We start from the raw sequence: 113,890 nt of genomic DNA, 5'->3' as shown, positions 1-113,890 counted from the left end.
GTCAGACAGCGCCAGCAATTGTTCGCGCAGTTCGGAGCCGTCCTTGAGCTTGAAGCGCCTGATGCAGCCAATCTTGTCGGAGGCCTGGGCCCGCTCGATGGAAGAGGTCGCGACCGCCGGATGCCAGCGATCGTGGCCGTTGAAGTCACGCAGCACGTCCCACACCCTTTCGGTTGGGGCATCGATGATCGTGCTCTTCACGACATGCGGCATGTCAGCCTCCGAATGCCCGCTTCAAGGCATCGAAGCCGCCCTGGAACACGCCGCCACCGATATTGTTGACGAGCTCGGTCTCCCGCTCCGGCGCACAGTCGAACTCCGCGGTCCATTCCAGGAAGGTCTGGTCACCGTCGGTGACCGGCGTCAGCCTGAGCGTCGCGACATAGTTCTCGACGCCCATCGGCGATTCCAGGATCGAATAGGTGCAGAACATGTCGTAGTCGGACAGGCCAAGCAGCTTCTCGCGAATGCGGTCGCCGTTGCGCAGGCGAAAGTCGCGCACGCAGCCGATCTTATCGGCCGGCTCGCCGCCCTCGATGCGACTCTCCGCGATCGCCGGATGCCAGTTCGGCAGGCCGTTGAAGTCGCGCACGCGCGCCCAGACGCGATCGTTGCGCGCGTTGACGACGGTGGACACATAGACGCGAGCCATCGTGCATCAACCCTTCTTCTTCGGCCCGCGGTCGGCCGCCGGCTCCGCACCACCGCTTGGTGCGGCCGGCGGCTTACCATCAGCTTTCCGTGCGGCATCCTTGATGCCCTGCATATCGCGAGCCTCGCGGATCAGCCCCGGCATCTTGGCGAGACTGCCGCCCTCGACCCCGATGTCGGACAAAATGGAATCGATCAGCGGCGCCTGCACCCGGTAGCGCAACGCCGAGTCGATCACTTCGTCCGTAGCGCTGCGTCCCCCATTGCCATTGCCTTTGCCGCCGTGCCCGTTGAGACCATCCACCTGGAGGATGCGGATGCCCTCGATCTTCTCCATCGGCTTCACGCTCTCGCGTACGATGCCCTCGATGCGATCGAGCAGCTTGCGACGGAACAGCGAGTAGCGCGCCTGGTCGCTGAGCACGTTCTCGGCCTCGTTGAGCATGCGCTGCGCTTCCGCTTCCACCGCCGAGCGCACCCGCTCGGCCTCGGCGGCGATCCGCGTCTCCTCCGCCTGCTTCTCCGCGAGCAGCACCTCGACGGTCTTGCGGCGCCTGGCGACCTCGCTTTCTCGCGCGGTCACGACGCGCTCGGCTGCTTCGGTCGCACGCATCCGCGCTTCTTCAGCCGCAGCGCGCGCGGCGGACTCCTCCAGCGACTTCTGGTGCAGCGCGATCGCCTTCTCCATCAGCGCGGTCTCGACATCCTTCTCTCGCGTGACTTCCAGCTTGCGCAGCTCGCGCTCGCGTCCGATGCGCGCCTCGTCCAGCCCGCGATCGGAGGCGATACGCGCGCGCTCGACCTCCTCGCGCGCGGCGATCTCTGCCTCCTGCAGCGCCTGCACGCGCCCGACCTCGAGCTGCTCGATCGAACGGCGCCGCTCCAGCCGCGCCGCCTCTAACGCCTGCTCGCGCGTCACATCCGCGGTCTCGACCTCCTTGCGCGCCTTGATCTCGGCTTCCTTGACCTGGCGGTCGGCATCGATCCGCTCTGAGCGCTTGGCGGCGAGCTCAATCACCCGGGCCTCGTCGGCGAGCTCGATCGCCTTCTTCTGGTCGATGTTGAGCACCTCGCGCGTCTTCGAAGAGGCGATCCGCTCTGTCTCCAGCGCCAGCTCGACATCGATGCGCTGCCGCTCGACCGCCTCGCGCCGTTTCAGCTCGGCCGCTTCGATCGCCTCGGTGCGTGCGATCTCCAGCCTGCGGGTTTCCTGCTCGGCGCGGATGCGCTCGGCCGCAACCGCCTTCTCCTGCGCGATGCGTGCCGCTTCGATGGCCTCGCGCGAGGCGATGTCGGCTTCCTCGACCGCACGGGTCCGCGCGATTTCCAGCGCCCGCACCCGCTCCTCCTGCGCGATGCGGCTGGCCTCGATCGCCTCGCGCGCGGTGATGCCGGCGACATCGAGCGCCTGGTTGCGCTCGATCTCGAGCCGGCGCGTCGCCTGCTCGGAGCTGATGCGCTCGGCCGCGAGCGTCCGCTCGCGCGCGATGCGCGCCGCCTCCACCGCCTGCTGCGCCGCGATCTCGGCCTCCTGGATGGTCCGCACCTGCGCGATCTCCAGCGCCCGGGTGCGCTCGTCGGAGGCGATGCGCTCGACATTGACCGTCATGGTCTGCGCGATCCGCGCCTTCTCGGTCGCCTCCCGGGCCGCGATCTCGGCTTCCTCCACCGCGCGGGTCCGCTCGATCTCGCGCCGCCGCGTCTCCTCCTCGTTGGCGATGCGGGCGTCGGTGACGATGCGGTCCTGCTGGATGCGCGCCTTCTCGACCGCCTCGCGCGCCGCGATCTCGGCCTCTTCGACCGTGCGGGTGCGTTCGATCTCGCGTTGCCGCACCTCGCGTTCGCTGGCGATGCGCGTCATGTCGATCGCGCGCTGATTGGCAATCCGCGCCTTCTCGATCTCCTCCCGTGCCAGCAGCTCCCTTTCCTCGACCGCGCGCATGCGTTCGATTTCCTTGTGGCGGGTGTCGCGCTCGGAGGCGATGCGCGCATCGGCAATGGCGAGCTCGTTGGCGATGCGCGACTTCTCGATCGCCTCGCGCGCCATGATCTGGGCCTGCTCGGCCTCGGTCTCGCGCAGCGCGCGCTCACGCGCCACCTCGGTGCGTTGCAGCGCCCGGCGCATCTCGATGTCGCGCTCCTGCTCCAGCCGCGCAGTCTCGCTCTCGCGCTCGATATCGAGCGCCTGCCGCTCGGCTTCGAGATTGCGGGTGCGGATGCGGATCATCGAGTCCTGCTCGATATCATTGCGCAGCTTGCGCTTGGCCTCGATCTCCTCCATCAGGCTGGTCAGGCCCTGCGCGTCGAACCGATTCGACGGGTTGAAATATTCGAGATCGGTCTGGTCGAGATCGGTGATCGCGACCGATTCGAGCTCGAGGCCGTTCTGCGCCAGCGCCTCGGCCGCCGCCGCTTTGACCCGCGCGACATATTCGCCGCGCTGCTCGTGCATCTGCTCCATCGTCATCTCGGCCGCGACCGAGCGGATGGCGGAGACGAACTTGCCCGACAGCAGCGCCGAGAGCTGCTCCGGCTCCATCGTGCGCCGGCCGAGCGTGGCCGCGGCGATCGCGACCGCTTCCCGGGTCGGCTGCACCCGCACATAGAAATCGGCTTCGATGTCGACGCGCATGCGATCGCGCGTGATCACCGCGTCCTGCCTGGCGCGCGTGATCCCCATCGGCAGCACGTTCATGTTGACCGGCGTGGTGTCGTGGATGAACGGCAGCACGAAGGCGCCGCCATTGATCACCACCCGCTCACCCAGGAAACCGGTGCGCACGAACGACACTTCCTTGGACGAGCGGTGGTACAGCCAGTTCACGATATAGACGGCGATCACGATCACGACGATCGCGATGATCAGCCAGAGGATCAATTCGCCGATCAGATTCCCGGACATCGCTTCCCTCCCTTGACCTTCATCGGGCTCCGATCGCCTTGAAACGGCGAACCTGCTCCGTCAGCGCCCGCTCGACCGGCAGGCGCTCCATTGACGATGCGCCGTAGAACCCGTGACATTTACGCGTGTGCTTCATGATGAAATCCGCATCCGCCGGCTCGGCGATCGGGCCGCCATGAGCCAGCACCAGGATCTCCGGATTGACGCTGAGCGCTGCCGCGGCCCAGGCATCGATCCGCGCCGGACAGTCTTCGAGCTTGAGTGCGGTCTGCGCGCCGATCTCGCCGCCGGTGGTCAGGCCAAGATGGCAGACGATGATGTCGGCGCCGGCGATCGCCATCGCAGCCGCCTCGGCTTCGCTGAACACGTAGGGCGTGGTCAGCAGATCCTTCTCCCGCGCCCTTGCGATCATGTCGATCTCAAGCGCATACGACATGCCTGTCTCTTCAAGGTTCGCGCGGAAGACACCGTCGATCAGCCCGACGGTCGGGAAGTTCTGCACGCCAGCGAAGCCCAGCGCCTTGAGCTGATCCAGGAACACATCCATGTCGCGAAACGGATCGGTGCCGTTGACGCCGGCGAGCACCGGCGTCTTCGTCACTACCGGCAACACTTCCCCTGCCATCTCGATGACGATCGCGTTGGCGTCGCCATAGGGCATCAGCCCGGCGAGCGAGCCGCGGCCGGCCATGCGATAGCGACCGGAATTGTAGATCACGATCAGATCGACGCCGCCGGCCTCCTCGCATTTGGCCGAAAGGCCGGTGCCGGCACCGCCGCCGACGATCGGCTCGCCTTTCGCCACCATGGCGCGGAATTTCCGCAGCAGTGACGCTCGTTCAAACCGGGCCATCGGTCACCTCGCCACTCTTCGGCGCGCACTAGCGCGGCCGACCAGACTGCGCAGCGCGCCCGCCACCGCGGCCGCGAATTCCGGCTCGTTGATATTGCGCTTGATACGGATGACCTGACGGCTGCCGGTCTGGCGCACGGTCTGCTCCAGCGCACGAAACAGTGCCGCATCCGCATCCAGATCCCAGAACGGCTGGCCAGGAGCATCCAGTGCCGATACGCCGCCCTCGGGCAGGAAGAAGCGCACCGGCCCGTCCATCTGGTTGAGGCGCTCGCCGATCCAGCGCCCCATCCGCGCGTTCTCTTCCGCGGTGGTGCGCATCAAGGTCACCTGCGGATTGTGGACGTGGAATTTGCGTTGCCGGTAACGGTCGGGAATCGTCTCCGGCCTGCCGAAATTGACCATGTCGAGCGCGCCGACCGAGCCGACATAAGGCAGGCGGTTGCGGATGATCGCGCCGAAACGGTCCTCGGTCGCCGGAAACACGCCGCCCATTAACAGGTCACAGACCTCGGTCGTGGTGAGGTCGATGACGCCGGCCAGCACGCCGGAATCAACCAGCTTCTCCATCGACTGGCCACCGACGCCGGTGGCGTGGAACACCAGGCACTCGAAATCGCTGCGAAGATCAGCGGTGATCTTCTGCACCGCCGGCGTCGTGACGCCGAACATGGTGATGCCGATCGCCGGCAAGTCTTCCCTGCGATCGCGCGTCTGCTTGCCGCGTTCATCGAGCTGCGCCTTGACCATGCCGATCAGCGCGTTCGCGCCGTTGGCAAGCACTGTGCGCGAGATCGAGTTCAGGCCCTGCACATCGGTCACCGAATACATCATGGTGATATCGGCCGGGCCGACATAAGGGCCGACATCGCCGGAAGCCACCGACGAGATGATCAGCTTCGGCACCCCGACCGGCAGCGCGCGCATCGCAGGCGCGACCAAGGAGGCGCCGCCGGAGCCGCCCGCCGAGATGATGCCCACGACATTGCTCTGGCGGCGCAGCCAGTTGGCGAAAGCGTCCGCCATGGCGGTGACGGAGCTGCCGCGATCGGCGCCGAACACCGCGGCGCCGCCGCGCCCATGGTTGAGCGCGATCTCCTGCGCCGAGACATCGCAGGTCGCGGCCTTGCCGCTGGTGGAGAGATCGACCAGCCGCGCCCGCAGGCCGGCGCTCACGATGATGTCGCGGATGAAGCGCAGCTCGTCGCCCTTGGTGTCGAGCGTGCCCGCGACCAGCACCACAGGTGGACCTGACGGCTGGGATGACCGAGTCGGTTCGACTCGCCGCGCCGCGGTCTCAAGCTGCGTGACCCCTGTCGACAGCGTGCGCGCAGCCGCCTCGATCCGTGCGATCGGCACCGGTTGCGACCAGCGCGTCGGCGGCGTCGGATTGGAGATATAGACGCGGATCGGCCCACCGCTTCGCGGACGCGGCGCTGCAGCAGCGCCCGCCTGCGGGCTGGCTTGCACCATCTCGATATCGGCCTCGGCATGAACGCCGACGCCGAGCAACCGCTGTTGAAGGTCGCGATCGGCGGCAAGCCGCGCCGAATCGATGATGCGATTGATGCGGCCGTTGACCATGATCGCGACGTTCTTCGAGATCGCGGTGGCGACGCCGATGTTCTGCTCGATCACCAGCACTGAGATCTCGTCGTCATCGCCCAGGCGCACCAGCATGTCCTCGACCTGCGCGACGATCACAGGCGCCAGGCCTTCGGTCGGCTCGTCCATGACAAGGAGATGCGGATTGGTGAGCAGCGCGCGTCCGATCGCGAGCATCTGCTGCTCGCCGCCCGAGAGCTGCCCGCCGCCATTGTTCCTGCGCTCGGCAAGCCGCGGGAAGGTGTCGTAGATGCGCTCGATCGTCCATGAGCCTGGGCGGATGCCCGCGGTCAGCCGCAGATGCTCGTCCACAGTGAGCGATCGCCAGAGACGCCGCCCTTGCGGGACATAGCCGACGCCCAGACGGGCGATGCTCGCAGGATTGAACCGAGTGATGTCCTGGCCGCGCACCCGTACGGAGCCTGCGCGCGGCGACAGCAGGCCCATGATGGTCTTGCACAGCGTGGTCTTGCCCATGCCGTTGCGGCCGACCACCGAGAACACGCCGGATGGCAGCGTGAGATCGACGCCTTGCAGCGCGTGGGAATGACCATAGTAGACGTCGAGGCCGCGGACCTCGAGTGCGGGACGCGTGGCGCTGCGGTCACTCATGGCCGGCTCCAAGATAGAGCTCCTGGACTTCGGGATCGGCTTCGATCTCCTGCGGCAGGCCCTCCTTGAAGATGCGGCCGTTGTGCATCATCGTCACGCTCTCGACGACGCGCAGCGCGACGTCCATGTCGTGCTCGATGATGATGTAGCCGATGTGCCGGGGCAGCGAGGTCAGGATCTCGATCAGCTCGCGCCGCTCGGTCGGCGACAGGCCGGCGGCCGGCTCGTCGAACAGGATGAAGCGCGGTGCGCCGGCGAGAGCCAGCGCGATCTCGAGCTGGCGCTGCTGGCCATGCGCGAGCTCGGCGACCCGCCGATCCCTGGCCGGCGTCAGATGCACGGCCTGGATCAGGGTCTCGGCCGCATGCATCAGCACGTCATTAGCGCCTGCGCGGAGCAGCGAGAAGCGGCCGCGCGAGACGCCGCGGCAGGCGAGATAGATATTGTCCTGCACTGTGAGCCCGGGAAACAGCGCCGAGATCTGGTAGGTGCGGCGTAAGCCCCTCCGGATGCGCTCATAGGGTGGGAAGCGGGTGATATCCTCGCCGAAGAAACGGATGGTGCCGGAGGTCGGCAGGAAATCGCCGGTGACGCAATTGAACAGCGTGGTCTTGCCGGCGCCGTTGGAGCCGAGCACCGCGCGCCGCTCGCCCGGCCGTACCGTGATCGTAATGTCGGTCAATGCCGCGAGCGCGCCGAACATGCGGGTGACGCCGCGCAGCTCCAGCGCCGCGTCCGAGCCGATCGCCTGCAGGCGCTGCGCGACGCTATCCATGATGCGCGCCTCGCTGCGTCTGCGCGCCGCGGCGGCGCCAGCGCTCCCACAGGCCGACAAGGCCATCCGACGACCAGAACACGATGACCAGGAAGCCCGCGCCGATCAGCAGGCGGAAGCGGTTGCCGTCGAGACCGAGCTGGACCAGCACGTCGAGCGCGAACGTGCGCAGGATGACGAAAATGAACGCGCCGATATAGGCGCCGATCGGCCGGGTGATACCGCCGACCACTGCGATGATCAGGATATCGATGCAGCGCTCCACCGCGACCGAGCCGGGCGAGATCTGCCGGTAGTTCCAGACCTGCAGCACGCCGCCCAAGGCTGCGATCAGCGAGGCGATCGCGTAAGCCGCGATGCGGTGCGCGTTGACGTGGAAGCCGAGCGCCGCCATCCGGCGGGGATTGTCGCGCAGGCCCTGCAGCGCGAGGCCGAACGGCGCACGGGCGATGTAAATGACCGCGAAGTAGCACGCCGCGGCGACCCCGAGTGTCACATAGTAGAACGGAATGTCGGCGCGCCAGTCGACACCGAAGGCCCGCGGCGTGGCGATGGTGTTCAGCCCGGTATGGCCGTTGAAGATCGCCCAGTTCTGATTGGTGAAGTAGTAGAATGCCGCGCCGATCGCGAGTGTGATCATGATCGTGTAGATGCCCTCGGTCCGCACCGCGAGCGCGCCGCCGAGCGTGCCGAACGCGGCCGCCAGCGCGAGCGCCGTCGGGACCGCGAGCCACCAGGGCCAGCCAAGGCTGATATTGGCGCTGCCGGAGACGCCGAACACGCCGACCATGTAGCCGGCGAAGCCCGCCACGGTGAGCTGCATCAGGCTGACCATGCCGCCATAGCCGGCCAGGAACATCAGGCTGAGCGCGATGGTGCCGAGGATCAGCGTGGTGCCAAAGATCTCGATCAGGAAGAATCCGTTGGCGAGCAGCGGCATGATCAGCAGGATGATCGCGACCAGCCACGGCAGCGGATGCTCGCTAATCGACCAGGGCGGCGCAACAGACTGCGGCAGCGCCGCTGCGGCCGGCGGCCTGGCATGCAGAGGAGCGCGTTCGGCGAGGGACATGATCAGCGCCTCGCGAGCAGGCCCTGCGGCCGCAGCGCCAGCACCAGCACCATGATCAGGAAGGTGACGACGATGGCGTAGGTCGGGATATAGACCGAGCCGAGCTGCTCGGCGAGGCCGATGATCAGTGCGCCCAGCGCCGCTCCGGGAATCGAGCCCATGCCGCCGACAATGACGACCACGAGCGAAGCCAGCAGGAAGCGCGTATCCTCGCCCGGCGACAGCGATTGAAAGGTGCCGCCGACCACGCCGGCTATGCCTGCAAGCCCGGCGCCGAGCGCGAACACGCCGACGAACACCAGCTGGATGCGCACGCCGGTCGCAGCCAGGATGTCGCGGTCATCGACGCCGGCCCGCACCATCAGCCCGACGCGGGTACGGTTCAGCGCCAGCCACATCAGGATGCCGATCACGACCGACGCCAGGAAGATCACCAGCCGCACCAGCGGATATTGCAGATAAACCGCCTCGCCTGACGATTTCACGGCGGTGACGAACGGCAGCTGCACCGGGCCGATCAGCCAGCTTGGCGTTGCGATCTGGTAGAAATCGCCGCCGCAGGCCCACAGCATCAGGTCGGCGAACACGATGGAGAGCCCGATCGTCACCATGGTCTGGCGCAGCTCCTCGCCCTCCATTCGGCGGAACACCACGAGCTGCAGCAGCACGCCGACCAGCGCCACCACCACGAACGCAACGATGAAGCTGAGCAGCCACGAGCCGGTGGCGGCGCTGATGGCATAGCCGACATAGCCGCCGAACAGATAGAGTGAGCCGTGCGCGAGGTTGACGTTGCGCATCAGGCCGAAGATCAGCGTGAAGCCGCTCGCCACCAGGAAATAGAGGCCGCCCAGCGTGATGCCGTTGAGCACGGCGTTGAGGAACACGCGCTTGCGGCCGATCGCCTCCTCAAGTCCCTGCGGCCAGACCGCGAGCACGAGCCATAGCAGCACGCCGGCCGCGATCAGAATGATCAGCGCCCATGCCGGATGACGCTCGATGAAGCGCGTCACGGTCATGATTGGTGCCGGGCCGTCGCGACGGCGCGCTGCATGGTTCCTCCCGAACCGCGGCCGCGTTGTTATGATCAAGGGCGTTTCGCCCCGGCCGCGTTGTCCGTGATCCTAGCCAGACCGCTGCGCGGCATTTGACCGTCAGTCTCTTTTCGCGTGCCGCGGCTGCGTCATGCGCGCAGCACCTTTGCTGCACGGCGGTAGTCCGTTGGCGCCATGCCGACATTGGCGGCGAAAAAGCGCGTGAAGCCGCTCTGCGAGGAGAAGCCGAGGTCGAAGCCGATATCGACGATCGGCGCTTCGGTCGTGACCAGCGCGTCCAGCGCCTGCTCCATGATCAGCGTGTTGAGATAGAGATGCGGCGTGACGCCGGTCTGGGTGCGGAACAGCCGATAGAAATGCGGCCGCGACAGCCCGGCCTCGCGCGCGATGCTGTCGAGCTCGATCTCCGCACCCGGGCTCTCCGACATCAGTCGGATCGACTTGCGGACGCGGAAATCGGTCACGCCGGCGCAAGGACGCTGGTCCGGCTCGGCCGTGGCGGATTGCCAGCTCTCGTCATGGCAGATGTCGATCAATTGACGGAGCTCGCAATCGAGGCTGGACAGCGACGGCGCGCCGCAGACCAGCGCCGCAGCGCGCCTGATCTGCTTTTCCAGCGCCGCGGTGCGGCGGAAATGCGTGCGTCCGAAGCGCAGCGATTTTCCGCTCGTGACATCGGGCGCGAACCATTCGGCATTGACATAGAGCACGAAGAACACCGCGCCATCGCCGAGATCGGCGGGCAGGAAGTTATGCGGCTCCCACGGATTGACCGCGACGATCGCATCCTCGCCGAGCCTGTAGCGCCGGTCGCAGACATCGATCGACGCCGGCGTGCCGCCGACATGAAAGATCAGGTGGCCTTCGCGGTGCGCATGCACGTTGAAGGGCCTGTTCAACTGGTACACCGTGGCACGACCGAACCGGCCGTGGAAGACGGCAAGCGCCCTGCTCATGCCCTCCCTCCTTAAGGGATGGACTTGTGTGTTGATCGCAGCGTTCCTCAACGCGTGCGGGAATTCAAGAGCCGTGTACCAGCGGCAAGCTGGCGCACGGCTCTCATCGCAGGTGCAGCAATTAGGTCAGTACTTCTTGCATTCCGGCACGGTGCGGCTCGGCAGGCCGATCTTGGCAAAAACAGCCGGATCATAGCCGAGCGTCTGGTTCACGTTCGGGATCACCTTGACGACCTTGCTGAACAGCGCGCCCTTGCCGTCATCGACCACTTCGGTGACGAAATTGGTGCCGATCGCCTGGCGGTTGGAATCGAGCTTGATCTTGCCGTTCGGCGCGTCGATCTCGATCTTCGCCAGCGCATCCTTCAGCTTGGCCTGGTTGTCGCTGAGGTCGCCATTGACCTGGCGCAGCGCCAGGATCAGCGCCATGGTCGAGTCGTAATAGTTGGTGGCGAGCAGCGAGGGCGAGGGGAAGCGCTTGTTTGGCGGGAACGCGTCCTGATAGGCCTTGACGAATTTCTGCCAGTTCGGATCGTCCCAGGTGTCGGCCTGACCAGAGGCAGCGATGGTGCCGATCAGCGCGTTCTTGGCGCTGCCTTTCGAGGACAGGATGGTCTGGTCGATCATGATCGAGCCGCCCATCAAATGCGCCTTGCCGCCGGCCTGCTGATACTGATTGAGGAAATTGACGGCGTCGGCGCCGCCGAGGCCGAGATAGATCGCATCGACATCGTCGGGCAGCGCCGCGATGACGGAGGCGAAATCCTTGGTGCCGAGCGGCACCCATTGCCGGTTGGTGACCTGGCCGCCGGCGCCACAGAATTCCAGCACCAGGCCGAACACCTGGGTGTAGATGAAGGAATAGTCCTCGCCGACGGTGGCGATCTTGCGATAGCCCTTGGTGTCATAGGCGTATTTGCCGAGGCCCACCTGCCACTGCGCGCCGTCCATGTTGTAGCGGAAGAAATTCGGCGCCGGATCGACGTAGGTCGCTTCCTGTGCGCCGGAGGCGGCGTTGACGAAGGTCAGCTCCGGATGTGTTTTGGCGAAATTCTTCACCGCGATGCCCTCGTCGCCTGACAGCGGCGACAGCAGGATCTGCACATGATCCTGCTCGATCAGCTTGCGCACCGCACGAACAGCGGAATCCGGCGTGGCGTCGGTGGAGGCGACCACGAATTCCAGCTCCTTGTCGCCGACATTCTTGCCGAGCACGTTGAGCGCGGTCTGGTGGCCGCGCATGCCGTCCTCGCCGAGCACCGTATAGGTGCCTTCCAAGGTCGCGGTGACGCCAACCTTGATCTTGTCGGCCGCGTGGGCCGTGGTCGCACATAATAGAGCCGTCAGCGCTGCGAGCCCGAATCCGCCTCTCACCATCGTCGATCCTCCCTCTGTCTGCCGGATCGTTGTCCGGCGTGATGCGACGGGGCCGTGTGCGTTGCGCGGCCCTCGTGTTGGCCGGCAGGCTAGCGCAGGAGGCAAGGCTGGCGCCCCGCGCGGAGGGTGCGCGGCTTGACGGGCAGTCTCATTTTGCATGCTGCGGTGCGCTGCCCTGTCGCGGCGCAACACGGGGTTGCCGAGGCCGAGGCCAGTTACTCCGCACGGCGGCTTCGCTCCCGATCGACACACTCTCAACTCGTCATCGCCCGCCACCCGGTCCGGTCTTCGGCCGGCTGGATGACAGGCTCCAGCGGGCGGTCCAGTAAACGCAGCCGATCATGATAAGGTGAGATCGCCACCCCGACCGTCAGCAGCGCTCCTTGCGGGAGCCGGACCTGCGACGCTATCGCCTGATGCGAATGTCAAACAACGCAGCCGCTCGCGTCCTCGCGGCGCATTCGCGCCCGAGCCTTGGCGGCATCATCCACCCCCGGAAAACGAGAGGGTGCAGGGAAGGCCGGGAGCTCGCCGCCCCCATGGCCCGCGTGCGAAGAAAAAATGCACGCGGCGGTTACCACAGGTTCGGCCGAGCCATCCCGGCCTTCCCTGCGCGATGGTGTTACGGTTGCTCCGCGCTCTCCCCGGGGACCGGCTTGTTTGCCCCCGTATTCGCGACGATGCTTCGCATCATCGCGTCCGCGACAATGCTCACGCATTGCGCGGGGCATCAGCACCGGGATGCCAGGACCACACGGCTTGGCCGTCCGCAACAGCACGCATCGTCCGCATGATGAGATCACGCTTGCGCACCCTCGCGGCCCACCGCTCCCCGCAACTCAACGTATCGCGACGACGCGTACGCCCCTCTGCATGAGGCGGGATGACGGCAGGATGCAGCTGATTTGGGGGTAGTTCAAAGCGGATTATTTTTCGCGCAAGATCTGGACATAGGTCACAGCGTTGAAAGCACGAAAGAAACTAGATCTTAGGAGCAGACGTTTCAAGCCGCACAGGTGAGCGAAGCCGTCGCGGGATCATAGATCATAGAAGTAGCTCATGATCATATCGTCATTGGTCTTCTGGATCACTTCATCGCTCACGAAGTTGCTTTAGCCGGAAGACGTGCGGTCACCCCAGCCGGACTGAAAGCGGCCACTGAGCGTCGGAGCATTGATTTGGACCATTAGACAGTCCAAATTCGGCGCGTCCCGTCCTCGCCAAGAATCGCACCTATGAAAGTCTCCGTCACGGACGCCAAGGGACAACTGACGGAGCTGGTGCGGCGCGCCGAGGCCGGCGACGAGGTCATTCTGACGCGGCATGGCCAGGATGCCGTGCGCCTAGTATCTGTGAAATCTCTGCCGAGTCGTGCGTCACGCCGGGCGCTGCTCGAAACGGTTCGTGCCGCCGGCGCGGCCAAAGCGGCGCCAGGCCAAAGCGCCGCGCGGAGCCAGGATTTCCTCTACGGCAATGACGGCCTGCCACGGTGATCGCGGTCGATACGTCAGCCCTGATGGCCATCGTGCTGAACGAAGCGCAGGCCGACGCCTGCATCGCCGCGCTCGAGGCGGAGGACCACCTTCTGATCTCCGCGGGGACGGCCGCGGAAGCGTTGATCGTCGCGTCCAGGCGCAATGTCGGTGAAGAGATGGAATGTCTCATCGAGGAGTTGGGCTTCGAGATCGAAAGCGTCACCCTGGCCACGGCACGACGTGTCGCGGCCGCCCATGCGCGCTGGGGCAAAAGCCTGCATCCGGCCGGTCTGAATTTCGGTGACTGCTTCGCCTATCAGCTCGCGATGGAGCATGGCTGTCCTCTGCTCTATGCCGGCGACGATTTCACGCGAACCCACGTCCGGCGCGCGGTCTAGAGCAGATCAGCCGCCACAGCACTTCTTGTATTTCTTGCCGCTGCCGCATGGGCAGGGGTCGTTGCGGCCGACCTTTGGCGCGCTCTGACGAACGGGCTGCGACGAGGAGGCGTGAGGCCGCTGATCCGCCACGTGCGCGGCCGTGTCGCCGCTGACGAAGCGCCAGGCACCGCGTTCGCCGCGGCGGAACTGCGAGACCTCGTGGTGCTCCATGATCTGGCCGCCCTGGCTGTAGGTCGCGACGAACTCCACCACCCCTTCGCGATCGCCCGGCCCACCGTCGTCCACGCGCAGGATGCGAAGACCCAGCCATTTGGATTGCCTCGCCCAAGCTAAAGCGGCGGCGCGATCGAACGCCGCGCGGTGCTCGGCTGCGAGCGTGCTGGCGATGTAGTCGATGTCGCCGCGCACATAGGCGGTGTAGCGCGAGCGCATCAGCGCCTCGGCCGTCGGCGGGCTCGTCTCACCACCGAGAAACGGACCGCAGCAGCCTTCATAGTCAAGTCCGGAGCCGCAGGGACATCGCATGCGATGACGCTAACACGAACCTGCACAAGCAAAAGCCGGAGCGGATGAGCAGCACGACGGCTTCATGATAGCGCCCGCGGAGATCATCAGAACTCAGGCATCTCTCACACGCGCCGTGCAGACGAACCAAGCGGTGTCGTCAGTCGTTGCTCCACCGGTCGCGCCCCTTCCAATAGGGACAATGCGGGCAGCTCTCGCCTTCCGGATAGTCGATGCCCTCCTCGTGCGGGCAGCCGATGATGCGATCGACCATGTTGACCGAATGCACGCCGCGGCTACGCAGGTGCTCGGCAATCGCCGAGAGGATCGCAGCATCCTTCCGCACGTCGCCCGTCTCCGAGAACCAGCGCCGCAGGTCGGCCTCGGCGCCCTGATACGCGATGACGCCGACGGCAACCTTTGAGGCATGGTCGCGATCGGGCCCGTAGAAAGCGATGGTGCCGACCGGATAGCCGCGCATGCCCTGCTTGGCCTTTTTCCTGAGCCATTTTTCCGGTTGGGGGCCGATCTTCATGGAAGCTGCTCGCCGTCAAACTCCAATGCCATAGGACCATTTCACGCGGTAAAATTATCACAGCAGCGGCTGACGAAAAACGCGGCGGCCCATTCGCATGATGTTTTCATTATCATGGCGCTGTGTCCACAAAGACGCAGGCGCCCGCCATCTCGCGGCTGGCGTGTGGATGCCGGGGCGAGGTCGTTCCGCATAGCCGAATCACGTGTTAACCATTGGGTAAGAAGTGGGTGTTGGGCGTTCGGCTGACCGGCCCGGCCCCCGCGCGGATCTGAAATTCGCGGACGTCCATTCGTTTCATCAAACGTGGCGTTCCACGCCGCGGGCCTGCCTTGCGTCCATCAGCAAGAGGGGCTGCGCGATCCCCGACGCACCTTTTTCGCGCGATGGCTGCTGGCCGTAATCGATGAGAAGCCTGCCGGACGTGCGGGCCGCCGCCTTAATCCCTCCTCTGCATCACCTGATGCCGGCGCGACAGCGTGGTTTTGAACCGCGCGGGCGCTGCCCAAGGGCATCACGACCGAATGGAGCGGCTCCGATGGCCGATGAGTCTATCATTATTCCCTGGAATCCCCCCCAGGCGACCAAGCCCCAACCTAAACCGGCGCGCGTCACCAAGCCGCGCAAGCCTGCCAAAGCCAAGACCAAGCCCGTTGCTAGGGCCGCCACCAAGGCAAAGGCCGCCACGCCGGCAGATCACGAACTGCCCGGGTCCGAAGCGCTGATTGCGCCCGACTTCATGGAGTTCGTCGAGGCGCAGGCGAAGCGCCCGGCCCTGCCGGCGAGCGCGCGGCTGCAGGCCAAGGCAGGCACACAAGCGGTCGCCGCGACGCCCGTCGCTCCATTGGAGCCCGCCGCATCGACAGAGCTTGCCTTGCCGGCGGAGCCGCCCGCACCGGAGGTCGTCGCGCGCGACGACCAGGCCGTGCGACCGCGCCCACGCCTGAGCGCGTCCTCGCTGCTGCTGCGGACGGCCGCGCTGGCGCTCGCCGGCGTCGGCATGGCGATGAACGGCTGGTTCGCCCAATCGCTCGGCTCAAGCAACATTGCGGGCTGGCTGTTTCTCGCCATCGGCCTCGCCGCCGACCTGGTCGCGCTTGTCATGCCGACCTGCGCCGCACGGCTCTGGCACGAGCGCCATCACTCGATCGCGCTCGCAGGCTGGGCGGTGTGGACACTGACCTTCGTGTTCGCCGTCACCGCCGGCATCGGCTTCGCCTCGACGAATATCAGCGAGGTGTCCCTCGCCCGCGCCTCGCGCATGACGCCGGCGATCGCCGCCGCGCAGGCGCAGCTCACGGATGCCATGGCCGCGCGCGACCGCGAATGCAAAGGCGGCGTCGGCAAGTACTGCCGGGAGCGCGAGGCGGCAGTCGCCGAGCGGCGGCACGCCTTCGACGCGGCGACGCGGGAGGTGGCGCAGACTGCCGATCCGCAGACCGAAGCCGCCGTCAAGCTGGTGGCGTGGCTCTCGCACGGCCTACTGAAGCCGGAGGCTGACGATTTCGCCATGCTGCGGCTGGTGCTGCTGGCGCTGCTGCCGCAGTTCGGCGGCATATTGCTGATGGTGGGCCGGCGCGCATAAGCCGCGCCTTGCGTTGAGCTGCAAGAATTTGCCGAAGCGGCGCGGCGACGCTACAAGGGCGTCGCCCAACTTCCGCACGCCCGATCGCGCCCGCCGCCGACGCCTCCTGTCATGCCAAGCACCTTGCTCAGCCGCGCTCCGACATCGCAGCCGAACGCACCGCGCAGCCGATGCGCGCCTCAATCGGCCGCAGCTAGAGCGTTTTCAAGCGAAGTGGATACCGGCTCGCGTCAAGAAAGCGCATCAAAAGCTAGAGCCCCGTTCCGATTCAATCGGAACGGACAAGGCTCTAGCAGCGGTTGATCCGATGCAGCAGGTGGACCTCGCGCTGGCAGGCCGAAGCGCCGATCAGCCGCGCCCATTTCCGGTCGGCATCAGGCGCGTCGGAAACGGCTTCGCGGTGACCCTGCAGGATATTGCACCAACGGCGTTCACCGATCCCTTCGTCGCCGAGACCATCGCGCGCCTCAGCCGTGAGACGTACCAGCGGCCGCTTGAGTCATTTTGCGACGAGGCTTCCGACCTCGGTGCGATCGCGCCGCGCGGCATCATCTATCACGTGTCGAAATGCGGCTCGACCCTGGTCAGCCAGACGCTGAAGCAGCTCGACGACGTCACCGTGTACTCGCAGCCGGAGGCGCTCAATGGCCTGTTGATGCCGCCGCATGCCTGCAATCCCGACGAGCTGGTGCGGAGCCTGCGCGGCTTCGGCGCGCTGCTGGCCCAGCACGCCGCGGGGCCTTACGTGCTCAAGCTGGAAAGCTGGCACACGCTGTATTGCCGCGAGCTGCAGCGCGCCTTTCCGACGGCGCCCTGGGTGTTCTGCATCCGCGATCCCATCGATGTCGCGGTCTCCGTCATCGAGGACCCCGATCCCGGGGTCTGGTACCGCCGGCTCGGCCACGACGCCAATCCGTTCTTCGATGCGTTCGGGCTGTCGCAGTCCGCCGCCCGGATGCCCGGCGCGTACATTGCATTGTTCTACACGCGATTCTGCGCGGCGGTCCGGCAGCTCGCGCCGCAGACCGGCCGCATCGTGCTCTATGACAGCATGCCGGAGAGCATCTGGATGACCGTCGCGCCGCTGTTCGGATTGAACGTCTCGGCGGCCGAGCTGGCGCGGATGCAGCGGAGCACGGCGTACTATTCCAAGGCGCCGCACGGCACTGTCAGCCAATTCGTCGCCGACAGCGCCGACAAGCGGCGGCGCATCGCGCCTGACGTCCGCGCCGCGATCGAGGCCGACGCGCGACCGGCCTATGAGCAGATGCTGGAGATGATGACGGACGCCGGCTGAGCGGCGACGCGCGCCTCAAATGCCTTTTTACCCCCGCTACTTCATGCCGGCCTTGCGCAGGCCCTCGAGGACATGGGCGGATGCCGCCTGCAGCGTCGGGTTCTGGTACTGCTCTTCCTGATAATACCTGGTGATGCGGTCGAGCGTATATTCGGAGCCGAACTTGGTGTTGAACGCCACCAGCGTCTCGCTCGCCTTCGGGGCCTGATCGGTGAGAGCGTGGGCAGCGGCGAGCCACGCCTGGACATACCAGAGATTCGGTCGCACCCGCGCCGATTCGGACAATGCCTCGATCGCCTTGGGATAATCGCCCAAGGTGAAATAGGCGCGGCCCTTGACCCAGTAGAACACGCCGACGGCCGGATCGTTGGGGCTGAGCTGCAGCGCCTGCTCGACCATCGGGATCGCCTCGGCCGGCTTGCCGACGAAGACGAGCGCGTTGGCGGCCTGGGCATAGGCGCGTGCGAAGTTGGGGTCGATCCGGATGGCCTCCTGGAAGGACGCCAGCGAAGCGGGATGATCGCCGCGCAGCCGCAGCACATAGCCAAGGGCGAAGTGCGCCAGCGCCACGTTGCGGTCCAGCCCGATCGCCTTGCGCGCCGCGGTCTCGGCGCGGTCGACTTCGGCCTTGCCGGCGCCATTCCAGCCATTCAGCACGTCGCCCATCAGGACATGGGCCAGCAGCGCCAGCAGCCGCGCATTGTCCGGGTCCGCCTTGAGGCCGGCCTCCGCATTCTGACGCGACTCAAGGAATTTTTCCGGCGTCGGGTAACCCGTAGTCGCGGCCATCGCTCTCATTCTCTCATCAAGGGGATTGTGGTCTGCGGCCAGGGTGCCGATCTCGTGCCGCAGGCTGGGCACCGTCACCTCGTCATTCAGCGAGGTGGCGATGCGGCCTAGCATGTTGTCCTGCAGATCGGCCAGGCTGCTCGTCTCATAGGCGAAGGAATTGTCCCAGAGATTGGCGCCGTTGTCGGTGTCGATCAGCCGGGCGTTGACGCGGACGATCGGGCCCGCGCGCCTGACGCTGCCTTGCAGGGCGTAGCGCACCTTGAGCTCGCGGCCGATCGCGCTCGGCGTGTCCGGCCGGTCCTTGTAGGTGAAGGCGGTGCCCGAGGCGATGACCCAGGCGCGCGGCAGGCGCGCCAGCTCGCTGGTCAGATCCTCGGTGATCGCATCTGCAAGATAGTCGTCGCTGGAGCTGCCGCCGATATTGTTGAAGGGCAGCACCACGATCTTGTTGGTGCGGGCGACCACCGGATTGGCGGTGCCGAACACCAGCACGCCGGCGGTCGCAAGCACGGCCACCGCGGCGACGCCGGCGGCGACCGCCAGACTGCCCCAATGCACGGCGAGGCGCGTGCGCAGCGGCAGGCGAATCGGCTGGTCCGACACCTCGTAGACACGGATCGGATAGGGGATGTTCTTGACCCGCTGGGTGCCGCGATCCGCGAAGAAGAACCCCGGCTGCGAGCGGGCCTGGTCGTAGATGCTCTGGCTGACGCAGATCGCCCCGGGCGAGGCCAGCGATTCGAGCCGCGCCGCGATGTTGACGCTGTTGCCGTAGATGTCGTGCTGATCGACCAGCACGTCCCCGGTGTTGATGCCGATCCGCAGCTTGATCTGGTCGGGCTCGTCGGCCTGGCGGGTCGCGAGGCCACGCTGGATCTCGAGCGCACAGCGCACGACATCGGTCGCGCTCGCGAACTCGGCCAGCCAGCCGTCGCCCATGCTGCGCACGATGCGCCCGCCATGCCGGGAAATGGTGGGATCGATCAGCTCGCGCGCCAAGCAGCTGACGCGCGCATGCGTCTCGTCCTCGCTGCGGCTCATCATGTGGCTGTAATTGACGACGTCGGCCAGCATCACGGCCATCAGGCGCCGCCGGTGCCGGGCCGCCGGCTCGGCCATCGCCGGCGCCGCGTCCTTCGCTATCGATACGAGCCGCAAAGCCATGGCTGCCGTTCTGCAAATGTGGACAGGATCCCAGCGCGGCGGATTAAATCGACGGATCGGAATGACGTCAATGGCAGAGCATACACCGAGATCATCCCGGTGGCCAGAAAACTGCAATCTTGCTTACCGGGCCTCCGGCCGGGGCACGAACGGCCTCGGCCACGTCCCGCGGCTCCGATTAGATGACAGAATGGTTACGATTGTAACCAATTTTTCTGCCCCGGAACGGAGGTCAGGCGGCGCCGTTGTCGGCTGGAGACCGAGGGGATTTATGTCAATGGAGTTCACCCATGGCCGACAACAAAGACCCGAACCGGAAGCAGCCCGGCGAGAAGCAGGAAGGCAAGTATCACTACAATCCCGGCAATCAGTCCGGCAAGGAGCTTGGCATCGCCCATCCGGAGGGCGCCGAGGAGGTCAAGACCGAACCTCTCCACAGCCGTGACGAGCCTCGCCGGGCACCGTAGCGGTTCACCATTCTTCCGCTTGCACAAACAATGGACGGCCGCCGCGATCATGCCGACGCCCGGCCGTTCTCACCGTCCGTTCAGCGCCGCTCTCGCCAAGTGCACCCGTCCTAGCCGATTGCGTTAACGCTTCCGCATGGTTGGACCGTAGGTGCCGCCTTCACGATGCGTCCACGGGACTTTGGTTTGCGACAGTCAATCCGTCGGTTCAGAAACGCATTCGTCGCCAGCCGCGTGAAATGCACGTCCCCTGCTCCAGGAACGAGCATCCGCGGCTCCTTGTCTGGTTTGGTCGTCTGGTTTGGCAAAATCAGCTTCGGCTACGAGCGATCGGCGAGCTCGGCGACGCCATCTCTGCTGGCGCAGTGATTGCAACAATAGATCTTGCCGCCGGCCTCGAGCCCGTGACCGAGCACACGCGTTCCGCAGAACGTGCATGTCGGCGCCAGCGCTTGGACCGCGCACTCGAAGCTATCGAACACATGAGCTTCGCCTTTCATGACAACTTGAAAGGTTTTGTCGTAGTCATTGCCACAGGTTTCGCATGTCGGCATTGGGCTTTCCTCACTCTGCCAGTCGATTGCCCCATTTGGTAACGGCCGTCCGCAGGCGTCCATTGGCCAGCCACCGTCACGGCGGCCATCTATCGCTCGATCGTACCTGTCCGCCTGATCTTCTTCTGCAGCAGCAAAATCCCATAGAGCAGCGCCTCCGCTGTCGGAGGACAGCCGGGCACATACACATCGACGGGAACGATGCGGTCACAGCCACGAACGACGGAATACGAATAGTGGTAGTAGCCGCCGCCATTCGCGCAGGACCCCATTGAAATGACGTAGCGCGGCTCCGGCATCTGGTCGTAGACCTTGCGCAGCGCCGGCGCCATTTTGTTGCAGAGCGTGCCTGAGACAATCATGCAGTCCGACTGCCTTGGTGATGCGCGAGGAGCGCAGCCAAAACGTTCGACATCGTACCGAGGCATCGAAACCTGCATCTGCTCAATCGCGCAGCAGGCGAGTCCAAAGGTCATCCACATCAGCGACCCGGACCTTGCCCAGGTGACGAGATGATCGACCGGAGCGACAAAGTAGCCGCGGTCGCCGAGATTCTCATTCACGATGTTCCACGATGTCGAGCTGGCTTCGACCATCGGATGGTCCTGCTGCAATGCCGCTCCTTGTTGCGTCCCAACCAGCCGACCCGATCATGGTTGCAATTTTTTCGCGGCGATCACGCGTATCTTGAACCTGCTTTCGGAAATGATCCTGTGTGAGCCGGGTGTCATGCGCTCCGGCTGCGATCTTCGGCGCGCTGGCCCCGGTTCCGATCAGTCCCTGCCGGTTCCCGAGCGCATCCGTCCATTCGCTTGATCGCGGGCCTGCGTTGCCCCAGACGGGCGGCCTCATCCACCCGAACCGTGAAACCGAGCGCCGAAGATCATCACGAACAGGGTGAAGGTGAACTCGCCGGCATTGCTGCTGTTGAGACCGATCGGGATGAAACCGGCAACAGTGACCAGCGTGCCGGTCAGCGACGCTGCGAGTATCGGTGGGGCCGAGGAAGACGGATTCGTAGACGTCGAACACGGCATCCCGCTCTCCGTCTTGTGCCAGCGAAAACACCGGTTGCGCGGCCGGCACCACTTGGCCGACCTCGAGGTTGCGCGCGGTGACAATGCCGTCGGCTGTGGCGCGCAGCGTGGTATGGCCAAGCGCCTCCTTGCACCTGCCGAGTTGCGCGCGAGCCTCCTCCAGCACGCCTTCCGCAGTGCGCAAGCCTTCCTGCGCCTGATCGAACACGGTGCGCGTAGTGAAGCCGCTTGTGATCAAGGCCGCTTGCCGATTGAAGGTGGCGCTGGCGACGTGCAGCTGAGCTTCCGCAGAGCTCACCGCCGCGGTCGCGGCGTCGACGTCAGCCTGCTGCTCGGCCGGATCGAGGATCGCCAGCACCTCGCCGGCCCTGACGCGGGACCCGACATCGGCGTAGCGCGCCAGCACGCGGCCGCCGACGCGGAAAGAGAGATCCACGCGGAAGCGCGCCTGGACCTCGCCGGTCAAGGTGATGGAAGCCTGCCGGTCCCGCGGCTACACAAGCATCGTGCGTACGATCGTGGGATGCGGTGCGCGAGCAGCGGCGTGGTCATTGCAGCCGGCGAGCGCGGCGGCAGCGAGCGCAACGGCAAGCGCGCCGCCGGTCTTCAGCGTGGATCGAACAAAATTGACATTAGGCGAACAGCCGAGGTTCATCGCGCGTCCATCCGTGTGAGCGGGTGCTGCTTTCCCGCAGAGCTCCAAGCAGCGGCGCGCGAAAATAAACTATACTGTATATTTTCTTTTCATTGCCTTCGTTGGACGAACATGTCAAGTGGGAGTGGGACGGGCACGGACTCGTGATCGGGAGATCGAGACATGACGAAGAAGAGCGGGCCGAAACGCGGCAGACCATCGAAGGATCTTGCCGGCGACGTCCAGGCGCGCATCCTTGATGCAGCTCAGCTACTCTTTCTGGAGAAGGGCTATCGAAGCGCCAGCATCGATGACATTTCCGCGGCGGCGCCGGCGAGCAAGCCAACGATCTATGCCCATTTTCCCGGCAAGGAGGCGTTGTTCGCCGCTGTGGTGGCGCGCGCCGTCACCGGGCTCACGGATTTCGAAGGCTTCGAACCTGAGGGTCGCACCCTGCATGACAAGCTCGCGAGTCTTGGCACCGCGATTGTCGAGAGGGTGATCGAAGATTCCTTGGGAATGGTACGCGCCACGATCGCGGAGGCGCAGCGATTTCCCGAGTTGAGCCGCACCGTCCACGATGCCGCGCGCGATCGCTCCGTCAACGCCATTTCACGACTTCTGAATGAAACCACGCAGAAGCTCGCACGCTCGCCGAAAGGTGCCTTCGGCGGCAAGCGAAGTCTGGCCACCGCTCAGATCTTCCTCGATCTGATCCTGCTGCCGATGCTGTTTCGGTCCCTGCTGGGTGAAATGCCCAAAGAACTGAAAAAGGAGTTACCCAGCTTCGTGCGCGAACGGGTCGGTTTTTTCCTTGCCGCCTGCGAGGCAGGCTGGACGCCGTGAGCCGAGAAGCGGAACGGAGTGAATTGGAGCTGACATCCGCCTGGATCTGCCGACGATGCCGAATGTCAGGTCCCCCGTACTAGCTGCGACCGGTCGAATTGTGCTGCAACTCTAGCCGAGCACCGGTCATCTGCATGGAAGCGGTGCAGCGTGCCTCGCTGCCGAGGGCTCCTGCGCAGAAGCTCATCATCTCATCGAAGGTCGGCCCGAGAGCCAGCGCCTCGATGCGCGACGGATTGACGTAAGCATTCATAGCATCGAGCAGGCAGCAGGCGAGCATCATCGGATTGCCCGGCCGAAATTCGCCACTCCCCTGAGCGCGGAGGATGATCGACCATACCAGAGCGCGAAGCCGATCGGGGTGGGACCGGACAACCGGCCAATTTGCCCGTGAGGACGCAACCACGAGGTCATGCAAGCGGGCATCGTTCGTCAGCCGGTCTTCGTGCGACCGAGAGATCGCTATGAAAGTTGCGTGGAGACGCTCCAGGCCGGATTTGCCACAGCGCGCGCCGCGTTCCGCTGCCGTTGACACTTCCTCGAGCAGCTCCGCAACGGCGGCTTCTTCGACCGCTCGGCGGGAAGGATAGAACCGATAGATATTCGCCGCCGACATCGACGCCCCGCGAGCGATATCGGCTACGGTGGTCTTGCGATGGCCGATCTCGCGGTACAGCCGAATTGCCACTTGCACGATCCGTTTGTGGACGGATGAGGATCCGGTTCTGCAACTTGGCGACGCCTTGCTCATGCCAGCCTCACGATGAAGCAAGGTTCTGCAACTCGAGGCGACAGGCTTCTCCGAAGTCCCGGAGCGGATCGATTTCGGCCAGAAAATCAGGCAGATCGACAAACGACCTGCTCGGTGCAATGTAGGTTTCGATGATCAGCCGGCCGGCCCGCTCTGCGGCGTGGACCACCTCGTCGCTGGACAGGATCCGCATGCGTCCGATGAGCGCATACAGATTTACCAATGCCGGGATCTCGGACTTGTCGCTGATCAGCGCGTCTGCGTAGAGCCGGGACGCCTCCTCGATGAAGCCTCGATACAGCTTTTCACGCTTGGAGAAGGCGTGCGCATGATGACGCGCACGGGCGCGGCGCCGGCGGCTCACCCATCCGCTTACGATGGTGGAGAGCGCGCCGAAGGCCGAGCCTCCGAATGCGGCCAGCGCGGGAACATACATGATGCTCATGCGATCATCCTTTTCTGCGGCCAATGAGACGCATGAAGTCTTGCGAAGATGGAGCTAGCGCCGACCGGACGTCGCTCATCGGCCTTGTTTGATTGCCTACGACAGCCGCGTGCTCCGACACCGACATGCGGGCGGCAGACACCGTCGTTGCGCGGACCTGTCGAGGTCCCTACGCCACGACAGCTCGTCCGCCCGACCAGCACGAACACGCAGTTGTGAGTCTCTACCCTTGACACACCCCGCCAATTCCGCTGTATGTGAAATACACTGTTTATTTTATTTAAGAGTCAAAAGATGTCAAGCCTCCTCTTTGTTCTCACCCGGGAAAATCCCCTGGGTGGGATCGCTATCGCGTCGCTCAATCTGATCGTCGCCTTATCCCTCGTTGGCGTCAGCGTGCTGCTCGGTGTCACGATCTCGGTGCTTTCCTGGATGCACGCGCTCGCCGGCCGCAGGCTCGCAGCCCTGCCGCAAGCCGACAGGCGGCGGCGCTTCGCGTGACCACGGGCTGCGTGCGCGTGATCGAGCCCGTTTGCCGCCTAGCCCACGCCCACGGAAATCCATGTTCGGAATGATGCAGCGAGCAGATGCCGATACGCCGTCGTCCGGATGCAGACGACAAGCGACGTGTTTGGACGAAAACCATGGGATCTCCCGATGATCAAGAAGCGCTTGTTTGCCATCATCGTCTCGCTCGCCGGCACGGCGGCCATGGCCGACACCGCACAGACATTCAGCGGCGCAGAACCCGAGCGCACAGCTGCGCCGCAGGAGGTCGATCAAACTGCGATTCGCCGCGTGATCGAGGAATTCTGGAGCACACGGGTGCCGCTCGCCGAGGCTATGGCGATCGCGGAGCGTCTGCATGAAGGCTCGAGGACCGTGGACATCAGCTTCGAGCGATCGGGTCCGCCGGTCTATCGCGTGCGTACGGTCCGGAACGAACGGGTGTTCGAGAATATCATAGATGCGAACACCGGCGGCACATCACAGGCTGAAATTGCGTCGTCGCTGACGGAGCTCGATCGAGAGGATCTTGCCAACATCGTCGCTCTGAAGTGGATCAAGCAGGACCTGGCAGAGGCGGTACGGATCGCCGAAAAGGCCGCGGTGGGCGCCGCGCTCGCCGGTGGGCTGATGAAGCACGACGGCAAGCTCAGCTTTGTAGTCGTCGTTGCCAGTCGTGACCGCTTGAAGGAGGTAACGCTCGAGCCGCCTAAGGCCGGGCGACGGCCGGCAACCGACCGTTAATCACGACCTTCAGCCTAAGCCAGGCGTTAGCAGCGCCCCGCGGGCATCGCAGCGTGCGCTCCCCGGGTCTTCCCTCCGCTTCACCACGGCCGCTAACCGGTTCATCAGTTCTCCTTGGTGCTGCCCTCGGAAAATGTCCGGTCAAGCCGCCTTGGGCACGTCTTGCGGGCTGCCGGTCGATCGTTCGCCGGCTGACTCGCCATTGCGCGAAAGCCCATGTCCCTTCACGAGCCCGAAGATGGCAGGAATGACGATCAGCGTCAGCAGGGTCGACGAGATCATTCCGCCGATCATCGGCACCGCGATGCGCTGCATGATCTCCGAGCCGGTGCCGGTGCTCCACATGATCGGCAGCAGGCCCGCCATGATCGCAACCACGGTCATCATCTTCGGACGGACGCGCTCGACCGCGCCTTCCATGATGGCATCGTGGAGATCCTTGCGGGTCAGAGGCCTGCCGGCCGCCCGTCGTCTGGCACTCATCTCCGCGAGCGCGTGATCGAGATAGATCAGCATCACGACGCCGGTCTCGGCGGCGACGCCGGCGAGCGCGATGAACCCGACGGCAACCGCGACGGACAGGTTGAAGCCGAGCCACCACATCATCCAGATGCCGCCGACCAGCGCGAACGGCAGCGACAGCATCACGATCAGGGTCTCTGTCATCGCCCTGAAGTTCAGATACAGCAGCAGGAAGATGATCGTGAGCGTCACGGGCACCACGATCTTGAGGCGGGCGGCGGCGCGCTGCAGATATTCATACTGCCCGCTCCAGACCACGTAGGTGCCGGGCGGAAACTGCACGCTCTCGCTGACCGCCGCTTGCGCATCAGCGACGTAGCTTCCGATGTCGCGATCGCGGATGTCGACATAGATGTAGGTCGCAAGCTGGCCGCTCTCGGTGCGGATGGAGGTCGGTCCCCGCGCCGGCTCAACCTTGGCCACCTCACCGAGCGGCACGGCGCCGCCCGCCGGCATCGGCACCAGAACGTCGCTCGCGATGGCTTTCGGGTTGTCGCGGAGATCGCGCGGATAGCGCATGTTGACCGTGAAGCGCTGCCGGCCTTCCACGGTCGTGGTGACCGTCTGGCCGCCGAGGGCGGCCGCGATGGTGTCCTGCACGTCCTGGATCAGGATGCCGTAGCGGGCGAGCGCGTCGCGATCGGGCGTGATCTCGAGATAGTAGCCGCCGATGCCGCGCTCGGCATAGGCCGAGGAGGTGCCCGGCACTGATTTGATGACGCGCTCGATCTGCCTGGCGAGCCGATCGATCTCGCTGAGGTCGGTGCCCATCACCTTGACGCCGACAGGCGTGCGAATGCCGGTGGAGAGCATGTCGATGCGCGCCTTGATCGGCATGGTCCAGGCGTTGGACACACCGGGGAATTGCAACGCCTTGTCCATCTCCGCGATGAGGCTGTCGATGGTCACGCCGGGCCGCCACTGCTCCTTCGGTTTCAAATTGACGACCGTCTCGAACATCTCCGTCGGCGCCGGGTCGGTCGCCGTCGCCGCCCGCCCCGCCTTACCGTACACGGACGCGACTTCCGGGAAGGACTTGATGATGCGGTCCTGCATCTGCATCAGCTCGGCCGCCTTGGTGACGGAGATTCCGGGCAGCGTCGTCGGCATGTAGAGCAGTGTCCCCTCGTTCAGGTTCGGCATGAACTCGGTGCCGAGCTGCCGCGCCGGCCAGACCGTCACGGCGAGCACGACGAGCGAGGCCAGGATCACCAGCGTCTTGGCGCGGAGCACGCCCTTGATCACTGGACGGTAGATCCAGATCAGGAAGCGATTGATGACGTTCCGGCTCTCCGGGACGATCCTGCCGCGGACGAAGATCACCATCAGCGCCGGCACCAATGTGACCGACAGCAGCGCCGCAGCCGCCATCGAGAACGTCTTGGTGAAGGCCAGCGGGCTGAATAGCCGTCCTTCCTGCGATTCCAGAGTGAAGATCGGCATGAACGACACGGTGATGATCAGCAGGCTGAAGAACAGCGCCGGGCCGACTTCGGACGCCGCATCGATCAGGATCTGCACGCGCGACTGATCAGGTTTCGCGCGCTCCAGATGCTTGTGCGCGTTCTCGATCATCACGATCGCCGCATCCACCATCGCGCCGATCGCGATCGCGATGCCGCCAAGGCTCATGATGTTCGAGCCGAGGCCAAGCAGCTTCATGGCGCCGAACGCCATCAGCACGCCGACAGGTAACATCAGGATCGCCACCAGCGCGCTGCGGACATGCAGCAGGAACACGACGCAGACGAGCGCAACCACGATGCTCTCCTCGACCAGCGTGTGCCTCAGCGTATCGATCGCTGCATAGATCAGGTTCGAGCGGTCGTAGACCGGAACGATCTCGACCGATTTCGGCAGGCTGCTCGCGATCTCCCTGAAGCGCTTCTTGACGTTCTCGATCACGTCGAGGGCATTGACGCCGAAGCGCTGCAGCACGATGCCGCTTGCGACCTCGCCCTCGCCGTTCAGTTCGGCGATGCCGCGCCGCTCGTCGGGACCAAGCTCCACCCGTGCGACGTCGCGCAGCAGCACCGGCGTGCCGCCGGAGGTCTTCAGCACGATATTGCCAAGATCGTTGATGCTCTTGATGTAGCCTTTGCCGCGGATGACGTATTCGAATTCCGAGAGTTCGACGGTTCGCCCGCCGACATCGGCGTTGCTGGCGCGGATCGCGTCCCTGATCCTCTGCATGCTGATGCCGCGGTCGCGCATCCGCTGCGGATCGAGCACGACATTGTACTGCTTGACGAAGCCGCCGATGCTGGCGATCTCCGCGACACCTTCGGCCTTGGCCAGCGCGAATTTCAGATTCCAGTCCTGGATCGTGCGCGTATCTGCAAGGTTCAGCTCCTTTGACATCACGGCGTATTGGTAGACCCAACCGACGCCGGTGGCGTCCGGCCCGATCGTCGGGGTCACGCCGGCCGGAAGCCGCGACGCTGCGCCATTGAGAAATTCCAGGACGCGCGAGCGCGCCCAGTAAATATCGGTCCCGTCCTCGAAGATCACGTAGACGAAGGAGACGCCGAAGAACGAGAAGCCGCGCACCACCTTGGACTTCGGCACCGTCAGCATGGCTGTCGTCAGCGGATAGGTGACCTGGTCTTCGATCACCTGCGGGGCCTGGCCGGGATAGTCCGTATAGACGATGACCTGGGTGTCCGAGAGGTCCGGGATCGCATCCAGCGGCAGGTGGACCAGCGCGTAGAGGCCGGCGGCCGCCGCAAAGCCGGTGCCGAACAGCACCAGCAGCAGATTGCGGGCGGACCAGGCGATGATGCGGGCGATCATTTGCGCTCTCCCATCGCGTGGCTGTCGTCGGACGCTTGCTGCGCAGCCTCCTGCGGGACAGCCTCGGCGAATCCCTTGAGCGCCGCCTTCAAATTGCTTTCCGCATCGATCAGGAAGTTGGCTGAGGTGACGACTGCCTCGCCCTCGGCAAGGCCGTCCCGCACCTCGATATAGCCGGCGCCCCGCCCGCCGAGCTTCACCTCCCGCGGCTCGAAGCGCCCTTCCCCCTTGTCGACCAGCACGGCCTGCCGACCACCGGTGTCGAGTACGGAGCCATCGGGCACGGCCAGGACGGGTGTCGAGGCCGCCGTGTCGATATCGGCATCGACATACATGTCCGGCAGCAGCACCGCGTCGGGATTGGCGAGCTCAATCCGGACGCGAACGGTTCGCGTGTCGCGGTTCACCTGCGGATAGACGACGGCAATCTTGCCGGTGAAGGTTCGTCCCGCGAAACTACGCGCACGCACCGTCACCGGCTGGCCCACGGCGATGCTGCCGAGATCACGTTCGGCCACATCGACCAGGGCCCAGACCGCCGAAATGTCCGCGATCCGGAACAGCACGTCGCCCGGATTGGCCCGCATGCCTTCGATCGCGTTGCGCTCGAGCACGATGCCTTCGCGCGGCGCCGACCAACTGATGGTGACCGGCGCGGTCCGCGTTCGCTCCATGTCTGCGATGACACGCTCGGGAACGTCGAGATTGACCAGTCGTTGTCGCGAGCCGCGCCCGTAGAGCTCGACGCCGCCGACCGTCCTGGAGGTCAGTGTCGCCAGGTATTCCGCGGCTGCGGAGGCGACCGCCGAGCTGTAGATCTCCATCAGCGGCTGGCCCGCCTTGACGCGCGTGCCGGTGGTCACGTCGGCGACCTTCTGAACGAAGCTTTCGGCGCGCATGGCGATCACGGACACGCGGCGCTCATCCAACTGGATCGTGCCGGGCGCCTTGACCGAGACGCGGATCGCGCGCCGCATGGCAGGCTCCGATGTCACGCCCGTGCGCTGGATCTTCCCCGGCGACAGCTTCACTGTTCCGTCGTCCGTATCGTCGCCTTCGTAGACGGGGATGTAGTTCATCCCCATCGAATCCCTCTTCGGCACCGGCGAGGTGTCCGGCAGCCCCATCGGATTGCGGTAGTAGAGGATCTTGCGCGCGGACTCCGCCTGTTGCTGCGGCTTCGCCGGCTCGGGCGTGGCGTGATCGTCGTCATAGACAGGCAAGTAGTCCCGCCCGCGCTCGTCCTTCTTCGGACCTGCCGACCATAGCGGCGCGCCGCTCGGATCGCGGTAGTAGAGCGGAGTCCGGTCTGCGGCTGCGGCGGTCGCCGCTACGGCGGCGTGGGCAGGCCAGTGCCCAGCCTTCGCGGACCAGTAGGCGCCAAGGGCCAGTCCGCCGCATAGCGAAAGAGTCGTCAAGACACGAAGGGTTCTCATGGCGTGTATCCGCATGCGCCGACCGGCGCGCGTCCATCTCAATGGGCCAAGGAAATCGGGCGCCGTCCGGCGGCGCCCGAACGCTTACTTGCCGGCTTTGACGATCACCTTGCCGGTGACGGTCTCGGGCTCGCCCTGCACCTTCGCCGACAGCGTCACTTGATAGCGGCCGGCCATCGGCAGGTCCGTCTTGAAGGCGTAGACGCCCGGCTCCTTGGAGGGCAGCGGCGCGACCGGCGACTCCATCTCCGCCATCCCGTCTGGCGCCATGTCGACGCGGGTCTTGAAGATGACCGCGTCCGACACCGGCTTGCCGGTCTGCTTGTTGGTCAGGCGAACAGCGAGCGTGACGTCGTCACCCTTCTTCATCTCCGGATTGACCGGCTCGAACGTGTAGTCGCCGGCACCCGCCATGGCAGCCGACGCGGCAAACGAAAGGGTGGCGGCGAGAGCCGCGGTGCTGAATTTGGAAAGCATTGTCCTGTCCTCATGAAGTGATCTCGAGTCGTGGCGCCATCGGCGCGCACGTCAGCCGTCGTCGCGCGGAGCCGTGCTGCGCGCGTTGGACTTTTCGAGATCAGATTCGAGGAGGTCGGAAGGGCGGACTGCCGCTTTGGAACGAGGCGACCTGATCCGCGGGAATGGCGATCTTGCTCGCCGCAACGGCAATAAACGCGAAGGCGACGGGCCTGACATCGCCAAGCGCGAGGGCCCCACCGATGCAGCAGAAGCCCATTCCGCACTTGTCGGCGCTGGTCTGCGACGCCGTTCCCTTCATGTCATCCGGACAGCAATCGTCCATCGACATCTCGGCTTGGCCGCCCATGTGCATCTGATGGTGCTGCATCTGGTGGTGGTGCATCTGGTCACCAGCCATATGCATCTGCATGCCGTCCGTCGACACCGCAACGCCGGCCGCCGATGCGCCGACCGGCAGCATCGCCAGCGAGAGGGCGATCGCAATTGCGAGGATGGCACGGACGACCCGCATCGTGATTGACTTAACCTTTCGGGCCATAGCGCGACCCCAGTAGCATAGTCTGGCGCCGCGTGCAGGTCTTGATCCCAATCAAGCATGCGTGACCGATGCGATGCAAGCGATTCGGGATATGCCTGATTTGATCAGGACTTCTGCGCGATCGAGAACGGGCGGCAGACTAAGAAACAAAAACAATAAAAATGAAAATTATGTCTATGCGATGGCTTCGGGGTCGATCGGAAAGACACGGCCATCGCCGTCATTCACCCGACTGGAGGTCACCAGCAATCCCTTACTGTGTAACTGGGCACATGAACCGGCCAGTAACCCTGGAAATAGAGACTGACCTTCCAGGCAAACGGAAATGGGCCCTCCCGCCACTCCCGATATGTGGTTCGCAAGGGCCTTGCTTCAAGACGGCGGTATCGGCGTAGAACGCTCGCAAATGATCGACATGCTGGAGCGACCGAATGCGAAATGCGCCGATGAGCGGGCATGCGGTGATTGTCGTCGGAGGCGGCCCGGCCGGACTCATGCTGGCCGGCGAGTTGGCGCTCGCGCCCCGATGCCGGAGATCTCGGACTGATTGCCGCTTTCAGGCCACCGAGCTCTGACCTGGACAGTTCCAGTTTCCACCCATACGCATCGAGGACGTCCTGCACGATGGCAAGGCCCAGGCCCGCCGCGCCACCTCGCTCGTCCAGCCGCGCACCGCGCTCGAGCACGCGCGCCCGGTGGATCGGTTCGATGCCTTCACCGTCGTCTTCGACGACAATGGCTGGCCGGCTTCCATCGGCCGTGACGCGGACACATCCTGCGCAGTGGCGGGCCGCGTTCTCGATCAGGTTGCCAAGAACCTCCGCGAGGTCGGTCCTGTCGAGCGGGACACGGATATCGTCCGCGACAAGGTTCTCAAACTTCACGCGCGCCACATCAGGCGTGCGCGAGAGAGTCGCGGTGATCGACCGCACGAGCGGCTGCACTGCCGTGGATGTTGAAGCGTTCACTCTGGCGCGCCCACGAACCCTCGCCCGGGCGAGCTCGCGGTCGACATGGCGTCCCACGGCGTCACCGATGGCCTCGATGTCGCGCGCGATGTCGCGCTCGCCCCGCTCACGGAGCCGCGCCGCATCGGCTGCGAGAGCTGCGAGCGGCGTCTTCAGCCCATGAGCCAGATCGGCAGCGCGGCCGCGAGACCGTTCGATCTCGCTCTCCTGCGCGTCGATGAGCGCATTGACCTCCTCGACGAGCGGATGGACTTCCGTCGGGACCGAGGACGGCAGATGTTGGATCACCCCGGCCCTGATATCGGCCACCCCACGGCGCAGCGCGATCAACGGGCGCAAGCCGACGCTGACCTGGAGCCAGGTCGCAAGGACCAGTACGCAGCCGAGCAGGACCAGCGCGGTCGCGAGATCCTTGGCGAAGCCCGAGGTTGCCGCCGACACCCTCGCCAGGTCCTCGGCAACCGCAAGGCGGACGATGACCGGCTTGCCGTCCGCAGAAAGTGTGACTGCGCGCTCGGCGACCAGCACGCGCTGACCACCCGGCCCCGCAGCCTCGTGCTGGTGCGTTTCACCAGGGCTCAACCGATCCGCCGGAAGCTTCATGGCGGAATCCCACAGCGACCGCGAGCGAAGCAGCTGCCCATGATCATCGCCGACCTGCCAATAGAAGCCGGAAAGCGGATCGGCGAACCGCGGGTCGACGGGAGGCTGCGTCAGCACCAGCTTGCCTTGCGCGTCGAGATCGATATTGGCGAGAAGCTGCTTCAGATGAACGTCGAGATCTTGAGCCAGGGTGCGCGAGACATGGCGTTCGAAGACGACGACGAGCGCGCCACCGGCGAGCGCAAGCGCGATCAGGATCGCGACGCCGCCGCCGGCCACAAGCCGCAGCCTGAGCGAATGCCGGTTCACGCGAGCGTCTCCGGAATCAGATAGCCGAAGCCGCGTCGCGTCTCGATCACGTCCGCACCCAGCTTCTTCCGCACGCGGCCGACAAGCACCTCGAGCGTGTTCGAATCGTGCTCTTCGCCATGACCGTAGACATTCTCGTCGATCTCCTGCTGCGAAATGACCCGTCCCCGATTGCGGAGGAGATGAGCGACCAGCCTGTACTCGAGTGGCGAGAGCGCAATCGGCACGCCGCGGCGGGTCACTTTCATCTGCCGCTCGTCCAGGGTGATCTCGCCCGCGGTCATCACCGACGACCCATGCCCCGCCGAGCGCCGCACGATGGAGCGCAGCCGCGCCAGCAACTCCTCCATCCGGAACGGTTTCGCCAGGTAGTCGTCGGCGCCGGCGTCGATCCCGTCGACCCGCTCGGCCCAGCTTCCCCGTGCGGTGAGGACGAGAACGGGCATGTGGCGGCCGTTGGCGCGCCAGCGCTTCAGGACCGCGAGGCCATCCATGCCAGGCAATCCGAGATCGAGAATGACGGCCCCGTAGTCCTCGGTGTCGCCGAGAAACCAAGCGTCCTCGCCGTTCGTAACCGTTTCGACCACGTAACCGGATGCTCCCAGCGCGCGCGAGACGTCGGACGCGATCCGCGGGTCGTCCTCGACAACAAGCACGCGCATCATTTCTCCTCGGTCCGTTCGACGTCGCCATTGCCGGCGTTGACGTGGATCTCGAACAGCCGCCCCTTGCCATCGACAACTCGCAGCTCGTACATCCAGCGGCCGGATTCCCGCTCGAGCTTCACGCCGACGATGTCGCCGGGAAGCCTGCCTCTCGCCGCATTCAGAATTTCGACCAGCGGACGGATTTCGCCCGCCTCGACGGCGCGCCGCGCGTCATCATGATCGCGCGCGAAAGAAGGCGCCGCGCCCGCGGTCACAAGGGCAAGCGCAGCGATCAGTGCACAAATCCAGGGGCGGCACAGGTCCATGAAGCAACTCATCCAGAGGGTATGGATGCCAGATGTCACCTGACAAATCGCTGATCTGGCTCAACAGCCGGCGGTCAGGCCGCCTCTGGCAGGTTGCCCGCATTGCCGCCGTATGGTGCGGCCGGCCATCGTCAGGAGATATCCATGCGCAAGATCGCAATCCTTACCATCGCAGCCGTCACGCTCGGGACGGCTACCGCCCAGGCCGGCAGCCTCGGCAAGCCGTGCACGTCGGCCCCGGAGGCTCAGTGGCTCCCGATGCAGCAGTTGCAGGCCAAGGTTGAGGCTCAGGGTTACAAGGTCCAGAAGGCCAAGCTCAAGAATGCCTGCGGAGAGCTCTACACGCTCGACAAGAACGGCAACCGGGTCGAATTGTTCGTGGACCCGACCAACGGCCAGATCATCGGCCAGATGTGATGGTTCGCAAATGAGAACCGTGAGCAACACGATCGGAGCCGGGGGCGCGATGCCGCCGGCCACGGTCAAAGTCTGGGATCCCTTCGTCCGGATCTTCCACTGGTCGCTGGTCGCCTGTTTCGTGATCGCCTACGCCACTGGCGACGAGATCGAGCGGGTGCACATCGCCGCCGGCTATGCGATCGGCGGTCTCCTCGCCGCCCGTATCGTCTGGGGCTTCGTCGGTCCACGGCATGCACGCTTTTCGAACTTCGTTCGTCCGCCGCGCGAGGTGCTTGCGTATCTGCGCGACGTCGCCTTGCGCAGAGCACCCCGCTACATCGGGCACAACCCAGCGGGCGGTGTGATGATCATCGCGCTCCTCGCTGCGCTCGCCGGCACATGCGCCACAGGCTACATGATGATCACGGACGCCTACTGGGGCTCCAAGCTGATCGAGCACGTCCATGAATTCCTGGCCAATCTCACGATCGGCCTCGTCGTGGCGCATGTCCTCGGCGTGCTGATCGCGAGCTTCGAGCATCGGGAAAACCTGGTGGCGTCCATGGTCTCCGGCCGCAAGAGGGCTGCCGACTGAGCAGCCCCTCGCCCGACCCGCGAACAGCCTGCGCAGGCTCGCGGCTCGTGAGTCTGCAATGGCGGTCCGGCAACTTGTCCCAGTGATAATTGCCTAAGAGCAGACGAGATGGCGGTTTAATCGGTGGCGAAGCGGAGCCTTAGAACAAGGGCCGCCGCGAGAGCCAGAGCGACGCCGACCCCGGCAACGCAGGCAAGCCATCCAAAATGGTCGAACAATTGGCCCAGCACGGCGCTGCCGACCAGACCGCCGAAGAAATAGCAAGCGAGGTAGGCGCCGCTGGCAACTCCGCGGTTTGTTCGTGCCGCTTGCCCGACAAAACCGGTGGCGCAGGCTTGTGCAAAGAAGGTGCCGACGCCGACGAGCACCATTCCGGCGAGCACGTCCGCAAGGTGCGATGAGAGCATCAGAGGCAGGCCGAGCGCAGCGATCGCGAGACCGCCCCAAAGGGATGGTCGCATGCCGAAAAGCGCCACCGCCCTGCCGGCCAGCAGCGTCGTGACGATCGAGGGCAGGAATACGAAATAGACAAAACCCACCCCCATCATGCCGAGCGACAGCGGGGCACGCACCAGGACGAAGTTGACATAGGTGAACGTGCCGATGAACGCGAACAGGATAAAAAAACCAAGGCCGAAGGCGGCGCGCAGAGCCGGATTGCACCAATGCTCCTTCATTGCCGAAAGTGGCGACTGTGCAGGGCCGACTACATGCATCGGCTGGACGCGCTTGACGGTGAAGTAGACCAGCAGGGCGCCAGCAAGATTAAGCAAGGCAAAGAAATAGAAGTTCGTCGCCAGGCCCAGATTGTCGGAAACAGTCGCCGAGATGAGGCGTCCAATGAGATTGCTTGCGACATTCCCGGTGATATAGGCTGCGAAAGCACCGCCCGCGTCCATCGCGCTGCACTGCTCGCCCAGATGGGCCAGCGTGAGCGTAAAGGCTGAAGCCATGCAGAGGCCCTGCATGATGCGAAGAATGGTGAAGACAGTAAGGTTGGGCGCGACAGCCAGCAAGCTCGTCGGAATCGCGAGCAGAAGCAGGCTTGCCAAAATACCGATCCTGCGGTCGAGGTGCGGGCTGAAGGATCCGACCACCAGCCCTGCGACGGCCATGCCGATTGTGCTCGCATTGACTGCAAAGCCCATCGCACCGGGCGTCACGCCGTAATGCCGCGTCAGAGTTGGCAGGATGGCCTGGGTTGCGAACAGGTCGACGACGGTCAGAAACGCGGTGAGGCCGATCACCAGAGATCGCAGCGCTACGCCCGGCGAATGACCGTGCTCTTGCACCGGTGTTACGGTGACTTCCATCGGCATATCGGTCATCGCGGCAGCTCCTGTGATCGAAAAGGATGTGACGCCCGGGCGTGCGGGGCCACACGGGATCCCGGGTCGTCACATCCGGTAACGAGGCGTGGGGCTGGAGCGCTCGTTACATGTTGTGGTCGGTCGGATCCTTGCGAACGTCGCCGACGTAGAGAATGACGGTCTCTGTGCCGAGATTCTTCCACCAATGCGAGGTGCCGTAGACCTCCGGGCGCAGGTCGCCAGCCTTGTGCACGATCGGATCGAGACAGTTGCTGGCGTATTCCACAATCTCGCCCTGCTGGACAAAGATCAGCGCCGGCCGATCGTCATGGCTGTGCCAGGGCACGATGCCACCGGGCTCGATGGTCAATTTGCGGAAGCGGAGCTCGCGGCCCGCGATATGCGCGGGCTGCTTGCCGAGGTCGATGGAGCCAAGCGTCACGTCGGTAACGCCGACCGGCTTGTAGTCCACCATCGGGCGGGCGTTGGATTTCATCTTGTCGGCAGGACATTCGCCGGCGAATGCCGCGGATGCTGTCGCGAGCGAAATGGCCGTGGCGAGGCCAAAGCTTTGCAGGACCTTGCGCGAGGCGGTAACTTTGAACATGTCGGATCTCCTTCCTTTGTGTGCGGCTCCGAAAGTTGGCCGGCTATGTCATCAGCATCGCGCAAAGCTTTTGCTTCGATAAATGCCGATTGGCTGTTGACTCGATAGCGGCGTGCTATGCAGCTCAGGCGTGGCCGAGCATGTGCTTGATGTCGGATGCGAACGTCGGATAGGCGTAGACGTGGTCCCTCAACGCGCTGGCGCTTGTCCGGCATCAACCAGCACCTTCTTTGCCGTGCAGCCGCGGTTGAGACACGTGCCGCCGAGATCGCGCGCTTCGACCATCGCGACCGATAATCCAGCGCGCCGGACCGGTCCGGTCACGCCGATGCCGGCGTTGCCGCCGCCGATGATCACGACGTCATATTTTTCAGTGTTCATCGGCCTCTCCCTTCGCCGGCGGCTGAGAATTGCCAGACGATTATTTGCTGGTAATGGTAGAGGTGATCGATCTGACGACCATCGTGGCCATGTTGAACTGGGCGTCGCGATCCCGGATGTTGTGACGCCGCGCGATCCAGCCGAAATCTGTCCACACAGCCCAGACGTCACCATTGTCGTCCTGCGTAAGCAGCAGGCGCACCGGCCAATCCAGCCCTGCATTGGGATTGGACGTGATGAATTGCGTGCCGAGCGGCGGATTTCCGAAGATGAGCAGGGTTGAGGGGCGCAGCTTGATGCCGGCATCCCCAGCAAGCTTCGATTGATCGATCTCGTCGAAGAATTTGATGCCTTTGGCTGCAAGGTCCGCCTTGATGCGGATGATCGCCTCCGACATTGGAACGGCGCTCTTGACACGGACGATGCCGTCATCGCCTTCGATCCTGGCATCGATCGGCGCCGCAGACGCCCACAGGAGCATCAGAACGAGAAAGATCGCAAATTTGCCGGGTCGCAGTACGTTGTAGCGGGACATGGAATGCTCCTGTCGGGTGGCCGGTTCGAGACAGGGTCGCCGCTCAGGCTTCCAAAATGAAATGCGGGCTTGCTCTGATATCGATAGCCCAATGCTATCGTTCTTTGTGCGATGCTATCGGCAGAGATAAAACGCCCCTTGTGGGGAGTTTGGGCGGGAAACTACAATCTGAAGGTCCAACATGCCGGAGCAAGGGATGACGTTGCTTTCGCCCGCTGACGCCGAGCGTCTCAAGCTCGCTTTTCAGCGCTGCCGGGAGATGGAAGGCACTCTCAACGAACAGCTCCAGGCCTATGCGGCAGCGGGCCGGGAGATCTTTCCAGCCTACGGCGAGGCCGTCGATCGCCTCGTTATGAGGGTCAACGAAAATGGCGGCGGGGAAAACGCGCCGCGTCCCGGCGAACCGATGCCGCCTTTCGTCCTCCCCGACGAGAGCGGCCGCCTGGTTGCCTTGCCGCCTCTGCTCGAGCGGGGTCCCTTGGCCGTGATGTTCTTCCGCGGCCATTGGTGCCCTTATTGCCGGCTCAATGTCAGGGCTGTGATCAAGGCCTATGACCGCATCAAGTCGCTAGGCGCGGACGTGGTCGCCATCATGCCCGAGACGCAGGAATATGCGGCAAAGTTCAAGACCGAAGCCGGCGCACCGTTTCCGGTGCTGACCGATCTCGATAACGGTTATGCCCTGTCACTCAACCTGGCGATCTGGCTCGGCGTGGAGATCGAGCGGCTTCTCTCTTATCTCGACATGGCGAGCTTTCACGGCAACGACGGCTGGGTATTGCCGATTCCTGCAGCCTTTGTGATCGGGCGCGACGGCATGGTCAAAGCGCGCTTTGTCGATCCCGACTTCCGGCGCCGCATGGCGATCGAGGATCTCCTCGCCGCTCTGAAGGATGCGCGGTAGCCTCGGCTGAGTTGCCGGCATGCGTTCGTCCGCTCAAGCGGCCCTGCTCTTCTCCAGAAAGTGCCGCCAATCTGCACCGCGGAGCATCCGCATCACGGCGGATGCGACCGCAGTGCGTTCGCGGCCCGCGACGCCGCAGAGATTGACCGTGCGTCGGGCATTGAGTCCCTCGACCGAGCTACGTTTGAGCGTCTGCGGTATCCGCGAAGTGTCAGGAACCACGGCGATGCCGACACCGGCCTCGAGCAGCTCAATGAGATCGCGCTCGCTCGAGATTTCGTGGCAGTGATCGACGTCTACGCCGTGCTCGCGTAAGACGGTCTTCAAGCGCGAGCCATGCTCGCAGTACCCGCGTGACAAGATCTGCTCGGAACGTAGTTCATCGAGGTCGATGCGATCCTGATCGGCAAGCCGGTGGTCAGCGTTGACGACGAGCTGAAAGTCTTCCGTAAACAGCGGCCAGGTGTCGAGCCGCTCCCAATTCGGGTCGAGTTCAGCCGCGATTCCAAGTTCGGCCTCGCCTTTCTTCAGCATTTCCCCGACTTCGCGGCTATCGCCGCGGAGAAAGCGGAATTCCAGCCGATTGAACTGGCGCTTGATCTGATCGAGGAAGGGAATCAGCACGGACAGATCGATCGAGTGGGTGAGCGCAATCCTCAGCGCGCCGATTTCGCCGCTCTTGAATGACGAGGCCAGCGAGCGCGCGCCGACGGCGGCCTCGTAGCATTGCTTCAGCAAGGGGTGCATGCGCTGACCGAGCTCGGTCAATCCGGCCGGGCGCTCGCGGCGAAACAGGTCCCCGCCAAGCTCAGCCTCGAGCTGCTTGATGGCCCGCGTCAACGATGGCTGGGTGACATTGCACTCATCAGCAGCACGCGTGAAATTGAGCGTCCGCGCGACCGCAAGGAAATACCGAACCTGATGCATTTCCATGATCGAACTCCCCCGGATCCGGCTTGCAGTCTAGCCGATTGAGGGCCAAGGCAGCCATAGCGCGCACCTATGGTTTTGGAAGCCAAAGGGTATTTCCGTAAATCCGTCTTGCGATGCAGATTCTGGCGACCGTCGGATACCGACGCCGATGCAAGCGGGATTCAAGAAGATGAATATTCAGATCAAATCGCATGCTGCGGGCGACACAAGAATACTCGATGGCAGGGTCGCCCTGGTGACCGGCTCAACCAGCGGGATCGGGCTTGGCATCGCCCGCGCGCTCGCCGCGGCGGGCGCAAACGTGATGCTGAACGGCTTCGGCGCCGCGGCCGAGATCGCCGGGACAAAGGACGCGATAGAAGCCGATCACGGCGTCAAGGCCGGCTATTCGGCGGCCGATATGACGTCGCCAGACGAGATCGCCGAGATGGTCGCAGCGACGCTGGCCGACCTTGGTCGGCTCGACATTCTCGTCAACAATGCCGGCATTCAGCACGTCGCACCGCTCGACCAGTTTCCGGTCGAGAAATGGGATCAGATCCTGGCGATCAATCTGTCGTCCGCATTCCACACCACGCGGCTGGCACTGCCGGCGATGCGCAAGCAGAACTTCGGTCGCATCATCAATGTGGCTTCCGCGCACGGGTTGGTCGCCTCGCCGTTCAAGGGAGCCTATGTCGCCGCCAAAACATGGCATCGTCGGCCTGACCAAGGTGGCGGCGCTCGAGACCGCCGAGGACGGGATTACGTGCAACGCGATCTGCCCTGGTTATGTCTATACACCGCTGGTCGAAGCCCAGATCGATGGGCAGGCCAAGGCGCATGGGATATCCCGGGATCAGGTGATCCGGGACGTGCTGCTGGCCCAGCAACCGAACAAACGCTTTGCGACAGTCGAGGAGATCGGCGCACTGGCCGTGTTCCTCGCAAGCAGCGCGGCCGCCTCGATCACCGGAACCGCACTGCCGGTCGATGGCGGTTGGACCGCACATTGAGACGACGCTCGTAACGGAGGCGAGCGCGCTTGCGAATATGAGACAAGGCTCGAATGGGAGCAGGACATGCAGGACAGGACTTCGTCGCGAAATATCAAATCGCTGGCCAAGGATCTCCCCGGCCAGGTGGTGCTGGTGTTGCAAGGCGGCGGCGCCTTGGGCTCGTACCAGGCCGGCGTTTATCACGCCTTGCATGAGGCAGGCATCGAGCCCGATTGGATCATCGGCACATCGATCGGCGCCATCAATGCCAGCCTCATCGCCGGCAATCCGGTCGACGACCGGCTGTCACGCCTCAAGGAGTTCTGGAAGCGGATGGAGCAAAATCCCGTCTGGAATATCCGAACGGCCTTTCCAGGCTTCAATGATCGGCTGTCCTACTGGGCGACCATCACCCACGGAATTCCCGGCTTTTTCCGTCCAAATGCCCTCGCGCATGCCGGCGACAGCTATCCGCTGGGTGCCGAAAGGGCGGGCTATTACGTGACCACTCCACTCGAGCAAACGCTGACCGAACTTGTTGATGTCGACTTGCTCAATAGCTGTTCGCCTCGCCTGACGGTCGGAGCCGCCCATGTGCGGACCAGCCAGATGCGCTATTTCGACAGCCGCGACGGTGAGCTCACCATCAGGCATATTATGGCTTCCGGCGCCTTGCCGCCGGCCTTTCCCGCCGTCCGCATCGACGGCGAGCTTTACTGGGACGGTGGAATTCTGTCCAACACGCCGACTGAAGTCGTGTTCGATGACAATCCCCGCAAGAACTCGCTGATTTTCGCCGTGCACTTGTGGAATCCCGCCGGAATGGAGCCGACCACGATGGCGGAAGTGCTGAACAGACACAAGGATGTCCAATATTCCAGCCGCATCATGAGCCACATCGCACGGCAGCAGCAGGCACATCGGTTGCGTCACATCATCAACCAACTGGCCAAACGGCTGCCCGACAGCGAGCGCAACACTCCGGAGGTGCGCGAACTGGTCGGTTACGGTTGCCAGACCCGGATGCACGTGGTGCGTCTGCTTGCGCCGCAGCTTGATCGCGAGACCCACACCAAGGACATCGATTTCAGCCCGCGCGGCATCATGCAACGCTGGGACGCGGGCTACTCGCACACGAGAGCAACCCTCGAACACGCACCATGGGTCGGCGAATTCGATCCACTCTCAGGCGTGATCTTGCACGAACAGATGGAGCTGATGCCGGTGGCGGCGGAGTGAGGTGGGGGTTCTGGAAGCCGGCTTGCGCGATAGCGGACCTCACTCGCCGGAGCCAGCCTCCTCCTCGGAGAGCTTTTTGACCGCAAGAGGGACGCCACCCAGCCGCACCGATCTCATCGCCTCGTGACGAGCGCACCGAGGGCGCGCAAATATGATCTTCCCTTGACGGTCGTCAGGCTTACGGCGCGCCAGAAGCACGATCATCATCTGCTCGCGAAACGACGGCGAATAGTTCGGGCGGGACTCGGGTGTCCGGTCGGGTCGAGAGTGGCTGCACGATCCTGCCCACCTCCGTGATGTGGATTCGCGATCGCGCGCGACGAAAGAGATGGCCTCCAAACTTTTTCTCCAGAAGCTGGATCGCTCTGGTCAGCGATGGCTGAGTGACGTGACATCTTCGGCCGCCCGCGTGAAGCCCAGATGCTCGCATACGGCGAGAGAGTACCGGACATGGTGCATCTCCATGGGGTCTGCCTGTTGGGCGCCAGGGGCGGCTATTTCGATTGAAGTGTCGCGACAGGCAGCCATTTATTGTCGGCGCCCGTTTGTTCGAGGAGCTTGCAACGATCGAGCATCAGTTCAGTGGGCCGATCGTGAGGGCGCTCATGTAAGACCGCCTCGAAACAGCGAATCGCACCCGAGAAGTTACGCTTGCGATACTTGAGCAGGCCTTCCTCGTATTGCGCGATCCATGCGGGGCTGACTTCACCCGTCAACGGAGCGATCAGTTCGTATACCGCAAGCCCCTCCGTCTTGCCGTAGACGGCTACGCAATCGATCTCGCGCGCGATCATGGCCTCCTCAACGAGGCGCTTGGTCTCGGCGCCGACCAGGATCTGCGTCTCATAGAGCTTGTTGGCGCCCTCCAATCGGCTCGCGACGTTCACGGCATCGCCTATGACGGTGTAGTTCAGCCGCAATTCGGAGCCGACATTGCCAACCAGCATGCGGCCGGAATTGATCCCGATCCGGATTTGCAGGGGATGGCCCTGGTCGTCTCTGACGCCGGCGGCCGCGATGGCCTGGCGGCACGCGAGCGCTGCGCGGCAACACAACAGGGCATGTTCGGGCTGCGCGGTCGGCGCGCCCCAGAACGCCATCACGGCGTCGCCGATGAATTTGTCGATGGTGCCACCATGGGCGACGATGACCTCGGAGGCGATATCGAGATACCGTGACAACAGCGGCACAACACGATCGCCCATGCGCTCAGAAAGTCCAGTGAAGCCGGCTACGTCGATGAACATTACCGTCAGCTCCTGGATCGAGCCGCCGGGCTTTGCCTCAACGCCCTGACGCAGGAGCGACCGGACCAGATCGGCCGGGATGAATTTGCGAAACGCGGACAAGCCCTGTGCCATCTCGGCGATCGCGCCCGAAAGGCTGGAAATCTCGGCGAGCCGCGATGGATGGCGGCGCACCTGGTCCAGCGCAAAACTTTCCACGTGCCGGATCTCGCCAACGACGCGGGCGAGCGGAGCCGCAATAACCGATCGCGCCAACATGGCCGACAGCAGGGCGGCGAGCAGCGCGCCGACGGCAAGACCGATGATCAGTCGCCGCAGCGTGGCTTCGACCGGACCCAGAAACTCAGCCTCAGGAATGACGGTCGCGAGGGACCAGCCGGTAAACGGCAAGGGCGTCAGCGCGACCTCATACGCCGCGCCGTCGAGGGTAAGCCGCCGCCGCCAGGCTTCCTTGCGGCCCTCGTTTCCGGCCAGCGTCAGCGCCATACGCGCCAGCGGCAGCATGTCGATCCGGCTGTGAGCGGGACGCAGCTCATCGGCGTCCTCATCGGGGGCCGCGATCAATTCATCACCGGCGCCGAGGATGAAAGCTGTTCCGGTGCGGCCGACCTCAAGCTGGGCGAGGAAGCGCGAGAGCCTTGTGTACTCGATGACGATCGCAAGGACGCCCTGGCGCTCCTGGTAGACGTCGATCGGCCCCGCAAAGGCGATGGATGGGCGCGGACCGATCGGATGGTCTACGACAGCGAACCACTGCGGGCCTTTGGCTTCCATTGCGGTCTTGAACCAGTCCTGCTCAGTGACGCGAAAGTCGGTCGGCTCGAAGCGACGCGTCTCGAACTCGATGTCGCCCGGGATCACCTGATATTCGTCGATGCGGCGCTGGCCAACATGGTCCGTTTTCGAGATCTCCATCATCTCGAGATGGCCGTCACCAAGCTTGTGTGCGGCGAAGAACGAGCCGTCGGGCCAACCGAAAGCGACCCAGGAGATCGTCGCCTGCGACTGCAATTGCGATAGAAACACGAACTCGCGCTTGTCGGCCTCGCGGGTGTCGAGCACGTTCTGCAGGAACAGCGTGCGCCCGGCAGTGTGCGCTGCACGCGCTTCATCCACGATCGCAGATACCTCCTTGCGAACGGCGGCGACGATCTGCTCGTTGATTGTCGAGGCGAGCTGCCGGCTGATCGATTCAGCAGTACGCCACCACACGAGGCTGGATGTTGCTGCGGTCAACAAGATTGTGGCCAGCACAAGTCCCGACACCGCAAGACGGATGCTGACAGTTAGTGTTTTGGCAGAAGGAGGCCGCAGGCGTTGAAAGGCGCTTTGTGATGGAACGGCGTTCATGCTGGCTCCGCCGGTGGCAGGCATCGGTGGCGATACGCCGGCCGGGCGTGGATTGTTACGCCGGGGCAGCTTGCGCGGATCATGCCACGTGAATGTCGGCCGCTGCCAATGCTCAGCAAGCTCGGTTTCGATAGCGACAAGGCATTGGAAGGCGGCGCATGTCTTCCCCTATCTGGACCCAAGCGCGGCCCCGCCGGGGCGATCAGCGCGACATTCGAAACGGTCTCACGGATTCGTGACGGCTGACGCCGTAATGGCAGCCGTGAGCGAAACGAACGAGACGAGGCGCCCCCTTTCGCCGAGGAGGCGACGCAAACCGAAGTGGAGAAATCAATGAAGATTATTGTCAGCTCGCTCGTCCTCGCGGGCGCCGTGACGACTGCGCTCGCGACTGTTGCCGCCGCCGGTCCCCTGACTAAGGCTGAAGCCGATGCCGCGGTCGCCGCGCACAAGGAGAAATGCTTTGGTATCGCCCTGAAGGGTCAGAACGACTGCGCCGCCGGTCCCGGCACCACCTGCCAGGGCACCTCGACCGTCGACTTCCAGGGCAACGCCTGGAAGTTCGTGCAGGGCGGCACCTGCACCAGCATCCAGCTTCCGAATGGCAAGACCGGTTCGCTCAAGCCGATCTAACCGGTTCGGCGGCCGATCAACACGATAGCGGGAAGGCGGAGAGACGACATGACTGCAGCGGTCTCGCCCGGGTTACTTGCAACCGAGGCTCCTCGCTTTCCTGCGCTTCGGGTGTGCGGGCTTGCCGGTAGCAGCTTCAAGCCCGAGCACCTCAGAGCGATCCTTGACGAGGGAAAGCAGCGCGGCTTCTTCGAAGTCCATGCCGAAAATTACATGGGAGCTGGGGGCCCGCCACACCGCGCCCTGGAAGCCGTGCGCCGCGACCATCCGATATCGCTGCATGGCGTCTGCATGTCGATCGGGGGGTCGGAGCCTCTCGACAAGACTCATCTTGCGCGCTTCCGCGCACTGGTGGAGCGCTACGAGCCCGCGCTGGTGTCTGAGCATCTGGCCTGGTCGACTCACCAGGCCACCTACTTCAACGATCTGTTGCCGCTGCCGTACACCGACGCGACGCTTAGTCGCGTCTGCGATCATATCAACCAGGTGCAGGATGCGATCTGGCGACCGCTTCTGCTGGAGAACCCCTCCACCTATTTGGCGTTCACCGAATCGACGATGAAAGAGACGGAATTCATCGGGCGCGTCGCGGAGCGCACCGAATGCGGCCTGTTGCTCGACATCAACAACGTGTTCGTCTCCGCGATCAACCATGGATTCTCCGCGGTCGACTATCTCTCGGACTTTCCGCTTGCACGCGTCGGCGAGATCCATCTTGCAGGCCATGCTGAGCAAACCGACGACGAGGGTGACCTCCTCCTGATCGACAGCCACGACAGACCAGTCGCTGACGCCGTATGGAAACTATACGAGATCATCATCGGACGATGTGGTCCCGTTCCGACTTTGATCGAGTGGGACAGCAACATTCCCGATTGGTCCGTCCTGAAGGCCGAAGCCGCAGCCGCGCAAGCGATTCTGGACCGTCACCAGAGAGATGTGCGTCATGCTGCCGCTTGAGCTGGAATTAATGTCATACACGGCGTTTGCCTCGGCCCTTGTCGATCCAACGCACGCGACGCCTCCAATTGTTACCGGCCCTGCGGGTAAGAGCGCGGCAAAGCGCTACAACATCTATCGCAACAACGTCACGGTCAGTCTCATCAACGCGCTCGCCGCCGTCTACCCGGCAGTTCAACGCCTCACCGGGGTCGACTTCTTTCGCGCCATGGCGCGCTTCCACATCCGCGCTACTCCGCCGACCTCACCACTCTTGTTCGAATATGGTCGCGACTTTCCGGCGTTCATCGAGACGTACGAATACGCGCGGGATCTGCCCTGGCTTGCGGACGTGGCGCGGATTGAGCGGGCTTGGCTCGACGCGTACCACGCGGCCGATACCGTGCCGCTGTCTGCGGACGCGCTCGCGCTGGTCCCGCCGCAGCGGCTGGCGGATGTCGTTTTCACCGCGCATCCCGCAGCAGCAATCGTTCGCTCGCCTTTCGCGGCAGTGACGATCTTCGCCGCCAATCGCGGCGAGCGGGCTCCGGATCAAATCGATGCAGGCACGCCGGAAGATGCCTTGATCACCCGGCCTGAGCTGGACGTGATCGTCCGTCATCTGCCTGAGGGGGGCGCCGTATTTCTAACAAGCCTGATGTCGGGCCAGACACTCGGCCTCGCCGCTGCGTCGGCGCTGCAGTCCTCGGCTTCCTTCGACATCGCGAGCAATATCGCCGGCATGATCGAGGCGGGCGTTTTTACATCATTTTTACATCAATCGATTTTGGAGGAGCATGATGGCCATCGATCAGCATTATGGCGCGGGTGAGCGCTTCCGCCTGGACCATATCGCGGATAAGGCCGAGCACTTGATCCAGACGATCGCGCTGCCATCGCTGGTTCAATTCGTGATGCGCCTGGCGCTGGCGGTGCCGTTCTGGAAATCCGGCGTCCTGAAATGGACTGGCTTCCTCAAGCTCAGCGACACCGCGGTAACGCTGTTCACTGACGAATTCATGCTGCACCTGCCCGGCGGGCCCTATCACTATCCCGCACCCGCGGCGATGGCGTTCCTGTCCGGATGCGGCGAGATTACGTTTCCGGTTCTGCTGATACTCGGCCTCGCAACCCGTTTTGCGGCGCTCGGGCTGTTGTTCATGACCATCATTGTCGAACTCACGGTGCCGGATGGCTGGCCGATCCATCTCACTTGGGCGGCCCTGGCGCTCGGAATTATGGCTTGGGGTCCGGGGCGCATCTCGGTGGATCATCTGGCGCGCGGAATCCTGCTACCCGAGAGGTGAAGAGGTCGAAGATGCGGTCGACGGACAAGTTCGCGGTAAGACCTATAGAGGACGACCAGGTGTTCCGCCCCCACATCGATGCGTCGGACGGAGGTGTAACAAAGCCTGCCGTCGGATCGAACTATCGACGGGTGTGCTTGCGCGTTGGCCGTCGGGAATTCGCTCAACGAAAGGATGGGAACATGATTGGCGAAGTCATCGTGATTGGCGATCTCAAGCGACGGGATGACGCCCCCTTGGATGAATATGGCCGGCTAGCTGAACGCATGTACAGTATTGTCAGCCATCTTCCGGGATTTCTGTCGGTCAAGTCGTTTAAGGCAACCGATGGCGAAGAGGTGACCGTGTTTCGCTTTGCTTCAGAGGAAGCGCTCGAAGCCTGGCGCACTCATCCCGAACATGTGGAGACCATGAAGCGGGGACACGCCGAATTCTACGCCAGCGGATTCTTGCAAATTTGCAAGGTGATTCGGGAAGTCGGCCCCTTTCAGCACTCCTAATGGTAGTCGGTTCGTCTCGCGTACGGGAGGAGATGAACCAACTTCGCGCGGACGGATTACATTCGACCTGACAAGTACTCCGCCCAATCCTTCATGAGCGCGCGCCGGTTCTCGAGCTTTTGCCCGCGCTGGCAGGCTGCCGTGGTCTCGGACCTCTGCTTGTGTGCCCAGCGCTGCCGCGCGGACGCCGTCAACATAGTCCGTGCACTCCTCCGCCCAGGTTGCAAAGGTCGAGCGGAGTCTGCCCGCGATGTGTTCCCCCTGCCAAAACCGTCCTCCGAACCCACGACCAAAACCACGGGTCGCGCGGTGACCAGGGGTAACATCGCGGAACTAGCCGCAACATCCTTCGTTACGCTACTCGTTGTTTTACCTGCACAATCGAACAGTCGGATACAAAGGAGAACAGTGTAATGGCGGAGAGGGAGGGATTCGAACCCCCGATAGGCTTGCACCTATGCCGCATTTCGAGTGCGGTGCATTCAACCACTCTGCCACCTCTCCAGGCGCAAATCAGGAGCCGCAAGCCCCGTGGTCGGGCGGTGTTCTAGGGCACGATGGCGGGGGTGACAAGGCGGCAGACGCGATAATTCGCAACGAAACCGGCGCGAATCGACCCGTTTGGGTTACGGCCGATCGGCGGGCAAAAATCAAGCCGGCAAAATCAAGCCCGGAGAAGCATGACTGCGGGCTTAATTAAAGAGTGGGACCGCCATACGCGGAGACACAATGGCGGTCCCGTGTCGCGGCATCTTGGGGAGCCGAACGGAAGAGACGGGGGTCAATCCGGCCGGCCTGCGCGACGGGAACGACCGTGGGCCATCGATACGTGCGGTGCAACGCAAACCCCTCCTTAACCTAACCAGTCAAGGTTACTGGCTACGGTTTTAGCAGTGCCTCGCTGTTGGGGCCGGTTTAGCGCTGCCCTCGGCGTGCACGCGCCTCAATCCTTCGCCTTCTTCTTAGCGGCCTTCTTGTCCTCGGCCTTCTCGTCGTCCTTGTGCTCTCCGCCGCCCTTCTTGCCATTCTCCTTGTGGCGGTTGGTGAAGCGGGCGTTGCCGAGCCCAGTGCCGATGGTCAACACGCCCCAGCGTGTGACATGCTGCATGAAGGGAACTTCGGAGAGCCCCTGCACCACGCCGTCATTGTGCATCAGCACCGTGGTGTCGTGCTCGCCGATCAGCGGGATCGCCTCGACCAGGCTTACCGGCAGGTTGAACTTGCTGCTCTCCCAATTGCCCGGCAGGTTCTGGGCGCCCTTCTCGATGCTGCCGTCCTCGTTGATCACGCCGGGACAGGCGATGCCGATGAAAGGCGCGAGCCGCAGCCCCTCGGTGTCGGCCTCCTCGATCAGGCCCTTCAGCATCTTGACCAGCCCTTTCACCGCGCCCTCCCGGGTCGGCTCGTCATCGGCATGGCGCCACAGATCGGACTTCCAGACCGACGCCTTCGAAAGGTCCTCCGCCTTCTTCCGGCCCGTCTCCACCACGCCGCAGCGGATGTTGGTGCCGCCAATGTCGACCGCCAGAACGCTGTCATGCGCCTCGAAGATCCAGGACGGCGCCAGATGCAGCGCGCCGATCAGGCCGGCCTCATCCGGATGATAGCGGATCGGCACCATGTCGACGCCAAACCCCTCGTCTTTCAGGATGATCTCGGCGCGGGCGATGGCGAGTTCGCCAAGCCGGGAATCGCGGAAGCCGCCGCCGACCACGATGCATTCGGTCTTGGCCCAGGCTTTGGTCTTGAGGAAGCGGCGGGTGACATAGGCCAGTTCCTGGGCGAAATCCTCGATCGCACTGTGCACCACGGCCGAGGCCTCGGTGTCGTCGCTCACCAGGATCGCATCCAGCGTCTTCTTGCTGATCTTATCGGAGGGCTCGTCGCCGAACGGGTCCTCGCCGGACTTGCGCAGCGGCTTGCGCCAATGCTCCAGGATCTTCCGAAACGCGCCCTTGGAGGCCCGGTCGCCGAGGAAGCCATCCTCGTCCTTGAGCTCGATGTTGAAGCTGTCGATGTCGACCGACGGCAGCCGGGTGGCGCCGTGCCGGGCGATCCCGGTGGTGGTAATGACGTCGTCGGCCATGTGTCCTGCCCTGTTTGCGCGGAAATGCTGGGGGCAACGGTCGGGGAACCCGTTGGTTTCATGGAGGCGAATGGGGAGTGGCGAATAGCGAATGGGGACGAGAGCTGGTGTTTTCGCCGGCATTCTTCCCTGTTCGCTATTCCCTACTCGCTATTCGCGCCCGGTTTACCTTGACTCCAGAACGCCAGCGGCTATAAGTCCGCCTTCGACCGGCGCGGGCGTTCTCGCGCCGCTTGTCGTTTGCGCGGATGTCGCGGGGTGTTCCTGCAGTGCGCGCAAAGATGGATCGGGCGCCAAGCCCGGCCTGCAAGACTCTGAACCATTAACGACTGAACAAGAAGCCGACCCGGGGCCAGCGCGCTCTGAGGCCGGGATCGAACACGAAGGACAACAACGATGTTCGCAGTCATCAAGACCGGCGGCCGGCAATACCGCGTCGCTCCGGATGATGTGCTCGAGATTGGCAAGATCGAAGGCGAGGTCGGCACCATCGTGCAGCTCGCCGAGGTGCTGGTGGTCGGCGGCGATACGCCGGTGCTGGGTGCGCCCACGGTGGCCGGCGCCTCCGTCGCGGCTGAGGTGCTGCAGCACAAGCGCGGTCCGAAGGTGATCGCGTTCAAGAAGCGCCGTCGCAAGAACTCGCGCCGCAAGCGCGGCTACCGCGACGAGCTGACGGTGCTGCGGGTGACCGAGATTCTGACCGACAAAAAGAAGCCGAGCGTCGGTCCGCGGCCGAAAAAGGCGAAGGCAGAGCCGAAGGCCGAGGCGGCGTCCGCCGAGTGAGGCTTTGAGAGCGGCGCGAGAGCGCCGGTTGCGACAGAATTTGCGCGCGACGTTCGCGCGCTACAAATCGTGAATGATTCCTTCAAGGAATTGATCTAGAGATCATCGAGATCGGAGACGGGCCATGGCTCACAAAAAAGCAGGCGGATCCTCGCGCAACGGGCGCGATTCGAAGGGCAAACGCCTCGGCATCAAGGCGTTTGGCGGCGAACTCGTCGTTCCCGGCAACATCATTGCGCGTCAGCGCGGCACGACGTGGCACCCCGGCCTTAATGTTGGCATGGGGACCGATCATACTCTGTTCGCCAAGGTCGAAGGCGTCGTGGAATTCCATGCCAAAGCGAACCGCACGTTCATTTCCGTGCGTCCGGTAGTTGCCGAGGCTGCTGAGTAACGGTGGATTTCAACTCGTCCGCCGGGTCCTGATGAACCGGCGGAGCATGACGTGGCTCCAGGGGAGGCGGGACACCGGCCTCCCCTTTTGTTTTCGATGCGTTTGTTGCGTTGATGGAGCCCGACATGGTGCAGGACATCCCAACATCGATGTTGCGTGAGCAGAGATCGAGCGTGCTCGAGACCGAGCGGCTGACTCTGCGCCCGCCGACCTTGGCCGACGCCCGGGCCATCGCTCGCCTCGCCGACGATCGCCGCATCGCCGTCAACACCCGCCGCCTGCCCCATCCCTATGTCACCGAGGATGCCGTCGACTTCGTGCGTCAGCTCGCCGATGGCGGCCGCGAGACCGCGTTCCTGATCGAGCACCAGCACGAGCCGATCGGCATGGTCGGTGTCGTCTGGCGCGCGCCCGATGCCCCGGAGCTCGGCTATTGGCTCGGCGTCGAACATTGGGGCCGGGGCTTTGCGACCGAGGCCGCGCGGGCAGCGATCGACTTCTTCTTTGAGACGTTCGATGCCGACACACTGTTCGCCTATGCGCGCGTTTCCAATCCGGCTTCCCGCAACGTGCTCGAGAAGTGCGGCTTCCAATGGACCCGCGTCGAGCTGCATCGGTTCGAGGTGCTGGGATCGTCCGCACCGGTCGATTCGTTCCGCCTGTCGCGGAGCGCCTGGTGCGTGCTGAAGAGCTGGGCCGGCGTGCCGCGGTCGGAATGCGACGGAGAGCACGGCCTTACGCCGACGGACTGACCGCCGCACCCTCACGCCTGAGCTTGTGCTCGCGCGCGAAGATCGAGCGCCCCGCACTGATGATGACGATGGCGCCGGCGATCTTGGCCGGCTACACGTCGCAGGCCGGCCATCGCGCCCCAACGACCATCATGTACTAATAAGACGACATAGCGAGGCGAGTGCCGCCACAGCGTGCGATCGATGCAGACCCGCGCAGTCACCGAGATCGGGCGGCGAGATAATAGGCGACGACGCCTAGAGCGGCGCAGGAGAACGGTGGAGGCTCACGGTATCAAAGTACTCGCTTCATCAAAATCCGCGCGCCGTCCAATCTGACTGCAAGGTTCACGGGACCTGACAGGGCGCTTTTCGATCGTGCTCCAGAGTCGAAGCCGGGAACGGCGATCTTTCCTTAGCTGCCTTCCCGGCTCACGCCGGCGGATTGACTGTATTGCCTTCACGCCCGAGCTTGCGCTCGCGCAGGAAAATGTAAAGCCCGGCGCCGATGATGATGACGGCGCCGGCGATCGTGGCCGGCTGCGGCACATCGCCGAACACGAGAAAGCCGAACATCACCGCCCAGACGATCATCGTATACTGATACGGGACCACCACCGAAGCCGGCGCCAGCTTCAGCGACCGATTGACGCAGAACAGCGCTGTCACCGAGATCAGGCCGGCGGCGGCAAACAGCGCCAGGCTGCCTGGCGTCGGCGTCACCCAGCCGAACGGCGCCATCACGGCGCCGAGCAGGAAGGTGCCGACGAATTGCGAGGAGGCCATCACGACGTCGGGGGTCGCGCGCAAGCTGCGCGTGATTAGCATCAGGACCGAGAACGAGAAGCTGCCGCCGAGCGCGATCAGCGCCGGCAGGCTGAACGTCTGCGCCGATGGCCTCAGCGCGATCAGGACGCCACAGAAGCCGACCAGCACCGCGCACCAGCGCCGCCAGCCGACATGCTCGCCGAGCACCAAGGCCGACAGCGCGGTGACGAAGATGGGACCAGCGAGATAATAGGTGACGACGTCAGCGAGCGGCAGATAAACCGTGGCTAGAAAGAATGCCGCGACCTCCAGCGTCGACAGCACGACACGAAACAGCTGCAGCCACGGCCGCTCCAGGTTGCGGAATTGCGCGCGCTGCCGCCAGATCACGGGCGATAGCGCCAGCAGTGCGGCACAGGCGCGCAGCCACAACAATTGCCCGACCGCGTAGGTACCAACCAGGAACTTGCCGAGCGCGTCACCAAACGAGAACATCGAGATCGACAGCAGCATCAAGCCGATGCCGGCCAGCCGCGCGGCGCGCTCGTCATTGTCAACGGAGATGCGGGAGAGGAAGGTCATGATGCCGGCCGCGAAAAGGGACCGTGATGTATCAGGCTCGCCCCGTCCTCTCCAGTGTCATTCCGGCGTACCGTCCTTCCGGCGTCATTCCGGAAGCGGCTCGAAGAGCCGAACCCGGAATCCACTTCGCGGCTTGCTGTGTGGCTTGATGGATTCCGGGCCGCTCCGCGCGTCCCGGAACGACGGCGAATGATCGAAGCGGCCCGCGCCCGGTGATCACGAAGAAATTGATGCGCGCGTCACGGCGCGATAGCGGTCTCGCAACAACGACAGCAGAGCTGAGGAACCGCCATGTCCGACTTCGACCCCACCCATCACCGCATGGTGAGCGAGCAACGCTGGTTCGAGGATTTTGCGATTGGCGAGCGCTTCGTGCTGCCGAGCCGTACCATGACCTCGGCGGTGTTCACGGCGTTCCAGACCGCGAGCGGCGACACCCATCCGGTGCATTATGACGTGGAGTATTGCCGTGCCCGCGGCATGCCGGACCTGCTGGCCCACGGCTTTCAGACGCTGATCCACACCGCGCCCGGCGCCGGGCTGTTTCCATTCCTGGTCGAAGAGTCCCTGATCGGGCTCGTCGAACAATCCTGCAGATTCCTTCAACCTGTCTATGCCGGCGACACCATCTACCCGGCGCTCGAGGTGGCGGAGCTCACGACCGGCCGCACCACCGGTGTGGTCGGCCTGCGCAGCACCGTCTTCAACCAGCGCCGCGATCTGGTGCTGGAGGGGACACAGAAATTCCTGATCCGGCGTCGGCCCACCTGAGCCGGCCGCAGCGCGACGGCCTCGCCATCCGATAGCAACGACTGTAACTTTCTCTCGCAAGTTGGAGCCCTTTGCGACATAGTTCAGCCACGGTTGGTCAGGCAAGGCGGGTAGCCCCCGATGGATCGAAGCCCTGTGCTCATCGATCTGGCCCTCCAGGGCGGGGGCTCGCACGGCGCGTTCACCTGGGGTGTTCTCGACCGGCTGCTCGAAGAACCGTGGCTTCGGATTGCGGGCATCTCCGGGACATCGGCCGGCGCGATGAACGCGGCGGTGCTGGCGCACGGCTGGACCGAGGGCGAGGCCACCGGCGCCCGCGCGGCTCTCGACCGGTATTGGCGGAGCGTCTCGCGCGCCGCCGCCTTCAGCCCGCTGCAACGATCGCCGCTCGACCGCCTGCTGGGGCGATGGTCGATCGACACGTCTCCGGCCTACGTCTTCACCGATCTGCTGTCGCGGGTGCTGTCGCCCTACGATCTCAATCCGCTCGGCTTCCATCCGCTCAGGCAGATCCTGACTGACAGCATCGATTTTGCGCGGCTTGCCGAGGCGCCGATCAAGCTGTTCGTGACGGCCACGCGCGTGCGCACCGGCCGCGGAAGGATCTTCCGCAACGCTGAGATCACGGCCGACGTGCTGCTCGCGTCGGCCTGCCTGCCGACCATGTTTCGCGCCATCGAGATCGAGGGCGAACCCTATTGGGACGGCGGCTACGCCGGCAACCCGACGATCACACCACTCGTCCGTGAGACCGACGCGCGGGACACGATCCTCGTGCAGATCAATCCGACCGAGCGGACGGAGCCGCCGCGCAGCGCCGCCGACATCCTCAACCGGCTCAACGAAATCTCCTTCAACTCGCCGCTCGCAAAGGAGCTGCGGATGATCGCCCTGCTGCGCCAGGTCGTCGACCCCGGCACCGGCGAGGGCGCGCGCTGGGCACAAATGAAGGCCCACCGGATCAAGAGCGACATGCTGGCAACGTTCGGCGCATCATCCAAGCTGAATGCAGAATGGGCCTTCGTCTCCAAACTGCGCGAGGAAGGGCGGCGCGCGGCGAGCGCATTCCTCGATGACCACGGCGCCGATCTCGGCGAGCGTGCCACCGCCGATCTCGATATCCTGCTGGCGGAGTGCTGAGGCAATGGGTCTGTTCGGCATCCTGGTCGGACTGGGCCTGCTGATCTGGCTCGCGTTCCGCGGCTGGAGCGTGCTGCTGCTCGCGCCGCTCTGCGCGCTGATCGCTGCCGCCTTCGGCGGCCAGCCGCTGCTGGCGAGCTGGACCCAGACCTTCATGCGGAGCGCCGCAGATTTTCTCGCCCAGTTCTTTCCGATCTTCCTGCTCGGCGCCATCTTCGGCAAGCTGATGGACGACAGCGGCGCGGTGGCGGCTGTCGCCGAGGTCATCACGCGCCGGCTCGGCGAACGCCGCACCATCCTTGGCGTGGTGCTCGCGGGCGCGCTGGTCACCTATGGCGGCGTCAGCCTGTTCGTCGCGTTCTTCGTGATCGTGCCGATGGCGCAATCGCTGTTTCGCATGGCAGGGATTCCGCGGCGCCTCGTTCCGGCGGCGGTCATCCTGGGCACATCGACTTTCACCATGTCGGCGCTGCCCGGCACGCCCTCGATCCAGAACGCAATCCCGATGCCGTTCTTCGGCACGACGCCATTCGCCGCGCCGGGCCTTGGCATCATCGCCGGGATGATCATGCTCGCCGTCGGGCTGTGGTGGCTGCGTCGCGCCGAGCAGGCCGCGCGCCGCGCCGGCGAGGGTTACGGCGAGGCGCCGGCAACAAGCTCGGGCGCGACCGATGACGAACTGCTGCGCGAGCGGGCCAGCACCGCGCGCGAGTTCGATCCGGCGGAGATTCGCCGCGGTCATCACAGCGCTGCAAAAGTCCCCGCCCTCAATGCATTCCTGCCGCTGATCGTCGTGGTCGCGGTCAATCTGCTGATGTCGCTGCTCATCCTGCCACGTCTCGATGTTTCCTTCCTGGCCGAAGATCGCTGGGGCGGCACGTCATTGACGGCGGTGGCCGGCGTCTGGTCGGTGGTCGTCGCCCTGGCCGGCGCGATCGTGACGGTGATCGTCTGCAACTGGTCGCGGCTGCCCGAGCTGCGGCGAACCATGGACGCAGGCGCCAACGCCTCCGTACTCCCTGCCCTCAGTGTCGCCAGCCTGGTCGGGTTCGGCGCCGTCGTCGCGGCCCTGCCGGCCTTCGACATCGTGCGGGACTGGGTGCTGGGAATCGAGGGCGGTCCGCTGGTGTCGCTGGCTGTCTCCACCAACCTGCTGGCGGCACTGACCGGGTCGGCCTCCGGCGGGCTGACGATTGCGCTCGACGCGCTGGGTGCGACGTACCTCGACATCGCCGAGCAAAGGGGAATCGACCCGGACCTCTTGCACCGAGTGGCCGTGATCGGCTCGGGAACCCTCGACATCCTGCCCCATAATGGCGCGGTGGTGAGCCTGCTCGCGATCTGCGGCCTGACCCACCGCGAGAGCTATTTCGATATCGTGATGGTCGGCATCGTGACCTCCCTGGTCGCACTGGGAGCGGTGATCGTCCTGGGCGAGGCGTTCGGGTCGTTCTGATGCAGCAACAGAACCAGCCTGAATCCCAGGCGAGCCTGCAACAGAGGCACGATTCGCGCCCAGCGCGCGCCCGGATTAAGCTTTCCGGCCGAAATCGCAGGAATCGGCGGTTGCCCCGGCCCTCCGCCTCGCCTACCTAAGACCCCATGAAATTCCTCGATGAAGCCAAGGTCTATGTGCGCTCCGGCGACGGCGGCAACGGTTGCGTTGCGTTCCGGCGCGAGAAGTTCATCGAGTTCGGCGGCCCCACAGGCGGCAATGGCGGCCGCGGCGGTGATGTCATCATCGAGGCTGTCGACGGCCTCAACACCCTGATCGACTACCGCTACCAGCAGCATTTCAAAGCCCAAAAGGGCGAGAACGGCATGGGCAAGGACCGGCACGGCGCCGGCGGCAAGTCCGTGACGCTCAAGGTCCCCGTCGGCACCCAGATTTTCGACGAGGACAAGGAAACCCTGATTCACGATTTTACCGCCCGGGGTGAGACCTTCGTGCTGGCCCATGGCGGCAATGGCGGCTTCGGCAATGCGCATTTCAAGTCACCGACCAACCGCGCCCCGCGCCACGCCAATCCCGGCGCGCCCGGCGAGGAGCGCTGGATCTGGCTGCGGCTGAAGCTGATCGCGGATGCCGGACTGGTCGGGCTGCCGAACGCCGGCAAGTCGACGTTCCTGTCCAAAGTCAGCGCCGCCAAGCCGAAGATTGCTGACTATCCCTTCACCACCCTGCATCCGCAGCTCGGCGTCGTGAATGCCGACGGCCGCGAATTCGTGCTGGCCGACATTCCCGGCCTGATCGAAGGCGCGCATGAGGGCGCCGGCCTCGGCGACCGTTTTCTCGGCCATGTCGAGCGCTGCCGCGTGCTGCTGCACCTGGTCGATGCCACCTGCGAGCACGCCGGCAAGGCCTACAAGACCGTGCGGCACGAGCTCGAAGCCTATGGCGGTCAGCTCGGCGAGAAGGTCGAGATCGTTGCGCTCAACAAGATCGACGCGGTCGAGCCGGACGAGCTGAAGAAGCAGAAGGAGCGGCTGAAGCGGGCCGCGAAGAAGACTCCCCTGCTGCTATCAGGCGTGACCGGTGAGGGCGTCAGGGAGGCCTTGCGCAAGCTCGCCGACGTGGTTGGCGAATCCCCCGTATCCAACAAGGCCAAGAGCGCGATCGAGAGTGCGGCGACCGACGAGCCGTGGGCCGCGCCACCGCCGCCGCAAGGCTGAGCCTACGCTCACGCTTGCCTCGTCACAGCGGCCGCGCGAAGCTCCCGCCGGCGCTGCCAGTACACTTCCGATCGCGACCTCCGTCATGGCCTCTCCCAAACTGGAAAATTTCCGCCGCATCGTCGTCAAGGTGGGCTCCTCGCTGCTGGTCGATTCCGATGCCGGCGAGGTCCACGCCTCCTGGCTTGCGGCGCTCGCCGCCGATATCGCCAAGCTTCACGGCGAGGGCCGCGAGGTGCTGGTCGTCTCCTCGGGCTCGATCGCGCTCGGCCGCAGCCGCTTGAGGCTGCCGCGCGGGCCGCTGAAGCTGGAGGAGAGCCAGGCGGCCGCCGCTGTCGGCCAGATCGCACTGGCGCGGATCTGGTCGGAGGTGCTGGCCGCACACGGCGTCAGTGCCGGGCAGATCTTGGTGACCCTGCAGGATACCGAGGAGCGCCGCCGCTATCTCAATGCCCGCTCGACCATCGGCAAGCTGCTGGAATGGGGCGCGGTGCCCGTGATCAACGAGAACGACACGGTCGCGACCGCCGAGATCCGCTACGGCGACAATGATCGGCTCGCCGCGCGTGTCGCCACCATGGCCAGCGCCGACCTGCTCGTCCTGCTCTCCGACATCGACGGGCTCTACACCGCGCCGCCGGCGCAAGACCCGAATGCGCAGCTCATTCCCGTGGTCGAGACCGTCACCGCCGATATCGAGGCGATGGCCGGCACCGCGGCCTCCGAGCTGTCGCGCGGCGGCATGCGCACCAAGATCGAGGCCGCCAAGATCGCGACCACAGGGGGCACGCACATGCTGATCGCCTCCGGCAAGATCGAACATCCGTTGCAGGCGATCGCCGATGGCGGCCGCTGCACCTGGTTTCTGACTCCGGCCAATCCGGTGACCGCGCGAAAACGCTGGATTGCAGGCTCGCTGGAGCCGAAGGGCACATTGACGATCGACGCCGGTGCCGTCGCGGCGCTGCGCGCCGGCAAGAGCCTGCTGCCGGCCGGCGTGGTCGGGGTCGATGGCCAATTCGCCCGCGGGGATGCCGTCGTGGTGCGCGGGCCGGATCTGCATGAGATCGGCCGCGGCCTCGTCGCCTATGACGCCGATGCCGCCGACCGCATCAAGGGCCGCTCCTCGCCTGACGTCGCCACCATCCTGGGCGTCTCCGGCCGTGCCGAGATGATCCACCGCGACGACCTCGTGATCGGCCCGGCGGGCGTCGGCCCGGCGGCCTGAGCGGCCGCGAGCCTTCGCAGATAGCTGATTTTCGTGCTAGGACACCATCTTAATTCAAGTCTGGAACGCCCATGACCGCTTCGCTCAAAGCCATCGACGGCAACGCCGATCTGCCCGCGCTGATGAACGACCTCGCGGCGCGCGCCCGCGCTGCGGCACGCGTGCTGTCGCTGGCGCCGACCGAGCAGAAGAATGGTGCGCTGGACGCTATGGCGCAGGCGATCCGCGCCAATGCCGCGACGATCCTGGCCGCCAATGCCGAGGATGTCGCGGAGGCCAAGGCCGCCGGCACCACCTCGGCCTTTCTCGACCGCCTGACACTGACGCCGGCGCGCGTCGAGGCGATGGCGGAAGGCATCGAGGCCGTGCGCGCGATATCAGACCCGGTCGGCGTCGTCACCGAGAGCTGGCAGCGCCCGAACGGCATGACCATCGAGCGCGTGCGGGTGCCGCTCGGCGTCATTGCCGTGATCTTCGAAAGCCGGCCGAACGTCGCGGCCGATGCCGGCGTGCTGTGCCTGAAATCCGGCAACGCCGTGATCTTGCGCGGCGGCTCGGATAGCTTCCGCTCCTGCCGCGCCATCCATGATTGCCTGACGCAGGGCCTGCGCGAGGCCGGCCTGCCGGAGGCTGCGATCACGCTGGTGCCGACGCGCGACCGTGCCGCCGTCGGCCTGCTGCTCAGCGGCCTCAATGGCGGTGTCGACGTCATCGTGCCGCGCGGCGGCAAGAGCCTCGTCGCCCGCGTCGAGGCCGAGGCGCGCGTGCCGGTGTTCGCGCATCTCGAAGGCGTCAACCACGTCTACATCGATGGCGCCGCCAAGCTCGATATGGCGAAGTCGATCGTGCTGAACGCCAAGATGCGCCGCACCGGCGTCTGTGGCGCGGCGGAGACCTTGCTGATCGATCGGGCCGCTGCCGGCGCCACGCTCAAGCCGCTGGTCAAAATGCTGCTCGATGCCGGCTGCGAGGTGCGTGGCGATGCGGATGTCCAGCAGGCCGACGCGCGGGTGAAGCCCGCGAGCGAGGATGATTGGGATGCCGAATATCTCGACGCCATCATCGCGGCCAAGGTCGTCGACGGTGTCGATCAGGCGATCGCGCATATCCACGACCACGGCTCGCATCACACCGATGCGATCGTCACCGAGAATGCTGCGGCAGCGGAGAAATTCCTCAACGAAGTGGATTCGGCAATCGTGCTGCACAACGCCTCGACGCAGTTCGCCGATGGCGGCGAGTTCGGCTTCGGCGCGGAGATCGGCATTGCCACCGGCAAGTTTCATGCGCGCGGACCGGTCGGCGTCGATCAGCTCACGAGCTTCAAATACCGCATCCATGGCAGCGGACAGACGCGGCCGTGATGCCCGGGATGGACCGCGCGTGAGCGTCAGGCGCAGCCTTCAGGGCGGGAAGCGGAGACGCCGTTGAACGATCTCCCGGCCGCGCCGCATGCAATGACGCAAGCCTTGCCGCCGCACAGCGACGGCCTGCGCGTCGGCCTGCTCGGCGGCTCCTTCAATCCGCCGCATCTGGCCCATCGCGCGATCAGCCTGTTCGCGCTGAAGCGCCTGAAGCTCGATCGCGTCTGGTGGCTGGTGACGCCCGGCAACCCGCTCAAGGACAATGGCGGCCTGCACGCGCTGGCCGACCGGATGGAGGCGGCCCGCAAGCTGGCGGCAGATCCGCGCATCGACATCTCCTGTCTCGAATCCGTCATCGGCACCCGTTACACTGCGGACACGATCAACTACCTGCGCAAGCGCGCCTCGCGCCTGCGCTTCGTCTGGATCATGGGCGCCGACAACCTCGCGCAGTTCCACCGCTGGCAGAACTGGCAGCGCATTGCCAGCCAGGTCCCGATCGCGGTCATCGACCGCCCACCCCAGAGTTTCCGTGCTCTCTCTGCTCCGGCCGCCCAGGCGCTGGCGAATTATCGGATCCCAGAGACCGAGGCCGGCCGGCTGGCCGACCGGCGCGCCCCGGCCTGGGTGTTCCTCACCGGATTGAAATTGAACCTGTCCTCGACTGGACTGAGGAACCCGGATGGAAGCTGGAAGTCGTCCTGAGGCACTTTCCGCAAAGCCGCTGCTCCGGAAGGGCCAACAAGAAGGTTCGGACAGGGTTACCAAGCTGGAAATAAAGCCGGAAGGAAACCACGGACTGGAATATTGAAACGCTTAACCCCACATGCCTAGAATGCTCTGCGGGCGGATTCGTCGCCTGCGATACAGTGAAAGGAATGGTCCCTGACCACATCTGTATTGTCTCAGTCGGTTTTACCCAAGACTGGCAAGTCGGCGCGTAAAACATCGACCCAAGCTGCGGCCTTGAAGGCGCAACCTGACGCCGACAAGACGCTGAGCACGATCCTCTCCCGCCTCGACGACATGAAGGCGGAAGAGACGGTCACCATCGACCTCCGCGGCAAATCCGCTTACTCCGACTACATGGTCATCTCGACCGGCCGCTCGAACCGGCATGTCGGCTCGATCGCGGAGACCGTCGCCAAGGGCCTGAAGGAAGCCGGTCTCAAGAACATCCATATCGAGGGCTTGCCCAACTGCGATTGGGTGTTGATCGATTCCGGCGACGTGATCGTTCACGTGTTCAGGCCGGAGGTCCGCGAGTTCTACAACCTCGAGCGGATGTGGACTCAGGGGCCGAAGCCCGCCAAGACGGTCTGAACAAGGCAGTCTGACGCGGCGGCCGATGTCATTTGACGGCAGCGCATGCTACCTGCATGCGCATGCGTGTCATCGTCGTTGCCGTCGGCCGTCTCAAGCAGGGTCCCGAGCGTGAGCTCGCCGAGCGCTATCGCGAGCGGTTCGACGATATCGGCCGCAAGCTCGGCTTTCGCAGCATCGACATTCATGAGATTCCGGAAAGCCGGGCGCGCGACACCGCCACCCGGATCGCCGAAGAGGCCGCCGCCATCACCGCCGCAATCCCGGAGAAATCCGTGCTTGTCACGCTCGACGAACGCGGCCAGAACATTGATAGCGCCGCCTTTGCCGGTCATCTCGGCCGCTGGCGTGACGAATCCGTAACAAATGCTGTGTTCGTGATCGGCGGCGCCGACGGACTTTCGCCCGAATTGCAGCGCAAGGCGAAGCTCAAGGTTGCGTTTGGGGCTGCAACCTGGCCGCATCAGATCGTACGCGTCCTGCTTCTGGAGCAGCTTTACCGGGCCGCCACGATTCTGGCAGGCCACCCCTATCACCGCGCCTGATGAGCGCGAGACGAGCACATTTAAGGAACTGATGTCCGCTGCGCGGCCCTTCCGATCCTCTCATTCCGGCACCGGCCGCAGCGCCTGGCCGAAGATCGGCGCGTTTCGGACCTTCAGCTTGCCGGCGCTCGCCCTGCCCACGGCGATCTCGACCAGCGTCCTGATCGGATTTGCGCCCGCCATCGGACAGAACGCGTTACGCCCCTCGATTTCAGGCGCGCCCGGCCCCACTGCGGGGCCCGCAGCGCCAGCTTCGGCCGAGGAGCTGAAGCAGCGCGCGCAGGAGCTCGAGGCCGCCCGCGCGGCGCAGAAGAGTGCCGCGGAGGCGCAGGAGCGTCTCAAGGCCGACATCGCCCAGATCGGGCAGGATCGCAGCAAGCTCAACCAGCAATTGATCGATGTCGCAGGGCAGGTGCGCAGCGTCGAGGGCCGCATCGGCGAGGCGGAAATCCGGCTGCAGGGGCTCGATTCGCGTGAGCAGGAGATCCGCTCCTCGCTCGACTCGCGCCGGGCCGAGATCGTCGAGGTGCTGGCGGCGCTGCAGCGCGCCGGGCGCCGGACGCCGCCCGCGCTTCTGGTCCGCCCCGAGGACGCGCTGCAGTCGCTGCGCACGGCGATGCTGCTGGGTTCGGTGGTGCCTGAGATGCGGACCCGCGCCGAAAAGCTGTCGGCCGATCTCGGCGAGCTGGTATCCCTGCACAAGAGCATCGCAGCCGAGCGCGATTCGCTCGCGCAGGATCGCGATAAGCTCAAGAACGATCAGGTGCGGCTCGGCGTGCTGATCGAGGAGCGCCAACGCAAGCAGGCGAGCGCCGAGAAGGACATGCAGGCCGAGAGCGCCCGGGCGGTGGCGCTAGCGCAGCAGATCGACAATCTGCAGGGCCTGATCTCCACCATGGAGCAGGACGTCAAGTCCGCCGCGAAGGCCGCCGTCAATGCGAGCCTGCAGGGTGTTCCGATCAACAACAAGCCGGACGCCAATGCACTGAAGAACCCCGGCCGCAAGAGTCCGGCGATCGCCTTTGCATCGACCAAAGGCATGCTCGCCTTTCCCGTGAACGGAACCAAGATTCGAGAATTCGGTGGTTCCGATGGGGCAGGCGGCGTCAACAAAGGTATCTCGCTGGCGACCCGGCCGAACGCCCAGGTCACAACCCCGTGTGACGGCTGGGTTGTGTATGCCGGTCCCTTCCGCAGCTACGGACAACTCTTGATCCTCAATGCCGGGGGCGGGTATCATGTCCTGATCGCCGGGATGGAGCGCATTTCCGTCACTATCGGGCAGTTTGTTCAGACGGGAGAGCCGGTCGCGACCATGGGATCGACTTCCCAGATCGCCTCCATTCTCGCTACCAATGCGAGTCAACCAGTGCTCTACGTTGAGTTCCGGAAAGACGGTACCCCAATCGATCCAGGCCCATGGTGGGCCACAAACGAAGGCGAGAAGGTTCGCGGATGATGCGTAAGACTTCGGTAATTCTCCTGAGCATGGCAACCGGTGCGGCACTGACCTTGTTCGCCACCCAGCCACGCGCGGTGCTGATGGGATCGACTGCGCGCGCTGCGACCGCCGATACCTATCGCCAGCTCAACCTGTTCGGCGATGTCTTCGAGCGGGTCCGCAGCGACTACGTCGAAAAGCCCGACGACTCCAAGCTGGTCGAGTCGGCGATCAGCGGCATGCTGTCCGGCCTCGATCCGCATTCGAGCTACATGGACGCCAAGAGCTTCCGTGACATGCAGGTGCAGACCCGCGGCGAGTTCGGCGGGCTCGGCATCGAGGTCACAATGGAAGACGGCCTGATCAAGGTGGTGTCGCCGATCGACGACACGCCGGCATCGAAGGCCGGCATCCAGGCCAACGACATCATCACCAATCTCGACGACGAGGCCGTGCAGGGCCTGACCCTGAACCAGGCTGTCGAGAAGATGCGCGGTCCGGTCGGCACCAAGATCAAGCTCAAGGTCATCCGCAAGGGCGCCGACAATCCGCTCGACATCACCTTGATGCGCGACAACATCCGCGTCCGGTCGGTGCGCTCGCGCATCGAAGCCGACGACATCGCCTATATCCGCATCACCACGTTCAACGAACAGACCACCGAAGGCCTGAAGAAGAGCATCGCCGACCTGCAGAGCCAGGTTGGCGACAAGCTGAAGGGCTATATCATCGACCTGCGCAACAATCCGGGCGGCCTGCTCGAGGAGGCGGTGACTGTCTCCGACACCTTCCTGGAGCGCGGCGAAATCGTCTCGACCCGCGGCCGCAATGCCGAGGAAACCCAGCGCCGCTCGGCGCATCCGGGCGACCTCACCAAGGGCAAGCCGGTGATCGTGCTGATCAATGGCGGCTCGGCCTCGGCCTCGGAGATCGTGGCCGGCGCGTTGCAGGACCACAAGCGCGCGACACTGGTCGGCACCCGCTCGTTCGGCAAGGGTTCGGTGCAGACCATCATCCCGCTCGGCGCCGGCAATGGCGCACTGCGGCTTACCACGGCGCGCTACTACACGCCGTCGGGCAAGTCGATCCAGGCCAAGGGCATCGTGCCTGACATCGAGGTGCTGCAGGACGTACCGGACGAGCTGAAGTCGCGCACCGACACCAAGGGCGAGGCCTCGCTGCGCGGACATCTGAAGAACGACGGCGACGAGAAGACCGGTTCGCAATCCTATGTGCCGCCGGATGCGAAGGACGACAAGGCGCTGAAGATGGCCGACGACCTGCTGCACGGCATCAAGAGCAGTTCCTCGGCCAACCCTGCAGCTCCTGCGGCGAACGATAACGCGACCGCCGACAAGGCCGCCGGCGATCAATCGTCCCGCGCCGACAAGCCAAAGGCGAACTGAGCAACGCCGCGGCCATTCCGGCGACAAAGATCGTCGGCTCGGAAGAACTCATCGAACCAAAGGGCGGCCGTCGGGCCGCCCTTTTTGCTAGAGCGTTTTCAAGCGAAGTGGACACCGGTTCGAAGAAAACGCGTCAAAACAAAAACCTAGAGCCCCGTTCCGATTCAATCGGAACGGAAAAGGCTCTACGCCCCCACAATCCGTAACATCCGCCCTGCTGCGATGAAGGTACGGCCCTGCCGCGGGTGCGGCCTGCCGTGGTATCTTCGGCCCGACTGATTCGGGAAAATCGATGACAGAAGCGGCTGACGAGCTGAGCGCTCCGCTCGGACAGACTGAGACACATCGCAAACGCCGGCTTCGGCTTCCCTTCACCGCCCTGCAAGCGCTCGCGGTGCTGCTTGGCTTGTTCCTGGTCGCGTTCGCCGGCTTTGCCATTTTCGGTGACAATCCGCTCGGCGGCGAGCCGGTCGCGCGCGTCGCGATCAATGTGGGCGTCAAGCCGGCCGACGACAACGCCAAGGCGGTCACCAAGCCCGATGCGCAAGGCGAACATGGCGCTGCGCCTGGGGCAAAGCAGGACGCTGGTGCCGAGCGCAAGACCGTGACCATCATCGACGGCTCCAGCGGCACCCGCCACGAGGTCCCGATCGGCGCCGGCGAGGTCGACAATGCCGAGCCTGGCGCGAGCGCCACACCGGCCGCGGCCATGGCGGGGGTCGATCCCAAGCTGCTCGAGACGTCGCGCTACGGCATGATCCCGGTTGCCGCTGACGGGCTGAAGCCATTCACGGCCTACGCAGCCAGCGCCGACCGCGCCAAGGCGGCGAAGATGCCGGTCGTCGCGATCGTGGTCGGCGGGCTCGGGGTTGGCGCCGCCAAGACCACGGATGCCATCATGAAGCTGCCGTCGGCGGTGACGCTCGCCTTCACACCCTATGGCGCCTATCCGTCCAAGCTGGCTGAGCGGGCACGCGCGCAGCGCCATGAGATCCTGCTGCAGATCCCGATGGAGCCCTACGATTATCCAGACAATGATCCGGGTCCGCAGACGTTGCTTGCGACGCTCGGACCAGACCAGAATCTCGATCGGCTGTATTGGCACATGAGCCGCCTGCAGGGCTATGTCGGTGTCGCCAACTTCATGGGCGCGCGTTTCGTCGCGACCGACAACGCGATGCAGCCGATCGTCGGCGAGGCCGCCAAGCGAGGGCTCGCCTTCTTCGACGATGGCGCGGCGCCACGCAGTGTCGCAAGCGCGCTGGCGACCGGCCAGGCGATGCCGTTCGCCAAGGGCGACGTGGCCATCGATGCTGTACCGACCGCGGTCGAGATCGACCACGCGCTGGCCAGGCTCGAAAGCCTCGCCAAGGACCGCGGTACGGCGATCGGAACGGCCTCGGCGCTGCCGGTGTCGATCGAGCGGCTCGGGGCCTGGATCAAGGGCCTGGACGGTAAGGGTATTCTGCTTGTGCCATTGACAACCGCGATGCTGAAATCAAAATCGAGCTGAGCACGGCGGGAACAACGCCGGCGCGCGTGGTCGGGCCATGGCAGAGCGGCGGCTGCCGACCACAGGAAGGCTTTGACGGAATGACACGGTACGAAGACCTGCCCTACCGAACCTGCGTTGGCGTGATGCTGATCAACAAGGAGGGGCTGGTCTTCATCGGGCGGCGCGCCGGCGGCATTGAGCATGTCGACGAGTCCCATGTCTGGCAGATGCCGCAGGGTGGCGTCGATCCCGGCGAGGACACCTTCGAGGCCGCCAAGCGCGAGCTCTACGAAGAAACCAGCGTCCGCTCGGTGGAGAAACTCGCCGAGATCGGGGACTGGCTGACCTACGACATACCACGCACGGTGGCGGGCCGCGCCTGGAAGGGCCGCTATCGCGGCCAGCGCCAGAAATGGTTCGCGCTACGCTTCACTGGCGACGATGCCGAGATCGATGTCGCGCATCCGGGCGGCGGCCATAAGGCCGAGTTCATCAACTGGCGCTGGGAGCCGATGCAGAACCTTCCCGAACTGATCGTGCCGTTCAAGCGGCCTGTCTATGAGCGGGTCGTGAAGGAGTTCGCCTCACTTGCGGGTGCCTTGCGTTGAGCGACAAGTCCTATCGTCCGAATGTCGGTATCGCCTTGTTCAACACCGCAGGTGAGGTGCTGATCGGGCGCCGTTTCCGCGACGACGGCCCGGAGATCATCCTGCCCGGTCTGGAATGGCAGATGCCGCAGGGCGGCGTCGACGCCGGCGAGGACTTACGCGAAGCCGCGCGGCGCGAGCTGTGGGAGGAGACCAATGTCAGGGACGCCGATTTCCTCGGCGAGACCGATTGGCTGACCTACGAATTCCCGCCCTATCACGGACCTCCGCACCGCTTCGACAGATTCCGCGGCCAGCGCCAGAAATGGTTCGCGCTGCGCTTCACCGGCGATGAGGCCGACATCGATCCGCTGACGTCGCGTAACGGCCAACCTGCCGAATTCGATGCCTGGCGCTGGGAACGGCTCGCACGCGTGCCCGATATCGTGGTGCCGTTCCGCCGCGAGGTCTATCGCGAGGTGGCGCGGCAATTCGCGGGTTTGCGGAGCCGGCCGGTTGATCCCCGTGGCGGGCGGCGTGATCCCTCCCCCTTGTGAGGTCGGCCCTATCGCTCATGAAGAAAGAGGCTGGGCGCGTCGTCTTTTTGCGGCCATCCTTCGAGCCGGCCGCCTACGGCAGCCCCTCAGGATGAGGTCCTCGTTCGCGGCGAGATCTTAAACCCTCGTGGTGAGGAGCGTCCCGCTTTCAACGCGCCTCGAACCATGAGGCCGATGAGTGTGAAGCAATATGCGACTGCCCCTCTCTGCACGGAGGGTCATAAACAAAATTGGCCGGGACGATGCCCGGCCATTTTATTGATTGTCGCCTGAGGTCTTTGCGAGTTCTCGGGCTCGCCGCCGGCTCAATGGAGCGCGGTGGTGTTGAGCTGGTGCTGGATGGTCTTGAAGTGATCCAGCCGCTCGATGGCGCGGTCGAGCTCGTTGCCTTCCTTCTCGGCGAGCTTGGCCTCCATCGCCGCGATCTGCTCGGAGAACGCGGCGCGATCGAGCTCGGCCAGCGAGGTGGCGACCTCAGCCAGCACCGTCAGCCCCTTCTCGGAGACTTCGGCGAGGCCGCCAAGCACGATGATCTTCTGGTGGGTGCTGCCCGTCGTCACCGTCAGGATGCCCGGCCGCACCGCCGCGACGAATGGCGCGTGGCCGGCGAGCACGCCGAAATCACCCTGGAGACCGGGGACATCGACCTGGTCGACCTCGCCCGAGAAGGCGATCTTTTCCGGCGAGACGAGATCGAAGTGGAAGGTAGCCATTGGACACCTGCGAATAGCGAATAGCGAATGGCGAGTAGTGAAAAGGAAGCAGCGAATAGTCTGTCCTATTCGCTACTCCCTATTCGCTATTCGCCCTCTTAGGCCGCCTCAGCGGCCAGCTTCTTGCCCTTCTCGACCGCCTCTTCGATGGTGCCGACCATGTAGAAGGCGGCCTCCGGCAGGTGGTCATACTTGCCTTCGCACAGGCCGCGGAAGCCTTTGATGGTGTCCGCAAGCTCGACGAACTTGCCGGGCGAGCCGGTGAAGACCTCGGCGACGTGGAACGGCTGCGACAGGAAGCGCTCGATCTTGCGGGCGCGCGCCACCGTCAGCTTGTCCTCTTCCGAGAGCTCGTCCATGCCGAGAATGGCGATGATGTCCTGCAGCGCTTTGTAACGCTGCAGGATCTGCTGGACCATGCGCGCGGTGGTGTAGTGCTCCTCGCCGACGACCAGCGGCGAGAGCATGCGCGAGGTCGAGTCGAGCGGATCGACCGCCGGGTAGATGCCCTTTTCCGAGATCGCGCGGTTCAGCACGGTGGTGGCGTCCAAGTGCGCGAACGAGGTCGCCGGCGCCGGATCGGTCAAGTCGTCGGCCGGCACGTAGATCGCCTGCACAGAGGTGATCGAGCCCTTGGTGGTGGTGGTGATGCGCTCCTGCAGCGCGCCCATGTCGGTGGCGAGCGTCGGCTGATAGCCCACTGCCGAGGGGATGCGGCCGAGCAGAGCCGACACTTCCGAGCCAGCCTGCGTGAAGCGGAAGATGTTGTCGACGAAGAACAGCACGTCCTGGCCCTGGTCGCGGAAATATTCCGCGACGGTGAGGCCGGTGAGGCCGACGCGGGCGCGCGCGCCCGGCGGCTCGTTCATCTGGCCGTACACCAGTGCGCATTTCGACTGGACGCCCGCTTCAGGCTTGTGCGGATCCGCGTTCACCTTGGACTCGATGAACTCGTGATAGAGGTCGTTGCCCTCGCGGGTACGCTCGCCGACACCGGCGAACACCGAGTAGCCACCATGGGCCTTGGCGACGTTGTTGATCAGCTCCTGGATCAGCACGGTCTTGCCGACGCCGGCGCCGCCGAACAGGCCGATCTTGCCGCCCTTGGCATAGGGCGCAAGGAGATCGACGACCTTGATGCCGGTGACGAGAATTTCCGCTTCGGTGGATTGATCGGTGTATTCGGGCGCCGGCTGATGGATGGCGCGTTTGCCGACCGCCTTGATCGGACCGGCCTCGTCGACGGGGTCGCCGACCACGTTCATGATGCGGCCGAGCGTGCCGTCGCCGACCGGCACCGAGATCGGCTCGCCGGTGTCCGTGACCTCCTGGCCGCGCACCAGCCCTTCGGTGGTGTCCATCGCGATGGTGCGCACGGTGTTCTCACCGAGATGCTGGGCGACCTCGAGCACGAGGCGGTTGCCGGCGTTCTTGGTTTCCAGCGAATTGAGAATGGCGGGCAGATGACCTTCGAACTGCACGTCGACGACGGCGCCGATGACCTGGGTGACCCGACCGATCTGGTTGGCTGCGGTAGCCATGAACTGCTCTCCTTACGATCCGAATTTCTCGACCTCGGTCGCTCGACCGGGGATATTGACCTTGCTTGCTTCGCCTTGGCGCCCTGCGGCCGTTTACACCGCCTCGGCACCCGAGATGATTTCGATCAGCTCCTTGGTGATCATCGCCTGGCGGGTGCGGTTGTAGACCAGCGTCTGCTTGCGAATCATCTCGCCGGCGTTGCGCGTGGCGTTGTCCATCGCGGTCATCTGCGCGCCGTAGAACGAGGCGTTGTTCTCGAGCAGGGCGCGGAAGATCTGCACGGCGACATTGCGCGGCAGCAGCCCGGCCAGAATCTCGTCCTCTTCCGGCTCGTACTCGTACAGCGCAACCGGGCCGGCATTGGCGGCGGGCGGTTCGATCACGAGCGGAATGATCTGCTGCGCGGTGGGGATCTGGGCGATCACCGACTTGAAGCGCGAGTAGAATAGCGTGCAGATGTCGAACTCGCCGGCCTCGAAGCGGGCGATGACTTTCTTGGCGATGTCATTGGCATTGGTGAAGCCGAGCTGGCGAACGGCGCGCAGATCGACGTGCTCGATGATCTGCTTGTCGAACTGGCGGCGGAGCTGCTCATAGCCCTTGCGGCCGACGCAGAAGAACTTGACGTCCTTGCCCTGGTTCATCAGGGCCAGCGCCCGCTCGCGCGCCAGACGCACGATCGAGGAGTTGAAGGCGCCGGAGAGGCCGCGCTCGCCGGTGCAGACCAGCAGCAGATGCACCTGGTCGCGGCCGGTGCCGGCCAGCAGCGCCGGGGCAGTGGAAGACCCGGCCGCCGCGGCCGCGATATTGGAGATCACCACGTCCATCTTCTCGGCATAAGGACGCGCCGCTTCGGCGGCCATCTGCGCGCGGCGCAGCTTGGACGCCGCGACCATCTGCATGGCCTTGGTGATCTTCTGCGTCGCCTTGGTCGAGGCGATGCGGACCCGCATGTCTTTCAGCGATGCCATTTTCGTTCAGCTCACAGCAGTATCTATTGCGCGTCCCTCCCCCGCACGGGGAAGGCCTACCCCGACTTGATCGGGGGGTCGGGGCGGAGGCTGCACCTGATCGAGCGCCCCCTCCCGACCGGCTTCGCCGGTCAACCTCCCCCGCAAGCGGGAGAGGTGAAGAAACAAACCTGGCCCAGGCCAAGTCTCGTCTTACGAGAACGTCTTGGCGTAGCCTTCGACCACGGCCTTCAGCTTGGCCGCACTGTCGTCCGACAGGTCGCGGCTGTCGCGGATGGCGTTCAGCAGGTCGGCATGCTTGCCGCGCAGCGTCGACAGCAGGCCTTCCTCGAATGCGCCGACCTTGGCGACCGGCAGAGCGTCGAGATAGCCGTTGGTGCCGGCCCAGATCACGCACACCTGCTCTTCCATCTTCAGCGGCGAGAACTGCGGCTGCTTCAACAGTTCGGTGAGGCGCGAGCCGCGATTCAAGAGCCGCTGGGTGGCGGCATCGAGGTCGGAGCCGAACTGCGCGAACGCCGCCATTTCGCGGTACTGCGCAAGCTCACCCTTGATCTTGCCGGCGACCTTCTTCATCGCCTTGGTCTGCGCCGAGGAGCCGACGCGCGACACCGACAGACCGACGTTCACCGCAGGACGAATGCCCTGGAAGAACAGGTCGGTCTCCAGGAAGATCTGGCCGTCGGTGATCGAGATGACGTTGGTCGGGATGTAGGCCGACACGTCGTTGGCCTGGGTCTCGATGACCGGCAGCGCGGTCAGCGAGCCTGCGCCCTGGGTGTCGTTGAGCTTGGCGGCGCGCTCGAGCAGACGGGAATGCAGATAGAACACGTCGCCCGGATAGGCTTCGCGGCCCGGCGGACGGCGCAGCAAGAGCGACATCTGGCGGTAGGCGACGGCCTGCTTGGAGAGGTCGTCATAGATGATGACGGCGTGCATGCCATTGTCGCGGAAGTACTCGCCCATGGTGCAGCCGGTGAACGGGGCGAGATACTGCATCGGCGCCGGATCGGACGCGGTCGCCGCGATCACGATCGAATATTCCAGCGCGCCCTGCTCCTCCAGCACCTTGACGAACTGCGCGACCGTCGAGCGCTTCTGGCCGACGGCCACGTAAACGCAATACAGCTTGATCTTCTCGTCCGGTTGCGCGTTCAGCGGCTTCTGGTTCAGGATGGTGTCGAGCGCGATCGCGGTCTTGCCGGTCTGACGGTCGCCGATGATCAGCTCGCGCTGGCCACGGCCGATCGGGATCAGCGCGTCGATGGCCTTGAGGCCGGTCGCCATCGGCTCATGCACCGATTTGCGCGGAATGATGCCGGGCGCCTTGACGTCGACGCGGCGACGCTCGGAGGACTGGATCGGGCCCTTGCCGTCGATCGGGTTGCCGAGCGCGTCGACGACGCGGCCGAGCAGGCCCTTGCCGACCGGCGTGTCGACGATGGCGCGGGTGCGCTTGACCGTCTGGCCTTCCTTGATCTCGCGGTCGGCACCGAAGATGACGACGCCGACATTGTCGGTTTCGAGGTTCAGCGCCATGCCGCGGGTGCCGTTCTCGAACTCGACCATCTCGCCGGCCTGGACGTTGTCCAGACCGTAGACGCGGGCGATACCGTCACCGACGGACAGCACCTGTCCGACTTCGGAGACCTCGGCTTCCTGGCCGAAATTCTTGATCTGGTCCTTGAGGATCGCGGAAATTTCCGCGGCGCGGATGTCCATCAGCCTGCCTCTTTCATCGCGTGCTTGATCGAATTGAGTTTGGTGCGAAGCGAGCTGTCGATCATGCGGCTGCCGAGCTTGACGACAACACCGCCGATGATCGCAGGATCGACTTTCACGTTGAGCGTGACGTCCTTGCCGGCCACCGATTTCAGGGCGTCCTTCAGGGCGTCGAGATTCTTGTCAGATAGGGCGTCGGCGACCGTGACGTCAGCCATGACCTCGCCCCTGAACTTTGCCACCAAAGTATTGAAAGCGCGGATCACGTCGGCCACCGCAAACAGGCGGCGATTGGCGGTGAGCACCTTCAGGACATTGGCGGCGATGCCGGTGATGCCGGCCTTGTCGAGCACGGCGGCAAGCGCCTTCTGCTGCACATCGGCCCCGAACACGGGGCTGCGGACCAGCCGCTTGAGGTCGGCGCTCTCGTCGAGCATGGCATTGAACTTGTCGAGATCGGCCTTGACCGCGTCGACGGATTTCTCGTCGCGCGCCAGCTCGAACAAGGCCGTCGCATAACGACCGGACACACCGGATACGGATGGATCTTCAGCAGCCACAGGCGCGCTCTTTATAGATGTCAAACCCGCAAGGAAAAACCGTCGCACAACGCAGCGCGAACCGGTCAAGCCCTTGGAATTCAAGCAGGACTTTGATTTTCGATCGCCGCTTGGGAAGCGCGATCACGAAAAGCGGCGCTTTGCTAACATAGCGAAAGCGCAGCCGCAACAAGACGCGACCTCTGAATTGGCGCCTTATCGCCGCGCGTGAGGCCGCAGGGCCACATCGCCTCCGCTGACATCAGCGAGTCAGGAATCCGCTCTGCCGGTGCGATTACACCTGAAATGCCCGGCAGCAGTTCCCCCCGTTCGTGCATGGCCGCCATGACCTCGCGAGGGTTGCGCGGCTCTGAGCGCGCGAGCCCGCCGTCCCCGTTTTACTTGATGAAATCTTATCGATACGCGCGAACACTTAACTTCCAAGTAGAATGAAGTATTCGATCAGTTAATAAATCGTTAAATGCATAGATTACGGAATTTTCCATGATTTCGCGATCCTGATCACAGAATATTTCAGGACGGCCGGAACGAATTCTACTGCCCAATTCGCGCCGCATTGCGCCACCAAACGGCGCCCGCTTCAACCTAACGGGGGTTCATTGGCCACAGAAGGTGGCAATACTGGTCAAAAGGAACTGCGCTAAATGGTGAAAAAGAACTTGTTCGTGGGACAGATCGCCCGCTCGCGCACCGCGCTCGCTATCGTCACCGCCACTTTGCTGGTCGGGGGGACCGCCACGGAAGCCTCGGCGAAGTCGAGGCACCACCATCGCCACCACCATCATCATCACGCGGCGCGTGATGCTTCCGAGGCCGCAACGGCCCAGAACGGCTTCTGGAATAACGACTGGTCGCAGGATTCGTCGCAAAGTGCTTGGCGCAGCGCTCACGCATCGGTCATGCCGACCTCCGGTGGTCACAGCTTCTCGGGCATGGCGTCCTATTACGGCAACGAATCCGGCAGCCGCACCGCCTCCGGTCAGCGCATGAACGCCAATGCCATGACCTGCGCCCACCGTTCGCTGCCCTTCGGCACCCGGCTGCGCGTGACCCATGGCGGCCAAAGCGTCATCGTCACGGTCAATGATCGTGGCCCGTTCGTTCGTGGCCGCGTGCTCGACCTCTCGACCGGGGCTGCCCGCGCCATCGGTCTGACCCGCTCCGGCGTCGGCCGCGTCACCGCCGAAGTCGTCGGATAACGTCTTCGACGTTTCACTGCTCCTCTTCAGCACGCTGTAGGCACTTGCCGTCTCACACTCGCGGAGTGCAGACCGTCATTTGCGCGCCGAGGAGAACGACGACCACGAGTCGCTCGACCCATCCTCGCCGTCATTGCGAGGAGCGTAAGCGACGAAGCAATCCAGATTTCGGCTGATGGCTCGATTCTGGATTGCTTCGCTTGCGCTCGCAATGACGGAGGAAACAGCTGCCGTTCCTCTACAAAAAGCTCTGCGGGTCGACGTCGACCTCGAGCTTGAGATTGCCCTTGGGCTTCTCGGCATGCGCCAGCCAATGGCGCAGATAATCCGACAGATCGAAATTGCGCGCCGATTTCAACAACAGCCGGAAGCGATAGCGGCCCTTGATGACTGCGAGCGGCGCCTCGGCGGGGCCCAGCAGCGTCACGCCCTCCTCGCGCGGCGCGCTGCCGGCGAGCCTGCGCGCAAAGCCTTCGGCCGTGGGGCGATCGCCGGCGGAGATGATGAGGCTCGCCAGCCTGCCGAACGGCGGGTAGCCGGTGCGCTCGCGGGCCTCGATCTCGCTGGCATAAAATGCCTCGCGGTCGCAGGCGATCAGTGCCTTCATCACGGGATGCTCGGGCTGATGCGTCTGCAAGTACCCGACGCCGCGGCCCTGGTCGCGGCCGGCCCGGCCGATGACCTGGTTCAAGAGCTGCCAGGTGCGTTCGGCCGCGCGGGGATCGCCGTTGCCGAGGCCCAGATCGGCGTCCACCACGCCGACGAGATTGAGCCTGGGAAAATGATGGCCCTTGGCGACGAGCTGGGTGCCGATGATGATGTCGACGCGGCCTTGCGCAATCTCGTTGAGCTCTGCGCGCATGGTCTCGATCGAAGTAATGAGATCGCTCGACAGCACCATGCTGCGCGCCTCCGGAAACAGCGCCGCCGCCTCCTCCTGCAGCCGCTCGACGCCGGGGCCAACGGCCACCAATGATTCCTCAGCGGCGCAACGCGGGCACGTCGGCGGCCGCGGCATCGAGAAGCCGCAGTGATGGCAGACCAGCCGCTGGCGAAAGCGATGATCGACCAGCCAGGCGTCGCAGATGGTACACGCGAATCGATGGCCGCAGGCGCGGCACAGCGTCAGCGGTGCATAGCCGCGGCGATTGAGGAACAGCAGCGCCTGCTCGCGCCGCTCCACCGCCTGCCTGATCTCGCCGGCGAGGCGCGGCGAGATGAAGCGGCCGCGCGGCGGCGGCTCGCGGCGGAGATCGATCGCCTCGATATGCGGCATGTGCTGGCCGCCGAAGCGCGATGGCAGCGCCACGCGCTGATAGCGACCTTTGCGCGCGTTCACTTCGCTTTCGACCGAGGGCGTGGCGGAGGCCAGCACCACAGGGATCTTCGCAATGTGGCCGCGCACCACCGCCATGTCGCGGGCGTGATAATGCGCGCCCTCGTCCTGCTTGTAAGCTTGGTCGTGTTCCTCATCGACAATGATGAGGCCGAGATTGGCGTAAGGCAGGAACAGCGCCGAGCGCGCACCGACCACGACCGGCGCCTCGCCGGCCGCGATCGCCGCCCAATTGCGCTGGCGTGTGCGAGGGGTCAGCTCCGAATGCCATTCCAGCGGCCGCACGCCGAAGCGGCGTGAGAAGCGATCCAGAAACTGCCCTGTCAGCGCAATCTCCGGCATCAGCAATAGCGACTGCCTGCCGCGGCGGATGGTCTCGGCGACCGCTTCGAAATAGACCTCGGTCTTGCCGGAGCCGGTGACACCATCGAGCAGCGCGACATGGAAGGTGCCGTTGGCGGCGAGCGTGCGCATCGCATCGACGGCACTACGCTGGACCGGCGAAAACTCCGGCTGCGCGAAGGTTGGATCGGGCACGGGCGGCGGCGGCGCTGGCTGCATCGCTTCCACCGTCAACGTGCCTTCGTCGACGAGACCATCGATCACGCTCGCCGAGACGCCGGCCTCGCGCATCAGATCGGACTTGCCATGCAGAAGACCGTCCGAGACTGCCTCGATCACGCGGGCACGGGCCAGTGTCAGCCGCTTCGGCGGCTCGCCGACCAGCCGCACGCCGAGCCTGATGCGCTCCGGGCCGAGATGCTCGCCCATGCGCAAACACATCCGCAGCACCATGCCGCGCGCCGACAGCGTGTAGCTCGCGACCCAATCGACCAGCGAGCGCAGCTCGTCCTTGAGCGGCGGCACGTCGAGCTTCTCGGAGACGTCCTTCAGGCGGTTGTGCAGGCGCGGATCGGGATTGGCGTTATTGGCCCACACCACCGCCAGCACCTCGCGCGGCCCTAGCGGCACGCCGACCACGTCGCCCGGCTTCAGCTCCATGCCGCGCGGCACACGATAGGAATACGTGTGATCGAGCGCGACCGGAACCAGCACATCGACCACGCGGGTCGTGCTGGCTGCACCTGGAAAGAGATCGGTCGCGCGGTCCATGGGATCCGGAAGGGATTGTGATCGGATGAGGCTGATGCTGTCGCAAACTTAGCGAACGGTAAACGAACGAGATGCGATATATCGGGTATCATGAGTTGAGGTCGAGCTGTATCGGCGGATGACAGTGCACCCTCTCCCCTTGTGGGAGAGGGTGGCGCGAATGAGCGAAGCGAAATTCGGGCCGGGTGAGGGGTCTGTCTCGGCAAGCGCCTATGCCGCGAGACCCCCTCACCCGCCTCGCTCTGGACGATGCTTCGCATGGCTCGGAGCTCGGCACCCTCTCCCACAAGGGGAGAGGGCCGAGCACTGCATGCCGCCGCATCTCGATCAACATCATGAGCGCGATGAACGGGCGAGCATCCGAGTTCGATGGCGAAGGCAGCGAAACCGACCGACGAGGCCGCGGACAAGACCTCGCAGAAGGCGCCCGAGACGCTCGATCTCGTCTGCGCCGAGGACAGCCTCGTCCAGGCAATGACGCAGTGGCTCGCGCATCTGCGGGCCGAGCGGCGGCTGTCGCCGAAGACGCTCGAGGCCTATGCGAGGGACGTGCGGCAATGCCTGCAGTTCCTGAGTGAGCATTTCGGCGAGCGCGTCGGCCTGTCGCGCTTCGCCGCGCTGGAGGCAACCGATGTCCGCGCCTTCATGGCGATGCGCCGCGCTGACGACATTGCCGGCCGCTCCTTGATGCGGGCGTTGGCGGGCCTGCGCTCGTTCGCTCGATTCCTGGAGCGTGAGGGCAAGGGCAAGGTCGGTGCCTTCTCCGCGATCCGGGCGCCGAAGATCGCCAAGAGCCTGCCGAAACCGCTGCCCATGGATGCTGCCAAGCGCGTGACCGATGCCGACGAGCGCGCCGGCGAGGCACGGGAGACCTGGGTGCTGGCGCGCGATGCCGCCGTGCTGGCGCTGCTCTACGGCTCGGGCCTGCGTATCTCCGAGGCGCTGGGACTCAAGCGTCGCGAGGTGCCGAAGCCCGGCGAGGGCGACGTGCTGATCGTGACCGGCAAGGGCAACAAGACCCGCATGGTGCCGGTGCTTCAGAACGTACTGCAGCTGATCGACGAATACACCAAGCTGTGCCCCTACTCGCTGCCGGCCGAAGGGCCGATCTTCCTCGGTGCCAAGGGCGGACCTCTCAGTCCGCGCATCATCCAGCTCGCAATGGAGCGGCTGCGCGGCGCGCTCGGCCTGCCCGACAGCGCCACGCCGCATGCGCTGCGGCACTCCTTCGCTACGCATCTGTTGTCACGCGGCGGAGACTTGCGCGCGATCCAGGAGCTGCTTGGCCACGCCTCGCTCTCGACCACGCAGATCTATACCGGCATCGATTCTGAACGGTTGCTTGAGGTCTATGCGTCAGCGCATCCCAGGCGGTGAGCGCGCCACGCGACATCTTTCCGTCACATCGTTTTCCTTGCGCTGTTCCCGCGGTTCCGGCAATCGTGGCAGCGGGACCATTCCGGAGGGATTCATGAGCGCTCACGAGAGCATGGAGCACGCCGAACACGCCGAACATGCGTCGGGTGAGAACAAGAAGATCGCGCTGCTGATCGCGGTCATCGCGCTTTTCCTGGCGCTCTCAGAGACGCTCGGCAAGGGCGCGCAGACCGAGTCGATCAGCAAGAATGTTGAAGCGGCAAATGCGTGGGCATTCTTCCAGGCCAAGACCATCCGCCGCACCGTGGTGCAAACCGCAGCCGAGCAGGGCAAGCTGACGCTGGGCAGCACCACCGACGAGGCGACGAAGGCGGCGCTGCAGAAGCAGATCGAGGAGTGGCAGAAGAATGCCGCGCGCTACCGGTCCGAGCCGGAGACCGGCGAAGGCAGCGAGCAGCTCGCCGAGCGCGCCAAGCACGCCGAGGAGGAGCGCGACCTCGCCACGGCGAAATACCATCACTACGAGCTGGCCTCGGCGATGTTTCAGATCGGCATCGTGCTGGCCTCAGCCACCATCATCACGGGCATCCTGACACTGGCCTGGATCTCCGGAGCCCTGACTCTGGTCGGCATCGCGATGACGCTGCTCGGCCTGTTCCAGCCGCATCTGCTGCACTTGCATTGAGAGTTTCGCGCGATCGACCGCGCTGCTTCGCAGACGGAAGTGCACCCTCTCCCCTTCTTGTGGGAGAGGGTGGCGCGCATGAGCGAAGCGAAATGCGGGCCGGGTGAGGGGTCTCTATCCGCGGAGACAGACCCTCACCCGGTTCGCCGCCGCTTCCGCGTCGGCGATCCACCCTCTCCCACAACAAGGGGAGAGGGTACAGTCCCATCGGCGAAACAGATTAGACCGACAAGAGCAAGGCGAACATTTTTATCGGGCCTGCACGCTGCGGCGGAAGCGCAGGATCAGTCGCAGCACGCGCGACGACCAGCCGGCGCCTTCGCCGTGAAGCAGCTCGCGGATGCGCGCCTTGATAGGATTGACGAGCGCGGCGGCCTTGGCGCGCAGCGCCAGGATCACGTGATACAGCCACTCGAACCAGCCCATCTGCAGCAGCTTGTCGCGCGTCACGTCGAACACGAAAGCGGTGACGCCGACGCCGAGCATCTTGCCAAACAGTATCGTGCAAACCGCGCTGAACCAATATTGATGAGTGAGCAGCCACAGCCCGATCAGCTTGAGCGGGAACAGCGGGATTAGCGGCACGACGAACACGATCAGCGTCATCGCCGGCGATAGCGTATCGACCCGCTCGGCCAGCCAGTGCTTGAAGGCGCGCAAGGGGATGGCAGCCACCACCCGCGCCACGATCGGCTCGAGATGATCCCACAGCCAGGCTTCGATCAGGAAGATGATCGCAAGCAGGACCCAGAACGGCTGAAGCAGGCGGCGCAGCATAGAACTCCATCTTCGCCCCGCGCCGCCGAAGCGCAATGCGGTCAAAATGACGCATCGAAGCGCTTCGACGAGTCTCTCGGCATGCACGTTACGAAAGCTTTAAGACCGCTTCGTCCGGAACATGCCGCGCAGGCGTCGGTCACATATGGATGGCGCGCTTGCCCGCTGCAAGCGCGGCTTCCTTGATGGCCTCCGAACGGGTCGGATGTGCGTGACAGGTCCGTGCCAGATCCTCGGCCGAGCCACCGAACTCCATCAATACGGCGGCTTCGTGGATCATCTCTCCGGCCTCGCGGCCGACGATGTGCACGCCGAGAACCCGATCGGTTTTTGCATCCGCAAGAATCTTGACGAAGCCTTCCGTGGTCTGGTTGACCTTGGATCGGCCATTGGCGGTAAAGGGAAATTTGCCGACGGTATAGGCGACGCCGGCCTGCTTCAGCTCCTCCTCGGTCTTGCCGACGCAGGAGACCTCCGGCGTGGTGTAGACCACGCCCGGGATCACATCGTAGTTCACGTGGCCGGCCTGACCCGCGAGAATTTCGGCGACGGCAACAGCTTCATCTTCGGCCTTGTGCGCCAGCATCGGACCGGCAACGACATCGCCGATCGCGTAGACGCCACGCAGGCTGGTCGCGAAATGGTGATCAATCTGCACGCGACCGCGGTTGTCGAGCGCGACGCCGGCCTCCTGCAAACCGAGCCCCTCAGTGTAGGGCACGCGGCCGATCGCCACCAGCACGACATCGGCTTCGATGGTCTCCGCCGCGCCGCCCGCCGCTGGCTCGATGCTGGCTTTCAGCGTCGCGCCCGAGGTGTCGACGCCGGTGACCTTGGCGCCGAGCCTGAAGGCAAAGCCCTGCTTCTCGAGGATGCGCTGGAACTGCTTGGCGACCTCACCATCCATCCCCGGGAGAATACGGTCGAGGAATTCGACCACGGTGACCTGCGCGCCGAGCCGGCGCCACACCGAGCCGAGCTCGAGACCGATGACACCGGCGCCGACCACGAGCAGCTTGCCCGGCACCTCCTCCAGGGACAGCGCGCCGGTGGAGGAGACGATGCGCTTCTCGTCGATCTCGATGCCCTTCAGCCGCGCGATGTCGGAGCCGGTGGCGATCACGATGTTCTTGGTCTCGACCGTCTGGCTGGCGCCGTCATTGCCCGTGACCTGAACCTTTCCGGTGCCAAGGACCTTGCCCTTGCCGCTGAGCACGTCGATCTTGTTCTTCTTCATCAGGAACTCGACGCCCTTGACGTTGCCGTCGATGCCCTGCTGCTTGAAGTTCATCATCGACGGCAGATCGAGCGCCGGCGCCGGCACCTTGACGCCCATCTTGGCAAAGGAGTGCCCGGCCTCCTCGAACATCTCGGACGCGTGCAGCAGCGCCTTCGAGGGCATGCAGCCGACATTGAGGCAGGTGCCGCCGAGCGTTGCATTCTTCTCGACCACGGCCACCTTCATGCCGAGCTGCGCTGCGCGCACCGCGCAGACATAGCCGCCGGGTCCGGTGCCAATGACGACGAGATCGTAAGATGCCATGATCAAATTTTCCGTGGGATTGTAAGTCTGATGACGTGCAGGCCGCGATCAGCGGCCGCCCGATACATCGAGGATGGCAGAGGTGACGTAGGAGGCCTCGTCTGACAGCAGCCAGACGATGGCATTGGCGATTTCATCAGCGGTGCCGACCCGCTTCATCGGCACCGTGCTGGCGAGCCGGTGCGCGCGGTCCGGCTCGCCGCCCGAGGCATGGATCTCGGTGTCGATCAGGCCGGGGCGGATCGCCGCAACACGAATGCCTTCGCTCGCGACCTCCTGGGCGAGACCAATCGTGAAGGAATCGATCGCGCCCTTGGAGGCGGCGTAATCGACATAAGTGTTCGGGGAGCCGAGCCTGGCGGCGACCGACGACAGGTTGATGATGACACCACCCTTGCCGCCGTGGCGTGTCGACATCCGCTTCACCGCCTCGCGCGCGCAGAGAATGCTGCCCGTGACGTTGACCGCCATCAGCCGCTCGATCCGCTCGGCACTCATCTGGTCGACCCGCGCGGTCGGACCGACGATGCCTGCATTGTTGATCAGCGCGCCCAGCGTGCCGAACTTGTCGGCAGCCTTGAACAGCTCGACGATGTCATGCTCGCGGCCCACATCGCATTTCACCGCGATGGCCTTGCCGCCCCTCGCCTCGATCGCCGCGACCGCATCTTTCGCCGCAGCCTCGTTGCTGGCATAGCCAACCACGATCTTGTAGCCGCGCGTGGCGGCGGCGAGTGCGGCGGCACGGCCGATGCCGCGACTGCCGCCGGTGATGACTGCAACCTTGTCCGTCATTGTGGCCCCCTCAATGGCGAAGCGCGCTTCTTAAAGCGCGCTTCCGTTGATCGAGACTTCGTCGGCTCAGAGATCCAGCACCAGGCGCGCCGGATCCTCCAGGCTCTCCTTGACGCGCACCAGGAAGGTCACCGCCTCCTTGCCGTCGATGACGCGGTGATCATAGGACAGCGCCAGATACATCATCGGCCGGACCTCGATCTTGCCGGCGACCACGACCGGGCGCTCCTGGATCTTGTGCATGCCGAGAATGCCGGACTGCGGCGCGTTCAGGATCGGGGTCGACATCAGCGAACCGTAGATGCCGCCATTGGTGATGGTGAAGGTGCCGCCCTGCATCTCCTCGATCTTGAGCTGGCCGTCACGGGCGCGGCGGCCGAAATCGGCGATGCCCTTCTCGATCTCGGCGATCGACTTGTGGTCGCAGTCGCGCACGACGGGCACGACGAGGCCCTTGTCGGTGCCGACGGCAACGCCGATGTGGTAGTAGTTCTTGTAGATCAGATCGCTGCCGTCGATCTCGGCGTTGACGGCCGGAATGTCCTTCAGCGCCTGCACCACCGCCTTGGTGAAGAAGCCCATGAAGCCGAGCTTGGCGCCGTGCTTCTTCTCGAACACGTCCTTGTACTGAGAGCGCAGCGCCATGACGTGGCTCATGTCGACCTCGTTGAAGGTCGTGAGCATGGCCGCCGTGTTCTGCACGTCCTTGAGCCGGCGCGCGATGGTCTGGCGCAGCCGGGTCATCTTCACGCGCTCTTCGCGGGCGGCGTCATCCGCCGGCGACGGCGCGCGGACCTGCACCGCGGCAGCGGGCTGATTGATCGGGGTCGGCGCCGAGGCGGCGCGTTCGATCGCTGCCAGCATGTCGCCCTTGGTGACGCGGCCGTCCTTGCCGGAGCCGGGGACCGTGGTGGCGTCGACGCCGCTCTCGGCAGACAGCTTGCGCACCGATGGGGCGAGCGGCGCATCGGCCGGCGGCGCTTTCGCAGCAGAGGCGGCAGCCGTCGCAGGAGCAGCAGCAGGCGCCGCCGCGGCGGGCTTGGCAGGAGCAGCAGCCGGCTTGGCAGCAGCGGCGCCATCGGTGATCTGTCCAAGCAGCGCGCCCACGGCGACCGTCTCACCGTCCTTGGCGATGATCTCGCCCAGCGTACCCGCCGACGGCGCCGGCACCTCGATCGTCACCTTGTCGGTTTCGAGCTCGACGAGCGGCTCGTCCACCGCCACCGCATCGCCGGCCTTCTTGAACCAGCGGCCGATCGTGGCCTCGGTCACGGATTCGCCGAGCGTCGGAACGCGAATTTCAGTCATGGTCTCTTGTCCTCAATAACCGGTGCGGTCATAAAATCCTGACGCCATCGCCCGCGGGAATGGCGGGCAATCCTGACGAATAGTCAACACGGCGTACGACAGTGTTGGCGCCCCGCATGATGCGGGGCGCGTGATTGGTGGCCTCTTAGTTCAGCGCGTCTTCGAGCAGCGCCTTCAGCTGGGCGAGATGCTTCGACATCAACCCGGTGGCGGTCGCTGCCGAGGCGGCGCGGCCGGCATAGCGCGGACGCTTGCTCTTGCCGCCGACCTGATTCAGCACCCACTCGAGATAAGGCTCGATGAAATGCCAGGAGCCCATGTTGCGCGGCTCCTCCTGGCACCAGACCACTTCGGCGTTCTTGAAGCGGCCCAGCTCGGCGACCAGCAATTTCAGGGGCACCGGATAGAGCTGCTCGATGCGCATCAGGTAGACGTCGTTCAGCCCGCGCTTCTCACGCTCCTCGTAGAGATCGTAATAGACCTTGCCCGAGCACAGCACGATGCGGCGGATCTGGTCGTCCGGGACGAGCCTGGTCTTGTCGTCCGGCTGCATCTGGGCGTCGTCGTAGAGAATGCGGTGGAAGGTCGTGCCCTTGGCGAGCTCCTCGAGCCGCGACACCGCCCGCTTGTGGCGGAGCAGCGACTTCGGCGTCATCAGGATCAGCGGCTTGCGGATCTCGCGATGGAGCTGGCGCCGCAGCACGTGGAAGTAGTTCGCCGGTGTGGTCGGGTAGACCACCTGCATGTTGTCCTCGGCGCACATCTGCAGGTAACGCTCCAGGCGCGCGGAGGAGTGCTCCGGCCCCTGGCCCTCGTAGCCGTGCGGCAGCAGGCAGACCAGTCCGGACATGCGCAGCCATTTGCGCTCGCCCGAGGAGATGAACTGATCGAACACGACTTGGGCGCCGTTGGCGAAGTCGCCGAACTGCGCCTCCCACAAGGCCAGCGCGTTGGGCTCGGCGAGCGAATAGCCGTATTCGAAGCCGAGCACGGCCTCTTCCGACAGCAGCGAGTTGATGACCTCGAAGTGGCCCTGCTCCGGCGCCAGATGATTGAACGGCGTATAGCGGCTCTCGTCCTCCTGATCGATCAGGACCGAATGGCGCTGCGAGAAGGTGCCGCGCTCGCAGTCCTGGCCCGATAGCCGGACCTTATGGCCTTCCAGCAGCAGCGAGCAGAACGCCAGCGCTTCGCCGGTGGCCCAATCGAGACCGACGCCGCTCTCGATCGCCTTGGCGCGATTCTCCAGGAAGCGCTGGATGGTGCGATGGGCGCGGAAGCCGTCCGGCACCTTGGTAATCTTGCGGCCGATTTCCTTCAGCCGTTCGACATCGACGCCGGTGACGCCGCGGCGGGCTTCCTCTTCCTGATCCGCCGACTTCAGGCCGGCCCATTTGCCGTCAAGCCAGTCAGCCTTGTTCGGCCAGTAGCTGGCGCCAGCCTCGAACTCGGCATCGAGCCGGGCGCGCCAATCGGCCTTGGCCTTATCGACCTCGCCCTCGGTCATGACGCCTTCTGCGACGAGCCGCTTGGCGTAGATCTCGAGCGTCGAGGGGTGCGCGGCAATCTTCTTGTACATCACCGGCTGGGTGAAGGCCGGCTCGTCGCCTTCATTGTGACCGTGCCTGCGATAGCAGAACATGTCGATCACGACGGGCTTGTGGAATTTCTGCCGGAACTCGGTCGCCACCTTGGCGGCGAACACGACGGCTTCCGGATCGTCACCGTTCACGTGGAAGATCGGCGCATCGATCATCTTCGCGACGTCAGACGGGTAAGGCGAAGACCGCGAATACCGCGGATAGGTGGTGAAGCCGATCTGGTTGTTGACGATGAAATGCAGCGAACCGCCGGTGCGGTAGCCCTTCAGGTCAGACAGCGCGAAGCATTCCGCGACCACGCCCTGGCCGGCGAAGGCGGCGTCGCCGTGCATCAAGAGCGGCAGCACCGAGATGCGCATGTCCGGCGGATCGCCATGCTGGTCCTGCTTGGCGCGGACCTTGCCGAGCACGACCGGATCGACGATCTCCAGATGCGAGGGGTTGGCGGTCAGCGACAGATGGATGCGGTTGCCGTCGAACTCGCGATCCGAGGAGGCGCCAAGGTGATACTTGACATCGCCGGAGCCCTCGACCGCGTCGGGGTTGGCGGAGCCCCCCTTGAACTCGTGGAACAGCGCCCGGTGCGGCTTGGCCATCACCTGGGTCAGCACGTTGAGGCGGCCGCGATGCGGCATGCCGAGCACGATCTCCTTCACGCCGAGATTGCCGCCGCGCTTGATGATCTGCTCCAGCGCCGGAATCAGCGCCTCGCCGCCGTCGAGACCGAAGCGCTTGGTGCCGGTGAATTTGACATCGCAGAACTTCTCGAAGCCTTCCGCCTCGACCAGCTTCTGCAGGATAGCGCGGCGGCCCTCGCGGGTGAACGAGATCTCCTTGTCCGGGCCCTCGATGCGCTCCTGGATCCAGGCCTTCTGCGCGGCATTGCTGATGTGCATGAACTCGACGCCGAGCGTCTGGCAATAGGTGCGCTCGCAGATCGCGACGATCTCGCGCAAGGTGCCGTATTCAAGCCCGAGTACGTGGTCGAGGAAGATCTTGCGGTCGAAGTCTGCCTCGCTGAAACCATAGGAGCGCGGATCGAGCTCCTCGCGGTTGCGCGGCGCCTCGATGCCGAGCGGGTCGAGCTTGGCGTGGAAATGGCCCCGCATCCGGTAGGCACGGATCAGCATCAAAGCGCGGACGGAATCGCGGGTCGCCTGGTGGACATCGGCGGCGGAGAGATCGGCGCCCTTGGTCTGCGCCTTCGCCTGCTCCTTGGCCGAGATCTTGTCGCCAAGCTTCCTCTCGACCTCCGCCCAGTTGCCGTCGAGCGCAGAGGTCAGGTCGTCACGCGGGGAAACCGGCCAGTTGGTGCGCTCCCAGGAGGGACCAGCAGCGTTCTTTTTGACGTCGGCCGGCGTGTCCTTCAGGCTCTTGAAGAACTCCTGCCAGTCGGGGTCGACCGAGGCCGGGTCCTTCTCATAGCGGGCGTAGATTTCGTCGATGTAGGTGGCGTTGGTGCCCTGCAAAAAAGATGAGAGGGCAAAGGCTGCGTTCGCGTCTTGGCGAGACATGGTGACGTCCTGGTAATTTCGCTGCGCGCAGTCGAAACGGCGCAAGGCCTGACCCGCGGGGAGCGGATCAGGCTCGGTTAGGACCGTTTACCTTATTTAGTGTAAATATTCCCGCCTAAAAGGACAAAGACCTGAATCAGGATTTCAGTTTTTCAACAAGCGTCTTCCCGAGCCGCGCAGGCGATGGCGACACCTTAATACCGGCGGCTTCCATGGCCGCGGTCTTCGACCCGGCATCGCCCTTGCCGCCGGAGATGATGGCGCCGGCATGACCCATGCGGCGGCCGGGAGGGGCGGTGACGCCGGCGATGAAGCCGACCATCGGCTTCTTGCGGCCGCGCTTGGCCTCGTCCTTGATGAACTGGGCGGCGTCCTCCTCGGCCGAGCCACCGATCTCGCCGATCATGATGATCGAGGTGGTCTTGTCGTCGGCAAGGAACTTCTCCAGGACATCGATGAATTCGGTGCCCTTGACCGGGTCGCCGCCGATGCCGACCGCGGTGGTCTGGCCAAGGCCCTCCTGGGTGGTCTGGAACACAGCCTCATAAGTCAGCGTGCCCGAGCGCGAGACGATGCCGACCGAGCCGGGCTTGAAGATGTTGGCCGGCATGATGCCGATCTTGCATTCACCGGCGGTCATGACGCCCGGGCAGTTCGGCCCGATCAGGCGCGACTTCGAGCCCTGCAGCGAGCGCTTCACCCTGACCATATCGAGCACCGGGATGCCCTCGGTGATGCAGACGATCAGCGGGATCTCGGCATCGATCGCCTCGCAGATCGCATCCGCCGCACCCGGCGGCGGGACATAGATCACGGAGGCGTCCGCGCCGGTCTTCTCGCGCGCTTCCCGAACGGTGTCGAACACCGGCAGGCCGAGATGGGTCGAGCCGCCTTTGCCTGGCGAGGTGCCGCCGACCATCTTGGTGCCGTAGGCGATCGCCGCTTCCGAATGGAACGTCCCGTTCTTGCCGGTGAAGCCCTGGCAGATGACCTTGGTGTTCTTGTCGATCAGGATGGACATGTCGTTTCCCTAGAGGGGTTTGTTGGAGAGGAGGAGGCGGACGCCCTGCTTGGCGTTCTGGGGCGATTTGTCGGAGAGGGTCAGAGTGAAGCCAGCAACGGCCCAGACCGTGTGGCGATAGATGCCGTCACCGGACACGGTTTCACTGACGGGCTTGCCGGGCTTCATGGTCTTGATCAGCTCGGCCTTGAAATCGCTAATGTCGGCTTCGTTCGCACGAATACCGCAGCTCTTGAAGTCACCCCGCGGGCCATGTGTATCGTTGAGGACGAGCTCGTACGGCGGAGCCGCCGCCACGCCGTAGCTCTTGGAGCGCGTGTAGAAGCCGGATTCGTCCGGTTGCGAGCTCATGTTCTGCGCCAGCATGAAATGCTGCTCGGTCGCCTTCTGATCGTTCTTGGCGAAGTCGAGCGGGTCCGCCATGCACAGCGCCTGGAACGAGGCGAGAAGCTGCGCCGCGCTCTCGCTTGCCCGCGCGCCGGCCGGCGCGGCGAGCAGCATCACGGCTCCGCAAGCTGCGACGGTGACACGGACGAGGCCGTTTGAAGAAGTGCGACCACTGGCAACGAACATCGGGATGACCTTACTCATACTGGGGGGCGGGATGATTGAAGATGACCTCCCCAGACGAGATCCCCGGGCTATCAGCCAGATCGTTTGACGTTGTTGCGGGGTATTGAGCGAAACGCGTATCGCACGCCAGGCGCGCGCCGGGCCCTCCGGGCCCCCACCCGGAGCGATCGGCAGATAAAGACAAAGCTTGGTTATTCGCGAGGCGGATCATGATCTGTCCTAGTTGATCCGCCGATAGATGCCGGTGAGCACGTCGGACCAGCCTTCGGCATCCGGCGAGTACTGGATCTTCATCGAATAACTTTTGTCGTCGATGACCTCGTAGACGTGGCGGGCATTTCCGCGCAGCGAGCCACGCACGAGCACTAGCGAATTGCCGGTCCAGCTTCCCGAGGCCGGCGAGGGCGCGAAATAGCCGAGCGAGTCGTGCCAGAACAACTTATAAAGCCGGTCCTCGCGGTCGTAGGTGAACACCGCGTGGGTTGCGAAGCTTTCCTTGCCAGCGCGCGTCTGCCGGACATCCTGGATCAGATAGAAGCCGTTCAGGTCCATCCGTGCCAAGACGTGCGACTCCGCCTCGCCGCCCTCGACCCAGCGCGAGGCAAAGACCGTCTCCTCACCGCGCCACTCGCCTGCAAACGCGGCAAGCCGGCGATGCTCATCGGTTGGCGTCGGCGCGTGGAGACGATCTGCCATGGCTAGCTCCTCATCTGTCCAGGACGAATGAGAACCGGGACAAGCGCGACCGACACGAGAGCATGAGCCGCGCTTCATCCATTCGGATCAGCCCTTCACCGCCTTGACGATCTTTTGCGCGGCATCGTCGAGATCGTCGGCGGGCAGCACGTTGAGACCGGATTCGCGAATGATCTTCTTGCCGAGGTCGACATTGGTGCCCTCGAGACGAACCACCAACGGCACCTTCAGGCCGACTTCCTTCACCGCGGCGACCACGCCTTCGGCGATGACATCGCACTTCATGATGCCGCCGAAGATGTTGACCAGGATGCCCTTCACGTTCGGATCGGCAGTGATGATCTTGAAGGCCGCAGCAACCTTCTCCTTGCTGGCGCCGCCGCCGACATCGAGGAAGTTCGCGGGCTCCATGCCGTAGAGCTTGATGATGTCCATCGTCGCCATGGCAAGGCCGGCGCCATTGACCATGCAGCCGATCGTGCCGTCGAGCGCGACATAGTTCAGGTCGTATTTCGACGCCTCGATCTCCTTGGCGTCCTCCTCGGTCTCGTCGCGCAGCGCGACGACGTCCGGATGCTTGAACAGCGCGTTGGAGTCGAACGACACCTTGGCGTCGAGCACACGGAGCTGGCCCTGCTTGGTCACGACCAGCGGGTTGATCTCCAGCATCGCCATGTCCTTGGCGACGAACGCCGTGTAGAGCTGGGTCGCGAGCTTCTCGGCCTGCTTGGCGAGATCGCCTGACAGATTCAGTGCCTTCGCGACGGTGCGGCCGTGATGCGGCATGATGCCGGTGGCCGGATCGACCGAGAAGGTGACGATCTTCTCGGGCGTCGAATGCGCAACGTCCTCAATGTTGACGCCGCCCTCGGTCGAGACCACGAACGCGACCTTGGAGGTCTCGCGGTCGACCAGCAGCGAGAGATAGAACTCCTTGTCGATGTCGGAGCCGTCTTCGATGTAGAGGCGGTTGACCTGCTTGCCCTCCGGGCCGGTCTGCACAGTGACCAAGGTCGCGCCGAGCATCTGCTTGGCGAACTCGTTGACCTCGCCGACCGACTTAGCGAGCCGCACGCCGCCCTTGTCGCCGGCCGACGCCTCCTTGAACTTGCCCTTGCCGCGGCCGCCAGCATGGATCTGGCTCTTCACCACCCAGATCGGGCCGCCCAGCGTCTTGGCCGCAGCGTCCGAATCCTCCGGCCGCAGCACCGGCACGCCCCTGGAGATCGGCACGCCGAATTCATGCAGCAGCGCCTTGGCCTGGTATTCGTGAATGTTCATACGAGCATGCTCCCGCCCCCGCTCTGGGGTGACTTGCCAATTCCAACCCTTGCCCCTGGTATACCATATACCAAAGGACTGCAACCGGATCTTGCGGACGGCACCACCGCCGCCCGCAGCGCACGTCTCAGCGGCCGAGCAGGTCCGGCGCGATTTTCTTGCAGGCGTCGACCAGGCCCTGCACCGCACCGACCGACTTGTCGAAGGCCTCGCGGTCCTTGCCGCCAAGCTCGATCTCGACCACTCGCTCGACACCCTTGGAGCCGATCACGACGGGAACGCCGACATACATGTCCTTCACGCCGAACTCGCCATTGAGATAGGCCGCGCAAGGCAGCACGCGCTTCTTGTCACGCAGATAGCTCTCCGCCATCGCGATCGCCGATGCTGCAGGTGCGTAGTAAGCCGAACCCGTCTTCAGGAGGTTAACGATCTCGGCGCCGCCATTGCGGGTGCGGTCGACGATCTCGTCGATCCGCGCCTGCGAGGTCCAGCCCATCTTGACGAGATCAGGTAGCGGGATGCCGGCGACGGTCGAATATTTGGTCAGCGGCACCATGGTGTCACCATGGCCGCCGAGCACGAAGGCGGTGACGTCCTCGACCGAGACATTGAACTCGTCGGCCAGGAAATAGCGGAAGCGCGCGGAATCGAGAACGCCGGCCATACCGACCACCTTCTTATGCGGCAGGCCGGAGGCCTTCTGCAGCGCCCAGACCATCGCGTCCAGCGGGTTGGTGATGCAGATGACGAACGCATCCGGCGCGTACTTCTTGATGCCGGCGCCGACCTGCTCCATCACCTTCAGGTTGATCGAGAGAAGATCGTCTCGGCTCATGCCAGGCTTGCGCGGCACGCCGGCGGTGACGATGCAGACCTTGGCGTTGTCGAGCGCCTCATAGGTGTTGGCGCCGGAGTAGTGGGCGTCGAAACCATCGACCGGCGAGGACTGGGCGATGTCGAGCGCCTTGCCCTGCGGAACGCCTTCGGCGATGTCGAACATCACGACGTCGCCGAGCTCCTTCAGGCCAATGAGGTGAGCCAGCGTTCCGCCGATCTGACCGGAGCCAATCAAAGCAATCTTGTCGCGCGCCATGGGAATTTTCCTTTGAACCCGAGCGGGTGGAGGGAGGTTGAAAGTCGACAGGCTGGTTATCCCTTTCGCCGGACCCGTTCAAGTCGACCTATGCGCAATGGGTGCGGCTGCCTTGATTTCGATCAGGTCGGGGCGACCCGGAGCGGGACTATCATTTGAGCACCGCCGCGATGGCGTTTTCGCGACCTTGTGCCCGCACCCTGCGCCCGGTGACGGGATTTGCCGGCCGCAGCGCGCGACGTGCGGATCGTCAGGTCTCGACCAGGCCGGTCGAGGTGCCGCTGGCCGCGGAATCCTTCCGGCCATGCGGAAGCGCGAGATAAGATTCCGAGCCCATCTCGATCAACCGCGAAGAGGTGCGCTTGAACTCATTGGCCTCGACCCCTTCTTGGGCGAGATAGAGTGAGACCGGGTTGGCCTCGGCGGAGGCGATCAGCTTCACCGCATTGTCATAGAGCGCATCGATCAGGGTGATGAAGCGCTTGGCCGCGTTGCGGTCGGCGTAGTCCATCACCGGAACACCATCGATCATGATGGTGTGATAGTCGTGGGCAAGCCGCAGGTAATCCGAGGCTGCAAGCGGCTGCTCGCATAGTTCGGCGAATGAGAACCGCGCCACGCCATGAGCCGAGCACGGCACATGCAGCACACGCCCTTTGATGACGATGTCGCGCGGCATGGACTTGGCGCTGCCTGTCAGCCTCGCCCAGGCCTTGTCGAGCACGGCCTTGGCATCCGCATTCGGCGGCACCAGCCACATCTTGACGCCGGCGAGCTTCTCCAGTCGAAAATCGGTGCGCGCATCGAGCCGCAGCACCTCCATGTGATCCGCGATCTCCTTGATGAACGGCAGGAACAGCGCGCGGTTCAGGCCGCCCTTGTAGAGATCCTCCGGGGCAACATTCGAAGTCGCGACCACCACGCTGCCGAGCTCGAACAGCTTTGCAAACAAGCGTCCCAGGATCATCGCGTCCGCGATGTCGGTGACGTGGAATTCGTCGAAGCAGAGCAGCCAGGATTCGTCAAAGATCGCATTCGCTGTCAGCGCGATCACGTCGGTGTCGGCAAGCTCGCCGCGCCGGATGCCCTGCCGGTAACCATGGATGCGCTCGTGCACGTCGGCCATGAATTCGTGGAAATGCGCGCGCCGCTTGTGCTCGACTGGACAGGCCCCGAAGAACAGGTCCATCAGCATGGTCTTGCCGCGGCCGACCTCGCCATGGACGTAGAGGCCGCACGGCGGCTCGCTCTTGTCGGCGAACAGGCGCCCCAACAGGCCCTGCTTGCGGACAGGCTTGTAGCTCGATAGCCGCCGCTCGAGCTCGGCCAAAGCATCAGCGACCTCGGCCTGGGCCGGATCTGCCTCGATTGTGCCGGAATCGACCAGCGCCTGATATTGGGCGCGAAACGCGTCAGAAGGAGTGGACAACATGAGCCCACTCTAGGTCATGAGACTTACAAAAATTGCAAGCCGTCAATTGGTGGAGGCGGCCATGCGGATTCTATCGCCGGCGTTGGTATACAGCACGCAAAGAACGCTGCCGCCTCACAACCACACCGAAATCAACACGGCCTATCAGGCGCAGAGCTCGTAGGCGTCCTCGACCACGTAAGGCCCGCCGCCGGTGGAGGCGCGCGAGGAGAACAGCACGAAGCGCTCGGCCATGAAGACCCGGCTCGGGAAGTAGCCGCGCACCGAGAGATAGTCGGCGACGTCCTGGCTGGACGCATCGTGCAGCCGCGCCAGCGTCACATGCGGCACGAACTTGCGTCCCTCCGGATCGAGCCCGATCCGCTGCATCATCCGCTCCAGCTCGGCCTGCAGCTCGATCAGCGGCCGGCTCGGCGCGATGTTGGCGATGACGGCGCGCGGCTTGCGACCGCCGAAGCTCGATAGTCCCTGCAAGGTGACCTCGAAGGGCGGGCGATTGACCTGCCACAGCATCGAGGCGATCTCGTTGGCGGAAGCGCCGTCGATGTCGCCGATGAAGCGCAAAGTGACGTGATAATTTTCGGGGTCGATCCAGCGGGCGCCGGGAAGGCCACCCCGCAAGCTGGAAAGCGTCTGGCCGATCTCGGCCGGGATTTCCAGTCCAGTGAACAAACGCGGCATCGTTGAGCGCTCCCGATGCTTGAGGCTGGCCTCGAAGTTTGACGAGATCATGCCTCGAAATTCCGGCTGCGAATCGCCGGTGTCAACTTTCTACCGAAGTTATATGACTCCCGCGACGCAGCGGGCGTTAACGGCCCAGAAAGTTGCGGAAAAGCCTGATGCTTAAGGTTATTTTGTTGTGACGCTGACCGCCTTTTCAAAGGTTATTGCCCACGAAGTGGCCGTAAGAATGCCTCCACCGTAGGCAGCATCTTCGCGACGATGATGTCAACGCCGGCCGCGGTCGGGTGGATGCCATCGGCCTGGTTGAGCTTGGCGTCGGCCGCGACGCCGTCAAGGTAGAATGGATAGAGCATGACGCCGAACTGCTTGGCGAGGTCGGGGTAAACAGCGTTGAACTTCGCTGCGTAGTCGCTGCCATAGTTCGGCGGCGCCAGCATGCCGCAGAGCATTACGGCGATGCCGCGCGCCTTCAGTCGCGTCACGATCTCGGTCAATGCCCCGCGGGTCACCGCGGGATCGATGCCGCGCAGTGCGTCATTGGCGCCAAGCTCGACGATCACGGCCTCGGTTCCCTCAGCCACCGACCAGTCCAGCCGGTCGCGGCCGCCAGAAGAAGTATCGCCCGATACCCCGGCATTGGTCATGTCGACGTCCAGGCCCTTGTCCTTCAACGCCTTTTGCAGCTTCGCCGGGAATGCCTCATTGGCCGGCAGGCCGAGCCCCGCGCTCAAGGAGTCCCCAAGCACGACCAGCTTGATCGGCTTCACCGCCTCGGCGGCGAAACCTGGAACGGCCGTCATCAAGCCGAGCATCAACACGAGTATGTGCACGAGACTGAGCACCCTCCCCTCGACCCGGCTTGCCGAAGTGCCATATGACCGAGCCATGGACAGCCTCATCGAATCCTCTCCGCTTGCCGGCCTTGTGCCGGACACCATTACCATCTCCAACGTCAACCTCTCGCTCGGCGCCGGCGCCGCGCGGGTTCATATCCTGAAAGACATCAGCCTGCGCGTCGGCCAGGGGGAGACGATCGGCCTGATCGGGCCTTCCGGATCGGGAAAGTCCACACTGCTGATGGTGATGGCGGGGTTGGAGCGTCCTGATAGCGGTGAAGTGGTGGTGGGGGGCACGCCTTTCAATGCTCTGGACGAGGACGCCCTGGCGCGGTTCCGTGGCCGCCAGGTCGGCATCGTGTTCCAGTCCTTTCACCTGATCCCGACCATGACGGCACTGGAGAATGTCGCGGTGCCGCTCGAGCTTGCCGGCAATGACGACGCAGCCACGCGCGCCGCGCGGGAGCTGGACTCGGTCGGGCTCGGCCACCGCCTGCATCACTATCCGAGCCAATTGTCCGGCGGCGAGCAGCAGCGAGTGGCGCTGGCGCGTGCGCTCGCACCCGATCCTGCGATCCTGGTCGCCGACGAGCCGACCGGCAATCTCGACGACACCACCGGCAAGCAGATCATTGACCTGCTGTTCACCAAGCATGCCGAACGCGGCATGACCTTGGTGCTGGTCACCCATGACAACACGCTCGCCCATCGCTGCGATCGCGTCGTGCGGCTGCGCTCGGGCCGGATCGAAAGCGACAGCAAAGCGCAAGACCAAGCTGACGCATGAGCACAATCTCCGAGCCTACAATCCTGGCGCCAACACCCGGTCACCGTACGGCGTCGCTGCCGCTCCGTTATGCCCTGCGCGAGCTGCGCGGCGGCCTGCGCGGGTTTTACGTCTTCATCGCCTGCATCGCGCTCGGCGTGATGGCGATCGCCGGCGTTGGCTCGGTCGCGGCGAGCCTGAGCGACGGCCTCATGCGCGAGGGCCGCACATTGCTCGGCGGCGACGTCGCTTTCTCATTATTCCAGCGCGAGGCGAAGCCTGACGAGCTCGCCCTGTTGCGCGGGCGCGGCCAGGTCTCGGTTGCGGCGACGACACGTGCGATGGTCCGCGCCGCCGATGGCCAGCTGGCGCTGGTCGAGCTGAAGGCGGTGGACCGGGCCTATCCGCTGCTCGGCCAGCTCGATCTCAAGCCGGCGATGACAACGACTGACCTGTTCGCCGAGCGCGACGGCGTCTTCGGCGCGGCCGCCGATCCCGCTTTGCTCGCGCGTCTCGATTTGAAGGTCGGCGACATCGTCACGCTCGACAACACCCGCTTCCAGATCCGCAGCGCGGTCGAGACCGAGCCGGACAAGCTGTCCGGCGGCGTTGGCCTTGGTCCGCGCTTCCTGATCAGCGAAGCTGGACTGCGCGCCACGCAGCTCCTGCAGCCGGGCAGCCTGGTGCGCTGGACCTATCGCGTGCGGCTGCCGGACAACGCAGCCGACGATCGCGCCCTCACGGCGCTGATCGACGATGCCCGCAAGCTCTCCGCCGGCTGGGAAGTCCGCAGCCGCCGCAACGCTTCGCCGCAGCTCGAACGCAATATCAACCGCTTCACGCAGTTCCTGACGTTGGTCGGGCTGGCGGCGCTGCTGGTCGGCGGCGTCGGTGTTGCCAATGCGGTCAAGAGCCATGTCGACCGCCGCACCGAGGTGATCGCGGCCTTCAAGGCGCTCGGCGCGACCAGCCGCGACGTGTTCGGCATCTATCTCACCCAAGTGATGATGCTGGCCGGCATCGGCTCGGCGATCGGGCTTGCCGCCGGAGCGGCGCTGCCCTTCGTGATCGTCGGCCTGTTCGGCAAGCTGCTACCGCTGCCGGTGGCCCCCGCGCTGCATCCGGACGAGCTTGCACTCTCCTTCGTCTACGGGCTGCTGACCGCGCTCGCCTTCGGCCTGTGGCCGCTTGGCCGCGTCCGCGACGTGCCGGTTGCCGCGCTGTTTCGGGAGGCCGTGATCGCCGAATGGCACCGGCCGCGTTGGCGTTATCTGGCGCTGATGGCGGCCGTCGTTGCGCTGCTGATCGCCGTCGTGATCGGGCTCGCCTATGACAAGCGGATTGCAGCGACCTTCGTCGTTGCGTCTGTCTTGGTGTTCGCGCTGCTCCGTGGCATTGCCGGAATCGTGATGAGCGTGGCGCGCCGCCTGCCCCGCTCCCGCTTCCCGATGGTCCGGCTCGCGATCGCCAACATCCACCGGCCGGGCGCATTGACGCCGTCGGTGGTGCTGTCGCTCGGCCTCGGGCTTGCCGTGCTGGTGACGATCACGCAGATCGACGGCAACCTCCGCCGCCAGTTCCTGGCGTCGCTGCCGGAGCACGCGCCGTCGTTCTTCTTCGTCGACATTCCGGCCAAGGAAGCCGATCATTTCGCCGATGTGCTGAAGCAGATCTCGCCGCAATCGACCGTCGAGGACGTGCCGATGCTGCGCGGACGCATCGTCTCCGCACGCGGTGTGCGCGCCGAGGACATCAAGGCCACGCCGGATGCCGAATGGGTGCTGCAGAGCGACCGCGGCCTGACCTATACCGGCGAGATTCCAAAGGGCTCGACCATCGTCGAGGGCGAGTGGTGGGGACCCAATTACAACGGCCCGCCGCTGGTCTCGATCGAGAAGAAGATCGCCGACGGCATGGGGCTGAAGCTCGGCGACGAGATCGTGATCAACGTGCTCGGCCGCGACATTCCGGCGCATATCGGCAATATGCGCAACATCGACTGGCAGGCGCTCGGCATCAATTTCGTGCTGGTCTATTCGCCGGGCGCCTTCAAGGGCGCGCCGCACACCCATGTCGCGACCCTGACGCAGCCGCGCTCGAGCGCTGAAGGCGACGCCCAGATCATCCGCAAGGTGGCGGACGCCTTCCCGATGGTCACCAGCGTTCGTGTCCGCGAGGTGATGGAGACCGTCGGCACGATGGTCTCCAACCTCGTCCTGGCGATCCGCGGCGCCAGCGCCGTCACCCTGGTCTCGGCGATCCTGGTGCTCGGCGGCGCGCTCGCAGCCGGCCATCGCCACCGAGTTTACGATGCCGTGATCCTGAAGACGCTTGGCGCCACCCGGCTGCGTCTGCTCGGAGCCTATGCGCTGGAATATCTGCTGATCGGCCTCGCCACCGCGGCGTTCGGCGTCTTTGCGGGCTCGGTGGCCGCCTGGCTGATCGTGACCCGGCTGATGACGCTGAGCTTCGCATGGCAGGCCGGCAGCGCCGCAATCGTGGTCGTGGCCGCGCTGATCGTCACGGTTAGCCTTGGCCTGATCGGTACCCTGCTGGCGCTCAACCAGAAGCCGGCCACGGTGTTACGGAATTTGTGAGGTTTTTGCCATTCATCCCGCACGGTTAACGCGCATTTGCGGGACCGATGCGCGCAGAGCGACATTCAGCCGCGCGTGGAAGCTTGCGTCGAATATGCTAGTTTCCCACTTATGGATGGATCGGAGCCCCGTCATAGACATTGATGACGCAAAATTAATGTCGGCGGCGCGTGGCATCTGAGATAGGTTTCTTCGAGAGCCGGCGGGACGTCCCTTAGGGGTGGATCGCCGGACAACCAGACGGGAATTCGACCATGTCGGACCTCAACCGCAATTATGCTTCTCCGTTCGGCCGGGCCGCCGGTCGGGTGGATGCCGCGATCGTCGATGCCGGCCTGCGCGCCTACATGCTGCGCATCTACAATTACATGAGCATCGGCCTCGCCATCACCGGCTTTGCGGCGCTCGGCATCTACATGGCCGCTGTGACCAACGATCCCTCGGGCGCTGCGGCCAAGATCGGCAACGCGTTCCTGACGCCGTTCGGCTACGCGATGTTCGTGAGCCCGCTGAAGTGGCTGTTCATCCTGGCACCGCTGATCATGGTGTTCGCGATCTCGGCCGGCATCAACCGCCTGGCACCCTCGACCGCGCAGATGCTGTTCTGGGTGTTCTCGGCGCTGATGGGCGTGTCACTGTCGTCGATCTTCCTGGTGTACACCCACACCTCGATCGTGCGGGTGTTCTTCATCACGGCGGCGACCTTCGGTGCGCTCAGCCTCTACGGCTACACCACCAAACGTGACATGACCGGGTTCGGCTCGTTCCTGTTCATGGGCCTGATCGGCATCGTGATCGCGAGCTTCGTGAACCTGTTCATCGGCAGCTCGGCGCTGCAGTTCGCGGTGTCGGTGATCGGCGTGTTCGTGTTCGCCGGCCTCACCGCCTGGGACACGCAGCGGCTGAAGAGCGAGTACATCTACGGCTACGCCTCCGCGGGCGGCGATGTCGCCGAACGTGCGGCGATCACCGGCGCGCTGTCGCTGTACCTGAACTTCATCAACCTGTTCACGCTGCTGCTGCAGCTGCTCGGCCAGCGCGACTGATCGAACAACAGGCTTGCAGATTGGGAGCCCCGGCCTCACCGCCGGGGCTTTTCTTTTGCGCGTTAGAAAAATACTCTCTCGGCCATGTCTGCCGTCGAAATACGCCCCACCCAAGAATCCGACCTCCCCGCCATCACCGCGATCTATGCGCAGGCGGTGCGCGAGGGCACCGCGACCTTCGAGCTCGATCCGCCTGACCTTGCCGAGATGACGCGGCGCTTCCGCAGCTTGAGCGACGGTGGCTTCCCCTATTTCGTCGCCCTGCTCGATGGCCGCATTGCCGGCTATGCCTATGCCGGGCCGTACCGGCCGCGGCCGGCCTACCGCTTCACGGTGGAGAATTCGGTCTATCTCGACCCCATCAGCCACCGTCGCGGCATCGGCTTGAGACTGATGCAGGAGCTGATCGAAGCCTGCACGGCGCGCGGCTTCCGCCAGATGATCGCGGTGATCGGCGATTCCGCCAATGCGGCCTCGGTCGGCCTGCACACCAAATGCGGTTTCCAGATGATCGGCACCCACCCGAGTGTCGGTCTCAAATTTGGCCGCTGGCTCGACACTGTGATGATGCAGGTTCCGCTCGGCGAGGGCGCGACGACGCTGCCGACCAAGTAACGGCGATTGCGCCCAGCCGAGCGACGTCCATCCCCGGGGCGACGCGCCAGCGTCGAACCGGGAATCTCGAACTGGTAAGATCTCGATCCATCACTGCGAGATTCCGGGTTTGGCTCTTCGAGCCGCCCCCGGAATCACGACGTTAGGACAACGGCGCGGAATGGCGGCAGAATTGCGTCACGTCACACCAGCGCCGGCTTGGGGGCGAGCACCAGCAGCACGCGCTCCAGCTCATGTCCGCGGCGCAGGATCAGGCCGGTCGCCGAGATGACGCTGTACATGCCCTGCTTGCGCGCCAGCCGCGGGTCTTTCTCGATGCGATAAAGCGGCACCTCGGAGGCCCGGCGGAACACCGAGAACACGGCGCGGTCACGCAGAAAATCGATCGAATAGTCGCGCCACTCCCCGTCGGCGACCATGCGACCGTAGAGATTCAGGATGCGGTTGAGCTCGATACGATTGAACGTCACGCGGTTCGCTGGACTTGCTGCGGCGGCGCTTCGGGCCGCCGCGCGGTTCTCGCTGGGATCGGCATCCTCCGGGACGAGGTTCATCGCGCGTCTCCTGTCATCACCGTGACATGATCGCGCCATCCAGCAGTCCCTGCAAGGGGGCGCCTGGCCACTGCGGCGGTTCCTCGTCGCAGCAGCGCCGGTTATCGCCCGCGTCTGTGACGTCACGGGATCGTTAGCCGGATCATAATGACGCCCCACTTCCGCCCATCGCACGCCCCTGTAGCCAATCATAAGGGCAGCGTGCGTTGGCCCGGTCCTTTCAGCTCCGGATTCCTCAGCCCCCAGCCCCCCGGGGCCGTCGGGATCGGGCCTATTCACAAACCTCTGAGACGAAGGGCCAACGAAAGTTGGTCCTTTTGCGTTTTCAGGCGCAGTTTCAAGATTGCGCTACCATCGGCCGCAGGGCGCCCATTGCACGCACGCAGCAATCCCGCTCGTGGCGCCTGACAAAGCTTAGATTGAGCCGAAAGCTACGGTCAGTTCAGCGAGGTATAGGCGGCGCCGAGCATCGGTCCGGGCCGATCGCGGCTGCCGTCCTGGACGTAAACCGCGGCAGCGTCGATCCCCTCGTGGGCGATGTTGTCGAGCGGCACTGTCCAGCTTCCGGAGGTACCGTTCCAATCGCCGATCTTGGTCAGATTGCGCACCACATTGTAGTAGGTGAGCTCGCGGCCCTGGTTCTCGCCACGGCCGATCGAGATCGGCACGGCGTGAGAGATCGAGCAGAGCCAGACCTCGCCGCGCTTGCGCGGCGTATGCTCGTCGGCGGCCGCCACCGAGACGGTCAGTTGACGACCATCGACCGCCATCTGCACAGGCACCGACATGACGCCAGGGCCGCGCCCGGTGCTCTCGATCGCAGTCTCGATCGCCTCGCGGTCGCTGCCGATCACATGCACCTCGCCATTGATCACGGCCTGGGGCGTATAGACCTCGCGATCACCGCGCATCCGCGAATAGGCACGCTGCCGGGCAGAGAAGCGCGAGTCGGCCAGCGTGTCCTTCCACCCCAGATAGTCCCAGTAATCGATCGGCATCGAGAGCGCGATCACCGAGGGGTCCTTGGCGAGATCGCCGAGCAGCTTGTCGGCCGGCGGGCAGGACGAACAGCCCTGCGAGGTGAAAAGCTCGACCACCGCTTTCGGCTCGGCATGGGCGGGACGTATGACGGCAATAATCGCACAAGCACCCAGAGCCGCACCTGACCATCGCGCAATCCTGGTAAAGGCCATCATCGCTATCATACCTGAGCTACTGGGCGTCGAACCGTGCCGCGTTAACGATTTCCGTAATTGCCCGTAGGTCCGATCCTGCACCGAACGCAAAGAAGGCGGCCTTGTCATAGGCCGCCTTCTTCATCACCCGCTACTCACTTCGAGGTGAGTTAATCTGTCGCAGCAACCGTCAGGCCGCGAGCTTGCGCAGCACGTAATGGAGGATACCGCCGTTTCGGTAGTAGTCGAGCTCGTCCATCGTATCGATGCGGCAGAGCAGTGGTACCCGCTGCACTGCACCATCTGATGAGACGATCTCGGCGGTAAGCTGCTGCCGCGGCTTGAGGTCGCCCTCCAGGCCGCGGATCGTGACCTTCTCATCACCCTTCAGCCCAAGCGAGGACCACGAGGTCCCCTCCTCGAAAGTGAGTGGCAGCACGCCCATGCCGACCAGGTTGGAGCGATGAATGCGCTCGAAGCTCTGGCAGATCACCGCGCGGACGCCGAGCAGCCTGGTACCCTTGGCGGCCCAGTCGCGCGAGGAGCCGTTGCCGTATTCGGCGCCGGCGAACACCACGAGCGGCACCTTCTCTTCCTGGTATTTCATGGCGGCGTCGTAGATCGACATCTGCTCGCCATCCGGCCAGTGCTTGGTCAGGCCGCCCTCGGGGATGTTGCCGTCGGCGCCCTTGAGCATGAAATTCTTGATGCGGATGTTGGCGAATGTGCCGCGCATCATGATCTCATGGTTACCGCGCCGTGTACCGTACTGGTTGAAGTCGGCGGGACGGACCTGGTGCTCACTGAGGAATTTTCCGGCGGGCGAGGTCAGCTTGATCGAGCCGGCCGGCGAGATGTGGTCGGTGGTGATCTTGTCCCCGAACAGCGCCAGCACGCGGGCATCGACGATGTCCGTAATCGGCTCCGGCTCCTTCTTCATGCCTTCGAAATAAGGCGGGTTCTGCACGTAGGTCGAGCTCATGTTCCAGCGGTAGGTCTCGCTCTCGACCGTCTTGATCTTGCGCCAGTTGGTGTCGCCCTTGAACACGTCGCCATAGCGCTTCTTGAAGATCGACGCCTTCACGTACTTCTTCATGAAGTCGTTGATCTCCTTGGTGGTCGGCCAGATGTCCTTCAGGTACACCGGCTTGCCGTCCTTGCCGTTGCCGATCGGCTCGGCCGCGAGATCCTTGGTCACGGTGCCGGCGAGCGCATAGGCCACCACCAGCGGCGGCGAGGCGAGATAGTTGGCCTGCACGTCCGGCGAGACACGGCCTTCGAAGTTGCGGTTGCCGGAGAGCACCGCGGCGGCGACGATGCCATTATCGTTGATCGCCTTCGAGATATCCTCCTGCAGCGGGCCGGAATTGCCGATGCAGGTGGTGCAGCCGAAGCCGACCAGATTGAAGCCGACCTTATCGAGGTCCTTCTGCAAGCCGGAATTGGCGAGATATTCGGCGACCACCTGGCTGCCCGGGGCGAGGGAGGTCTTCACCCAGGGCTTTGCCTTGAGTCCCTTGGCGGCGGCATTGCGGGCGAGCAGGCCGGCGCCGATCAGCACGCTCGGGTTGGAGGTGTTGGTGCAGGAGGTGATCGCTGCGATCACCACGTCGCCATGGCCGAGATCGAACTTGTGGTTCTCGACCGGGAAACGCTCGGCGGCATTGCTCTTCTTGTACTCACCGGCCAGCGCGGTCGAGAAACCTTCGGCAACCGACGGCAGCGCGATGCGGCCTTCGGGGCGCTTCGGACCGGCCATCGACGGCACCACGTCGCCGAGATCGAGCGAGAGGGTCTGGGTGAACACCGGATCGGGCGACTTGGCGGTGCGGAACAGCCCCTGCGCCTTGGCATAGGCCTCCACCAGCGCGACGCGCGCCGCCTTGCGGCCGGAGACCTTGAGGTAATCGATGGTGGCGGCATCGACCGGGAAGAAGCCGCAGGTCGCGCCGTATTCGGGAGCCATGTTGCCGATGGTCGCCTTGTCGGCGACGGAGAGATAGTCGAGACCGGGGCCGAAGAACTCGACGAATTTGCCGACCACGCCAAGCTTGCGCAGCATCTGGGTGACGGTGAGCACGAGGTCGGTGGCGGTGACGCCCTCCTTGAGCTTGCCCGTCAGCTTGAAACCGACCACGTCGGGCAGCAGCATCGACAGCGGCTGGCCAAGCATGCAGGCTTCCGCCTCAATGCCGCCGACACCCCAGCCGAGCACGGCGAGGCCATTCACCATCGTGGTGTGGGAGTCGGTGCCGACCAGCGAGTCCGGATAGGCGACCTCGAAGGTCCCCTTGGTGCGGCCGACCGTCATCTTCTCCTTCTTGGTCCAGACCGTCTGCGCCAGATATTCGAGATTGACCTGGTGGCAAATGCCGGTGCCGGGCGGCACCACCGAGAAGTTCGAGAACGCCTTCTGGCCCCATTTCAGGAATTCGTAACGCTCCTGGTTCTGCTTGTATTCCTCGGCGACGTTCTTGGAGAACGCCTTGTTGTCACCGAAGAAGTTGACGATCACGCTGTGGTCGATAACGAGATCCACCGGCACCAGCGGGTTGATCTTCTCGGCATCGCCGCCGAGCTTCTGCATCGCGTTGCGCATGGCGGCGAGATCGACCACCGCCGGTACGCCGGTGAAGTCCTGCATCAGCACCCGCGCCGGGCGGAAGGCGATCTCGTGCTCCAGCGTCTTCTTCTTCAGCCATTTGGCAACGGCGAGGATGTCTTCCTTCTTGACGCTGCGGCCGTCTTCATTGCGCAACAGGTTCTCGAGCAGCACCTTCATCGAGTACGGCAGCTTGGAGATGTCCTTCAGACCGTTCTTCTCTGCGGCGGCGAGGCTGTAATAGATGTAACTCTTGGTACCGACCTTGAGGGTCTTGCGGCTCTTGAAGCTGTCGAGCGAGGTCATGCGTGGAAATCCCAATTGATCGTTATACCCTGAGGGGGTACTTAAGGACCGTCAGCGCAAAGCGCCGGATGGCTTGCAGCGGGGGGTATTGTGTGCTGCATCAAGCTCCGGCTTATAGAAGCTTTCTAACCAGCCCGCCACAGCGACAAGCAAGCCGCGACGTGGCATCACCCACAAATTCTCACGCGGTAGCCATCATTTTCGAAGGGCTGTGACGACAGGCGATGCGGCGCGCATGAAGCTCTCAGGAATCGATGTCAGATGCGTGCGCGGCGAGCGGGAGGTGTTTGCCGGGCTGAACTTCCAGGCCGATGCAGGCGAGGCGCTGGCGGTGACGGGCCGCAACGGTGCCGGCAAGACCTCGCTGCTGCGGCTGATCGCGGGCCTGCTGATGCCGGCCGCTGGCGTGATCTCGCTCGAGGGCGGCGAGGCTGAAATGACGGTCGCCGAGCAGGCGCATTATCTCGGCCATCGCGACGCCCTCAAGCCAGCGCTCAGCGTCGCAGAGAACCTGTCGTTCTGGACCGACTTCCTCGGCGGCGGCAAGGGGCGCGCGCTCGCAGACTGCCTGGCCGCAGTCGGGCTCGGCCATGCCATCGAGCTGCCTGCGGCCACGCTCTCGGCCGGCCAGCGGCGGCGGCTATCGGTGGCCCGCCTGCTCGCGGTGCCCCGGCCGCTCTGGCTGTTGGACGAGCCGACCACCGCGCTCGACGTTGCAGGCCAGGCGATGTTCGCAGGGCTGATGCGCGATCACCTCAGATCTGGCGGACTGATCATCGCCGCGACCCACGGCCCCCTCGGCATCGATTCACGCGAGCTGCGAATCGGGAGTGTGGGGTGATGCCTCTTCGTTTCCCATTGGCCTCTGGTTCGCCAAGCGCCACGGGCTCAGCTCTCTCCGTTCCCTCCCCCCTTGTGGGGGAGGGACAGGGAGGGGGGTGCCTCACGGCAAGTCCTATCGGCTTGACAAAGATCCTGCTTGCCAAAGAGGCACCTGTTCCTGGGCTACCCCCCTCCCCAACCCTACCCCATGAGGGGGGAGGGAGCGCACCGAGTCTACGGCGAGACTACCGTCTCCAAGTTTGCGACTTCGAAGCGGGTAAGGCGAGGCTCAACGAGGCCCTCCCATGACCGCGCTTGGTGCCCTGATCCGCCGCGACGTCAGAATCGCGCTGCGCGTCGGCGGCGGCGCGCTGATCGGCGTGCTGTTCTTCCTCACCGTCGTCGTGCTGATGCCGTTCGCGGTCGGCCCTGACCTTGCGCTCCTGACGAGACTTGGCCCTGCGATCCTCTGGCTCGGTGCCCTGCTCGCCAGCTTGCTCACCCTCGATCGCCTGTTCACATCGGATCATGAGGACGGGTCGCTCGACCTCATCGCGATGAGCCGCACGCCGCTGGAGCTCGCCTGCGCCGCCAAGGCTGTTGCGCATTGGCTCGCCGCCGGGCTGCCGCTGGTCGTCGCAACGCCGGTGCTCGGCCTGCTACTGAACCTCGATGTCACCGCAACGGGCGCCATTGCGCTGACCCTGCTCGCCGGCACGCCGGCGCTCACCTTCATCGGCATGATCGGGGCCGGGCTCGCGGTGACCTTGCATCGCGGCGGCCTGCTGCTCGCCGTGCTGGTGCTGCCGCTGTCGATTCCCGTGCTGATCTTCGGCGTTGCCGCCTCGCAGGCCGCGATCTCGGGTCCGCTCTCGTTCGGCGGTCCGTTCTCGATCCTGTGCGCTCTCTCGCTGATCAGCCTGGTCATCGGCCCGTTCGCAGCTGCGGCGAGCCTACGGCATGGCCTCGACTAGCCCGGACTTTCACGGTTTGATCACGATCAACTCTGCTAGAGCGTTTCTATGTTGATTGCGTGCAACCCTTTCCGCCTCTAACTAGGTGCCAATGGCCCTTCTCGATCTTGCCAACCCCTCACGGTTCCTGACACTGGCAGCCCGGCTGTTGCCGTGGCTGGCGGCGGTCACGGTCGTTCTGCTCGCGGCCGGGCTTTACCTCTCGGCGACCGCGCCTGACGATTACCAGCAGGGCGCCACCGTCAAGATCATGTTCATCCATGTTCCGAACGCCTGGCTGTCGATGTTCGTCTGGGGGATCATGAGCGTCGCCTCGCTTGGCACCCTCGTGTGGCGGCACCCGCTCGCGGACGTCGCGGCCAAGGCCGCCGCCCCGATCGGCGCCTCCTTCACCTTCCTGGCGCTGGTCACCGGCTCGCTGTGGGGCCGCCCGATGTGGGGAACCTATTGGGAGTGGGATGCCCGGCTGACTTCGGTGCTGATCCTGTTCCTGATGTATCTCGGCCTGATCGCGCTGTGGCGCGCGGTCGAGGACCCCTCACGCGCCGCCCGGGCCGCCGCCGTGCTCACCCTGGTCGGAGCCATCAACCTGCCGATCATCAAGTTCTCGGTCGACTGGTGGAACACGCTGCACCAGCCGGCCTCCGTGATGCGAATGGGCGGCTCGACCCTCGACAAGGCTTTCCTGATTCCGCTGCTGGCGATGGCGATCGGGTTCTCGTTCCTATTCGTGACGCTGCATGTCGCGGCGATGCGCAACGAGATTTTGCGCCGGCGCGTGCGCAGCCTGCAGATGCAGCAGGCCCGTGCCCATGCCAGCGAGGTCACCGCCGGCACCGGCGCGTCGACCCAGATCATCGGAGCCGCGTAAGCACCATGAATATCGGTCTGGACCTCGGCCCCTACACATCCTTCATTGCGACCTCCTACCTCGCCGTGTTGTTGGTGGTCGTACTCCTGATCGGCTGGATCGCGCTCGACTACCGCGCCCAGAAGGAACGGCTGCGCGCGCTCGAACAGAGCGGGATCAGCCGGCGCTCCGCGCCGTTCCGCCACGGACATCCGATGAGCGAGATCTCAGAACCGGCCGCGGTGTCGCGCCGTCGCCCGCTCCTCATGCTGCTGCCGCTGGTCGTCTTCATGGGGCTGGCGGTGCTGTTCTGGCTTCGGCTCGGCAGCGGCGATCCCTCGCGAATTCCGTCCGCGCTGATTGGCCATCCGGCGCCGCAGATACAGCTGCCGCCGCTCGAGGGGCTCGCCAATGATGGCGCGCCGGTTCCGGGGCTCGATCCCGCCGCATTCAAGGGCAAGGTCAGCGTCGTCAATGTCTGGGCATCCTGGTGCGTGCCGTGCCACGACGAGGCGCCGCTGCTCGTCGAGCTCGGCAAGGACAAGCGCTTCCAGATCGTCGGCATCAACTACAAGGATGCGGCCGACAATGCACGGCGCTTCCTCGGCCGCTACGGCAATCCCTATGGCGTGGTCGGCGTCGACAGCAACGGCCGCGCCGGAATCGAATGGGGCGTCTATGGCGTGCCCGAGACCTTCGTCGTCGGGCGCGACGGCACCATCGCCTACAAGCTGGTCGGCCCGATCACGCCTGAGAACGTCAACAGCGTGCTGAAACCCGCGATCGACAAGGCGCTGAAGGCGGGCGGCTAAGCTCACCGTCATTGCGAGCGAAGCGACTTGTGCGCCATAGCCCGACGGGCGACGGCGGAAGCAATCCAGCGACGGCAAGGAAGTCGGGATTGCTTCGTCGCCTACGCTCCTCGCAATGACGTCGGGACGTCACCCCTTGCTCACATCACCGGCTTCCGCCTCGCTCTCCTCGAGCGACACGGGGTCGATGTGATAGCGCTTGATCAGCGGCATCTGCGCGATGGCAAACAACGCGGTCAGTGAGGTCACGCCGATCGCCTTGAAGCCGACCCAGAAATTGGTGCTCTGGGTACGCCAGACGATCTCGTTCAGCACCGCCATGCAGGCAAAGAACATCGCCCAGCGAAAGGTGAGGATGCGCCAGCCGGTCGGCGTCAGATTGAACATCTGGTCGAACATGATCGCGATGAACGATCGACCGAACAGCAGTCCGCCGCCGAGCACGCCTGCGAACAGGGCGTAGATGATGGTCGGCTTGATCTTGATGAAGGTCTCGTCGTGCAAGACCAGCGTCAGCGTGCCGAACACCAGCACGATGACACAGGTCACCAGTGCCATGAGCGGCACGTGTCGCGTCACCATATAGGACGCGATCAGCGCCGCGACGATCGCGACCATGAAGGCACCGGTCGCCGCGAACAGATTGACCTTGGCGTTCACCACGAAGAACACGAGCAGCGGACCGAGTTCGGTCGCAAGCTTGAACAGCGGATGCGGCTGGGTCTTGTCCATGCGGTGTCCTGTTCCGGTCCTCACCGGCGAGGCCGGGTGATCAGTCGTCTCAGATTCGCGTCTGCGTGCGAAGCGCGCCTTGGATGCCTGCCGACGCCGGCAGTGACAAGCGGAATTTAGCTTTCGATTCCCGCGATCGCTTTGGCAAAGTCCTTGGCCGCGAACGGAGAGAGATCATCGACGCCCTCGCCCACCCCGATGAAGTGCACCGGCAGCTTGAACTTCTCCGCCAGCGCCACCAGGATGCCGCCGCGCGCCGTGCCGTCGAGCTTGGTCATCACGAGGCCCGTGACGCCAGCCGTACGATGAAACGCCTCGACCTGCGACAGCGCATTTTGTCCCACCGTGGCGTCGAGCACGAGCAGCACCGCATGCGGCGCCGTGGCGTCGACCTTGCGGATGACACGCACCACCTTCTCCAGCTCGTTCATCAGCTCGGCCTTGTTCTGCAACCGGCCTGCGGTATCGATCAGAAGGACGTCGCGGCCCTGCTCCTTGGCCGAGGTCATCGCGGTGAAGGCAAGGCTTGCGGCATCCGACCCCTGCGCGCCCGCGATGACGGGCGCCTTGGTGCGTTCGCCCCACACCTTGAGCTGCTCGATGGCCGCGGCGCGGAACGTATCACCCGCGGCAAGCATCACCTTGCGCCCTTCGGCCGCAAAGCTCGCCGCGAGCTTGCCGATGGTCGTGGTCTTGCCGGAACCGTTGACGCCGACCACCAGAATGACAAACGGCTGTCGCGCAGCATCGATGTCGAGCGGTTTCGCCACCGGCGCCAGCACCTTCTCAACCTCGGTCGCAACCACGTCCTTGACCTCGTCGGCGCTGATAGCTTTGTCGTAACGACCGGCGCCTACGGCCTCCGCGATTCTAGCAGCCACGCTGGTTCCGAGATCGGCGCGGAGCAGCACATCCTCGATATCCTCGAGCATAGCGCGATCAAGCTTGCGCTTGGTGACGAGATCGGCGACCGCCGTGCCGAGCGCGCCGGAGGTGCGCTTCAACCCGGCCGACAGCCGGCGCCACCAGCTCAGCTTGGGTGTTTCGGAGGTGGTATCATTCATGCGGTGGTGTTAGCCGTTTCAACCCGCAAACGAAAGCCTTGACCAGCGATATGGATATCAACCAGCCAACCGACGACGAGATCCTGGCGCGTGTGCTCCATCGCGACGGGTTGATGCTGGTGATCGACAAGCCGGCCGGCATTCCCGTGCACAAGGGCCCCAAGGGCGGCCCCAACCTGGAGGCCTCGTTCGACGCGCTGCGCTTCGGGCTGCCGCGGCCGCCGGTGCTGGCTCACCGGCTCGACAAGGAAACCTCCGGCTGTCTGGTGCTCGGCCGCCACCGCAAAGCCACCGCCTCGCTCGGGCTGTTATTCAAGCACGGCAAGATTTCGAAGACCTATTGGGCCGTTGTCGAGGGCGGCCCCGAGGCCGACGAAGGCATCATCGAGCTACCGCTCGGCCGCCGCAACGCCGAGCGCGGCTGGTGGCAGAAGCCGGATCCGGAGGGCCAGCCCGCAGTTACGAAATGGCGGGTAATCGGGCGCTCCTGCTCCCCTCCCGGACAGGGAGCGCACGTTGCACCGGACGCCATGGACGCCGCCAAAGGCAGTTCAACAACGCGGCTCACTTGGCTCGCCATGGAACCGGTGACCGGCCGCACCCATCAACTGCGTGTTCACGCATCCGCAATGGGGTGGCCGATCGTCGGTGATGACATCTATGGCAATGGCCCGCGCTTCGGCGAGCCACGGCTGCACCTTCATGCGCGCGAAATCGTGATCCCGCTGTCGAAGAACAAGCCGCCGGTGCAGGTGGTGGCGCCCGCGCCGGTGCATATGCATGAACGGCTGCGGGCATGCGGGTGGAACGGGGAGTGAGTGGGACACTCCGGCGACAGATGAGACGCGATGCTGTCACTCCACATTCCGCTGTCATCATCCGCGAAGGCGGATGATCCAGTAAACACTGCCGTCAGCGATTGACCGAGAGGCTGCGGCGTACTGGATCGCCCGCCTGCGCGGGCGATGACAGTGGGGGCTCGGCTAACAGCCGCGTCCCATCATGACCTGCAATGCTCTGCCGCCGCACCGCGCCTGTCGCCTCCCCGCTGACCGCCACCGGCAAATAATGCTCCGTGCGTCCCTGCGTCTCGCTCTCGATCAGCACGTCACGCGCAGCACCGACCTCTGCATCCAATCGCTTGCGCAGCGCGGCCTCGCCTGCTGCACGCAAGCGCCGCGCGCGCTCGCGAGCGACAGCACCATCGACCTGCGGCATGCGCGCGGCGGGCGTGCCGGGGCGCGCCGAATAGGGAAACACGTGCAGGAAAGTGAGGCCGCATTCCTCGACCAGATCGAGCGAACGCGTGAACATCTCTTCCGTCTCGGTCGGGAAGCCCGCGATCAGATCGGCGCCGAGCGCGGTGTCCGGCCGCAGCCGCCGCACCTGCGCGCAGAAGTCGATCGCATCCTGGCGCAGATGCCGCCGCTTCATGCGCTTTAAAATCAGATCATCGCCTGATTGCAGCGACAGATGCAGATGCGGCATCAGCCGCGCATCGTCCGCGATCGCATCGAGCAGATCGCGGTCGACCTCGATCGAATCGATCGAAGAGATGCGCAGGCGCGTGAGCTCCGGCACGTGCTTGAGGATCTGCTGCACTAGCTTTCCAAGTTTTGGCCTGCCCGGCAGATCGCCGCCATAGCTCGTCAGGTCGACGCCGGTCAGCACGATCTCGGCATGGCCACGCTCCACGAGCGTGCGGACCTGGTCGACCACCGCGCCCATCGGCACCGAGCGCGAATTGCCGCGGCCGAACGGAATGATGCAGAAAGTGCAGCGATGGTCGCAGCCATTCTGCACCTGGACGAAGACGCGCGGCAGGCCGCGCTGAAAGCCACCAACCAGATGCGGCGCCATCTCGGTCACTGCCATGATGTCGGAGACCGCGATCTTCTCTGACCTATCGAGATCGAACGCCGCAAGCGTCGCGCGCCAGGCATCGCCACGCAGCTTGTCGTCATTGCCAAGCACACGGTCCACCTCGGGCATCGCAGCGAACATGTCACTTTGCGTCTGTGCGGCGCAGCCGGTGACGATGATGCGCGCGTCGGGGCGCTCGCGCTTCAGCTTGCGGATCGATTGCCGCGCCTGTGCCACCGCCTCATTGGTGACGGCGCAGCTGTTGATGACGATGGCATCAGAGAGGCCGGCTGCATTGGCCTCGCGCGCGATCAGCTCGGATTCGAAGGCGTTGAGGCGGCAGCCGAAGGTGACGACATCGACGCTCATGCGACGCTGGCAAACAGCGACGGATCGAACCTGCCTTCGTATTCGAACGTCGCCGTCCCCGTCATCAGCACGTGATCGTCGCGCTCGCGCCATTCGATCCCGAGGTCGCCGCCCGGCAACGTGATGCGAACGGTCCGGTCGGCGCGCTTCAGCCGCGCCGCGGCCACCGCGGTGGCGCAGGCCGCCGAGCCGCAGGCCTTGGTGAGACCCGCGCCGCGCTCCCAGGTCCGGATGACGATGTGATCGCGGCCCACGATATGGGCGAGCGTGATGTTGGCGCGCTCGGGAAAGATCGGATGGTTTTCCAGGAGCGGGCCGAATCGTTCGAGATCATAGGCATTGACGTCATCGTCGACCCAGAACACCGCGTGCGGATTGCCCATGCTGACGACCGAGGGCGAATGCAGGATCGGCTTGTCGATCGGCCCGATCTGCAGCTCGATATAGCGGGTGTCGCGAAACTCCTCTGCCAGCGGAATGTCCTGCCAGCCGAACTTCGGCGCCCCCATGTCGACGGTGTACAGATCGGCCGCCGGTCCCTGCCAGCAGTTCAGAAGGCCGGCGCGGGTTTCGAATGTCGCCGTCTGTTGCCCGGTCTGTTCGAACAGGCGCCGCACCACGCAGCGCATGCCGTTGCCGCAGGCGCCGGCCTCCGAGCCATCATTGTTGTAGATACGGATGAACGCCTCGGTGCCATCATAGCGTGGCGGCTGCAGCACCATCAGCTGGTCGTAAGGCACCTGGGATGCCACCGCGCGCGCCTCCTCCGCCGTCACGACATGCTTGGAATCACGCAGGTCGAGGACGACGATTTCATTGCCGATGCCGTTCATCTTTGCGAAGGCGTGGTTGGCGAGCGCGCTCATGAAAATATCCAAATTGTGTCCGTCTTATATGGCCAACGGCGACGCATTGACCAGCCATCACCGCAGAGCGACATGACACATCTGTCATGGGACGCCGCGCGGCGGGGCATGTTAGGAACCAGGCATTCGCCGGCACGAACCGGGCAACGACGCACGGCCCTGGAGAATAATTGCATGAAATTCCGCACTTTCCGCCTTTTGGCTGCGACCTCGGCCGCGCTGTGGCTTGGCATGGCGGCCGTCCAGGCGCAATCGCCGTCGGCATCGCCGGCTCCTGCGGCCACGCCGTCACCCGCGCCGAGCGGAACGCCCACGCCCGGGGCATCGAGCGCGCCAGCGCCAGCCGCAAGCCCTGCTCCGGCGGCCAGTGCCACCCCTGCGCCGTCAGCCACGCCATCGCCGCCCGCCGCGGCGCAGGCGCCGGCCCCCTCGCCCAACGTGCAGAGTGCGGACGCCTTCGGCGAAGAGGTCACGCTCACGCCGAAGAAGGTCATCATCGCCAAGGGCAGTGCCAATTGGGACAATGCCTTCGACACGCTGGTCGATTCGTTCAAGGCGCTCTCCACCTTGCTCGACAAGCAGGGCGTCAAGCCCGCGGGCAACGGCATGATCGTGTACACCTCGACCGACGACACCGGCTTCACCTTCCTGGCGGAGATCCCGATCGACCAGGAGCCGAAGAACCTGGCTAAGGGCATCAGCATCGGCCAGTCGCCCGAGGGCAAGGCGCTGAAGTTCGTTCATCGCGGCTCCTACGACAACATGGACAACACCTACGAGGCGATCACCAACCATCTCGATGAGCAGAAGCTGGAGGCCAAGGACACCTTCATGGAGGAATACATGACCGATCCGTTGAAGACCGCCGAGGACAAGCTCGTCATCAACGTCTATGTGCCGCTGAAGTGAGCGCGATGATTCGTCTTATCTCCCTTGGCATCGCGCTTGCCGCCGCGTTGGTGGCGCCTGCCCTGGCGCAGACGCCGCAACCCGAATGGCCGCCGGCGATCGCGGTCTCGGGCGAAGCCAGCGTCTCGGCGCCGCCCGATCTCGCCATGATCGATGCCGGTGTCGCGTCCGATGCCAAGACTGCGCGCGAGGCGGCAGAGGCGAACAACGCTGCAATGGCCAAGGTGCTGCAGGGGCTGAAGAACGCCAATGTCGAGGACAAGGACTACCAGACCTCGCGCCTGTCGCTGCAGCCGCAATACGCACCGAATCGGCCGGGGCAGCAGACCGTGGTCGGCTATCGCGCCACCAACCGCGTCACCATCAAGCTCCACGACGTCAGCAAGGTGGCCGGCGTGATCGACGCGCTGGTCGGCGCCGGCGCCAACGACGTCGGCAATATCTATTTCACGGTGGCCGAGCCGTCGAAGCTGCTCGACCAGGCCCGCGAGAAAGCAGTCGCCGATGCCCGCCGCAAGGCCGAGATCTATGCCAAGGCGGCCGGCGTCACGCTCGGCTCTCCCTTGAGCATTTCCGAGAACGGCACGCCGGCCCCGATGTTCCGCGTCAAGACCCTGGCAGCGCCGATGGCGGCAGCCACGCCGA

The 113,890-nt window shown here is 64.6% G+C and carries 105 protein-coding genes, 1 tRNA gene and 4 pseudogenes (2 of these 110 cut by a window edge); 50 read left to right on the top strand and 60 right to left on the bottom strand.

Annotated features, from left to right (window positions below):
- From P6U24_RS02380 to P6U24_RS02335, 10 genes are all read right to left on the bottom strand, one after another.
- Positions 1-213 carry the 5' portion of an SRPBCC family protein gene (locus P6U24_RS02380; protein ID WP_407157614.1) on the bottom strand. Its footprint begins 231 nt before the window's first position, so the window shows 213 of its 444 coding nt (coding positions 1-213); the start codon lies at positions 211-213; its stop codon lies beyond the left edge, outside the window.
- Between the two features lies 1 nt (position 214).
- Positions 215-652, bottom strand: a complete 438-nt coding sequence (locus tag P6U24_RS02375; RefSeq protein WP_106326043.1) for an SRPBCC family protein — start codon at positions 650-652, stop codon at positions 215-217.
- A 6-nt stretch (positions 653-658) separates the two neighbouring features.
- On the bottom strand, positions 659-3,553 hold the full coding sequence (locus P6U24_RS02370) for a flotillin domain-containing protein (RefSeq protein ID WP_407157613.1): 2,895 nt from the start codon (positions 3,551-3,553) through the stop codon (positions 659-661).
- Positions 3,554-3,572: 19 nt separating this feature from the next.
- Entirely contained in the window at positions 3,573-4,406 is an 834-nt protein-coding gene (locus P6U24_RS02365) for a phosphoenolpyruvate hydrolase family protein (protein WP_407157612.1), read from the bottom strand.
- 3 nt (positions 4,407-4,409) lie between these two features.
- Positions 4,410-6,623, bottom strand: a complete 2,214-nt coding sequence (locus P6U24_RS02360) for an ABC transporter permease (RefSeq protein WP_407157611.1) — start codon at positions 6,621-6,623, stop codon at positions 4,410-4,412.
- A complete protein-coding gene (locus tag P6U24_RS02355) occupies positions 6,616-7,398 on the bottom strand; it encodes an ABC transporter ATP-binding protein (RefSeq protein ID WP_407157610.1) in 783 nt (260 codons plus the stop codon). The genes P6U24_RS02360 and P6U24_RS02355 overlap by 8 nt, the downstream gene beginning before the upstream one ends.
- Positions 7,391-8,470 (bottom strand): branched-chain amino acid ABC transporter permease, encoded by a 1,080-nt coding sequence (locus P6U24_RS02350; protein ID WP_407157609.1) that lies wholly within the window; start codon positions 8,468-8,470, stop codon positions 7,391-7,393. Before P6U24_RS02350 ends, P6U24_RS02355 begins: the two co-directional genes overlap by 8 nt.
- 2 nt (positions 8,471-8,472) lie before the next feature.
- On the bottom strand, positions 8,473-9,483 hold the full coding sequence (locus P6U24_RS02345) for a branched-chain amino acid ABC transporter permease (RefSeq protein WP_407160742.1): 1,011 nt from the start codon (positions 9,481-9,483) through the stop codon (positions 8,473-8,475).
- A gap of 170 nt (positions 9,484-9,653) precedes the next feature.
- Positions 9,654-10,481: an AraC family transcriptional regulator gene (locus tag P6U24_RS02340; RefSeq protein ID WP_407157608.1), complete on the bottom strand. Its 828-nt coding sequence runs from the start codon at positions 10,479-10,481 to the stop codon at positions 9,654-9,656.
- A 126-nt stretch (positions 10,482-10,607) separates the two neighbouring features.
- Positions 10,608-11,858, bottom strand: a complete 1,251-nt coding sequence (locus tag P6U24_RS02335; protein WP_407157607.1) for an ABC transporter substrate-binding protein — start codon at positions 11,856-11,858, stop codon at positions 10,608-10,610.
- 1,235 nt (positions 11,859-13,093) lie between these two features.
- Between P6U24_RS02335 and P6U24_RS02330 the strand changes: the two genes are divergently transcribed.
- Together P6U24_RS02330 and P6U24_RS02325 are read left to right on the top strand one after the other, a co-directional pair.
- Positions 13,094-13,351 carry a type II toxin-antitoxin system Phd/YefM family antitoxin gene (locus tag P6U24_RS02330; protein ID WP_407157606.1) on the top strand — a complete coding sequence of 86 codons (258 nt, stop codon included), beginning with the start codon at positions 13,094-13,096 and terminating at the stop codon, positions 13,349-13,351.
- The gene (locus P6U24_RS02325) at positions 13,348-13,731 is read left to right on the top strand and encodes a type II toxin-antitoxin system VapC family toxin (RefSeq protein ID WP_407157605.1); all 384 of its coding nucleotides are present in this window, start codon (positions 13,348-13,350) and stop codon (positions 13,729-13,731) included. Before P6U24_RS02330 ends, P6U24_RS02325 begins: the two co-directional genes overlap by 4 nt.
- A gap of 6 nt (positions 13,732-13,737) precedes the next feature.
- On the opposite strand, the gene P6U24_RS02320 is transcribed toward P6U24_RS02325, so the two are convergent.
- Together P6U24_RS02320 and P6U24_RS02315 are read right to left on the bottom strand one after the other, a co-directional pair.
- Positions 13,738-14,259 (bottom strand): YchJ family protein, encoded by a 522-nt coding sequence (locus tag P6U24_RS02320; RefSeq protein WP_407157604.1) that lies wholly within the window; start codon positions 14,257-14,259, stop codon positions 13,738-13,740.
- A gap of 139 nt (positions 14,260-14,398) precedes the next feature.
- On the bottom strand, positions 14,399-14,773 hold the full coding sequence (locus tag P6U24_RS02315) for a hypothetical protein (RefSeq protein ID WP_407157603.1): 375 nt from the start codon (positions 14,771-14,773) through the stop codon (positions 14,399-14,401).
- Between the two features lie 538 nt (positions 14,774-15,311).
- On the opposite strand from P6U24_RS02315, the gene P6U24_RS02310 reads away from it, so the two are divergent.
- Together P6U24_RS02310 and P6U24_RS02305 are read left to right on the top strand one after the other, a co-directional pair.
- Complete coding sequence (locus P6U24_RS02310; protein WP_407157602.1) at positions 15,312-16,358, top strand: hypothetical protein; 1,047 nt, start codon at positions 15,312-15,314, stop codon at positions 16,356-16,358.
- A 307-nt stretch (positions 16,359-16,665) separates the two neighbouring features.
- A complete protein-coding gene (locus P6U24_RS02305; RefSeq protein ID WP_407157601.1) occupies positions 16,666-17,655 on the top strand; it encodes a hypothetical protein in 990 nt (329 codons plus the stop codon).
- A gap of 36 nt (positions 17,656-17,691) precedes the next feature.
- Here P6U24_RS02305 and P6U24_RS02300 read toward each other — a convergent pair whose 3' ends face one another.
- Positions 17,692-19,611: an adenylate/guanylate cyclase domain-containing protein gene (locus P6U24_RS02300; protein WP_407157600.1), complete on the bottom strand. Its 1,920-nt coding sequence runs from the start codon at positions 19,609-19,611 to the stop codon at positions 17,692-17,694.
- A 290-nt stretch (positions 19,612-19,901) separates the two neighbouring features.
- Between P6U24_RS02300 and P6U24_RS02295 the strand changes: the two genes are divergently transcribed.
- A complete protein-coding gene (locus tag P6U24_RS02295; protein ID WP_407157599.1) occupies positions 19,902-20,078 on the top strand; it encodes a hypothetical protein in 177 nt (58 codons plus the stop codon).
- A gap of 643 nt (positions 20,079-20,721) precedes the next feature.
- On the opposite strand, the gene P6U24_RS02290 is transcribed toward P6U24_RS02295, so the two are convergent.
- Entirely contained in the window at positions 20,722-21,228 is a 507-nt protein-coding gene (locus P6U24_RS02290; protein WP_407157598.1) for a NuoB/complex I 20 kDa subunit family protein, read from the bottom strand.
- A 472-nt stretch (positions 21,229-21,700) separates the two neighbouring features.
- Positions 21,701-22,105 (bottom strand): annotated as a pseudogene (locus tag P6U24_RS02285) (efflux RND transporter periplasmic adaptor subunit); the annotation flags it as partial.
- Positions 22,106-22,486: 381 nt separating this feature from the next.
- Here P6U24_RS02285 and P6U24_RS02280 point away from each other — a divergent pair.
- Entirely contained in the window at positions 22,487-23,149 is a 663-nt protein-coding gene (locus P6U24_RS02280) for a TetR/AcrR family transcriptional regulator (RefSeq protein WP_407157597.1), read from the top strand.
- A gap of 79 nt (positions 23,150-23,228) precedes the next feature.
- Here the strand turns inward: P6U24_RS02280 and P6U24_RS02275 are convergent, their stop codons facing one another.
- A complete protein-coding gene (locus P6U24_RS02275) occupies positions 23,229-23,900 on the bottom strand; it encodes a TetR/AcrR family transcriptional regulator (RefSeq protein ID WP_407157596.1) in 672 nt (223 codons plus the stop codon).
- A gap of 7 nt (positions 23,901-23,907) precedes the next feature.
- Complete coding sequence (locus tag P6U24_RS02270) at positions 23,908-24,345, bottom strand: hypothetical protein (protein ID WP_407157595.1); 438 nt, start codon at positions 24,343-24,345, stop codon at positions 23,908-23,910.
- A 294-nt stretch (positions 24,346-24,639) separates the two neighbouring features.
- Between P6U24_RS02270 and P6U24_RS02265 the strand changes: the two genes are divergently transcribed.
- Both P6U24_RS02265 and P6U24_RS02260 read left to right on the top strand, forming a co-directional pair.
- Positions 24,640-24,846 carry a hypothetical protein gene (locus P6U24_RS02265; RefSeq protein ID WP_407157594.1) on the top strand — a complete coding sequence of 69 codons (207 nt, stop codon included), beginning with the start codon at positions 24,640-24,642 and terminating at the stop codon, positions 24,844-24,846.
- Positions 24,847-25,002: 156 nt separating this feature from the next.
- A complete protein-coding gene (locus P6U24_RS02260) occupies positions 25,003-25,596 on the top strand; it encodes a PepSY domain-containing protein (protein WP_407157593.1) in 594 nt (197 codons plus the stop codon).
- A 141-nt stretch (positions 25,597-25,737) separates the two neighbouring features.
- Here the strand turns inward: P6U24_RS02260 and P6U24_RS02255 are convergent, their stop codons facing one another.
- The 7 genes and pseudogenes from P6U24_RS02255 to P6U24_RS02225 all read right to left on the bottom strand — a co-directional run bounded on the left by P6U24_RS02255 (position 25,738) and on the right by P6U24_RS02225 (position 34,218).
- On the bottom strand, positions 25,738-28,911 hold the full coding sequence (locus P6U24_RS02255; protein WP_407157592.1) for an efflux RND transporter permease subunit: 3,174 nt from the start codon (positions 28,909-28,911) through the stop codon (positions 25,738-25,740).
- Positions 28,908-30,347, bottom strand: coding sequence for an efflux RND transporter periplasmic adaptor subunit (locus tag P6U24_RS02250; protein WP_407157591.1), 1,440 nt, complete (start codon positions 30,345-30,347; stop codon positions 28,908-28,910). The genes P6U24_RS02255 and P6U24_RS02250 overlap by 4 nt, the downstream gene beginning before the upstream one ends.
- An 84-nt stretch (positions 30,348-30,431) precedes the next feature.
- Complete coding sequence (locus tag P6U24_RS02245; protein WP_407157590.1) at positions 30,432-30,824, bottom strand: FixH family protein; 393 nt, start codon at positions 30,822-30,824, stop codon at positions 30,432-30,434.
- 100 nt (positions 30,825-30,924) lie between these two features.
- Positions 30,925-31,338, bottom strand: coding sequence for a hypothetical protein (locus P6U24_RS02240; protein WP_407160741.1), 414 nt, complete (start codon positions 31,336-31,338; stop codon positions 30,925-30,927).
- Positions 31,339-31,886: 548 nt separating this feature from the next.
- Positions 31,887-33,245: pseudogene (locus tag P6U24_RS02235) on the bottom strand (sensor histidine kinase); the annotation flags it as partial.
- Positions 33,242-33,907 (bottom strand): response regulator transcription factor, encoded by a 666-nt coding sequence (locus P6U24_RS02230; RefSeq protein WP_407160740.1) that lies wholly within the window; start codon positions 33,905-33,907, stop codon positions 33,242-33,244. The pseudogene P6U24_RS02235 and the gene P6U24_RS02230, both read right to left, overlap by 4 nt.
- Positions 33,907-34,218, bottom strand: a complete 312-nt coding sequence (locus P6U24_RS02225) for a PepSY domain-containing protein (protein ID WP_407157589.1) — start codon at positions 34,216-34,218, stop codon at positions 33,907-33,909. Before P6U24_RS02225 ends, P6U24_RS02230 begins: the two co-directional genes overlap by 1 nt.
- Positions 34,219-34,362: 144 nt before the next feature.
- Between P6U24_RS02225 and P6U24_RS02220 the strand changes: the two genes are divergently transcribed.
- Together P6U24_RS02220 and P6U24_RS02215 are read left to right on the top strand one after the other, a co-directional pair.
- Complete coding sequence (locus tag P6U24_RS02220) at positions 34,363-34,635, top strand: PepSY domain-containing protein (RefSeq protein WP_407157588.1); 273 nt, start codon at positions 34,363-34,365, stop codon at positions 34,633-34,635.
- Positions 34,636-34,645: 10 nt separating this feature from the next.
- Positions 34,646-35,212 (top strand): cytochrome b/b6 domain-containing protein, encoded by a 567-nt coding sequence (locus P6U24_RS02215; RefSeq protein ID WP_407157587.1) that lies wholly within the window; start codon positions 34,646-34,648, stop codon positions 35,210-35,212.
- Between the two features lie 116 nt (positions 35,213-35,328).
- On the opposite strand, the gene P6U24_RS02210 is transcribed toward P6U24_RS02215, so the two are convergent.
- The 4 genes from P6U24_RS02210 to P6U24_RS02195 all read right to left on the bottom strand — a co-directional run bounded on the left by P6U24_RS02210 (position 35,329) and on the right by P6U24_RS02195 (position 38,045).
- Entirely contained in the window at positions 35,329-36,540 is a 1,212-nt protein-coding gene (locus tag P6U24_RS02210; RefSeq protein WP_407157586.1) for an MFS transporter, read from the bottom strand.
- A gap of 106 nt (positions 36,541-36,646) precedes the next feature.
- Entirely contained in the window at positions 36,647-37,129 is a 483-nt protein-coding gene (locus tag P6U24_RS02205; RefSeq protein WP_407157585.1) for a cupin domain-containing protein, read from the bottom strand.
- A gap of 189 nt (positions 37,130-37,318) precedes the next feature.
- Entirely contained in the window at positions 37,319-37,510 is a 192-nt protein-coding gene (locus P6U24_RS02200) for an FAD-dependent oxidoreductase (protein WP_407157584.1), read from the bottom strand.
- 40 nt (positions 37,511-37,550) lie between these two features.
- Positions 37,551-38,045, bottom strand: a complete 495-nt coding sequence (locus P6U24_RS02195) for a DUF302 domain-containing protein (protein WP_407157583.1) — start codon at positions 38,043-38,045, stop codon at positions 37,551-37,553.
- A 196-nt stretch (positions 38,046-38,241) separates the two neighbouring features.
- Here P6U24_RS02195 and P6U24_RS02190 point away from each other — a divergent pair, with 196 nt between their 5' ends.
- A complete protein-coding gene (locus P6U24_RS02190; protein ID WP_407157582.1) occupies positions 38,242-38,949 on the top strand; it encodes a peroxiredoxin-like family protein in 708 nt (235 codons plus the stop codon).
- Positions 38,950-38,982: 33 nt separating this feature from the next.
- Here P6U24_RS02190 and P6U24_RS02185 read toward each other — a convergent pair whose 3' ends face one another.
- Positions 38,983-39,882 (bottom strand): LysR family transcriptional regulator, encoded by a 900-nt coding sequence (locus P6U24_RS02185; protein ID WP_407157581.1) that lies wholly within the window; start codon positions 39,880-39,882, stop codon positions 38,983-38,985.
- A 169-nt stretch (positions 39,883-40,051) separates the two neighbouring features.
- Here P6U24_RS02185 and P6U24_RS02180 point away from each other — a divergent pair.
- Together P6U24_RS02180 and P6U24_RS02175 are read left to right on the top strand one after the other, a co-directional pair.
- Positions 40,052-40,877, top strand: a pseudogene (locus tag P6U24_RS02180) (3-hydroxybutyrate dehydrogenase).
- Between the two features lie 66 nt (positions 40,878-40,943).
- Positions 40,944-42,098: a patatin-like phospholipase family protein gene (locus P6U24_RS02175; RefSeq protein WP_407157580.1), complete on the top strand. Its 1,155-nt coding sequence runs from the start codon at positions 40,944-40,946 to the stop codon at positions 42,096-42,098.
- 178 nt (positions 42,099-42,276) lie between these two features.
- Here the strand turns inward: P6U24_RS02175 and P6U24_RS02170 are convergent, their stop codons facing one another.
- Both P6U24_RS02170 and P6U24_RS02165 read right to left on the bottom strand, forming a co-directional pair.
- Complete coding sequence (locus tag P6U24_RS02170; protein WP_407157579.1) at positions 42,277-42,528, bottom strand: LysR family transcriptional regulator; 252 nt, start codon at positions 42,526-42,528, stop codon at positions 42,277-42,279.
- A gap of 64 nt (positions 42,529-42,592) precedes the next feature.
- The gene (locus tag P6U24_RS02165) at positions 42,593-44,695 is read right to left on the bottom strand and encodes an adenylate/guanylate cyclase domain-containing protein (RefSeq protein WP_407157578.1); all 2,103 of its coding nucleotides are present in this window, start codon (positions 44,693-44,695) and stop codon (positions 42,593-42,595) included.
- A gap of 333 nt (positions 44,696-45,028) precedes the next feature.
- On the opposite strand from P6U24_RS02165, the gene P6U24_RS02160 reads away from it, so the two are divergent.
- From P6U24_RS02160 to P6U24_RS02140, 5 genes are all read left to right on the top strand, one after another.
- Positions 45,029-45,328, top strand: a complete 300-nt coding sequence (locus tag P6U24_RS02160; protein ID WP_407157577.1) for a DUF2282 domain-containing protein — start codon at positions 45,029-45,031, stop codon at positions 45,326-45,328.
- A gap of 48 nt (positions 45,329-45,376) precedes the next feature.
- On the top strand, positions 45,377-46,288 hold the full coding sequence (locus P6U24_RS02155) for a DUF692 domain-containing protein (RefSeq protein ID WP_407157576.1): 912 nt from the start codon (positions 45,377-45,379) through the stop codon (positions 46,286-46,288).
- The gene (locus P6U24_RS02150; protein ID WP_407157575.1) at positions 46,275-47,099 is read left to right on the top strand and encodes a DNA-binding domain-containing protein; all 825 of its coding nucleotides are present in this window, start codon (positions 46,275-46,277) and stop codon (positions 47,097-47,099) included. The genes P6U24_RS02155 and P6U24_RS02150 overlap by 14 nt, the downstream gene beginning before the upstream one ends.
- The gene (locus P6U24_RS02145; protein ID WP_407157574.1) at positions 47,068-47,574 is read left to right on the top strand and encodes a DoxX family protein; all 507 of its coding nucleotides are present in this window, start codon (positions 47,068-47,070) and stop codon (positions 47,572-47,574) included. Before P6U24_RS02150 ends, P6U24_RS02145 begins: the two co-directional genes overlap by 32 nt.
- Before the next feature lie 182 nt (positions 47,575-47,756).
- Positions 47,757-48,074: an antibiotic biosynthesis monooxygenase family protein gene (locus tag P6U24_RS02140; protein WP_407157573.1), complete on the top strand. Its 318-nt coding sequence runs from the start codon at positions 47,757-47,759 to the stop codon at positions 48,072-48,074.
- Between the two features lie 414 nt (positions 48,075-48,488).
- Here the strand turns inward: P6U24_RS02140 and P6U24_RS02135 are convergent.
- Positions 48,489-48,578, bottom strand: a tRNA-Ser gene (locus P6U24_RS02135).
- Positions 48,579-49,017: 439 nt separating this feature from the next.
- The gene (locus tag P6U24_RS02130; RefSeq protein ID WP_407157572.1) at positions 49,018-50,160 is read right to left on the bottom strand and encodes an ROK family protein; all 1,143 of its coding nucleotides are present in this window, start codon (positions 50,158-50,160) and stop codon (positions 49,018-49,020) included.
- Between the two features lie 396 nt (positions 50,161-50,556).
- Between P6U24_RS02130 and rplU the strand changes: the two genes are divergently transcribed.
- From rplU to P6U24_RS02115, 3 genes are all read left to right on the top strand, one after another.
- Positions 50,557-50,943, top strand: coding sequence for a 50S ribosomal protein L21 (rplU, locus tag P6U24_RS02125; protein WP_407157571.1), 387 nt, complete (start codon positions 50,557-50,559; stop codon positions 50,941-50,943).
- A gap of 124 nt (positions 50,944-51,067) precedes the next feature.
- Positions 51,068-51,337, top strand: coding sequence for a 50S ribosomal protein L27 (gene rpmA / locus P6U24_RS02120; RefSeq protein ID WP_407157570.1), 270 nt, complete (start codon positions 51,068-51,070; stop codon positions 51,335-51,337).
- Between the two features lie 125 nt (positions 51,338-51,462).
- Positions 51,463-52,089, top strand: coding sequence for a GNAT family N-acetyltransferase (locus tag P6U24_RS02115; protein WP_407157569.1), 627 nt, complete (start codon positions 51,463-51,465; stop codon positions 52,087-52,089).
- Between the two features lie 411 nt (positions 52,090-52,500).
- On the opposite strand, the gene P6U24_RS02110 is transcribed toward P6U24_RS02115, so the two are convergent.
- Complete coding sequence (locus tag P6U24_RS02110; protein WP_407157568.1) at positions 52,501-53,418, bottom strand: DMT family transporter; 918 nt, start codon at positions 53,416-53,418, stop codon at positions 52,501-52,503.
- A 291-nt stretch (positions 53,419-53,709) separates the two neighbouring features.
- On the opposite strand from P6U24_RS02110, the gene P6U24_RS02105 reads away from it, so the two are divergent.
- The 14 genes from P6U24_RS02105 (at position 53,710) to P6U24_RS02040 (ending at position 67,948) form a co-directional block, all read left to right on the top strand.
- Positions 53,710-54,189, top strand: a complete 480-nt coding sequence (locus P6U24_RS02105; protein WP_407157567.1) for a MaoC family dehydratase — start codon at positions 53,710-53,712, stop codon at positions 54,187-54,189.
- A 120-nt stretch (positions 54,190-54,309) separates the two neighbouring features.
- Complete coding sequence (locus P6U24_RS02100; protein WP_407157566.1) at positions 54,310-55,329, top strand: patatin-like phospholipase family protein; 1,020 nt, start codon at positions 54,310-54,312, stop codon at positions 55,327-55,329.
- A gap of 4 nt (positions 55,330-55,333) precedes the next feature.
- Entirely contained in the window at positions 55,334-56,785 is a 1,452-nt protein-coding gene (locus P6U24_RS02095) for a GntP family permease (RefSeq protein ID WP_407157565.1), read from the top strand.
- A gap of 146 nt (positions 56,786-56,931) precedes the next feature.
- A complete protein-coding gene (gene obgE, locus P6U24_RS02090) occupies positions 56,932-58,002 on the top strand; it encodes a GTPase ObgE (RefSeq protein WP_407157564.1) in 1,071 nt (356 codons plus the stop codon).
- Between the two features lie 85 nt (positions 58,003-58,087).
- Positions 58,088-59,230: a glutamate 5-kinase gene (gene proB, locus P6U24_RS02085; protein ID WP_407157563.1), complete on the top strand. Its 1,143-nt coding sequence runs from the start codon at positions 58,088-58,090 to the stop codon at positions 59,228-59,230.
- Between the two features lie 71 nt (positions 59,231-59,301).
- Positions 59,302-60,594 carry a glutamate-5-semialdehyde dehydrogenase gene (locus tag P6U24_RS02080; RefSeq protein WP_407157562.1) on the top strand — a complete coding sequence of 431 codons (1,293 nt, stop codon included), beginning with the start codon at positions 59,302-59,304 and terminating at the stop codon, positions 60,592-60,594.
- 126 nt (positions 60,595-60,720) lie between these two features.
- Positions 60,721-61,299 (top strand): nicotinate-nucleotide adenylyltransferase, encoded by a 579-nt coding sequence (locus P6U24_RS02075; protein WP_407160739.1) that lies wholly within the window; start codon positions 60,721-60,723, stop codon positions 61,297-61,299.
- 261 nt (positions 61,300-61,560) lie between these two features.
- Positions 61,561-61,917: a ribosome silencing factor gene (rsfS, locus tag P6U24_RS02070; RefSeq protein WP_407157561.1), complete on the top strand. Its 357-nt coding sequence runs from the start codon at positions 61,561-61,563 to the stop codon at positions 61,915-61,917.
- A 62-nt stretch (positions 61,918-61,979) separates the two neighbouring features.
- Positions 61,980-62,462, top strand: a complete 483-nt coding sequence (gene rlmH / locus P6U24_RS02065) for a 23S rRNA (pseudouridine(1915)-N(3))-methyltransferase RlmH (RefSeq protein WP_407160738.1) — start codon at positions 61,980-61,982, stop codon at positions 62,460-62,462.
- A gap of 31 nt (positions 62,463-62,493) precedes the next feature.
- A complete protein-coding gene (locus tag P6U24_RS02060; protein WP_407157560.1) occupies positions 62,494-63,921 on the top strand; it encodes a murein hydrolase activator EnvC family protein in 1,428 nt (475 codons plus the stop codon).
- Complete coding sequence (locus tag P6U24_RS02055) at positions 63,918-65,309, top strand: S41 family peptidase (RefSeq protein WP_407157559.1); 1,392 nt, start codon at positions 63,918-63,920, stop codon at positions 65,307-65,309. The genes P6U24_RS02060 and P6U24_RS02055 overlap by 4 nt, the downstream gene beginning before the upstream one ends.
- Before the next feature lie 292 nt (positions 65,310-65,601).
- Positions 65,602-66,822, top strand: coding sequence for a divergent polysaccharide deacetylase family protein (locus P6U24_RS02050; RefSeq protein WP_407157558.1), 1,221 nt, complete (start codon positions 65,602-65,604; stop codon positions 66,820-66,822).
- An 80-nt stretch (positions 66,823-66,902) separates the two neighbouring features.
- The gene (locus P6U24_RS02045) at positions 66,903-67,412 is read left to right on the top strand and encodes an RNA pyrophosphohydrolase (RefSeq protein WP_407157557.1); all 510 of its coding nucleotides are present in this window, start codon (positions 66,903-66,905) and stop codon (positions 67,410-67,412) included.
- Positions 67,409-67,948 carry an RNA pyrophosphohydrolase gene (locus P6U24_RS02040; RefSeq protein ID WP_407157556.1) on the top strand — a complete coding sequence of 180 codons (540 nt, stop codon included), beginning with the start codon at positions 67,409-67,411 and terminating at the stop codon, positions 67,946-67,948. The genes P6U24_RS02045 and P6U24_RS02040 overlap by 4 nt, the downstream gene beginning before the upstream one ends.
- A 305-nt stretch (positions 67,949-68,253) precedes the next feature.
- Here the strand turns inward: P6U24_RS02040 and P6U24_RS02035 are convergent, their stop codons facing one another.
- The 5 genes from P6U24_RS02035 to P6U24_RS02015 form a co-directional block, all read right to left on the bottom strand.
- Positions 68,254-68,661: a F0F1 ATP synthase subunit epsilon gene (locus tag P6U24_RS02035; protein WP_407157555.1), complete on the bottom strand. Its 408-nt coding sequence runs from the start codon at positions 68,659-68,661 to the stop codon at positions 68,254-68,256.
- Positions 68,662-68,759: 98 nt separating this feature from the next.
- Entirely contained in the window at positions 68,760-70,202 is a 1,443-nt protein-coding gene (atpD, locus tag P6U24_RS02030; protein WP_407157554.1) for a F0F1 ATP synthase subunit beta, read from the bottom strand.
- Between the two features lie 93 nt (positions 70,203-70,295).
- Entirely contained in the window at positions 70,296-71,174 is an 879-nt protein-coding gene (locus P6U24_RS02025; protein ID WP_407157553.1) for a F0F1 ATP synthase subunit gamma, read from the bottom strand.
- A 192-nt stretch (positions 71,175-71,366) separates the two neighbouring features.
- Positions 71,367-72,896, bottom strand: coding sequence for a F0F1 ATP synthase subunit alpha (gene atpA / locus P6U24_RS02020; protein ID WP_407157552.1), 1,530 nt, complete (start codon positions 72,894-72,896; stop codon positions 71,367-71,369).
- A complete protein-coding gene (locus P6U24_RS02015) occupies positions 72,896-73,456 on the bottom strand; it encodes a F0F1 ATP synthase subunit delta (protein ID WP_407157551.1) in 561 nt (186 codons plus the stop codon). Before P6U24_RS02015 ends, atpA begins: the two co-directional genes overlap by 1 nt.
- 644 nt (positions 73,457-74,100) lie before the next feature.
- Here P6U24_RS02015 and P6U24_RS02010 point away from each other — a divergent pair.
- Positions 74,101-74,655: a septal ring lytic transglycosylase RlpA family protein gene (locus P6U24_RS02010; protein WP_407157550.1), complete on the top strand. Its 555-nt coding sequence runs from the start codon at positions 74,101-74,103 to the stop codon at positions 74,653-74,655.
- A 238-nt stretch (positions 74,656-74,893) separates the two neighbouring features.
- Here the strand turns inward: P6U24_RS02010 and P6U24_RS02005 are convergent, their stop codons facing one another.
- On the bottom strand, positions 74,894-77,104 hold the full coding sequence (locus P6U24_RS02005) for a primosomal protein N' (protein WP_407157549.1): 2,211 nt from the start codon (positions 77,102-77,104) through the stop codon (positions 74,894-74,896).
- Between the two features lie 369 nt (positions 77,105-77,473).
- On the opposite strand from P6U24_RS02005, the gene P6U24_RS02000 reads away from it, so the two are divergent.
- Entirely contained in the window at positions 77,474-78,481 is a 1,008-nt protein-coding gene (locus P6U24_RS02000; RefSeq protein WP_407157548.1) for a tyrosine recombinase XerC, read from the top strand.
- Between the two features lie 94 nt (positions 78,482-78,575).
- Positions 78,576-79,166: a DUF4337 domain-containing protein gene (locus P6U24_RS01995; RefSeq protein ID WP_407157547.1), complete on the top strand. Its 591-nt coding sequence runs from the start codon at positions 78,576-78,578 to the stop codon at positions 79,164-79,166.
- 249 nt (positions 79,167-79,415) lie between these two features.
- Here P6U24_RS01995 and P6U24_RS01990 read toward each other — a convergent pair whose 3' ends face one another.
- The 13 genes from P6U24_RS01990 to P6U24_RS01930 form a co-directional block, all read right to left on the bottom strand.
- Positions 79,416-79,943, bottom strand: a complete 528-nt coding sequence (locus tag P6U24_RS01990; RefSeq protein WP_407157546.1) for a hypothetical protein — start codon at positions 79,941-79,943, stop codon at positions 79,416-79,418.
- Positions 79,944-80,082: 139 nt separating this feature from the next.
- Positions 80,083-81,486, bottom strand: a complete 1,404-nt coding sequence (gene lpdA, locus P6U24_RS01985; RefSeq protein ID WP_407157545.1) for a dihydrolipoyl dehydrogenase — start codon at positions 81,484-81,486, stop codon at positions 80,083-80,085.
- 48 nt (positions 81,487-81,534) lie between these two features.
- A complete protein-coding gene (locus P6U24_RS01980; RefSeq protein WP_407157544.1) occupies positions 81,535-82,281 on the bottom strand; it encodes an SDR family oxidoreductase in 747 nt (248 codons plus the stop codon).
- Between the two features lie 66 nt (positions 82,282-82,347).
- Positions 82,348-83,589, bottom strand: coding sequence for a 2-oxoglutarate dehydrogenase complex dihydrolipoyllysine-residue succinyltransferase (gene odhB, locus P6U24_RS01975; RefSeq protein WP_407157543.1), 1,242 nt, complete (start codon positions 83,587-83,589; stop codon positions 82,348-82,350).
- 145 nt (positions 83,590-83,734) lie between these two features.
- Positions 83,735-86,704 carry a 2-oxoglutarate dehydrogenase E1 component gene (locus P6U24_RS01970; RefSeq protein WP_407157542.1) on the bottom strand — a complete coding sequence of 990 codons (2,970 nt, stop codon included), beginning with the start codon at positions 86,702-86,704 and terminating at the stop codon, positions 83,735-83,737.
- A 136-nt stretch (positions 86,705-86,840) separates the two neighbouring features.
- Positions 86,841-87,725 (bottom strand): succinate--CoA ligase subunit alpha, encoded by an 885-nt coding sequence (sucD, locus tag P6U24_RS01965; RefSeq protein WP_407157541.1) that lies wholly within the window; start codon positions 87,723-87,725, stop codon positions 86,841-86,843.
- A gap of 9 nt (positions 87,726-87,734) precedes the next feature.
- Positions 87,735-88,226 carry a hypothetical protein gene (locus P6U24_RS01960; protein WP_407157540.1) on the bottom strand — a complete coding sequence of 164 codons (492 nt, stop codon included), beginning with the start codon at positions 88,224-88,226 and terminating at the stop codon, positions 87,735-87,737.
- Between the two features lie 291 nt (positions 88,227-88,517).
- On the bottom strand, positions 88,518-88,994 hold the full coding sequence (locus P6U24_RS01955; protein WP_407157539.1) for a DUF1579 family protein: 477 nt from the start codon (positions 88,992-88,994) through the stop codon (positions 88,518-88,520).
- An 87-nt stretch (positions 88,995-89,081) separates the two neighbouring features.
- Positions 89,082-90,275 (bottom strand): ADP-forming succinate--CoA ligase subunit beta, encoded by a 1,194-nt coding sequence (sucC, locus tag P6U24_RS01950; RefSeq protein ID WP_407157538.1) that lies wholly within the window; start codon positions 90,273-90,275, stop codon positions 89,082-89,084.
- 127 nt (positions 90,276-90,402) lie between these two features.
- A complete protein-coding gene (mdh, locus tag P6U24_RS01945) occupies positions 90,403-91,371 on the bottom strand; it encodes a malate dehydrogenase (protein ID WP_407157537.1) in 969 nt (322 codons plus the stop codon).
- Positions 91,372-91,621: 250 nt separating this feature from the next.
- The gene (zapE, locus tag P6U24_RS01940; RefSeq protein WP_407157536.1) at positions 91,622-92,803 is read right to left on the bottom strand and encodes a cell division protein ZapE; all 1,182 of its coding nucleotides are present in this window, start codon (positions 92,801-92,803) and stop codon (positions 91,622-91,624) included.
- Positions 92,804-92,947: 144 nt separating this feature from the next.
- Positions 92,948-93,484, bottom strand: coding sequence for an RNA 2',3'-cyclic phosphodiesterase (gene thpR / locus P6U24_RS01935; protein WP_407157535.1), 537 nt, complete (start codon positions 93,482-93,484; stop codon positions 92,948-92,950).
- A 203-nt stretch (positions 93,485-93,687) separates the two neighbouring features.
- On the bottom strand, positions 93,688-94,317 hold the full coding sequence (locus P6U24_RS01930; RefSeq protein ID WP_407160737.1) for an arylesterase: 630 nt from the start codon (positions 94,315-94,317) through the stop codon (positions 93,688-93,690).
- A 55-nt stretch (positions 94,318-94,372) separates the two neighbouring features.
- Between P6U24_RS01930 and P6U24_RS01925 the strand changes: the two genes are divergently transcribed.
- From P6U24_RS01925 to P6U24_RS01910, 4 genes are all read left to right on the top strand, one after another.
- Entirely contained in the window at positions 94,373-95,110 is a 738-nt protein-coding gene (locus tag P6U24_RS01925; RefSeq protein ID WP_407157534.1) for an ABC transporter ATP-binding protein, read from the top strand.
- Positions 95,107-97,686, top strand: coding sequence for an ABC transporter permease (locus P6U24_RS01920; protein ID WP_407157533.1), 2,580 nt, complete (start codon positions 95,107-95,109; stop codon positions 97,684-97,686). The genes P6U24_RS01925 and P6U24_RS01920 overlap by 4 nt, the downstream gene beginning before the upstream one ends.
- Positions 97,687-97,940: 254 nt before the next feature.
- Entirely contained in the window at positions 97,941-98,732 is a 792-nt protein-coding gene (locus P6U24_RS01915; protein ID WP_407157532.1) for a Bax inhibitor-1/YccA family protein, read from the top strand.
- Between the two features lie 84 nt (positions 98,733-98,816).
- Entirely contained in the window at positions 98,817-99,347 is a 531-nt protein-coding gene (locus P6U24_RS01910) for a GNAT family N-acetyltransferase (protein ID WP_407157531.1), read from the top strand.
- Positions 99,348-99,529: 182 nt separating this feature from the next.
- On the opposite strand, the gene P6U24_RS01905 is transcribed toward P6U24_RS01910, so the two are convergent.
- The 3 genes from P6U24_RS01905 to acnA form a co-directional block, all read right to left on the bottom strand.
- Complete coding sequence (locus P6U24_RS01905; protein ID WP_407157530.1) at positions 99,530-99,901, bottom strand: DUF2794 domain-containing protein; 372 nt, start codon at positions 99,899-99,901, stop codon at positions 99,530-99,532.
- A 437-nt stretch (positions 99,902-100,338) separates the two neighbouring features.
- Positions 100,339-101,106 carry a DUF1223 domain-containing protein gene (locus P6U24_RS01900; RefSeq protein WP_407157529.1) on the bottom strand — a complete coding sequence of 256 codons (768 nt, stop codon included), beginning with the start codon at positions 101,104-101,106 and terminating at the stop codon, positions 100,339-100,341.
- Positions 101,107-101,266: 160 nt separating this feature from the next.
- Positions 101,267-103,984 carry an aconitate hydratase AcnA gene (acnA, locus tag P6U24_RS01895; RefSeq protein WP_407157528.1) on the bottom strand — a complete coding sequence of 906 codons (2,718 nt, stop codon included), beginning with the start codon at positions 103,982-103,984 and terminating at the stop codon, positions 101,267-101,269.
- Between the two features lie 235 nt (positions 103,985-104,219).
- On the opposite strand from acnA, the gene ccmA reads away from it, so the two are divergent.
- From ccmA to P6U24_RS01870, 5 genes and pseudogenes are all read left to right on the top strand, one after another.
- On the top strand, positions 104,220-104,825 hold the full coding sequence (ccmA, locus tag P6U24_RS01890; RefSeq protein ID WP_407157527.1) for a heme ABC exporter ATP-binding protein CcmA: 606 nt from the start codon (positions 104,220-104,222) through the stop codon (positions 104,823-104,825).
- A 286-nt stretch (positions 104,826-105,111) separates the two neighbouring features.
- Entirely contained in the window at positions 105,112-105,780 is a 669-nt protein-coding gene (ccmB, locus tag P6U24_RS01885) for a heme exporter protein CcmB (RefSeq protein ID WP_407157526.1), read from the top strand.
- Positions 105,781-105,871: 91 nt separating this feature from the next.
- The gene (locus tag P6U24_RS01880) at positions 105,872-106,651 is read left to right on the top strand and encodes a heme ABC transporter permease (protein ID WP_407157525.1); all 780 of its coding nucleotides are present in this window, start codon (positions 105,872-105,874) and stop codon (positions 106,649-106,651) included.
- Between the two features lie 5 nt (positions 106,652-106,656).
- Positions 106,657-106,746 (top strand): annotated as a pseudogene (locus P6U24_RS01875) (hypothetical protein); the annotation flags it as partial.
- A gap of 99 nt (positions 106,747-106,845) precedes the next feature.
- Entirely contained in the window at positions 106,846-107,442 is a 597-nt protein-coding gene (locus P6U24_RS01870; RefSeq protein ID WP_407160736.1) for a DsbE family thiol:disulfide interchange protein, read from the top strand.
- Positions 107,443-107,571: 129 nt separating this feature from the next.
- Here P6U24_RS01870 and P6U24_RS01865 read toward each other — a convergent pair whose 3' ends face one another.
- On the bottom strand, positions 107,572-108,174 hold the full coding sequence (locus P6U24_RS01865; protein WP_407157524.1) for a septation protein A: 603 nt from the start codon (positions 108,172-108,174) through the stop codon (positions 107,572-107,574).
- 116 nt (positions 108,175-108,290) lie between these two features.
- Positions 108,291-109,238 carry a signal recognition particle-docking protein FtsY gene (ftsY, locus tag P6U24_RS01860; RefSeq protein WP_407157523.1) on the bottom strand — a complete coding sequence of 316 codons (948 nt, stop codon included), beginning with the start codon at positions 109,236-109,238 and terminating at the stop codon, positions 108,291-108,293.
- A 50-nt stretch (positions 109,239-109,288) separates the two neighbouring features.
- On the opposite strand from ftsY, the gene P6U24_RS01855 reads away from it, so the two are divergent.
- Positions 109,289-110,056, top strand: a complete 768-nt coding sequence (locus P6U24_RS01855; RefSeq protein ID WP_407160735.1) for an RluA family pseudouridine synthase — start codon at positions 109,289-109,291, stop codon at positions 110,054-110,056.
- 94 nt (positions 110,057-110,150) lie between these two features.
- Here P6U24_RS01855 and mtaB read toward each other — a convergent pair whose 3' ends face one another.
- A complete protein-coding gene (mtaB, locus tag P6U24_RS01850; RefSeq protein ID WP_407157522.1) occupies positions 110,151-111,470 on the bottom strand; it encodes a tRNA (N(6)-L-threonylcarbamoyladenosine(37)-C(2))-methylthiotransferase MtaB in 1,320 nt (439 codons plus the stop codon).
- The gene (gene dapF / locus P6U24_RS01845) at positions 111,467-112,336 is read right to left on the bottom strand and encodes a diaminopimelate epimerase (RefSeq protein WP_407157521.1); all 870 of its coding nucleotides are present in this window, start codon (positions 112,334-112,336) and stop codon (positions 111,467-111,469) included. The genes mtaB and dapF overlap by 4 nt, the downstream gene beginning before the upstream one ends.
- A 174-nt stretch (positions 112,337-112,510) precedes the next feature.
- Here dapF and P6U24_RS01840 point away from each other — a divergent pair, with 174 nt between their 5' ends.
- Both P6U24_RS01840 and P6U24_RS01835 read left to right on the top strand, forming a co-directional pair.
- Positions 112,511-113,245: a GyrI-like domain-containing protein gene (locus tag P6U24_RS01840; RefSeq protein WP_407157520.1), complete on the top strand. Its 735-nt coding sequence runs from the start codon at positions 112,511-112,513 to the stop codon at positions 113,243-113,245.
- Positions 113,246-113,250: 5 nt separating this feature from the next.
- Positions 113,251-113,890: the 5' portion of an SIMPL domain-containing protein gene (locus P6U24_RS01835; protein ID WP_407157519.1), read on the top strand. Its footprint extends 74 nt past the window's final position; only the first 640 of its 714 coding nucleotides appear in the window; it begins with the start codon at positions 113,251-113,253; its stop codon lies off the right edge, out of view.

The sequence above is a fragment of the Bradyrhizobium sp. STM 3557 genome (assembly GCF_045571465.1).
GTDB lineage: Bacteria > Pseudomonadota > Alphaproteobacteria > Rhizobiales > Xanthobacteraceae > Bradyrhizobium.
Note: the sequence above shows the minus strand (reverse complement) of the source record. Positions and strands in the feature narration are given on the sequence as shown.

Coding starts and splice junctions, on each gene's coding strand:
- dapF (WP_407157521.1), bottom strand. CDS start 112,336: ATGAGCGCGCTCGCCAACCACGCCTTCGCAAAGATGAACGGCATCGGC.
- P6U24_RS02080 (WP_407157562.1), top strand. CDS start 59,302: ATGACCGCTTCGCTCAAAGCCATCGACGGCAACGCCGATCTGCCCGCG.
- P6U24_RS02140 (WP_407157573.1), top strand. CDS start 47,757: ATGATTGGCGAAGTCATCGTGATTGGCGATCTCAAGCGACGGGATGAC.
- P6U24_RS02340 (WP_407157608.1), bottom strand. CDS start 10,481: ATGAGCAGGGCGCTTGCCGTCTTCCACGGCCGGTTCGGTCGTGCCACG.
- acnA (WP_407157528.1), bottom strand. CDS start 103,984: ATGACCTCGCTCGACAGCTTCAAGAGCCGCAAGACCCTCAAGGTCGGT.
- P6U24_RS02360 (WP_407157611.1), bottom strand. CDS start 6,623: ATGAGTGACCGCAGCGCCACGCGTCCCGCACTCGAGGTCCGCGGCCTC.
- atpA (WP_407157552.1), bottom strand. CDS start 72,896: ATGGACATCCGCGCCGCGGAAATTTCCGCGATCCTCAAGGACCAGATC.
- P6U24_RS02110 (WP_407157568.1), bottom strand. CDS start 53,418: ATGACCTTCCTCTCCCGCATCTCCGTTGACAATGACGAGCGCGCCGCG.
- P6U24_RS01990 (WP_407157546.1), bottom strand. CDS start 79,943: ATGCTGCGCCGCCTGCTTCAGCCGTTCTGGGTCCTGCTTGCGATCATC.
- P6U24_RS02190 (WP_407157582.1), top strand. CDS start 38,242: ATGACGTTGCTTTCGCCCGCTGACGCCGAGCGTCTCAAGCTCGCTTTT.
- P6U24_RS02250 (WP_407157591.1), bottom strand. CDS start 30,347: ATGAGAACCCTTCGTGTCTTGACGACTCTTTCGCTATGCGGCGGACTG.
- mtaB (WP_407157522.1), bottom strand. CDS start 111,470: ATGAGCGTCGATGTCGTCACCTTCGGCTGCCGCCTCAACGCCTTCGAA.
- P6U24_RS02205 (WP_407157585.1), bottom strand. CDS start 37,129: ATGTTCAAAGTTACCGCCTCGCGCAAGGTCCTGCAAAGCTTTGGCCTC.
- P6U24_RS02355 (WP_407157610.1), bottom strand. CDS start 7,398: ATGGATAGCGTCGCGCAGCGCCTGCAGGCGATCGGCTCGGACGCGGCG.
- P6U24_RS02175 (WP_407157580.1), top strand. CDS start 40,944: ATGCAGGACAGGACTTCGTCGCGAAATATCAAATCGCTGGCCAAGGAT.
- P6U24_RS02230 (WP_407160740.1), bottom strand. CDS start 33,907: ATGCGCGTGCTTGTTGTCGAGGACGACCCGCGGATCGCGTCCGACGTC.
- P6U24_RS02375 (WP_106326043.1), bottom strand. CDS start 652: ATGGCTCGCGTCTATGTGTCCACCGTCGTCAACGCGCGCAACGATCGC.
- P6U24_RS02225 (WP_407157589.1), bottom strand. CDS start 34,218: ATGGACCTGTGCCGCCCCTGGATTTGTGCACTGATCGCTGCGCTTGCC.
- P6U24_RS02320 (WP_407157604.1), bottom strand. CDS start 14,259: ATGCGATGTCCCTGCGGCTCCGGACTTGACTATGAAGGCTGCTGCGGT.
- P6U24_RS02130 (WP_407157572.1), bottom strand. CDS start 50,160: ATGGCCGACGACGTCATTACCACCACCGGGATCGCCCGGCACGGCGCC.
- P6U24_RS01900 (WP_407157529.1), bottom strand. CDS start 101,106: ATGATAGCGATGATGGCCTTTACCAGGATTGCGCGATGGTCAGGTGCG.
- ftsY (WP_407157523.1), bottom strand. CDS start 109,238: ATGAATGATACCACCTCCGAAACACCCAAGCTGAGCTGGTGGCGCCGG.
- proB (WP_407157563.1), top strand. CDS start 58,088: ATGGCCTCTCCCAAACTGGAAAATTTCCGCCGCATCGTCGTCAAGGTG.
- P6U24_RS02220 (WP_407157588.1), top strand. CDS start 34,363: ATGCGCAAGATCGCAATCCTTACCATCGCAGCCGTCACGCTCGGGACG.
- P6U24_RS02315 (WP_407157603.1), bottom strand. CDS start 14,773: ATGAAGATCGGCCCCCAACCGGAAAAATGGCTCAGGAAAAAGGCCAAG.
- P6U24_RS02060 (WP_407157560.1), top strand. CDS start 62,494: ATGTCCGCTGCGCGGCCCTTCCGATCCTCTCATTCCGGCACCGGCCGC.
- P6U24_RS02295 (WP_407157599.1), top strand. CDS start 19,902: ATGGCCGACAACAAAGACCCGAACCGGAAGCAGCCCGGCGAGAAGCAG.
- P6U24_RS02155 (WP_407157576.1), top strand. CDS start 45,377: ATGACTGCAGCGGTCTCGCCCGGGTTACTTGCAACCGAGGCTCCTCGC.
- P6U24_RS02310 (WP_407157602.1), top strand. CDS start 15,312: ATGGCCGATGAGTCTATCATTATTCCCTGGAATCCCCCCCAGGCGACC.
- zapE (WP_407157536.1), bottom strand. CDS start 92,803: ATGTTGTCCACTCCTTCTGACGCGTTTCGCGCCCAATATCAGGCGCTG.
- P6U24_RS01925 (WP_407157534.1), top strand. CDS start 94,373: ATGGACAGCCTCATCGAATCCTCTCCGCTTGCCGGCCTTGTGCCGGAC.
- thpR (WP_407157535.1), bottom strand. CDS start 93,484: ATGCCGCGTTTGTTCACTGGACTGGAAATCCCGGCCGAGATCGGCCAG.
- P6U24_RS02185 (WP_407157581.1), bottom strand. CDS start 39,882: ATGGAAATGCATCAGGTTCGGTATTTCCTTGCGGTCGCGCGGACGCTC.
- rpmA (WP_407157570.1), top strand. CDS start 51,068: ATGGCTCACAAAAAAGCAGGCGGATCCTCGCGCAACGGGCGCGATTCG.
- P6U24_RS01995 (WP_407157547.1), top strand. CDS start 78,576: ATGAGCGCTCACGAGAGCATGGAGCACGCCGAACACGCCGAACATGCG.
- P6U24_RS02210 (WP_407157586.1), bottom strand. CDS start 36,540: ATGACCGATATGCCGATGGAAGTCACCGTAACACCGGTGCAAGAGCAC.
- rlmH (WP_407160738.1), top strand. CDS start 61,980: ATGCGTGTCATCGTCGTTGCCGTCGGCCGTCTCAAGCAGGGTCCCGAG.
- obgE (WP_407157564.1), top strand. CDS start 56,932: ATGAAATTCCTCGATGAAGCCAAGGTCTATGTGCGCTCCGGCGACGGC.
- sucD (WP_407157541.1), bottom strand. CDS start 87,725: ATGTCCATCCTGATCGACAAGAACACCAAGGTCATCTGCCAGGGCTTC.
- P6U24_RS02300 (WP_407157600.1), bottom strand. CDS start 19,611: ATGGCTTTGCGGCTCGTATCGATAGCGAAGGACGCGGCGCCGGCGATG.
- P6U24_RS01920 (WP_407157533.1), top strand. CDS start 95,107: ATGAGCACAATCTCCGAGCCTACAATCCTGGCGCCAACACCCGGTCAC.
- P6U24_RS02170 (WP_407157579.1), bottom strand. CDS start 42,528: ATGCGAGCATCTGGGCTTCACGCGGGCGGCCGAAGATGTCACGTCACT.
- P6U24_RS02055 (WP_407157559.1), top strand. CDS start 63,918: ATGATGCGTAAGACTTCGGTAATTCTCCTGAGCATGGCAACCGGTGCG.
- P6U24_RS02200 (WP_407157584.1), bottom strand. CDS start 37,510: ATGAACACTGAAAAATATGACGTCGTGATCATCGGCGGCGGCAACGCC.
- P6U24_RS02330 (WP_407157606.1), top strand. CDS start 13,094: ATGAAAGTCTCCGTCACGGACGCCAAGGGACAACTGACGGAGCTGGTG.
- atpD (WP_407157554.1), bottom strand. CDS start 70,202: ATGGCTACCGCAGCCAACCAGATCGGTCGGGTCACCCAGGTCATCGGC.
- P6U24_RS02195 (WP_407157583.1), bottom strand. CDS start 38,045: ATGTCCCGCTACAACGTACTGCGACCCGGCAAATTTGCGATCTTTCTC.
- P6U24_RS02050 (WP_407157558.1), top strand. CDS start 65,602: ATGACAGAAGCGGCTGACGAGCTGAGCGCTCCGCTCGGACAGACTGAG.
- P6U24_RS02035 (WP_407157555.1), bottom strand. CDS start 68,661: ATGGCTACCTTCCACTTCGATCTCGTCTCGCCGGAAAAGATCGCCTTC.
- P6U24_RS02165 (WP_407157578.1), bottom strand. CDS start 44,695: ATGAACGCCGTTCCATCACAAAGCGCCTTTCAACGCCTGCGGCCTCCT.
- P6U24_RS02115 (WP_407157569.1), top strand. CDS start 51,463: ATGGTGCAGGACATCCCAACATCGATGTTGCGTGAGCAGAGATCGAGC.
- P6U24_RS02095 (WP_407157565.1), top strand. CDS start 55,334: ATGGGTCTGTTCGGCATCCTGGTCGGACTGGGCCTGCTGATCTGGCTC.
- P6U24_RS02000 (WP_407157548.1), top strand. CDS start 77,474: ATGGCGAAGGCAGCGAAACCGACCGACGAGGCCGCGGACAAGACCTCG.
- P6U24_RS02290 (WP_407157598.1), bottom strand. CDS start 21,228: ATGGTCGAAGCCAGCTCGACATCGTGGAACATCGTGAATGAGAATCTC.
- P6U24_RS01840 (WP_407157520.1), top strand. CDS start 112,511: ATGAAATTCCGCACTTTCCGCCTTTTGGCTGCGACCTCGGCCGCGCTG.
- P6U24_RS02045 (WP_407157557.1), top strand. CDS start 66,903: ATGACACGGTACGAAGACCTGCCCTACCGAACCTGCGTTGGCGTGATG.
- P6U24_RS01880 (WP_407157525.1), top strand. CDS start 105,872: ATGGCCCTTCTCGATCTTGCCAACCCCTCACGGTTCCTGACACTGGCA.
- lpdA (WP_407157545.1), bottom strand. CDS start 81,486: ATGGCATCTTACGATCTCGTCGTCATTGGCACCGGACCCGGCGGCTAT.
- P6U24_RS02005 (WP_407157549.1), bottom strand. CDS start 77,104: ATGGACCGCGCGACCGATCTCTTTCCAGGTGCAGCCAGCACGACCCGC.
- P6U24_RS02365 (WP_407157612.1), bottom strand. CDS start 4,406: ATGGCCCGGTTTGAACGAGCGTCACTGCTGCGGAAATTCCGCGCCATG.
- P6U24_RS02025 (WP_407157553.1), bottom strand. CDS start 71,174: ATGGCATCGCTGAAAGACATGCGGGTCCGCATCGCCTCGACCAAGGCG.
- sucC (WP_407157538.1), bottom strand. CDS start 90,275: ATGAACATTCACGAATACCAGGCCAAGGCGCTGCTGCATGAATTCGGC.
- P6U24_RS02150 (WP_407157575.1), top strand. CDS start 46,275: ATGCTGCCGCTTGAGCTGGAATTAATGTCATACACGGCGTTTGCCTCG.
- P6U24_RS01955 (WP_407157539.1), bottom strand. CDS start 88,994: ATGGCAGATCGTCTCCACGCGCCGACGCCAACCGATGAGCATCGCCGG.
- P6U24_RS02260 (WP_407157593.1), top strand. CDS start 25,003: ATGATCAAGAAGCGCTTGTTTGCCATCATCGTCTCGCTCGCCGGCACG.
- P6U24_RS01910 (WP_407157531.1), top strand. CDS start 98,817: ATGTCTGCCGTCGAAATACGCCCCACCCAAGAATCCGACCTCCCCGCC.
- P6U24_RS02100 (WP_407157566.1), top strand. CDS start 54,310: ATGGATCGAAGCCCTGTGCTCATCGATCTGGCCCTCCAGGGCGGGGGC.
- P6U24_RS01915 (WP_407157532.1), top strand. CDS start 97,941: ATGTCGGACCTCAACCGCAATTATGCTTCTCCGTTCGGCCGGGCCGCC.
- P6U24_RS02265 (WP_407157594.1), top strand. CDS start 24,640: ATGTCAAGCCTCCTCTTTGTTCTCACCCGGGAAAATCCCCTGGGTGGG.
- ccmA (WP_407157527.1), top strand. CDS start 104,220: ATGAAGCTCTCAGGAATCGATGTCAGATGCGTGCGCGGCGAGCGGGAG.
- P6U24_RS02160 (WP_407157577.1), top strand. CDS start 45,029: ATGAAGATTATTGTCAGCTCGCTCGTCCTCGCGGGCGCCGTGACGACT.
- P6U24_RS02105 (WP_407157567.1), top strand. CDS start 53,710: ATGTCCGACTTCGACCCCACCCATCACCGCATGGTGAGCGAGCAACGC.
- P6U24_RS02245 (WP_407157590.1), bottom strand. CDS start 30,824: ATGCTTTCCAAATTCAGCACCGCGGCTCTCGCCGCCACCCTTTCGTTT.
- P6U24_RS01905 (WP_407157530.1), bottom strand. CDS start 99,901: ATGAACCTCGTCCCGGAGGATGCCGATCCCAGCGAGAACCGCGCGGCG.
- P6U24_RS02215 (WP_407157587.1), top strand. CDS start 34,646: ATGAGAACCGTGAGCAACACGATCGGAGCCGGGGGCGCGATGCCGCCG.
- P6U24_RS02350 (WP_407157609.1), bottom strand. CDS start 8,470: ATGTCCCTCGCCGAACGCGCTCCTCTGCATGCCAGGCCGCCGGCCGCA.
- P6U24_RS01980 (WP_407157544.1), bottom strand. CDS start 82,281: ATGACGGACAAGGTTGCAGTCATCACCGGCGGCAGTCGCGGCATCGGC.
- P6U24_RS02255 (WP_407157592.1), bottom strand. CDS start 28,911: ATGATCGCCCGCATCATCGCCTGGTCCGCCCGCAATCTGCTGCTGGTG.
- P6U24_RS01870 (WP_407160736.1), top strand. CDS start 106,846: ATGAGCGAGATCTCAGAACCGGCCGCGGTGTCGCGCCGTCGCCCGCTC.
- P6U24_RS02305 (WP_407157601.1), top strand. CDS start 16,666: ATGCAGCAGGTGGACCTCGCGCTGGCAGGCCGAAGCGCCGATCAGCCG.
- ccmB (WP_407157526.1), top strand. CDS start 105,112: ATGACCGCGCTTGGTGCCCTGATCCGCCGCGACGTCAGAATCGCGCTG.
- P6U24_RS02240 (WP_407160741.1), bottom strand. CDS start 31,338: ATGCGGGTCGTCCGTGCCATCCTCGCAATTGCGATCGCCCTCTCGCTG.
- P6U24_RS02370 (WP_407157613.1), bottom strand. CDS start 3,553: ATGTCCGGGAATCTGATCGGCGAATTGATCCTCTGGCTGATCATCGCG.
- rplU (WP_407157571.1), top strand. CDS start 50,557: ATGTTCGCAGTCATCAAGACCGGCGGCCGGCAATACCGCGTCGCTCCG.
- P6U24_RS01970 (WP_407157542.1), bottom strand. CDS start 86,704: ATGTCTCGCCAAGACGCGAACGCAGCCTTTGCCCTCTCATCTTTTTTG.
- odhB (WP_407157543.1), bottom strand. CDS start 83,589: ATGACTGAAATTCGCGTTCCGACGCTCGGCGAATCCGTGACCGAGGCC.
- P6U24_RS02335 (WP_407157607.1), bottom strand. CDS start 11,858: ATGGTGAGAGGCGGATTCGGGCTCGCAGCGCTGACGGCTCTATTATGT.
- P6U24_RS01865 (WP_407157524.1), bottom strand. CDS start 108,174: ATGGACAAGACCCAGCCGCATCCGCTGTTCAAGCTTGCGACCGAACTC.
- mdh (WP_407157537.1), bottom strand. CDS start 91,371: ATGGCGCGCGACAAGATTGCTTTGATTGGCTCCGGTCAGATCGGCGGA.
- P6U24_RS01855 (WP_407160735.1), top strand. CDS start 109,289: ATGGATATCAACCAGCCAACCGACGACGAGATCCTGGCGCGTGTGCTC.
- P6U24_RS02280 (WP_407157597.1), top strand. CDS start 22,487: ATGACGAAGAAGAGCGGGCCGAAACGCGGCAGACCATCGAAGGATCTT.
- P6U24_RS01960 (WP_407157540.1), bottom strand. CDS start 88,226: ATGCTGCTCGCCGCGCCGGCCGGCGCGCGGGCAAGCGAGAGCGCGGCG.
- P6U24_RS02145 (WP_407157574.1), top strand. CDS start 47,068: ATGGCCATCGATCAGCATTATGGCGCGGGTGAGCGCTTCCGCCTGGAC.
- P6U24_RS02010 (WP_407157550.1), top strand. CDS start 74,101: ATGGTGAAAAAGAACTTGTTCGTGGGACAGATCGCCCGCTCGCGCACC.
- P6U24_RS02270 (WP_407157595.1), bottom strand. CDS start 24,345: ATGAGCATCATGTATGTTCCCGCGCTGGCCGCATTCGGAGGCTCGGCC.
- P6U24_RS02275 (WP_407157596.1), bottom strand. CDS start 23,900: ATGAGCAAGGCGTCGCCAAGTTGCAGAACCGGATCCTCATCCGTCCAC.